This is a genomic window from Curtobacterium sp. MMLR14_002 (genome assembly GCF_001864975.1).
Classification (GTDB): domain Bacteria; phylum Actinomycetota; class Actinomycetes; order Actinomycetales; family Microbacteriaceae; genus Curtobacterium; species Curtobacterium flaccumfaciens.
The window spans coordinates 44,678-133,648 of sequence record NZ_MJGT01000116.1 but is presented as its reverse complement, the minus strand read 5'-3'; the positions used below and the strand labels follow the sequence as shown (position 1 = coordinate 133,648).

The following is an 88,971-nucleotide window of genomic DNA, read 5'->3' as shown; positions in this document are numbered from 1 at the left end:
GACAGGAGGCCCGTGGCGGTGTCGCCACGGGCCTCCTGTCCGTCACGGGCGCGGGTTCGCACCCGCCGTGTCAGCACACAGTGTCAGCGGACGTCGCGCGTCGCCTCGGCGAAGTCGGCGTCGAGGGCGGTCGCCATGCGGGCGACGCCCTGCGCGAGCTGCTCGCGGACCGCGTCGCGGTCCGCGTCGAGCGCCTCGAGCTGCGCCGTGACGTCGTCGACGAACGTGGGCTCGAGTGCCGCCTCGATCGGCTTCGAGTAGGCCTGCTGGCCCATCTGCTCGAAGAACAGCCGGCCCTTGTCGACGTAGTAGAGCACCGCGGCGGGGACCCCGGCGATGGTCGCGACGATCGCCGAGTGCAGACGGCTCGCCAGGAACAGGCGGCTGCGCGACATCAGCCCGGCGTACTCGGACGGCGAGAACTCGTCGGCCTCGACCACGTGGGTGCGGTCGGCGTGCCGCATCAGCGCGATGACCTCGCGGGCGAAGGCGGCGTCACCCTCGGACGCCTCCATGTGCATCGGGTAGAACACCACGTCGGCGTCCCAGCGGTCGATCACACGGTCGGCGAGGTCCGCGACGGCCTGCCGGTAGGTCACGAGCTTGTCGCTGTCGACACCGGTCTGGCGGAAGCGCTTCGGCAGGAACCGGAACGGGATCCAGCCGCTGCGCTTGTAGTGGAACCAGCGACGGACGCCGAAGCCGATCGAGCCCTCGAGCTGTTCGGCGGTCAGGCCGGTGGTGCGCTCGAGCCGCTCGAGCACCTCGGCGTCGGGCGGGGTGACCGTCCCGACGACCGCGGGGTCGAACGACGACACGATCGGCGTCTTCACGCCCCAGGACAGGAGCTTCTCGCGGGACTCGTCGTCGCGGACGGCGAACGCGCTGCAGAGGTCGACGGTGGCGCGGATCAGGCGCTTGCTGACCCCGGCGGTGGTCGGGCCGATGCCCTGGAACGCCCCGACGAGGTTCTTGTTGACCGCACGGACGAGCAGCATCTTGCCGAACCAGTACACGAGGCCGAGCTTGTTCGTGTAGTCCTTCAGGATCTCGCCGCCACCCCAGAGCACCACGTCGGCGCCGCGAGCGGCACGGAGCAGCGCGAACAGGTCGCCGATGCCGGTGCTGTACGGGGAGACCGGCAGGAACCGGATCCCGAACCACGCGGCGTCCCGCTCGGGGTACTGGGACAGGGACACGATCTCGGCGTCCGGCCACCGGCGACGGACGAGCTCGACGTTGCCGGCGAGGATCGCCCGGTCCCCGCGGTTGTGGGGCGAATCGCTATTGTGGATCAGTACGCGCACGGGGTGAGAGCCTACCGGACCGTCCCCGCCAGCCCCGGAAAGGCACGATGTCCCGCACCACTCGATCCGCCCGCTCCCGCCAGGACCGCCCCCGCCTGCTCGTCCTGGGCTCGACGTTCCCGGCCCGTCCGGACGACGGCGTGCCGGCGTTCGTGCTCGACCTCGCCCACCAGGAGGCCACCGAGTTCGACACCCTCGTGCTCACCCCCCGCGTGCCGGGCGGTGCCGCGAAGGAGCGCATCGGCGAGGTCGCGGTGCGCCGCTACCCGTACTTCCCGCGTCGCTTCGAGGACCTGGCCGACGGCGCGATCCTCGACAACCTCAAGGAGCGGCGCTCCCGCATCGTGCAGGTGCCCGCGCTGGTGCTCGCGCAGTACCTGGCCGTGCGGCGCGTGGTGCGCTCCGCGAGGCCCGACGTCATCCACGCGCACTGGGCCATCCCGCAGGCCCTCGTCGCGACCCTGGCCGCCCCGGGTGTGCCCGTCGTCGTCACGACCCACGGCGGGGACATCTACGCGCTCCGTGCGGCTCCCCTGGTCCGGCTCAAGCGCTGGATCTTCGGACGGTCGGCGCACGTCACCACCGTGAACTCCGAGATGCGCGAGCGCCTGACCGAGTGGGGCGTCCCCGAGTCGCGCTCGACCGTGATCCCGATGGGTGTCGACCTCGGTCCGGCCCGCGACACCCGTGCCCGCGTCGCGCCGCAGGAGCACCACGTGGTCGCCGTCGGTCGTCTGGTCGAGAAGAAGGGCTTCGGCAACCTGATCGAGGCGCTCCGCGGCCTGGCCGACGACGTGCCGTGGCGGCTCACCGTGGTCGGCGACGGCCCGTACCGCGCCCAGCTCGAGCACCAGGCGGCGGGGCTGCCGGTGACGTTCCTGGGCCAGCGGGGCCGCACCGAGGTGCTCGAGACCCTCGCGTCGGCCACCGTCGTCGCGGTGCCGTCGATCCCCGCGGCGAACGGCGACCAGGAAGGCCTGCCGGTCACCCTGCTCGAGGCCGCGGCGGTCGGGGCCGCGATCGTGGCGAGCGACCTGCCGGGCATCCGAGACGTCGTGCAGGACGACGTCTCCGGCGTGCTCGTGCCCCCGGGCGACGTCCCGGCGCTCCGCGCAGCACTGCAGCGCGTGCTCACCGACGATGCAGCACGCTCGCGCTACCAGGAGCAGGCCGTCGTCTCGGCGGCGGAGTTCTCCACCGAACGGATCGGCGAGCGCTACCGGGCGGTGCTGCGCGCAGCCATCGCGTAGAGCACCACGACGGCCGCGGCGCACACCGCCGCGGCCGAGGACGCCAGTACGACGACGGTACCGGAATGGCCGACGAGCTCGGACCCCGCGGTGTCGACGAGCGACCAGGCCGGCACGACGGCCGCCACGGCCCAGGCCAGCGCGGTCCACGTGCCGACCCGGCCCCAGGCGAGGAACCCCGCCGACATCGCCAGCGCGATCGGCACCAGGACGGTGAGCGTGTAGCGGTTCAGCGGCGCCCCACCGCCGGCGGCGTAGCGGATCTCGACGACGACGAACAGCACGGTGACGACCACGAGCATCGCGACGACGAGCCGGCGCGACCACCGGTCGTCATCGGCCGGGGCCCAGGGCCGCAGGCGACGCGCCACCAGGGCGGCGACGAACAGCAGGACGGGCAGGAGCAGGAGCACCCACGGCAGCGGTGACGCGATGGGCAGTGCGCCGCGGAAGAGCGCGAAGAGCTGACGCCAGAACCCCAGCATCGAGACGACCTCGACCTCGGAGTAGTGCGGCCGGGGCGTGTACCCGGGCCATGCGGTCGGCCGGCCGCTGAACGAGCCGGTCAGTGCCTGGTTACGCAGCCAGAACCACCCGGACGCGGCGGCCGCGGCGGCGAGGGGCACCGCGGCGACCAGGACTCGGGCACCGAGCCCCCGCAGGCGACCGAGCCGCACCGTCCGGGACAGCGCGAACGCGACGACCATCGCCACGAGCCAGAGCGCGAACGTCAGCCGCGCCGTCATCCCGGCGGCGGCGACGAGCGCTCCCCCGACCACGAGCCCCGGGCCGACGCCGGAGCGGAGCGCCGCACCGGCCACCCCGCACGCGAGGGCGCAGGTCAACGCCGCCAGCGAGTCGTTGTAGACGACGCCGCCCTGCACCACCAGGACACTGGTCGACGCGGTGACGACGGCGACGGTCGCGGGCAGCCGCACGACGCCCGGGAAGCAGCGCGACGCCGCCCACGCCGCACTCGGCACGACCGCTGCAGCGAACACGGCGTTGCAGAGCCGACCGAACACGACCGCTTGCACCGGGTGTCCGGCGTCCACCAGCGGTCCGATCACGGGGGCGAGCAGGGCGTAGTACAGCGGCGGGTGCTGGGCGACCCACTGCACGGGCGGCGTCCCGCCGAAGCCCGGCCGGAAGCGGATGCCGTCGAGCAGCACGGGCAGCTGCCCGTGCCACACCCGCAGCACGTAGTCCACGTGCGCGGACTCGTCGACGCTCGCGAGCGGCATCGACGAGAACGTCCGTGCCACCGAGGCGGTCAGGACCAGCAGCGTGGCGGCGAGGACGATCGGTGTCGCCCAGTCCCGGCCGCGGAACCCCGCGGTGAGCAGGGCGCGGATGCGGTCGGAGCGCCGGGTGTACTGCTGCACGTCAGGCGACGTCAGCGTCCCATGCCGCGGTACGTGAAGCCGGCGGCGGTCCACGCGTCACGATCGAGGCAGTTGCGGCCGTCGATGACGACCGGCGACGCCACGAGTGCGGCAGCGGCGGTCGCGTCGAGCTCGCGGAACTCGGTCCACTCGGTGAGCACGAGCACGAGCTCCGCCCCGCCCAGCGCCTCGGCCGCGCTCTCGACGTAGTCGAGCTCGGGGTGGACGCGGCGCGCGGTGACGACGGCCTCGGGGTCGTACGCCGAGACCACGGCGCCGAGTTCCTGCAGGCGGGCTGCGATGTCGAGGGCCGGCGAGTCGCGCACGTCGTCGGAGTTCGGCTTGAAGGCCAGGCCGAGCACCGCGACGCGCTTGCCGCTGACGACCCCGCCGAGCAGCTCCTGCGCCAGCTCGACGACGTGCGCGCGACGGCGCAGGTTCGTGGCGTCGACGTCGGCCAGGAACGCCAGGGACTCCCCGACGCCCAGCTCGTTCGCCCGCGCCTGGAACGCACGGATGTCCTTCGGCAGGCAGCCGCCACCGAAGCCGAGGCCGGCGTTCAGGAACTTCCGGCCGATGCGGGCGTCGTGGCCGATCGCGTCGGCGAGCGCCGTGACGTCGGCACCGGCGACCTCGGCGATCTCGGCCATCGAGTTGATGAACGAGATCTTGGTGGCGAGGAACGCGTTGGCGCTGATCTTCACGAGCTCGGCGGTGGGCAGGTTGACGACGAGTCGGGGCGTGCCGGTGGACAGCGCCTCGGCGTAGACCTCGTCGAGGGCGGCGACGGCCTGCTCGCCGGCCTCGCCGTCGGGCACGCCGTAGACGAAGCGGTCCGGCGCGATGGTGTCCTGCACGGCGAAGCCCTCACGCAGGAACTCGGGGTTCCAGACGAGCGTGGCACCGGGGACGGCCTCGCTGACCTCGGCGGCCAGGCGTGCGGCGGTGCCGACGGGAACGGTCGACTTGCCGACGACGAACTCGCCGGCGGACAGGTGCGGGGTGAGCGCGGCGACGGCGGCGTTGACGTAGGTCAGGTCCGCGGCACCGGTGGGGCCCTGCGGGGTGCCGACGGCGAGGAAGTGCACGCGGGCACCGGCGACCTCGGCCATGTCGGTGGTGAAGCGGATCCGACCGGACTCGAGGGCCTCGGTCAGGATCTCGGGCAGGCCGGGCTCGAAGAAGGGGGCCTCGCCCGCGGCGAGCCGCTCGATCTTGGTGGGGTCGACGTCCACGGCGACGACCTCGTGTCCGAGTTTGGCCATGGAGGCGGCGTGCACGGCACCGAGGTAGCCGCAGCCGATCACAGAGATACGCACGTCGAAGAAGGTACCGGTTTCTCGCCGAACTCTCATCACGGCACCCGCAGCGGCGCCCGCGGCGACGGTCACAGCGGCCGGTTCAGGCCCGCACGTCGCCCCACGGCGGACGGTCCGGACCGCCGACGATCTCGTCCCAGTCCGGCTCACGGTGGCGACGCCTGGCCTCGTACGCCTCCACCAGGTCGTGCAGGACGGCGACGACGAGGTCGGCGTGCGGCACGTCGGCGAGGACCACGGCGGGGTCGTCCCCGGGGAACACGAGCACGTCGCCGGAGCGGAACAGCCCCTGCAGCCCGCGGCGCCGCACCGTGACGTCGTAGCCGCGGGAGTGCAGGAGTTCCCGTCGGGTCCGCGTCCCGAGTCCGTTGACCACGACCAGGCGACGCGTGGTGACGACGTAGCGCTCCGACATCCAGCGGAACAGCGGGACGGCACCGCCGAACACGACGAGCACCACGACGACGAGCGCGACGACGGCGTTCAACCACGCCAGCTGCGCCTGGAACACGCCGAAGCCGAACCCGCCGGCCGCGGTGACGAGCACGACGAACACCGCCGGGCGCACCAGCCGACGGGCGTGTGGTCGCAGGCGTGCGACGACACGTTCGGGCGGGGGCTCGGCGGTCATGCCGTCATGCATACCGCAGGTGGGTGACGTCCCCCACCCCGACGCCCCTGGTGCCGCCCGCCTGGTCCCGGATCGTGATGCGACCGGCGTCGTCGATGCCGATCGCGTCGGCCTCCTCGACGGTGCCGTCCGGCAGATCGAGGCGGATGCGGCGACCGATGGTGCCGCATGCGGCGCGGACGTGGGACCGGACCGTCTCGGCGGCGGGACCCCCGGTGACCAGGCCGGCCACCGCCTCCAGGACGGACCGCAGGAAGGCGGACAGGACCGCGTCGGCCAAGGCGGGTGCGTCGTCGACCGCGCCGGCGAGCAGGAGCGAGGTGGACGTCGGGGTGGGCAGCCGGGCCGCCGGGATCGTCAGGTTCACGCCGGCCCCGACCACGACGCTGCCGTCGGCGGCGACCTGGCAGAGGATCCCGCACACCTTGTCCCCGGCGACCTGCACGTCGTTCGGCCACTTCACGACGACGTCCGCGCCGGCCGGGAGCACCGATGCGATCGCGTCGCGCATCGCCGCCCCGGCGACCAGCGGCAACCAGCCGCGGTCGTGGTCGTCCAGGTCCGCACGGACGAGCACGCTGGCGGCGAGCGTCTCACCGGCCGGAGCGGTCCAGGTGCGGTCGAGCCGGCCCCGACCCGCGGTCTGGTGCAGGGTCGCGAGGACGCTGCCGTGCTGCTGCTCGGGGGCGGCGGCGAGCAGGTCCGCGTTGGTGGACCCGGTCACGGCGGGGACGGTGATCGTCGCGCCCGCCGACCGGACAGCCTCGCTGGTGGCGGGGAACGACGGCGACGGGGATGTGGACATGCACGCAAATGTACGGGCAGGAACCGTGGGGGTCCTCCAACCGGCAGCGTGGCACCCGCCGGTAGGGTGAGCGGGTGACTTCAGGAGACACCCCCGATCTGTCGACGACGGCCGGCCGACTGGCCGACCTCCGCGACCGGTACCACGAGGCCGTGACCGCCGCGGGCGAATCCGCCATCGCCAAGCAGCACGCGAAGGGCAAGGGCACCGCGCGCGAACGCATCGAGCAGCTGCTCGACGAGAACTCCTTCGTGGAGTTCGACGAGTTCGTGCGGCACCGCACCACGTCGTTCGGCATGGACGCCAAGCGCCCCTACGGTGACGCGGTCGTCACCGGCGTCGGCACGATCCACGGCCGCAACGTCGCCGTCTACGCGCAGGACTTCACGGTCTTCGGCGGGTCGCTCGGCGAGGTCGCCGGCGAGAAGATCATCAAGGTCATGCAGCACGCGCTCAAGACGGGCGTGCCGATCATCGGCATCCTCGACTCCGGCGGCGCCCGCATCCAGGAAGGCGTCGTCGCGCTCGGCAAGTACGGCGAGATCTTCCGCCTGAACACCCAGGCCTCCGGCGTCATCCCGCAGCTGTCGATCGTGATGGGTCCGGCGGCCGGCGGTGCGGTGTACTCCCCCGCCCTGACCGACTTCGTCATCATGGTCGACAAGACCAGCCACATGTTCGTCACCGGCCCCGACGTCATCAAGACCGTCACGGGCGAGGACGTCGGCTTCGAGGAGCTCGGCGGCGCCCAGACGCACAACGCGGTCTCCGGCGTGGCCCACTACCTGGCCGAGGACGAGACCGACGCGCTCGACTACGCGCGCTCGCTCATCGGGTTCCTGCCGGACAACAACCTGTCCGACCCGCCGGCCTACGACGTCGCCCCGGAGCTCGAGACCACCGACGCCGACCACGAGCTCGACCTCGTGATCCCGGACTCGACGAACCAGCCGTACGACGTCACCACGATCATCGAGCACATCGTCGACGACGGTGAGTTCCTCGAGGTCCAGCCGCTCTTCGCGCCGAACATCCTGATCGGCTTCGGCCGGGTCGAGGGCCGCACGGTCGGCATCATCGCGAACCAGCCGCAGGCGATGGCCGGCACGCTGAACATCGACGCCGGCGAGAAGGCCGCCCGCTTCGTGCGGTTCTGCGACGCGTTCGGCATCCCGATCCTGACCCTGGTGGACGTGCCCGGCTACCTGCCCGGCACCGACCAGGAGTGGACCGGCGTCATCCGCCGCGGCGCGAAGCTGCTGTACGCCTACGCCGAGGCCACCGTCCCGCTCGTCACCGTCATCACGCGCAAGGCCTACGGCGGCGCGTACATCGTGATGGGCTCGAAGCAGCTCGGCGCCGACATCAACCTGGCGTGGCCGACCGCCGAGATCGCCGTCATGGGCGGTCAGGGTGCCGTCAACATCCTGTACCGCGCCGAGATCAAGCGCGCCGAGGAGTCCGGCGAGGACGTCGCCGCAGTCCGCACGAAGCTCGCGAACGAGTACACGTACAACGTCGCGTCGCCGTACCTGGCGGCCGAGCGCGGTGAGCTCGACGGCATCATCCAGCCGCACGCCACCCGGGTGTCGGTCATCAAGGCCCTCCGGTCGCTGCGGGGCAAGCGCGCCACGCTGCCCCCGAAGAAGCACGGGAACATTCCCCTCTGATGGGTCGCCACGCAGCAGCCGTGCCCTCGGACGAGCCCGCCTCGGTGGCGGACGTCCGGGTGGTCTCGGGCGACCCCACCCCCGAGGAACTCGCCGCCGTCGTGGCCGTCCTGCAGCGCCAGGCCGACGAGGCCGCTGCCGCCGGACGAGCCGCCGTGGTCGTCGAGCCCCGCACCGGGTGGGACGCCGCGGCCCGCGGACTCCGCCGCCCGCTCGACCACGGACCGGGCGCCTGGGGCCGATCGCTCCGCTGATGTACCCCTGGTGCGCTGGCGACCGGAACGGTTGCAGGGCGCACTTCCCGGTCGGTATCCCCTCACTCGGGGGACACGTTCAGCGGATACGGACCGGAAATGCCGGAATTGTCCCCCATAATGACGACTGACATGCGGCTCGTGCGTCGGCATAGTAGTTGGTGTTCGGTGTCCTTCAATGAAAGACATCGCAGGACGGTGGCCGACTAGGGTACGAAGCCACCGCCCGCTGCGAGGCAGGGCGACATTCGGGTTGTCGCTCAGCCTCGGGTCGTGAACGGGCCGGTCGGTATCCGACCGGCCCGTTCCCCGTTTCCGGGGAGTGTGGCGGCCGCGGGCCGGCGTCGGTGCGGCTGGCGAGGCGGCTGGCGAGGCCGATGCGGAACGACACCGTCGACGTCGTACGACAACGACATGGTCGCTTCCGTGTGTGCGCCCGTCCGGCGCACGCATGTGACGGCCTGGAGGCCCGTGGCGGCGCCGCCACGGGCCTCCAGGGTGTCCCCCATCGCGTCCACCGCCGCCCGCACGCCCGGCGCACCACGCGCGTCCGCAGCGCTGTCCGCACCACGTTCGCGACGATCCACGCGTCGATCACGTGGTGCATCGTCGCAACACGCGCGCACGCGCTGCCGCGCGCTGTACCGGGCGTGCCGCGCGCTATGCCGGCTCGTGCCGCGGGATCTCCAGCCAGAGCGCGACGGAGTCGTCCTCGTCCCCGTCGTCGTCGTCCATCCCCGCGCCGAGCGCCGCGGACTCGCTGGCAGCGCCGTCGAGGCGGAGTCCGACGACGGTCACCGCGGAGTCGGAGCCCTCGCCGACGGTCCGGACGATGACGTTGTCGGCGTCGCGGGCCTGCCGGAGCGCCTCGGCGACACGGGCGTGGATGCGGCGGATGTCCGGGGCGTCCAGGTCGTCGAGCCCGCCGTCGTCGTGCAGTTGGACGGTCGCTCCGCGGCGACGCAGGCGCATCACCTCGTCGCGGACGTCGTCGGACAACAGGGACCGGCCCCGGATCTCGTCGCGGATGGCCTGCTCGAGGTGCAGGCACTCGGCGCGGTCGGCGTCGTCGAGGTCGCCGCAGGAGTCGATGATGCGCTGCAGCATCGGCAGGGCCATCCGGGTGGTCTGGCTCAGCCGGAACTGCCGCTCGAACACGTGGGCGTCCTGCGCGGCCTGCCAGTCGGCGGTCTCCTGCTCGGCGAGGACGAGCTCCCGGGTGTTCCGGATGGCGCGGCTCATCGCGGCGGCGAAGACGGTGGCGATCGCGACCCAGGCGACGCTGCCGACCACGCCGAGCCCGCCGAGCGAGCCGAGGCCGGCCCAGGCGACGGTGTACACGGTCAGGAACAGGACGCCGGCCCACGCGAAGGGGCCCCGACCGCGCACGACGAGCACCACCATGAGCGTGCCGATGGCCGCGATCCACCAGGTGGCGGAGCCCGGACCACGACCATCGACGAGGACGGGGGCGGCGATCACCGGCATCACGATCGCGGTGGCGAGGGAGAAGCAGGCCGTCCAGACCGGCAGGACCCTGCCGGGGACGAACAGTGCGAGGCCGGTGGCCGCGGCGTACAGGACCATGCAGGCGATGATCGGGGCGACCTGGTCGACGCGCGGCAGCGTGGCCGCGGCGAGGACCAGGTGGTAAAGGGAGAACAGCGACGCCAGGCCGAGGGCGATGCTCGCCGGCAGGGAGACCTTCATGCGGTCGTCCTCGCGGCCGGCGACCACGTCAGCACGATGCGGGTGCCCTCGCCCGGGGCGGTGTGCACCTCGGCGCGACCGTCGACGGTCGCGACCCGCTCCACGATGGAGCGGCGGACACCGAGCCGTTCGGCGGGGATGGCCGCGACGTCGAACCCGCGGCCCTCGTCACCGACCTCGACGAGCACCCCCTGCCCCTGCTGCTCGACGCGGACCCAGCGGGAGACGTCAGCGTCGCCGGCGTGCTGCACGCTGTTCACAGCGGCCTGCAGCGCCGCCGAGGCCAGCGCGTCGGCGACCGACGCGGGCAGACGGACCGACCCGGTCGGCGTCGGGACGAGGCGGACCGGAGCGGGCAACGCACCGACCCCCTCGCGGATGCGCGCCCGGAGTTCCCCGAGGGCGACCGGCGCGACGTCACCGGGACCGTCGGTGGCGGCGGCCTCGAGGTGGTCGATCGCGTTCCGGGCCATCCGCGCGGCGAGGGTCTTGGCCTCGAGCGTGTCGGCACGTGCGGCGGAGAGCAGCGTCGTGAGCACGCTGTCGTGCACGATGGCGTCCACCTGCACCCGTTCGACCTCGGTCGCGTGTTCCCGGATGGCGAGCGAGTACCGCCGCACGGCCGTGGACTGCGCCGTGTCGACCGACGTGGCAGCACGCCGCAGCACCACGGCGATGACGAGCACCGCACCGCTGAGCAGCGCCGTGTACACGCCGTCGAGCAGGACGGCGAGGACTCCGACGTCGCCGCCGAGCGGGCTGAGCCGGATGACGACGTACACCGCCGGCACGAGCGCCGTGTAGACCGTCGCACGCCACGTGGCGAAGCCCATCGCCGCCGCCGTGCAGCCGACCGTGCAGAACCACCACGGCCACGGCTGCTGCGCCGACGGGATGGGCTCCTGCACGGTGGCCGTCCACGTCACGAGCACGACGAGGAACAGCAGCGCGCAGACGATCTGCGCCAGCTGCGCGACCCGCTGTACGAAGGCCGAGACCCCGATGAACACGAACGACGCCGCGAGGGCGAGCATCAGCGTCGGACCCCAGAACGGGTCGAGGTACGGCAGCTGCTGCAGGACCGCGGGCGCGTCGACGATGCCGAGGCCGATCGCCGCCATCGCGAGGAGGATCGCGAACGCGCGCTCCACCGACGCCTGCGTGATCGAGGCACGGACGCTGCGCGCCGGATCGGCGCCGAAGGGCGCCGGTTCGACGACCGTCCGCGCCGACTCAGCCGCGGTCGCCATCCGTGTCAGCGACCGTCGCCGTCGGGGTCGATGCCCGAGTCGAGCCCGGGGAGGATCCCGTCCTCGACGGCTCGACGCAGCAGGTCGACCTTCGTCGGGGCCGGGCGACCGACCTCGACGTACTTCACGCGGATCCGGTCGAGGTACTCACGGGCCGTCGAGTAGCCGATGCCGAGCTGCTGGGCGGCGAGCTTGAGCGGGAGACCCGAGGCGTAGAGGTGCAGGATCTCGCGCTCGCGGCGGCCGAGCTGCGCCTTCGCGAAGTCGCGGTCGGCGTCGATGGCGCTCGCCCACTCGAGGTTGTTGAGCACGTCACCGCGTGCGACGGTGGCGACCGCCGCCATCACGGTCTTGGTGGCCGAGGACTTCGGGATGACGCCGGCAGCCCCTGCTGCGAGCGCCTCACGCACGTTGGCGACACGGTCCGCGATGGAGTGCACGAGCACCGCCGATCCCGTCCCCTGCACGCCCTTGACGTTCTCGGTCACGGTCGAACCGTCACCGAGGGACAGGTCGAGGACGACGACGTCGACCTCTCGCCCGTCGAGGTTCTGGACGTACTCGGGGACGCTGGCGGCGGTGAGCACCACCTCGAACCCCTCGTTCTGGCACGCCGCCTGGATCCCGAGTCGGACGGACTCGTGGTCGTCGACGATCGCGACCCGGACCGGCCTGGTGGCCGCCCCTGACGTCTCGGTGCTGGTGGTTGTCGTTCCTGCTGCCACAGTGGCCTCTCGTTCCGATGCGCGACGCCGGCCCCTGAAACCGGAGTGCCATCAACGACCCAGGATACCCAGCCCGGACTCAGGTGCGGGGCTTCTCCGCTGCGCCACGCTGGCCGGTCCACCGATTGGTGGACACCCCGACACGCAAGGACCCGCGGTCGAGCGACCCCCGGACCTCAGCGCGCGGGGACCAGGCGTGCGACGGCTTCCAGGTGATGGGTGTGCGGGAACAGGTCGAAGGCCCGCAGTGCTTCGAGCCGGTAGCCGAGGTCGGCGAACGTCGCGACGTCGCGGGCCAGCGCCACCGGGTCGCACGCCACGTAGACGACCTGCTCCGGCTGGAGCGCGGCGATCTGCACGACCACGTCACGACCGGCACCGGCGCGGGGCGGGTCGAGCACGATCGTGCCGGCGCGGAAGCGGTCCTTCTCGGCACGCGAGGCGTTCGCCACCGTGTTCGTCAGCCAGCGGTCGACACGGCCGGTCTCGGCGCGGGCGCCGAGCCACTCGGACAGGTTCTCCTGCGCGTGCTCGGTGGCACGGGCGGCGCTCTCGACGCTCGTGATGCGCGCCTTCGGGCCGACCAGGTCGCCGAGGGCGGCGGCGAGCAGGCCGACACCGCCGTACAGGTCCAGGTGGGTGCCTTCGGGGTCGAGGCGATCGCGGTCGACCAGGTCCTGCACGGCCTCGGTGAGCACGGTCGCCGCGGCCCGGTGCACCTGCCAGAACCCGTTGTCGTCGACCTGGAACGTGCGCTCCCCCACGACCTCGGTCACCACGGTGGGCTTCTGGTCGTCGATGACGAGCCGCGCGCCCTCGGAGCCGCTCGGTGCGAGGACGTCGATGACCGAGGACCCCGGCAGCGCACCGCGGCCGAGCGGGGCGCTCTGCTGCACGACGGCGGTCGCGAGCGGCAGGCCGGTCACCGGGATGACGGAGTGAGAGCGGGCCGCGAACGGGCCGGCGGTGCCCTGCTCGTCGACGTGCAGCCGGACGCGCGTGCGCCAGCCGAGGCCGTTCGCCGCGTCGTCGCCGGGCGCGGCCTCGACGACGACGTCGTGGCCGAGCACCTCGGCGAGGTCCATCCGCGCGAACCGCGCGAACGAGTCGACGAGGACGTCGTGCTTGAGCGTGCGCTGGTGCGCGAGGGCGATGTGCCCGAACTCGGCACCACCCGGGCGCGTCTCGGGGTCACGCTCGAGCGCGGCCTCGGGCCAGACGTGGTCGACGCGGTGCTCGCTCGGCGTGATGACGCTGACCGTGTCGGCGCGCCAGAACGACTTCTTGCGGTCCTCGGTCACCCGGGCGACGACGCGCTCCCCGGGGATCGCGTCCGAGACGAAGACCACCCGTCCTTCGTGCCGTGCCACCGAGATGCCGCCGTGGGCGATCCCGGTGACGTCGAGTTCGAGCAGCGTGCCGACGGATTCACCCATGGTGAGATGGTCCCATGCGTCTGTACCTCGCGAGTACATCCCCCGCCCGCCGAGCACTCCTCGCCCAGTCCGGGGTCGAACCCGTGCTCGTGTCCCCCGGGGTCGACGAGGACGCCGTCGGCGCCGCCGCCGCGGCATCCCTCGGCCGCGACCTGACCGGTCCGGAGCTCGTCTCGCTCCTCGCCGTCGCCAAGGCGTCCGCGGTCGCCGACTCCGCGGTCGCCGGGTCACCGGTCGACGGAGTGGTGTTCGGCGGGGACTCCGCGTTCGAGGTCGACGGACAGCTGTACGGCAAGCCGCACGACCCCGCGGTCGCCCGGGAGCGCTGGCGACAGATGCTCGCCGCCGGCGGCGGGACGCTGTGGAGCGGACACTGCGTGATCGATCGACGACGCGACGACCGGCACCGGGACCCGGAACCGGCCACGGGACGGCCTGGAGGCGCGGCACCGGCCCGCACCGTGCCTCCCGTCCGGTCCCTGGTCACGTCCACCGCCGGCGTCCCGCAGCTGGGTGACGTCGCGCCCGGCGGGTCGGCGCTGGCCGCCGCCGGCGACCGCGTGGTCGCGGTCGACAGCGCGGTGCTGACCTTCGCCGACGACGTGTCCGTCGACGAGATCGACGCGTACGTCGCGACGGGCGAGCCGCTCGAGGTGGCCGGCGCGTTCACCATCGACGGTCGGGCCGCGGCGTACATCACGCGGATCGACGGGGCACCGTCCGCCGTGATCGGGATGTCGCTGCCGGTGCTGCGGTCGATGCTCCTCCGGGGCTTCGGCATCGCCTGGCACGATCTCTGGGCGCATTAGACGCGGCGCACTGTAGACATCCACACCTGTTCCGGGTGGTTCTTTGTGGGTGCCAGTCAAAACGCACTCCCGCCGCACGAATACGCTGCTGTGTCATGCCCCGTATCAGCAAGGTCCTCATCGCGAACCGCGGCGAGATCGCCGTCCGCATCATCCGCGCGGCCCGCGACGCGGGCAAGGCATCGGTCGCGGTGTACGCCGACCAGGACCGCGATGCCCTGCACGCCCGCCTCGCCGACGAGGCCTACGCGCTGAACGGCACCACGAGCGCCGACACGTACCTCGTCATCGACAAGATCATCTCGGTCGCCCGCCGCTCCGGTGCGGACGCCGTGCACCCGGGCTACGGGTTCCTCGCCGAGAACGCCGACTTCGCTCGCGCCGTCATCGACGCCGGGCTCGTCTGGATCGGCCCGTCGCCGGAGTCGATCGAGCGCCTCGGCGACAAGGTCTCCGCGCGCCACGTCGCCGAGAAGGTCGGCGCACCGCTCGCCCCCGGCACCATCGAGCCCGTGCAGGACGTCTCCGAGGTCTTCGACTTCGTCGACCAGGTCGGTCTGCCCGTCGCGATCAAGGCGGCGTTCGGCGGTGGCGGTCGTGGTCTGAAGGTCGTCCGCGACCGCGCCTCGGTCGAGGAGCTCTTCGAGTCCGCCACGCGTGAGGCGATCGCCGCGTTCGGTCGGGGCGAGTGCTTCGTCGAGAAGTACCTGGACAAGCCGCGCCACGTCGAGACCCAGTGCCTGGCGGACGAGCACGGCAACGTCGTCGTGGTCTCCACCCGCGACTGCTCGCTGCAGCGACGCCACCAGAAGCTCGTCGAGGAAGCCCCGGCGCCCTACCTGACGCCCGAGCAGCAGACCGCACTGTACGAGTCGTCCAAGGCGATCCTGCGCGAGGTCGGCTACGTCGGCGCCGGCACCTGCGAGTTCCTCATCGGTGCCGACGGCACCGTGTCGTTCCTCGAGGTCAACACCCGCCTGCAGGTCGAGCACTGCGTGTCCGAAGAGGTCACCGGCATCGACCTGGTGCGCGAGCAGTTCCGCATCGCCGAGGGTGGTGTGCTCGACTACTCGGACCCCACGCCGCGGGGACACTCGTTCGAGTTCCGCATCAACGGCGAGGACCCGGGTCGCAACTTCTTCCCCGCGCCCGGCCCGGTGCACGCCTTCAACGCACCGTCCGGCCCCGGCGTCCGTGTCGACTCGGGTGTCGTCTCCGGTGACGTCGTGTCCGGCTCGTTCGACTCGATGCTCGCGAAGCTGATCGTCACCGGCGCCACCCGTGCCGAGGCGCTGGAGCGTTCGCGTCGTGCACTCGCCGAGTTCGAGGTCACCGGCCTGCCGACCGTGCTCCCCTTCCACCGTGCCGTGGTGTCCGACCCGGCGTTCGCGACGGCCGACGACGAGCCGTTCAGCATCTACACGCAGTGGATCGAGACCGACTTCGTGAACGACATCCCGGCGTGGAGCGGCTCCCCCGAGGAACTGCCGGCGCCGGCTGCGCGCGACAGCGTCGTGGTCGAGGTGCAGGGCAAGCGCATCGAGGTCACCATGCCGTCGATCGTCGGTGGCGGTGCTGCCGGCGGTGTCGCCGGCCGTCGTCCGGCCGGCCCCACCGCTCCCCCGAAGCGCCGCTCGTCGGCCGTCCGCGGGGGCCTGGCGAAGTCCGGGTCGTCCGTCGCGTCGCCGATGCAGGCCACCGTGGTGAAGCTCGCGGTCGCCGAGGGTGACACCGTGGTGAAGGGCGACCTGCTCGTCGTGCTCGAGGCCATGAAGATGGAGCAGCCCGTGCAGGCCCACAAGGACGGCGTCGTCACCGGGCTGAACGCCCCGGTCGGCCAGACGGTCTCGTCCGGTCACGTGCTGCTCGAGCTCGCGTAGCGCGGGGTTCGCGGCGCGCCGCGCCGTCGCACAACCAAAGTCATCTCGAACCCGATCATTGCGCGGTTCGGGGTGACTTTGGTTGTGCCGCGGGATTCCAGGGGCACGGTCACCGGAGATGGTGGAAGGCGCGGATGCTCGTCGGCAGCCCGACGGCGTGGAGGACGGCTCGCAACGCCTCGGCGTCGTTCGCCTCGGCCCAGCCGAACCGCCCGACGCCACGGACCTCGGGATGACGCCGGAGTCGGTCTTCCCGCCGCTTCTCGTCCACTACGACGTCGGCCGCTGAGCGGCCCGCTGCCCGGAGCACCGGATCGACGTACTTCGACCGCCCGTCGAACTCGAGGACCACGCCATGCTCGGGAAACCAGAAGTCGACCCGACCGATGAACCCCGCAGCGTCGCGGAAGACCTGCTGGAGGACTGGTCGAGGAGCTCCGACTTCGTCGAGCGCGACACGGGCGACGGATTCGCCCGGTGACTCGCTGGCGGCGTCCGCGAGGTCGAGCGCTACCTGTGCCCGGTGCCTTCCGTGCACCGCGCCGCGACGCTCGAGTTCGTCGCGGATCTCCTGTTCAGTGACACCGCACTGCAGGGCGACGTCGACGGCCGGTACGGCGAGCCGGAGCTCGTAGGAGATCGACAGGTCAGCGACCGTGCTCACCATGTCCGTCAATCGCCGCCCGTTTGTCACCATCGTCCGGGTCCGCAGCTCACGTCCCTTTCCCGGGCGTTTGCGTACGTGGGTGAGGGACTGAGACGTCGTTCGCTGCGGATCGATCACCTCGACCACCTCGGGGAACTCACCGCGCCAGGGCAGACCGTGCAGCGCTGCCGCCGAGGCGTGCGAGACCACGAGCCGATCAGCGATCCGGTCGTGCACCGCCTTGATCCGGGCGATGTGCCGTTCGCCGGGCGTCGCGCGGCGCCAGTCGTCGGCGTCGACGAAGCGACCCGGGGTCAGTCGGACGAGGCGGCCTGTGTCGGATTCCTGTCGGTGGACCCGCCCAGTCCGACCGCTGGTGTCCGCCGATCCTCCGCGGATGATCTTGAGTCGTGTCATGCGGGCATCGTCACGCAGGCGTGCTGCCCTCCGAGGGCTCCTCGACGAACATGTGTACGGAGCACGCGTCGAGAGCGGCTGGGGAGAACTCGGCATCGCAGCATCCCGCACAACCAAAGTGACCCCGAACCGCGCGCGGGAGTGGTTCGAGGTCACTTTGGTTGTGCGACGGGCCGGAGCCGCGGTGTTTTGCGGACCGCGCCCTACGACACCAAGGGGCGCACCGCGTCGGCGAGGGCGTCGACCAGGCGCTGGGCCTCAGCGGGGGTGTCCGCGACGGTGTCGATGTAGACCTTCACCTTGGGCTCGGTGCCGCTCGGGCGGACGATCACCCGGGCGTCGCCGGACAGGTCGTAACGCAGGATGTCCGAGGGCGGGAAGCCCGCCACCCCGTCGGCGTAGTCCGTCACCGTGTGCACGTCCAGCCCGCCGAGCGTCGACGGTGGCGTGGACCGGAGCGACGCCATGATCTCGCCGATGCGCGACAGGTCGTCGACGCGGGTCGCGACCTGCCCCGAGGCGAACGCGCCGAACTCGGCGGCGAAGGCCTCGAGGTGGTCGGCGATGGTCGAGCCCGATGCGGCGAGCTCGTCGGCGAGGGACAGCAGTTCGAGCGCAGCCGAGATGCCGTCCTTGTCGCGCACGACCGACGGGTCGACCAGGTAACCCAGGGCCTCTTCGTAGCCGAACAGCAGCTCGGGCACCCGCGAGACCCACTTGAAGCCGGTCAGGGTGTCGCGGTACTCCAGCCCGTGGCGCGCAGCCACCCGGGCCAACGCCGGCGACGAGACGATCGACGCGGCGAGCGTGCCGGTCGCGCCGGACGCGGACGCCCGTGCAGCGGCCCGCCACCCGAGCAGCCAGCCGACCTCGTTGCCCGACAGCCGACGGTACGACGGCGCACCGGCGTCCGTGGCCGTCGGGATCGCGAGCGCGAGCCGGTCGGCGTCGGGGTCGTTCGCGATCACCAGGTCGGCGCCGACGGCGAGACCACGGGCGATCGCCAGGTCCATCGCGCCCGGCTCCTCGGGGTTCGGGAACGACACCGTCGGGAACGCACCGTCCGGCTCGATCTGCTCCGGCACGACCGCCGGCTCGGCGAACCCGGCCGCGGCGAACACCGCGCGAGCGGTCTCCCACCCGACGCCGTGCATGGCCGTGTAGACGACCTTCGGCTGCTCCTCGACCCCGAGTGCCGGAGCGGGCACGATCGCGGCCGTGGCGGCCACGTAGGCGTCGACCAGGGCCGACGTCGCGACGGTGTAGTCCGTGCCACGCGGCAGGTCGATGACGGACCCTGTGGCGACGGCGTCGATGGCGGCCGCGATCTCACCGTCGACGGGCGGCACGATCTGCGAGCCGTCGTCGTCCTGACCGAGGTAGACCTTGTACCCGTTGTCCCGCGGCGGGTTGTGGCTCGCGGTAACCATGACGCCGGCACCGACGTCCAGGTGCCGGACGGCGAACGCGAGCACCGGCGTCGGCAGGGCCGAGGGCAGCAGGGTGACCTCGAGCCCGAGGCCGCGCATGACCTCGGCCGAGTCACGTGCGAAGACGTCCGAGTTCACCCGGCCGTCGTACCCGATCACGACGCTGCGCGAGCGCCCGGTGTCGATGAGGAACCGTGCGAGCCCCGCAGCGGCCTGGGTCACGACGACCCGGTTCATCCGCAGTGGGCCCCAGCCGAGCTCGGCACGGAGGCCGGCGGTGCCGAACTGCAGCCGGCCGTCGAACCGCTCGGCGAGCGCCCGGACAGCGGGACCGTCACCGTCGGCCGCCGCGTCGATCGCCGCGGCCAGCTCGTCGCGGGTCTCGGGGTCCGGGTCCTGCGCCAGCCACGCCCGCGCAGTGCCGAGCACCTGGTCGAGGTCGAGCTTCACGATGCCGGCTGCCCGAGTGCGGCGACCACGCGTGCGAGCAGGTCGGCGATCACCGGCTCGGCCTGCTTGCCGGCCTCGAGCACCTCGGTGTGCGACAGCGGGGTCTTCTGGATGCCCGCGGCGAGGTTCGTGATGAGCGAGAACCCGAGGACCTCCATGCCGGCCTGACGGGCGGCGATCGCCTCGAGCGCCGTGGACATGCCCACGATGTGTCCGCCGATGGTCTTCGCCATCTGGACCTCGGCCGGGGTCTCGTAGTGCGGGCCGCGGAACTGCGTGTACACACCCTCGTCGAGCGACGGGTCGACCGTCCGGGCCAGCTCACGCAGCCGCGCCGAGTACAGGTCGGTGAGGTCGATGAACGTCGCGCCCTCGAGCGGGCTGTCCGCGGTCAGGTTGATGTGGTCGCTGATGAGCACCGGGGTGCCCGGGGTCCAGTGCTCCTTGATGCCACCGGCGCCGTTGGTCAGCACCATGATCGAGGCACCGGTCGCAGCGGCCGTGCGGACGCTGTGCACGACCCGACGGACTCCGTGGCCCTCGTAGTAGTGGGTGCGGGCACCGATGACGAGCGCGTGGCGGCCGTCGGCGAGGCGGATCGACCGGATGGTGCCGGAGTGTCCGGGGACGGCCGAGGCGCTGAACCCGGGGACCTGCTCGGCCGGGATCTCGGAAACGGTCTCACCGATGATGTCGGCGGCCTTGCCCCAGCCCGACCCGAGGGTCAGGGCGATGTCGTGCCGCTCGATGCCGGACTGTTCGGCGATGGCGGCGGCGGCGGCCCGCGCGACCTCGAACGGGTCGGCAGCGGGGTCGTTCAGCGGGTTCTCGGTGCTCATGCCCCAACTCTAAAGGGCGGACTACGCGCTCAGTGCTCGCCGAGAGCCCGGTCCACCGCCGCCGTGATCTCGCCCTGGTCGAAGTGGTTCGCGATGACGATGACCTCGGCGTAGGTGTCGCCGATCGCCTCGACGAACTCCTGACTCGTCAGGATCACGTTGGCGTCGTCGGAGACGTCGCGCACCGAGGCGACGTCCGCCGCGACGACCGACGCCGACAGCCCGAGGGCGTCGAGCGCCTTCTCGGCGTTCACCTTGAGGATGCCGCTCGAGCCGATGCCGGCGCCGCAGATGGTCACGATCTTCACGCGGAGACCCCCATGATCGTGCGGACCTCGTCCGCCGTGGTCGCCGCCGCGATCCGTCCGGTCACGGTGGCGTCGTTGAACAGGTTCGCGATCTCGCCGATCGACTCCAGGTGGGTGCCGACCTCGGCCACCGCGAGCCCGAGCACCACACGGACGGGGTCGTTGTGCGGGTGACCGAACGCCACCGGGGTCGCGAGCGTCACGATCGCGAGTCCGTCCCGCACGACGGCACCACCCGGCCGGGCGTGCGCGAACGCGAGCCCCGGCGAGATGACGATGTACGGCCCGTGCTCCTCGACCATGCCGATCATGGCGTCGGTGTACTCGTCGGTGGTGGCGCCCGAAGCGACGAGCGCACCGCCGACCAGGCGCATCGCGTCACGCCACGCGGGCGCGTCCGCACCGAGGAGGACGGCGGTGTCCGGCAGCGGTGGCAGTCCCATGCGTCAGGCCTCCTGGTACCCGGCCGTGATGGTGGCGATGATCTCCTCGCGGTCCTCGAGCGGCAGGAACGACCCGAGCGCGGCGTTGATCTGGAACGCCGCCAGGTCGTCGAGGTCGTACCCGAACGTGCCGGCGAGCAGTGCGAGCTCCTTCGACAGCGAGGTCCCGCTCATCAGGCGGTTGTCGGTGTTCACCGTGACCCGGAAGCCGAGCTGGTAGAGCACGTCGAACGGGTGGTCGGCGAGGTCGTCGCCCCACGCGGCGATCGCCCCGGTCTGCAGGTTGGACGACGGCGAGACCTCGAGCGGGATCTCGCGGTCACGGACCCACGAGGCGACCTCGCCCAGGGAGGCCAGCGTCGAGCCGTCCCCGGCGTCGGACAGGGCGACGTCCTCGAAGATGCGGACGCCGTGCCCGAGGCGGAGCGCCCGGCCGTCGACGAGCGCGGAGCGGATGGACGCGAGCCCGTCGGCCTCGCCCGCGTGCACGGTGACGGGGAACAGTTCGGATGCCAGGTAGTCGAAGGCGGCGCGGTGGTTCGAGGCGGGGAACCCGGCTTCGGCACCGGCGATGTCGAAGCCGACGACCCCGGCGTCACGGTGCCGGACGGCGAGCTCGGCGATCTCGAGCGACCGGTCGGCGTGCCGCATCGCGGTGACGAGCTGGCCGACGCGGATGCGTCCACCGGCGGCGTCGACGGCTGCCTCGATGCCGGCCTGCACGGCCTCCACCGTCTGGTCGAGGGTCAGTCCGCCCTGCAGGTGCTGCTCCGGCGCCCAGCGGACCTCGCCGTAGACGACGCCGTCGGCGACCAGGTCCTCGACGAACTCGCGGGCGATCCGGGTGAGCTGCGGCGCGGTCTGCATCACCGACGTGGTGACGTCGAACGTCTTCAGGTACTCGACCAGGGAGCCGGAGTTCGACTGGTTGGCGAACCACTGCCCGAGCTCGGCCGGGTCGGTGGTGGGGAGCGACACACCCGCCGAGGCCGCGAGCTCGACGATGGTCGCGGGACGCAGGCCGCCGTCGAGGTGGTCGTGCAGCGAGACCTTCGGCAGGTCGTTGATGACCGCCCCGGCGTCGGGCAGGCGGTAGGTCGGGGCGTCGGCGCTCATGCCCCCAGGCTATCGGTGGTCACCGCCGCCGCGCAGGCACCTGTGCACAACCCACGACGGAAGACACTGGAGGCTCCCCACAGGTGTGCAGGGAGCCTCCGGTTCGTCGGGTGGCCGGGTTCAGGACCCGATGCGCTCGCGCACGATCTGCCCGCGTGCCGCGGCAGCGGAGCCCTCCGGGCCGATGGTCCACGCGCCCTCGAGCGACTCCAGCGCACGCGGGATCCGCGACGCGTCGTCGGAGTGCAGCGTCCAGAGCGGCTGGCCCTCGGTCACGGTGTCCCCCGGCTTGGCGTGGAGCTCGATGCCCGCACCGGCCTGCACCGGGTCCTGCGCGCGGGCACGACCGGCCCCGAGCCGCCAGGCCGAGACGCCGAACGGCAGCGCGTCCTGCTGCGTGAGGACCCCCGACGTCGGAGCGGTGACGACGTGCTGTTCCCGGGCGACGGGCAGCGCCGCGGACGGGTCCCCGCCCTGCGCCTCGATCATCCGACGCCAGGTGTCCATGGCGCGGCCGTCCGCGAGCGCCGCGGCCGGGTCGGCGTCGGGCAGTCCGGCCAGCGTGAGCATCTCGGTCGCGAGCGCAACCGTCAACTCGACGACGTCGGCGGGGCCGCCGCCGGCGAGCACCTCGACCGACTCCCGCACCTCGAGCGCGTTGCCGATCGTCAGCCCGAGCGGGACCTCCATGTCGGTCAGCAGCGCCGAGGTCGCGACCCCGGCGTCGTTGCCGAGGTCGACCATGGTCTGCGCGAGCTCCCGGGACGCCTCGTACGTCGGCATGAACGCGCCGGACCCGAACTTGACGTCGAGCACGAGCGCCCCGGTGCCCTCGGCGATCTTCTTCGACATGATGCTCGACGCGATGAGCGGGATGCACTCGACCGTGCCGGTGATGTCGCGGAGCGCGTAGAGCTTCTTGTCCGCGGGTGCCAGGCCTGACCCGGCGGCGCAGATGACCGCGCCGACGTCCTGCAGCACCTGCATCATGCGGTCGTTCGAGATGGACGCCTGCCACCCGGGAATCGACTCGAGCTTGTCGAGCGTGCCGCCGGTGTGCCCGAGTCCGCGACCGGACAGCTGCGGCACAGCGACGCCGAACGACGCCACCAGGGGTGCGAGCGGCAGGGTGATCTTGTCGCCGACCCCGCCCGTGGAGTGCTTGTCGACCGTCGTCTTGCCGAGCGACGAGAACGACATCCGCTCCCCCGACGCGATCATCGCGAGCGTGAGGTCCTTGATCTCACGCCGCTCCATCCCGTTCAGGAAGATCGCCATCGCCATCGCGGCCATCTGCGGGTCCTCGACGTAGCCGCGGGTGTACGCGTCGACGAGCCAGTCCACCTCGGCGGTGCTCAGGGCCCCGCCGGAGCGCTTCGTACGGATGAGGTCGACGGTGTCGAACGGCTCGACGGCCATGTGGATCAGTGCTCCTGCTGGTAGGTGGCGAGGGTCCGCGGCCCGAAGGCGTCCGGCAGGACCTCGTCGATGGTGCGGATGCCGGAGAGCGTCTCGAGGAGCATGCCCTCGGTCGAGTGCTCGAACAGCAGCTGGCGGCAGCGGCCGCACGGCATCAGGGTCGCGCCGTCGCCGTCGACGCACGTGAACGCGACGAGCTTGCCGCCGCCGGTCATGTGCAGCTGCGACACGAGGGAGCACTCCGCGCAGAGCGTCACCCCGTAGCTCGCGTTCTCGATGTTGCAGCCGGAGACGATCCGGCCGTCGTCGGTGAGCGCCGCGGCGCCCACCGGGAACGACGAGTACGGCGCGTAGGCGCGCCGCATCGCGGCCGTGGCGGCGTCCCGCAGGACGCCCCAGTCCACGTCGTCGACCGGGAGGCCCGTGGCGGCGTCCGTCGGGTCGGTGGCGGTGACCGCCTGGTCACCTGCAGCGTGTGCGTCGGTCATGTGTCGTGCCTCCAGGCCGTCAGCTCTTGATGTAGGGCTTGCCGGACGCGGCGGGGCCGCGCGACTGCCCGACCAGGCCGGCCACGGCGAAGATCGTGACCACGTACGGCAGCATCAGCAGGAACTCGCTCGGTACGGGCGAGCCGACCGCGCTGAGCGTGTTCTGCAGGTTCGACGCGAAGCCGAACAGCAGGGCGGCGAGCGTGGCCTTGATCGGGTCCCAGCGGCCGAAGATCACGGCGGCCAGGGCGATGTAGCCCGCGCCCGCGGTCATGTCCTTCGTGAACCCGCCGGTGGCGTCGAGCGTGAAGTACGCACCGCCGAGGCCCGCGATCGCACCGGCGAGGGAGACGTTCCAGAACCGGGTGCTCGTGACGTTGATGCCCACCGTGTCGGCGGCCTGCGGGTGCTCGCCGACGGCGCGGAGTCGCAGACCCCAACGGGTCTTGAACAGGCCGAAGGTGACGACCGCCACGGCGACGTAGGCCAGGTAGACGACGACCGACTGCTCGAAGAAGATCGGTCCGATGATCGGGATCTGGTGGAGCACCGGGACCTCGAACTTCGGGAACCGGATGCCGATGTTGAGCGTCTGCTGGTTCGGGGACAGCACCTGCGAGTACAGGAAGCCGGTCAGGCCCGAGATGAAGGCGTTGATGACGACACCGACGATGACCTGGTCGACCAGGTACTTGATGCTGAACGCCGCGAGGACGAACGACACGAGCACACCCGCGACGAGGGCACCGACGAGACCGACCCAGGGCGACCCGGTGAGCGAGGCGATGAGCGCCGAGGTGAACGCACCGGCGAGGAACTGGCCCTCGATCGCGATGTTCACCACACCGACCCGCTCCGAGATGACGCCGCCGAGGGCACCGAACACGAGCGGGACCGCGAGGCCGAGCGCACCGAAGAGCATGCCGGGGATGGTGATCGAGTCGCCGGCGACCGCCCATGCGAGGAAACCGACCACGAAGACGATCGCGAACACCGAGGTCACCCAGAGCGGCACACGTCGCGAGGCACGGGTCTCGACGATCGCGTACACCGTGGCGAGCGCGAGCAGCACGGTGACGACGATCCCGGTGGCCGTCGCCGGCAGCGGGAGGTTCGGCAGCGCGAAGAAGTCGCCCTTCGACGCCAGGCGGAGCGTCGCCGTTCCGGGGCGGTGTCCGAAGCCGAACAGCACGAGCGCGAGCAGCGTGAACACGCCGTACCCGATCGGGAGCTTCCAGCTGCGGGTCGTCTCGACCGGACGGTCGTCCAGGGGCATGCGCGGCGCGGCCGCGGTGGGGCTGAGGGTGCTCATGCGGCGACTGCCTTCTTGCTGTTCTTGCTCGTCTTCGTGCGCTTGCGTGCACCCGGCTGCGGGATCCGGAAGATCGCGCGGACGAGCGGCGGCGCCGCGATGAAGAGGACGATGAGGGCCTGGATGACGCCGACGATGTCGATCGGGATGCCGTTGGCGGCCTGCATGGCGTAGCCACCGTTCTTCAGCACGCCGAACAGGATCGCCGCCCAGAAGACACCCCACGGCTTGGAGCGGCCGAGCAGGGCCACGGTGATGGCGTCGAAGCCGATGCCGGCGTCGATGCCCGAGGTGAAGCCCGTGGTCACGGCACCCTGCACCTGGTAGGCGCCGGCGATGCCGACCAGGGCACCGGAGATGACCATGACCCAGATGGTCAGCGACGGGACGCTCATGCCGGCCACGCGGGCGGCACGGGGGTTCTCACCGATGGTGCGGAACCGGAAGCCGAGCGAGGACTTGTTGACGAGCCACCAGACGACGACGACCGCGATGATCGCGACGATGAACCCGAGGTCCACGCCGTACCGCACACCGAAGAGCTGCGGCAGGAGCGCGCTGTCCTTCGTGGCGGGCGAGATCGGGTTGCTGCTGCCCGGGGCCTGGAGCAGGCCCGGGGTGCGGAGCAGGTAGCTGACCAGGTAGAGCGCGACGTAGTTGAGCATGATCGTGACGACCACCTCGTTCGCACCCGTCCGGGCCTTGAGCACACCGACGATGCCGCCCCAGACCGCGCCGCCGACGATGCCGGCGATGATCGTGAGCGGGATGTGGATCGCGGCGGGGCCGTCGAACGAGAACCCGACCCAGCCTGCGGCAGCGGCGCCCATCAGGATCTGGCCCTGGCCGCCGATGTTGAACAGCCCGGCGCGGAACGACAGCGCGATCCCGAGTCCGGCGGCGATGAGCGGCACCGAGTAGTCGACGGAGCGCGTGAGCGGCCCGATCGCCTGCTGGAAGGAGTCCGCACCGAAGTTGAACACCGACCCTTGGAACAGCGAGGCGTAGGCGCCGCCGACCGCGGTGCCGATCGCCTGGAGCATGTCGGTGGGGCGAGCGAAGAAGTAGCCGGCGGTCGCACGGACGTTCTCGTCCGTCACCGCGATGAGGATGCCGCACGCGACCAGCGCGAGGACGACGGCGAGCACCGTGACGAGCACGGAGCCGTTCAGGATCCCCTGCAGGGCGGCCTGCCAGCGGTCACCACCGGCGCCGTTGCGGCGCTCGGTGTCCTCCGCCGAGTCCGTCATGAGGTGCGGGGTCGACTCGACCTCCTGCAGACGGTCGTCGGTGAGCGGGGCATCCGCGGTGCCGTGCGCAGCCGGGGTCGGCTGCTGCGTGTTGTCTGGTTCCTGCGCGGTCACGCGGCCAGCTCCGTTCCGGTCGTGGGTGTGGCGTGGATCTCGCCGGCCGAACCGGTCATGCGGCCAGCTCCGTTCCTTCAGGGATCTCCCCGGCCATCATGAGGCCGAGGACGTCACGGGGGGTGGTCGCGGGGACGATGCCGACGATGCCGCCGCGGTACATCACGGCGATCCGGTCGGCCAGGGCCACGACCTCGTCGAGCTCGGTGGAGACGACGATGACCGGCACACCGGTGTCGCGGGTGGCGACGATGCGCTTGTGGACGAACTCGATCGAGCCGACGTCGATGCCGCGGGTGGGCTGCGCGGCGACGAACAGCCGCAGCTCGCGGCTCAGTTCGCGCGCCAGGACGATCTTCTGCTGGTTGCCACCGGACAGCCGACCGGCCGCGGTGGTGCGACCCGGCGTCCGGATGTCGAACTCGGCGATCTTCTCGTCGGCGAAGGCGTCGCGCTCGGCCGAGCGGATCGTGCCGGCGCGGACGAACTCGGCGTGGTCGGCCCGGTCGAGCATCAGGTTCTCGGCGATCGTGAACTCGCCGACCAGGCCGTCCTCCTTGCGGTCCTCGGGGACGAAGCCGACGCCCGCGTCGAGCACCTGCTTGACGCTCCGGCCGGTGAGTTCCTTGCCGTCGAGGGTGATGCGGCCGGCGTGGGCGGGCTCGAGGCCGATGATCGCCTCGGTGAGCTCGGTCTGCCCGTTGCCCTGCACCCCGGCGATCGCCAGGACCTCGCCGCGGCGCACCGTGAAGGAGACGTCGTCGACGAGCACGATGCCGGACGGGTCGGTCACGGTCAGGTTCTCGACGACCAGGGCGTCGGCGCCACCGGTCGCAGGAGCCTTGTCGACCACGAGCGAGACGGCACGGCCGACCATCAGCGCGGCCAGCTCGTTGTTCGTGGCGGTCGGCGATGCCTCGCCGACGACCTTGCCGAGGCGGATGACCGTGATGCGGTCGGCGACCTCGCGCACCTCGCGGAGCTTGTGGGTGATGAACACGATCGCGGTGCCGGCTTCGCGGAGCTGGCGCATGATGCCCATCAGCTCGTCGGTCTCCTGCGGGGTGAGGACGGCCGTCGGCTCGTCGAACACCAGCACGGAGGCGTCGCGGGACAGCGCCTTGATGATCTCGACGCGCTGCTGCACGCCGACGGGCAGGTCCTCGACCTTGGCGTCGGGGTCGACGTCGAACCCGAAGCGATCGGAGATCTCCTGCACGCGCTTGCGGGCACCGGCCAGGTCGAGCCGCCCGCCGAAGGTGGTCTGCTCCTGCCCCAGCATGACGTTCTCGGCGACGGTGAACACGGGCACGAGCATGAAGTGCTGGTGCACCATGCCGATGCCGGCGCGCATGGCGTCACCGGGGCCGTCGAAGTCCTGCACCACGTCGTCGAGCAGGATCTCGCCCTCGTCGGCGTCGTACAGGCCGTACAGGACGTTCATCAGGGTGGACTTGCCGGCGCCGTTCTCACCCAGGAGGCAGTGGACCTCACCCGGCTCGACGGTGAGCGAGATGTGGTCGTTGGCGACCAGGGCGCCGAACCGCTTGGTGATGCCGCGGAGTTCGAGCTTCATGTTCGGGAGTCTATTTCTGTCTCGCGCGCGCCACGCGGGCGCACGGTGTCGCGTGCACCCCGCGGATGCACGATGTGGTGTGCGCCACCCGGGCGCACGAGAACGCGGGCGAGGGATGCTCCCCCGCCCGCGTTCATCGGGTCAGGACTGGGTCTTGACCTTGATCGAGCCGTCAATGATGCCGGCCTTCACGTCGTCGAGCTCGCCCTGCAGGCCCTTGTCGACCTTGGACTCGAAGTCGTGGAACGGCGCGATGCCGACGCCGTCGTTCTCGAGGGTGCCCACGTACGGGTCCTTCGAGAACTTGTCGTCAGCCGCCTGCTCGACGACGTCCTTCACGGCCGGGCGCATGCCCTTCTCGACCGAGGTGAAGGCGATGTCCTTGTAGCGGGGGTCGGCCTCGTAGAGGTCGCTGTCCGCACCGATCAGGACGGAGCCGTTGTCGGCGTCCTTGATGGCCTCGGCAGCGGACTGGTAGATCGGGCCACCGACGGGGAGGATCACGTCGGCGTCCTGGTCGAGGAGCGTCTGCGCGACCGACTTGGCCTGCGTGCCGGCCTCGAAGCCACCGGTGAAGGAGCCCTTGCCGGTGTCGACGTTCCAGCCGACGACCTTGACGTCCTTGTCCTTCTGCTCGTTGTAGTACTTCACGCCGTCCGCGAAGCCGTCCATGAAGATGGTGACGGTCGGGATCTGCATGCCGCCGAAGGTGCCGACGACGCCGGTCTTCGAGTAGGACGCCGCCGCGTAGCCGGCGAGGAACGCCGCCTGCGAGGTGTCGAACGTGATCGGCTTGACGTTCTTCGCGTCGATCGAGTTGTCGTCGATGATCGCGAAGTCGGTGTCGGGGTTCGCAGCGGCCTGCTTCTTCGTGGCGTCGGCCAGGTTGAAGCCGACGGTCACGACGAGGTTGCAGTTCTGGCCGATGAGCTGCTCGATGTTCGAGTCGTAGACGGTGGCGTCCTTCGACTCGGCCTCCTTGTAGGTGGCACCGAGGTCCTTGGCGGCGTCCTTCATGCCCTCGTAGCCGAGCTGGTTGAACGACTTGTCGTCGAACCCACCGGCGTCGGAGACCATGCAGGGGCGGAAGTCGGTCTTCTTCGCCGAGTCGGTGGTGGACGGCGCCGAGGCGCAGCCGGCCAGGACGGCGACGGTGCCGGCGAGCGCGAGGCCGCTGAGGACGACCTGTCGGGTACGAGATGTCACGGGTTGGTTCCTCCGGGGAGCGTGCCCGGACCACGTGCGTTCCGGGCGATCGTGGCGACAGTACACGACCGTCGGGCCGGTACAGGACCCGTTGCGGGGGTCCTGCGGATCGGTTACGGGATCGCGACCCCGCCGAAACGCGCCCGTAACGCGGGGCCACTCACTCACCCCCAGTTCGAGGGGTTTGTCGATGGAGCGCTACAGGACGTCGCCGCGGCCGCTGATCTTCAGGGCATCCACGACGCCCTTCACCCGCTGTGCGTTCGCGCTCGTGGTGACGAGCAGCGCGTCCGGGGTGTCCACGACGACGATGTCCTCGACGCCGATGAGCGAGATGAGCCGCTGGCTGTGCGAGATCACGATGCCGCTCGACGAGTCCGCCAGGATGCGGGCACCGTCCCCGAGCACCGCGAGGTTGTTCGGCCGGCCGCCGGACTGCAGCTTGGCGAGCGAGGCGAAGTCGCCCACGTCGTCCCAGTCGAAGTCACCGGGGACGACCGCCATGCGTCCGGCAGCGGCGGCGGGCTCGGCGACCGTGTAGTCGATCGCGATCTTCTCGAGCATCGGCCAGACGGCATCGACGACGGCGCCGCGCGCCGAGGTGTCCCAGGCGTCGGCGAGTTCGTTGATGCCCGCGAGCAGTTCGGGCTTCGTCCGGCCGATCTCGGCGAGCAGCACGTCGGCGCGGGCGATGAACATGCCGGCGTTCCAGAGGTAGTTGCCCTGCTCGACGTACGAGCGGGCGGTGTCGAGGTCCGGCTTCTCGACGAATGACTTCACCGCGTGTGCGGTCGGAGCACCCTCGATGTCGAGCCCGGCGGTGTCGGCGTTGATGTAGCCGAAGCCGATCGCGGGTTCCGTCGGGGTGATGCCGATGGTGGTGACGTAGCCGGCACGGGCGACGGCGACGGCCTCGCGCACCGAACGGCGGAAACCGCGGGCGTCACCGATGACGTGGTCGGCGGCGAACGAGCCGATGACGACGTCGGGCTCGCGGCGCACCAGGATCGCCGCGGCCAGGCCGATGGCCGCCGTGGAGTCCTTCGGTTCGCTCTCGAGCACCACGTTGTGGTCCTCGACGCCGGGCAGCTGCGACTCCACCGCGACCCGGTGCGCACGGCCGGTGACGACCATGATCCGCTGGTCGCCGGCGAGCGGCGCCAGGCGGTCCCACGTCTGCCGCAGCAGCGAGGTGCCGGAACCCGTCAGGTCGTGCAGGAACTTGGGTGCGTCCGCGCGCGACAACGGCCACAGGCGCGATCCGATGCCCCCTGCGGGGATGATCGCGTAGAAGTCTTCGAGAGCGTCAGCCACGCGCTCACCGTACCGGTCCCACCGGGCGGATCCTGGGTGGTCTCCGCACGATTCCCGCATGCGGGCTCCCGCAGCGTCGGCCGTCGCGTTGTTCACCCGGCGCGCGCGTCCCGTTCACGTCGTCGGCCCCGCCGGGTCACGTCACGCCCGGAGCATGGGCAGCACCATGAGCGCACGCAGCGTGGAGCGCGGCACGTCCCCCCGGACCGTCGCCGTCGTGACCGAGAGCTTCCTGCCCACCCTCAACGGCGTGACCACCAGTGTCCTGGCGGTCCTCGACCACCTGGAACGACGGGGTCACCGCGCGGTCGTGATCGCCCCGGACACCCCCGGCCTGGCGCAGTTCCGGTCGCGCAGCGCCGTCGAGCGCTACCGCTCCTTCGACGTCCACCGCATCCCCGCCGTCGCCTACCGCCAGTTCCCGGTGGCACTCCCCCACCCGGTGCTCGACACGATCCTCGCCGCCTCCGGCGCCGACGTGCTCCACGCCGCCAGTCCGTTCCTGCTGGGTGGGCGCGCGATCACGGCAGCCGGGAGGCTCGGCATCCCCTCCGTCGCCGTCTTCCAGACCGACGTGGCCGGGTTCGCCCGCCGCAACGGCCTGACCGCGACCGTCCCGTTGGTCCGGAAGATCCTCGGACGCATCCACGCCGGCGCCTCGCTGACGCTCGCCCCGTCGAGCGCGACGGCCGCGATGCTCGCCGAAGAGGGCGTGCCCCGCGTCGCCCGCTGGGGTCGCGGCGTCGACACCGAGCTGTTCCACCCCGCACGCCGGTCGACCGGGCACGTGCGGGCACTCCGACGCCGCCTGGCCCCGAACGGCGAGACCATCGTCGGGTACGTCGGACGCCTGGCCCCGGAGAAGGAGGTCGAGCGGCTCGCCGAACTCGGCGGCGTCCCCGGCATCCGGGTCGTCGTGGCCGGAGGGGGTCCGTCGCGGGCGATGCTCGAACGGCGGCTCCGGCACCTCGACGTCACCTTCACCGGCCCCCTGCGCGGCGACGCACTCGCCGACGCGTACGCGTCGCTCGACCTGTTCGTGCACACCGGTCCGGCCGAGACCTTCGGGCAGACCCTGCAGGAGGCCCACGCTTCCGGCCTGCCCGTGATCGCGCCGGCGTCCGGCGGCCCGCTCGACCTGGTCGCCCCGGGGCTCGACGGCGAGCTCTACGACGCCGGTGCCCCGCAGGCCCTGCGGCACGCGGTCCTGCGACTGCACCACGACCGTGCGCTCGCGGAGCGGATGGGTTCCGCCGGTCGGCTCCGGGTCGAGGGGACCACCTGGGAGGCCGTCGGCGACCAGCTCCTCGACCACCACGACACGGCCCGCACCATCGGCGCGCCGCCCGTCGGACGGGGCCTCCGGGCAGGTCGGGACGAGAAGGTCAGCGCCCGCGCATAGGATGGGTCGTGTTCCACACGAACACGAACGGCAAGGGCTCGCCGATCGGGCGAGCCCGTCCTATGGAAGGACGAGCTCATGGCTGAGCACACCAGCGGGGGTACGGCGACCGCGGTGCCCGACGTCTCGATCGAAGCCCCACGGGCTTCTCGGACGCCACAGGGCACGCTCTACCGCGGTTCGATCGGGATGTGGTCGTGGGTCCTCCACCGCATCACCGGTGTCGCGATCTACTTCTTCCTGCTCGTGCACATCCTCGACACGGCGCTCGTGCGGCTCTCCCCAGAGGCGTACAACGCGGTCATCGGCACGTACAAGACCCCGATCATGAACCTCGGCGAGATCGCGCTCGTCATGGCCATCGTGTTCCACGCCTTCAACGGCCTGCGGATCATCCTGATCGACTTCTGGTCGAAGGGCCCGAAGTACCAGCGGGCCATGTTCTGGATCGTCATGGTCCTGTGGGCGGTGGCGATCGCGGGCTTCCTGCCCCGCCAGCTCATGAACCTCGTCGCGGACTTCAACTGAGGGGCACGAACATGACCACGCAGATCGTCGAACCTCCCCGCTCGGCCGCGGCCGCCCGCAGCACCACCAACTGGGAGAAGTGGGGCTGGATCTACATGCGCGCCTCGGGCGTGCTGCTCGTCGTGCTGATCTTCGGCCACCTCTTCGTCAACATGGTGGCCGGCGAGGGCGTCAAGCAGATCGACTTCGCCTTCGTCGCCGGCAAGTGGGCCAACCCCTTCTGGAAGGTCTGGGACTCGCTCATGCTGGTCCTCGCGCTCATCCACGGCTCGAACGGCATGCGCACGATCGTCAACGACTACGTGTCGAAGCCGGGCATCCGCAAGACGCTCCTCGTCGCGATCCTGGCCGCCTGCGTCGTGCTGATCGTCCTCGGGCTCCTCGTCTGCTGGACCTTCGACCCGTGCCCCGCCGGCGCCGCTGCCGCCGACCTGCCGTCCTTCTGCCCGGCGCAGTAGCACCACCACCGTTGCTGCCCGCGTTCCCACCGTCTACGGAAAGACCCCTGTGACCGAGACCACCGTCCACCACCACCAGTTCGACATCGTCATCATCGGTGCCGGAGGCGCGGGCATGCGAGCCGCGATCGAAGCCGGCCCGAAGGCGAAGACGGCCGTCATCTCGAAGCTCTACCCCACCCGGTCGCACACCGGTGCGGCGCAGGGCGGGATGGCCGCGGCCCTCGCGAACGTCGAAGAGGACTCGTGGGAGTGGCACACCTTCGACACGATCAAGGGCGGCGACTACCTGGTCGACCAGGACGCCGCCGAGATCCTGGCGAAAGAGGCGATCGACGCCGTCATCGACCTCGAGAACATGGGCCTGCCGTTCAACCGCACGCCCGAGGGCAAGATCGACCAGCGTCGTTTCGGTGGGCACACCCGCGACCACGGCAAGTCCCCGGTCCGCCGGGCCTGCTACGCAGCAGACCGCACCGGGCACATGATCCTGCAGACGCTGTTCCAGAACTGCGTGAAGCTCGGCGTCGAGTTCTACAACGAGTTCTACGCGCTCGACCTCATCATGGTCGACGTCGTCGGTGACGATGGTGTCACCCGCCAGCAGCCGGCCGGCGTCGTCGCGTTCGAGCTCGCGACCGGTGAGCTGCACGTCTTCCACGCCAAGGCGATGATCTTCGCGACCGGCGGCTTCGGCAAGATGTACAAAACCACCTCGAACGCGCACACCCTGACCGGCGACGGCGTCGGCATCGTCTGGCGCAAGGGCCTGCCGCTCGAGGACATGGAGTTCTTCCAGTTCCACCCGACCGGGCTCGCCGGGCTCGGCATCCTGCTGACCGAGGGTGCCCGCGGCGAGGGCGCGATCCTCCGGAACGCCTCGGGTGAGCGCTTCATGGAGCGGTACGCCCCCACCATCAAGGACCTCGCACCGCGTGACATCGTCGCGCGATGCATGGTGCAGGAAGTGGCCGAGGGCCGGGGTGCCGGACCGAACAAGGACTACGTGCTGCTCGACTGCACGCACCTGGGCGCCGAGGTCCTCGAGACGAAGCTGCCGGACATCACCGAGTTCGCCCGCACGTACCTCGGCGTCGACCCCGTCGTCGAGCCGGTGCCCGTCATGCCGACCGCGCACTACGCGATGGGCGGGATCCCGACGAACGTCAAGGCCGAGGTCCTGTACGACAACACCACCGTCGTCCCCGGCCTGTACGCCGCCGGCGAGTGCGCCTGCGTCTCCGTGCACGGCTCCAACCGACTCGGCACCAACTCGCTGCTCGACATCAACGTCTTCGGCAAGCGCTCGGGCAACAACGCCGCCGAGTGGGTCCAGACCGCCGAGTTCCTCCCCCTGCCGGAAGACCCGGCGGCCGGCGTCCGCGGCATGCTCGACCAGCTCCGTGCCTCGACCGGCACCGAGCGCGTCTCCGCCCTCCGCAAGGAACTACAGGAGGAGATGGACAAGAACGCCCAGGTGTTCCGCACGGACGAGTCGCTCGCCCGCGTCACCGAGACGCTGCACACGCTCCGCAACCGCTTCATGCAGGTCTCCGTGCAGGACAAGGGCAAGCGGTTCAACACCGACCTGCTCGAGGCCGTCGAGCTCGGGTTCCTGCTCGACCTGGCCGAGGTCGTCGTCTACTCCGCGCGCAACCGCAAGGAGAGCCGCGGCGGCCACATGCGCGACGACTACCCGAAGCGCGATGACGAGAACTACATGCAGCACACCATGGCGTACCTGACGGGCGACCCGCACTCGTCACTCGCCGACGACCACATCACGCTCGACTGGAAGCCCGTCGTCATCACGCGGTACCAGCCGATGGAGAGGAAGTACTGAGATGACCGACACCCTGGTCTCCGAGGCACCCCGCACCGACACCGTGCAGGACGCCCCTCCCGGATCCTTCTCCGTCACGGTCATCGTCCGTCGCTTCGACCCCGACGTCGACGACGAGCCGCGCTGGCAGGACTTCGACGTCATGATGCTGCCGACCGACCGCATCCTCGACGCCCTGCACAAGATCAAGTGGGAGCAGGACGGGTCCCTGACCTTCCGCCGCTCGTGCGCACACGGCGTCTGCGGGTCCGACGCCATGCGCATCAACGGTCGCAACCGCCTGGCGTGCAAGACCCTGATCAAGGACCTCGACGTCTCGAAGCCGATCTACGTCGAGGCGATCAAGGGTCTGCCGCTCGAGAAGGACCTCGTCGTCGACATGGAGCCCTTCTTCCAGAGCTACCGCGAGGTGCAGCCGTTCCTGCAGTCCTCGTCAGCCCCGACGCCCGGCAAGGAGCGTGTGCAGTCCGTCGCCGACCGCGCCCGCTTCGACGACACCACGAAGTGCATCCTCTGCGCCGCGTGCACGTCGTCCTGCCCGGTGTTCTGGACCGACGGGCAGTACTTCGGCCCCGCGGCGATCGTGAACGCACACCGGTTCATCTTCGACTCCCGCGACGACGCCGCGAACGTCCGTCTCGACATCCTCAACGACAAGGAAGGCGTCTGGCGCTGCCGCACGACCTTCAACTGCACCGACGCGTGCCCCCGCGGCATCCAGGTGACGAAGGCGATCTCCGAGGTCAAGCAGGCGATCATGCGCGGCCGGGCGTAGTCCCGGCTCCGTCCAAGGCCCAGCACCACGTCGACCGATAGGCTCCCGACCATGACGTTCGCGGACACCCGCCCCATCCTCGACCAGCTCGGCTACACGACCCGGTACGTGCAGCTCCCCGGCGAGACCCTGCACGAACCGCCGGTCGAGGGGGCGCTCCGCATCGTCCAGACCGACGCCTCCGGCTACGCGCTCGAGGTCGTCGACTACGGAACGGCTCGTCGTCTCGCGCAGGCCACGGGTGAGGACGACGCGGTCGAGATGCTGCGCCGCTTCCTGAACCGTCCGTTCCCGGAACCGCGTGACATCCCCCGCCACGAGCTCGAGGGGCTCCGCGACCGTGCGGCGTCGACCTACCCGCAGCTCGCGCAGCAGGTCGCGCAGGCCGGCGAGCAGGGGCTGACCATCCAGATCCCGGCCGGTGTCCCCGTCGACCGCATCGGTGGCCCGGACGGCTACCTGCTGCACCCGCTCGACACCCCGCTGCCCAGCCGGTCGCTGCCCCCGCACGTGACCTCGTCGCCGGAGACCCACCGGTACGTCGTCGATCGGCCGTTCCTGGTGAACGTCCGCTTCGTCCAGCCCTGGTTCGAGCAGCCGGGCGGCGCCCTGCGCTTCCAGATCGCCGACCCGTCGGCCACCGTCCGTGACCTGGTGGTCGACGGCGCGCTCGTCCGCCTCCGGGTCGTCTGAACCCACCGACACACGAACAGCCCGCCCCGCGCTCGATGCGTGGGGCGGGCTGTTCTCGTTCGTGGAGCTACCGGAGGTCGGGGCGGTCGTACCGCGCACCGGCCGGGTTCGACGGCAGGCAGCCGAACACGATGGCTGCGGGGCTCGCGATGAGCGACACGAGCCAGAGCGGGCCCGGCAGGTTCGCGTCGTGAAGCCGGCGCCACGCGAGTGCCAGATTCGGCACGAGGGTGGCGAGCCACCACAGTCCGAAGAGCCCGAGCAGCACGAAGGCGAACGGCGAAGGCGCCCCCGACACGTCGCGCGAGTACCCGTAGTCGTCCACGACGGTGGTGGTCGGGCTGGTGGCGATCAGCAGGGCGATGAAGCCCCCGTAGAGCACGATCGTGACGATGGCGTTGGCCAGGAACCAGTACCAGTACTCACTGCGACCGGCACGGCCGTCGAAGCGGGCGTACTTCCTGAAGAACCGGAGGAACGCGTCGAGGAACCCGATGCCGTACCAGGGGGCCCACAGCGGTGGGACGCCGTCCGGGCCGACCGGTATCGGCTCCGCCAGCTGCGGGTACCCACCGACGTACGGCTGGGCGTACTGCTGGTAGGGCTGCTGCCCGTAGCCGGGCTGCTGCCCGTACCCCGGCTGCTGCCCGTACCCGGGTTGCTGTCCGTACCCGGGCTGCTGTCCGTACCCAGGCTGCTGCCCGTAGCCGGGCTGTTGTCCGTAGCCAGGCTGCTGCCCGTGCCCGGGCTGCGCGCCGGCCCCCGGCTGTCCCTGCTGCTGATCGCCGCCGGGCTGGCCCCACTGGGGCGTCCCGTCGTTGCTCATCGGCTCGAGACGGGGCGGTCGTACCGCGCGCCCTGCGGGTTCGAGGGCAGCAGGCCGAAGACGATGCCGACGATGCCGACGAAGAGCGCGATGATCCACAGCGCACCGGGGAGGTTCGCGTCGTGCAGTCGGCGCCAGCCGAGGGCGAGCGTCGGGATGATGATCGCGAGTCCCCAGAGCAGGAACAGGATGCCCGAGATGACGAAGAGCGCGGACGGCTCGGTGACGGTGGACTGGACGCTGGTCGACGTCGAGGACGACATCGACACGGTCGAGCGCTCGGAGGTCGCGAAACCGATGGCGTACAGGATGCCGAGGACGATGCCGACGATCGCGTTGGCGAGGTACCACCACCAGAACTCGCTCCGGCTGGCACGACCGCTGAACGTGGCGTACTTCTTGAAGAAGCGGCCGACGGCCTTGCCGAACGAGATCCCGTACCACGGCGCCCAGAGCGGCGGTTCACCGTTCGGTCCGGTCGGCGGCTGCTGGCCGTACTGCGGTGCGCCGCCGTACTGCGGTGCGCCACCGAACTGAGCGTTCGGCTGGTTGTTCGGATCCTGCGGGTACTGGTCGCTCACGTGGTCCCCCTCGAGTGTTGGCTGATGGTCGCGTCTGAGTCAACCAGAACTCCTGAGCGGCGGTCAGGACCGGTACCGCGCGTCACCCCTGCAGCGGACGGTCGTACTGCTGCCCCTGCGGGTTCGACGACATCAGGCCGATGATCAACGAGAACAGGATGCCGATCGGCGGGATGATGAACAACAGGGCGAGCAAGCCACTGAGGTTGACGTCGTGCAGCCGGCGCACGGTCAACGCGATGAAGCCGAGCGCGCAGGCCAGGCTCCAGAGACTGCCGAGGCCGTCCGAGCCGTCGTCGACGAACGGCAGCACGTCGAATCCGCTCCCGATGATGCCGGCGGCAGCCGAACCGATCAGGTACCAGAGCGCCCAGAACCAGTACTCCGACTGACTGGCCCGACCGTCGAAACGCACGTACTTCTTCCAGAAGCGCAAGAACGCCTGGGGGAAGGGGATGCCGTACCAGGGTGCCCAGAGCGGCGGCTCGGACCTCCCACCACTCGGCCGACCCGGACCGGGCTGCCCGTACTGCCCCGGAGACTGCTGCCCCCACGGCTGCTGGCCGTACGGGCCCTGCTGCTGGCCGTACGGGTCACGGGGCGGGTACTGGTCGCTCATCGTTCGGTTCCTTCCGGCGCGGCTGTCGGTCCACACAGAGTGTGGCACTCCCCCGAGCCGGCGAGCGTCATCCGCACGGACGACACCTGACCCGACCGAGGACCTGCCCCGACGATGCTGTCAGGGCAGGAGCGCGAGCTTGCCCCCGGGGTGCCCGGACTCCAGCAGCTCCGCCGCCGTCTTCGCCTCCGCCAGCGGGAAGGTCCGCGCCACCGGGACCTCGAGCTGTCCGGCACCGGCGAGGTCGATGAGCCGCTGCCGCACCGAGTCCCGGAACGCCTTGCTGGCCGGCTGCGCGCCCCCCACCGCGGCGATGCCGTCCGACGCGGCCCGCGCCTGCGCGGCGATCGTCACGATCCGTGACCGGTCCGCGACCAACGCGAGCGAGACGTCGACGGCCTCGTCGGTTCCGACGCAGTCCAGTGCCACGTCGATGCCGGAGGGTGCGAGATCACGGACACCCGCCTCCAGGCCGTCGCCGTACGCGACCCACTCGCCACCGAAGCGTCGCACGACGTCCGCACCACGCTCCGACGCGGTGCCGATGACGCGGGTGCCGAGCAGCCGCAGCTGCTGGAGCAGGCTGACGCCGACCGCGCCCGAGGCGCCGTGCACCAGGACGGTGTCGCGCCCCTCGGCGCGGGTGACGCGGAGCATGTCGGCGGCGGTCGAGCCGGCGAGGAGCAGGTTGGCGGCCTCCGGGAAGCCGAGCGAAGCGGGCTTCGCGAAGACGTCGGCCGCAGGCACCGTGACCGACTCGGCCCAGCCGCCGCTCACGCGGAAGGCGAGGACCTCGTCGCCGACCGCTCCCCCGCCGGACGCGATCTCGGTGTCGGGGCCGACGGCGGACAGGACGCCGGCGACCTCGTAGCCGACGGCGATGGGCAGGTCCGCGGGGTCGCCCTGGCGGGTGTGCTTGGTGTCTGCGGGGTTCATGCCGGCGGCGCGGACGGTGATGGTGACCTCGCCGGGGCCGGGGACCGGCACCTCCGCCTCGACGTACTCCAGGACTTCGCTGCCGCCGAACCATGGAGCTACCCAGTGCTTCGTCATGCGGGCGACGGTACGCGTCGCGACCCCGGAACGGACGGGAGGCCCGTCACCAGCTGGTGACGGGCCTCCCGTCCGTCCGTGCGGACGTCGTCAAGCCGCCCTTGCGGACGTCATCAGGCGCGCGCGGACCGGATCCGCTCGGTGAACGCGGCGTGCAGCGGGTGCTCCGCGGTGAGACCGGTGATCTGCGTGGCCACGTCCGCGTCGGACACGTCCGATGCCAACAGCGCCTGCAGCTCGACGCTCTGCTCGTCGTCCGTGACGTCGAAGCGGAGCGCCGCGGCCATCGCGTCGAGGAGCGCGGTGGGCTCGGTACCGTCCTCGGCCAGCGCGGCGGCGGGCGAGACGAACCGCTCGTCGCGCGACAGCTTGCGGAGCGGCTGGCGGCCGACGCGGGTCACCGTGTCGGGCAGGTGCGGGTTCTCGAACCGGCCGATGATCGCCTGCACGTACGCGCGGTGCACCTCGGGGTCGAGCTCGTGCCGGCGGATGAGCAGGTCGCTCGTCTCGGCGAGCACGGACTCGAGCTCGGAGCGCACGGCGGGGATCGCGATGGCGTCGGAGATCTTGTCGGCCCCCGCGACGAAGCCGTGGTACGCGACGGTGGCGTGCCCGGTGTTCACCGTGAAGAGCTTGCGCTCGATCGACGCGGCGAGGCCGCCCACGTAGTGCGCGCCGGGGATCTCCGGCTCGTTCCCGCCGAACGGCGTGCGGTCGATGGCCCACTCGAAGTAGGTCTCTACGGTCACGTCGAGTCCGCCGCCCTCGGGCTGCGCGGGCACGATGCGGTCGACGGCGGTGTTCGCGAAGACGGCCTTGGCCAGGGCGGCGTCGCGGCCGTCCTCGGGCAGGGCGGCGACGATGAACTCGCGCAGGCGGTCCGTGGCGTTGAGGGCGTTCTCGCACGCCATGACGGCGATCGGTGCGGCGTCCGCGTCGCGGGCGACGAGCGCGCGGGCGATGACCGGGGCGATGAACTTCAGGACGTTCGGGCCGACGGCGCACGTGACGATCGCGGCCTTCGCGATCTCGGCGACCACGCCGTCCTCGTCCTGTGCGCTGTTCAGCGCGCGGAAGTTCGTGACCTCGTGGTCCTGGGCGCCTGCCCCGACCTCGTGCACGGTGTACGAGTCGGCTGCGGCCAGGGCGTCGATGAGCGGTGCGGCGACGTCGGCGAAGACGACCTCGTACCCGGCCTCGTGGAGCAGGAGCCCGACGAACCCACGGCCGATGTTGCCGGCGCCGAAGTGGACGGCGGTGCTGGTGCTCACTCGTTGACCTCGCCGAGGATCGACAGGATCGCGGCGGTGTCGGCGGCCTCGGTGAGCTTCTGGACCTCGTCCTCGTCGGAGAACACGATCGCGATCTTCGACAGGATGTCGAGGTGCTCGTTGTTCACGCCGGCGATGCCGACGACGAAGCGCACGGGGTTGCCGTCCCAGTCGATCGGGCTGGCGTAGCGGATGAACGACAGGGCGGACGACTTGATGGCGTCCTTCGCGTCGTTGGTGCCGTGCGGGATGGCGAGGAAGTTGCCCATGTAGGTGGACACGCTCTTCTCACGCTCGAGCATGGCCGGGTAGTAGTCGGCCGTGACCGCGCCCGCAGCCTCGAGGATCTCGGCCGCCTCCTTCATCGCTTCCGACTTGGTCGGCGCGGTGTCCTCGGTGTGGATGCGGATCTGGCTCTCCTGCAGGACGGGCATCGGGGGTTCTCCTTGTGTTGAGGACGAGATGGAGGGGACGGGTCAGCCCCGTCCCCTCCGATACTGCACTTCGTTACTGGTTGTGGCGTTACTGGTTCTTCAGCTGCTCGACGACCTGGTCGTACTGCGGAGCGTTCATGAAGTTGCCGACCGACACGTGCTGCGCGTTCGGGTTCTTCTGCTTCGCGCGGTCCGTCAGTTCTTCCTGCGTGATGATCAGGTCCTCGTCACCGGACAGGTTCGCGATCGCCTTGTTGGAGACCGTGACCCCTTCGATGCCCGCCTTCTTGATCTTGTTGCGCAGGACGCTGGCACCCATCGCACTCGAGCCCATGCCGGCGTCGCAGGCGAAGACCAGGTTCTGGACCTTCGTCGCCGTCGCCGTGCTCGCCGAGCCGACGCCGCCGAGGGAGGCCTCGGCCTCTTCCTCGTTGGCCGGGGAGTTGTTGCCGAGCAGGCCGGCGGTCGCCGAGTTGACGTCGCGGCCCTTGTTCGCCTGGAGCTTCGCCATGGCGGCGCTCATGTCACCGCCACCGTTCGCCAGGTCGCGCTTGCGGCTGGCGAGGAGGAAGAAGGACGAGACCGCGAACGACACCGCGGCGGACAGGATGACCGACAGGATCACGCCGAGGAAGCTGTTGCGCTCCGTGGCACCGAGCACCGCGAAGATCGAGCCGGGCGACGCCGGGGCGACGAGGCCGGACTGGAACGCGACGTTCGTGGCGACACCCGTGGCACCACCGAGGATGACGGCGATGAACAGGATCGGCTTCTGCAGCACGTACGGGAAGTAGATCTCGTGGATGCCACCGAAGAACTGGATGATGATCGCGCCGGGAGCGGTCGAGCGGGCGATGCCGACACCGAAGAAGGTGAAGGCGAGCAGCAGACCGAGGCCGGGGCCGGGGTTCGCCTCGAGCAGGAACAGGATCGACTTGCCCGACTCGGCGACCTGCGCCGCACCGAGCTGGTCGAGCACACCGTGGTTGATGGCGTTGTTCAGGAAGAAGACCTTCGCCGGCTCGATGATGACGCTGGCGAGCGGCAGGAGCGAGTGCTGCACGAGGAAGTCCACCGCGGAGCCGAGGCCCTCGGCGATGAGCTTGAACAGCGGCGCGAGCCAGAAGAACCCGATCATCGCGAGGACGAAGCCCAGGATCCCGGCTGCGTAGTTGTTGACGAGCATCTCGAAGCCGGGCTTGATCTTGCCGTCCCAGATCCGGTCGATCTGCTTGATCAGGTAGGCACCGAGCGGGCCACAGATCATCGCGCCGAGGATCATCGTGGTGCCGGAGGCACCGATGATCACACCCATGGTCATGATCGACCCGACGACGGCACCGCGGGTGTCGTAGATCATCCGGCCGCCCTGGATGGCGATCGCGAGCGGGATCAGGTAGGTCAGGATCGGACCGACGAGGCCGGGGTTGGCGACGCCGGCCGTCTCACCGAACCCACCGAGCACGCCGACGGGCGTCCACCCGGTCTCGATGAAGAAGGCCGTGATGATGCCCCACGCGATGAAGATCGCGATGTTGGGCATGACCATGCCGGAGAGGAACGTGCCGAACTTCTGAACGGCGACGCGTGCGCCGCCCCGCGACTTCGCGGGTGCGTCGGGCGCTGCAACGGACGACGTTGTCATGTGCGGTGACTTTCTGTGTGGTGGAGCTGCTGCGTGGTGCTGGGAGGGGTGGTGCTGGGGGTGGTGGGTCAGGCGGCGTGCACCGCGGACGCGGCAGCGGACTTCGCGGCCGCCGCCGTGCTCGCGGCGAGTGCCGCCGTCGCCATCTCGCGGGCCTGTTCGAGCGTGTAGCGACCGAGTTCGGCGCGCACGTCGGCCAGGGCCGCGGGGGTCATGGAGAGGGTCGTGGCGCCGAGACCGACCAGGACGACGGCGAGCAGCGGGTCGGCTGCTGCCTCACCGCAGATCCCGACGGCCTTGCCGGCGGTGGCGCCCGCGGAGCCGAGCTGCGCGACGAGGCGCAGGACGGCGGGGTGCCACGGGTCCTGGTACGACGCGACGGTGCCGAGCATGCGGTCGGCGGCCATCGTGTACTGGGTCAGGTCGTTCGTGCCGATCGACACGAAGTCGGCGTTCTGGAACACCTGCTCGGCCATCAGCGCGAGCGACGGCACCTCGGCCATGACACCCGCGGTGCGGATGCCGAGTTCACGGGCCAGGGTGACGAAGTACTCGGTCTCCTCGGCGTCGGCGACCATCGGGGCCATGACCCACAGGTCGGCCTCGGTCGCGGCGTCGGCCTGGGCGAGCGCGGTGAGCTGGTCGCGCAGGACCTCGGGGTGGTTCCGCAGGGCACGCAGGCCGCGGCGCCCGAGGGCCGGGTTCTCCTCGTCCTTGTCGGTGAGGAACGGCAGGGGCTTGTCGGCGCCGGCGTCGAGCGCGCGCACGACGACCTTCTTGCCGGGGAACGCCGCGAGCAGCTGACGGTACGACTCGGTCTGCTCGTCGACCGTGGGGGCCTTCGGCGAGTCGAGGAAGAGGAACTCGGTGCGGAAGAGCCCCACGCCCTCCGCACCGAGAGCAACGGCGCCGGCGGCGTCGGCGGGGCTGCCGAGGTTCGCGAGCAGGGGCACGACGTGGCCGTCGGCGAGGGCACCGGCGGTGAGCGGTGCCGCTGCGGCGGCGAGACGGTCGGCGATGCGACGCTCGACGTCCGCGACGAGTGCGGCGTCGGGGTCGGTGACGACCGTGCCGGCGATGGCGTCCACGACGACGGACTGGCCGTCGGCCAGGTCGTCGGCACCGGTCACGCCGACGATGGCGGTGATGCCCTTGGCACGGGCGAGGATCGCGGTGTGCGAGGTCGGGCCACCGTCACGGGTGACGAGCGCCAGGACCTTCTCGAGGTCGAGCAGCGCGGTGTCCGCCGGGGCGAGGTCGCGGGCGACGAGGACGAAGGGGGTGTCCGACTCGGGGACGCCGGGGGCGTGCACGCCGCGGAGCTTGGCGATGATGCGCTGGGCGACGTCGTCGAGGTCGGCCGCGCGCTCCCCCATGTAGCCGCCCATGCCGACGAGCAGGTCGCGGAACTGGGCGAACGCCTCGTACACGGCACGCTCGGCGTTGGTGCCACCGTCGATGCGGGTGTGCACGTCGTCGAGGAGCGTCGGGTCCTGCGCCATGAGCGCCTGGGCCTCGAGCACGGCCTGGGCGTCGCCACCGGCGAGCTGTCCGCGCTTGTTGAGGTCGTCCGCCACGGCGGCCAGTGCGTCGTGCACGGCCTGCTTCGCGTCGTCCGCCGAGCCCACCAGGGCGTCCTTCGACGGTTCGCCGAGCGGGTCAGCCATCCGGAGCACGGGGCCGTGGGCAACGCCACGGCCGACGCCGGTGCCGAGCAGTTCGGACATTCGAGACTCCTTCATCTCACACGCGCTTGCGGTGGGGTGGATCGTTCGGTGCACACGACACGGGAACAGACCACGCCCGTGCGGCTGATCAGCACACTACCCCGCTTCGCGTTGACAAACAAACACATCCGGGGATAAAAATACAGAAACAGATGCCCGTTTGCGTCTGGCGGATCGAACGCAGGGGACGACATCCCGGATGTCGTGCCCGAGCATGTCCGTTCCGTTCCGACCCGAGACGACGAGGTCCGATGTACGCACCAGAACGCCACCAGCGCATCGTCGAGCAGGCGCGCGCGCAGGGCCGGGTGGACGTCAAGGACCTGGCCGAGTCGCTCGCCGTCACGCCCGAGACCATCCGCCGCGACCTGACGAGCCTGGAACGCCGCGGCCTCGTCCGTCGTGCGCACGGCGGTGCGATCCCCGTCGAGCGGATCACCCTGCACCCCGGCGTCGGCGACCGTGGCGGCATCAACCAGACCGAGAAGATGGTCATCGCCGAGGCCGCCCTGGCGGAACTGCCGGAGAACGGCTCGATCATGATCGACGCCGGCACCTCGACCATCTGCCTGGCCGAGCTGCTGCCGACCGACCGCGGGCTGACCGTCGTCACGCACTCGCTCCCCGTCGCCACCGCCGTCGCGAACCGCCCGGGCATCGACCTGCACCTGCTCGGCGGCAACATCCGCAGCGACTCCCTGGCCGGCGTCGGCACCTGGACGCACCAGCTCATCGGCATGGTCAGCGTCGACGTCGCCTTCATCAGCATCAACGGCATCACGCCGGAGCGCGGCCTGACGACCCACAACATGGCCGAGGCCGCCGTGAAGAGCGCGATGATCAAGTCCGCACGACGGAGCATCCTGCTCGCCGACCACACCAAGTTCGGCCGCGAGGAGTTCGGTCGCGTCGCCCCGCTCGCCGCGATCGACACGATCATCACCGACCCCGCCGTCAACCTCGACCTGGTCCGCGAGGTCGAGGCCGCCGGCACCGAGGTCTTCTGGCCCGGCCGACCCTGACCGTGCCCCGTTCCCGCCCACCCAGTGCTCGCTAGCATGAGCCAACCACCCATCGACAGGAGTACATCGATGTCCGAAGCCACCCGCACCGTGACCGTCGCCAGCGCATCCGGCCTGCACGCTCGCCCCGCATCCCTCTTCGTCCAGACCGTGACGGCGTCGGGGCACCAGGTCACGATCGCCAAGGGCGACAAGTCCGGGAACGCCGGCAGCATCCTCGCCCTGCTCGGGCTCGGCATCGAGAACGGCGACGAGGTCACCCTCACCGTCTCGGGCGACGACGCCGAGACCACCGCCGACAGCCTGGTCGAGTTCCTCAAGACGGACCACGACGCGGCCTGATCGCGCAGGTCGCGTCCTGCACGCGACCACCAGACGGACGGGAGGCATGGTGCCAGCTGGCACCGTGCCTCCCGTCCGTCGTCCGGTCGCCGCTACGGCGCGATGGGCGGGATCGCGCGCAGCTCGCCCCAGGCGAAGGAGCTCTCGGCGATGAAGTCCTGCAGGTCGTCGGCGAGGTCCTGGAGGAGTCCGGGCAGGTCGTCGACGTCCTCGACGAGGCTCCTCGTCCCCTGGGTCTCGCCCCCGATCTCCCAGACGACGCTCATCGAGCCGTCGATGACTTCGTCCTCCTCGTGGTCGAGTTCCCAGTCCCCGTGCGGGCTCACCCAGAAGCGGGCGGAGCGGAACTCGTCCGGACGGAGCATCTGCGCTGCCACGGGTCGGAACGCAGCGAGCAGCTCGCCGACGGTCATCACGACGGTCATGGGCAGATCGTACGACCGAGGGCTGTCGGCACCCGCCGATAAGGTGTTCTGCATGACACGCCTGCGCCTCGCATCCGTCAACGTGAACGGCGTCCGCGCCGCCTTCCGCAAGGGCATGGGCGACTGGCTCGCCACCCGCGACGTCGACGTGCTGGCCCTGCAGGAGGTGCGCGCGTCGAGCGACGACCTGGCGGCGCTGCTCGGCGACGAGTGGGACATCGTGCACGACCCGGCGACCGCGAAGGGCCGGGCCGGCGTCGCGATCGCATCCCGACACTCCGCCCAGATCCACCGCGTCGCGCTCGGCCCGGACGACTTCGACTCGGCCGGCCGCTGGCTCGAGGCCGACTACGAGATCGGCGGGACGACCGTCACCGTCGTCTCCACCTACGTGCACTCGGGCGAGGTCGACACCCCGAAGCAGGACGAGAAGTGGAAGTTCCTCGACGCCATGACCGAGCGGCTGCCGGCACTCCGGGCGCACAACCCGCTCGCCGTCGTCGTCGGTGACCTGAACGTCGGGCACGACGAGCGCGACATCAAGAACTGGAAGGGCAACGTCAAGCGAGCCGGCTTCCTGCCGCGCGAGCGCGCCTACTTCTCGCGGTTCTTCGGCGCCGACGGCGAACCGGTCGAGGGCGCCGACGGCTCCACGGGCCCCGGCCTCGGATGGGTCGACGTGGGTCGTGCCCAGGCCGGCGACGTCGACGGCCCGTACACGTGGTGGTCGTGGCGCGGCCAGGCCTTCGACAACGACACCGGCTGGCGCATCGACTACCAGATGGCGACGCCCGACCTGGCCGCCAAGGTCACGGAGTACACGGTCGACCGCGCCGCGGCGTACGACCAGCGATGGTCCGACCACGCCCCCGTGGTCGTCGACTACGAACTCTGACCCCTCTTCTCTCGCTTCACCTGACGCACCGGAGCACCACCATGACCAAGACCCGCATCTTCTCGGGCATCCAGCCGTCCGCCGGATCGCTGCACCTCGGCAACTACGTCGGGGCGCTCATGCAGTGGAGGACCCTGCTCGACGACTACGACGCCATCTACTGCGTTGTCGACATGCACGCCATCACCTCGCCGCAGGACCCGGCCGAGCTCCGCGCGAACACCCGGGCCACCGCTGCGCAGTACATCGCGTCGGGCATCGACCCGTCCAAGGCGACGCTGTTCGTGCAGTCGCACGTGCCCGCCCACGCCGAGCTCGCCTGGGTGCTGAACACCCTGACCGGCTTCGGCGAGGCGAGCCGGATGACCCAGTTCAAGGACAAGTCGGCACGCCAGGGCGCCGAGGCTGCGTCGGTCGGGCTCTTCACCTACCCGATCCTGATGGCCGCGGACATCCTGCTCTACGACACCAAGGTCGTGCCGGTCGGGGACGACCAGCGACAGCACGTGGAACTCACGCGCGACCTGGCCGGACGCTTCAACTCGCGGTTCGGCGACACCTTCGTCACCCCCGAGGCACGGATCCTGACCGAGACCGCGCGCATCTACGACCTGCAGGACCCGACCAGCAAGATGAGCAAGTCCGCAGCGTCGGACAACGGCCTCATCCGCCTGCTCGACGACCCGAAGCGCACCGCGAAGAAGATCAAGTCGGCCGTCACCGACGCCGAGCGGGAGATCCGGGCCGACCGCCAGGCCAAGCCCGGTGTGACGAACCTGCTGTCGATCCTGTCGGCGTTCACCGGCACCTCGATCGCCGCGCTCGAGGAGTCGTTCGCCGGCAAGGGCTACGGCGACCTGAAGGGCGAGGTCGCCGACGCCGTCGTGGCCGAGCTCGAACCGGTCCGCGCCCGCACGCTCGAACTGCTCGACGACCCGGCGGAGCTCGACCGGCTGCTCGCCGTCGGCGCCGACCGCGCCGAGTCGATCGCGCAGGAGACCCTGGCCCGCGTCTACGACCGCATCGGGTTCGTCCCGCGGTCGCGCGGCTGACCGTGCAGCCCGTCACGCTCGAGTCGGCGCGGGTCCGGCTCGACCTGCCCACCCGCGCCGACACCGCGGCGATCACCGAGGCCTGCCAGGACCCGGAGATCGTCCGGTGGACGACGGTGCCGACGCCGTACCGCGAGCAGGACGCCCGGACCTTCGTCGACGCCCTGGTCGGACCGGGATGGGCCTCGGACCGCGAGTACACGTGGGCGATCCGACCGGCCGGTTCGACGTGGCTGGCGGGCATCATCAGCTACCGCACCGCCGGCCGTGACCTCGGGTTCTGGCTCGCGCCGTCCGCGCGCGGTGCCGGACTCATGCACGACGCCGTCCGGCTCGTCGTCGACTGGGCGTTCGAGCAGGGTGCGCCGGACGTCTACTGGGAGTGCTACGAGGGCAACGCAGCGTCGGCAGCGGTCGCCCGTGCGGCCGGGTTCTCGTTCACGGGCCTCGGCGCAGCACGGGTGCCGGACCGGGACGGCGGCCCGACCGCGGCGTGGACCGCACTGCGACGCGCCGATGGCACTCCCGCCTCCGAACTCCCCTGGCCCGTCGCCTGAACGCGCTCACATCCGTGGTGACGTGTCACCCAACCGCCGCCGGTAGGCTCGGCCCGTGAGCGACACGGCACGACCCACCGAGGTCCGGGCGATGCGCCGCGGGCTCGAACTCGCGGCCCTCGGGCCCGTCGTCGGCGACCACGCCCGCGTCGGCGCCGTGATCCTCTCCCCCACCGGCGAGGTCCTCGCCGAGGGGTGGCACAAGGGCGCCGGCACCCCGCACGCCGAGGTCGACGCGATGGCCAAGGTCGACCCGGCACTGCTGCGCGGCGCGACGGCGGTCGTCACCCTCGAACCCTGCAACCACGTCGGCCGCACCGGGCCGTGCGCCGTGGCCCTGCTCGACGCCGGGATCGCCCGGGTCGTGTACGCGATCGACGACCCCGGAGCCGACGTGCACGGCGGCGCCGACCGTCTCCGTGCCGCCGGGGTCCAGGTCGTCTCCGGCGTCCTGGCCGACCAGGCCGAGGCGTTCCTCGAACGCTGGCTGCTCTCGGTCCGGCTCGGCCGACCGTGGGTCACCGTCAAGTGGGCGTCCAGCCTGGACGGGCGCGCCGCCGCTGCCGACGGCACGAGCAAGTGGATCACCGGCGCCGCCGCACGGCAGCACGTGCACGAACAGCGCGCCGCCCACGACGCGATCCTCGTCGGCACCGGCACCGTCCTGGCCGACGACCCGAGCCTGACCGCACGCGGGGACGCCGGCGAACTGCTCGCCGACCAGCCGCTCGCCGTGGTGCTCGGCGACCGCCCGGTGCCTGCCGACGCCGCCGTCCGTCGGCACCCGCGCGGGTTCGTCACCCTGCCCGGACACGACTTGGCCACCTCGCTCGGTGCACTGCGCGGGCACGGGGTGCACTCGGTGTTCGTCGAGGGTGGCCCCACGGTCGCCTCGGCGCTCATCGCCGCCGGACTCGTCGACGAGTACCTGGTGTACATCGCCCCGGTGCTGCTCGGCGGCCCCCGGGTCGCCCTCGACGACCTGGGGGTGGGAAGCATCTCCGACCGTCGGCGGTTGGACGTACTATCGACCACCAGCCTCGGCCCCGACCTGCTGGTCCGAGCCCGACCGCAGCATCCGCAGCACCAGAACCAGCACCAGCACGACCGCCAGCAGCAGCACGACGCGACACCCGGGCTCGGGAACGACGGGCCCACGAACGACCGGAGCACCCCATGACCGATGCGCTGACCTCCCCCACGCCGGGGAGCCCGGTCAAGTTCGAGGTGTCGACGAACGTGCCGACCACCCACGGCACCTTCCAGATGCGCGCCTACCGCGACCTCGTGACGAGCGCGGAGCACGTCGCGATCATCGGCACCCTGCCGGACGGCTCGATGCCCACCGACGGCGCACTCGTCCGGGTGCACTCCGAGTGCCTGACCGGTGAGGCCTTCGGCTCGCTCAAGTGCGAGTGCGGCCCCCAGCTCGACGCCGCGCTCGACACGATCGCGGCCGAGGGCGGCGTGGTCATCTACCTGCGCGGGCAGGAGGGCCGCGGCATCGGCCTCATCAACAAGCTCAAGGCCTACCGCCTGCAGGAGGACGGTCTCGACACCCTCGACGCCAACCTCGCGCTCGGCCTGCCCGCCGACTCCCGTGCCTACGGCGGCGCCGCGGGCATCCTCGCCGACCTCGGCATCACCCGGGTCCGGCTACTGTCGAACAACCCGGAGAAGCGCCGCCAGCTCGAGGAGCACGGCATCACCGTCGACTCCCTCGTGCCGCTCGTCGTCGGCATCTCGGCGCAGAACGCCGGGTACCTCGACACGAAGCGCGACCGGATGGGCCACCAGCTGCCCGAGCACCTCGAAGCGGGGGCCGGCGCGGGCGCCTGAGCGCGCAGGCGGCCGACGCTTCCGCCAGCTGACTCTGGGCTGATTCGCAGGCAGACGACATCTGTCGTATGATCGGGCTTCCGTCACAAGCGGTCCCCCTTCAGCCGAACGCACCCGATCGGTGCCCGCGCCACCCCGCGCGAACCGATCGGTGTCCGCCGTTTCGGATCCTCGTGCTCCCCGTCGGGAGCACGCAGCACGGAAGACCCCGCACTGTCATGACCGCCGCCCCGGCACCCGCAACGCCCACCTCCGCTCCGGCACCCGCCGGCAACCCGCGCTCCCGCGTCGTCATCGCGAGCCTCGTCGGCACGTCGATCGAGTTCTACGACTTCTACGTCTACGCGACCGCCGCGGTGCTCGTCTTCCCGACGCTGTTCTTCCCGAACGAGGACCCGACGGCCTCGCAGTTGTCGTCCTTCGTCACCTTCGCCCTGGCGTTCTTCGCCCGGCCGGTCGGGTCGATCATCTTCGGGCACTTCGGTGACCGGATCGGCCGCAAGACCACCCTCGTCGCGTCGCTGCTCGTGATGGGCACCGCCACGTTCCTGATCGGCTGCCTGCCGACGTTCGACACCATCGGCGTCTGGGCCCCGGTCCTGCTCGCCGTGATGCGCTTCGCCCAGGGCGTCGGGCTCGGCGGCGAGTGGTCCGGCGCGGCCCTGCTCGCGACCGAGAACGCGCCGAAGGGCAAGCGCGGCGTGTTCGGCTCGATGCCGCAGCTCGGTGCCCCGATCGGCTTCCTGCTCGCGAACGGCCTGTTCATCGCGATCAACGCAGCGATGCCCGCCGGTGCCGACGGCACCCCGAACGCCGACTTCCAGGCGTGGGGCTGGCGCATCCCGTTCCTGCTCTCCGCCGTGCTCGTCATCATCGGTCTCTACGTGCGCTTCAAGCTCGTCGAGTCGCCGGTGTTCCGCGGTGTGCAGGAGTCCGGCACGGTGGCGAAGGTCCCGCTCGGCCGGGTGTTCCGCACCTCGTGGCGGGCCGTCATCGTCGGCACGTTCGGCATGGTCGCCACGTACGTGCTCTTCTACTTCATGACGACGTTCACCCTGTCGTACGGCACGACCGGCTCCGAGGCCAGCGCACTCGTCCCGAAGGTCGGCCTCGGGTACACCCGTGGCGAGTTCCTGACCCTGCTCATGATCGGTGTCGTGTTCTTCGGCATCTTCACCCCGATCGCGGGGCTGCTCGCCGACAAGTTCGGCCGCCGCAAGACCCTCATCCCGACCACGATCGGCATCGCGCTGTTCGGCCTGACGTTCCAGTTCTGGTTCGCGGCGTCGAGCGGCCCGATCACGGTGGTGACGTTCCTCATCGTCGGGCTCTCGCTGATGGGGCTGACCTTCGGTCCGATGGGTGCGCTGCTGCCCGAGCTGTTCCCGACGAACGTCCGGTACACCGGCTCGGCCATCGCGTACAACGTCGCGTCGATCCTCGGTGCGTCACTCGCCCCGACCATCGCGCTGGCGCTCTGGAAGCCGGACGGCGACATCTTCCTGGTCGGCCTGTACCTGACGATCGCGGCGTTCGTGACGCTGGTCGCGCTGCTCTTCGTGCGCGAGACGAAGTCGAAGGACATCGCCGACGCCTGATCGGCGACCACCTGACGAACGGGCGCACCCCGCTCAGCAGCGACGCGAAGCGTTGCGCGGGGTGCGCCGACCGAGCCTGCGAGGGAGGGGTGCCAGCTGGCACCGGGCCTCCTGTCCGTCACTCAGCGCTTGGACTTCTTGAGGTACGCCCGCAGGTCGGCGTACGTCCCGTCGTCCTCGCCGAACAGGACGACGCTCCGCGCCGTCTCGAGCCAGGCGCTCGTGGAGGGCCGGACCTCACTCAGGGCGGCGAGCAGATCCGGCATCCCGATGAGCCGGGCAGTGCCCGTCGTGATGCTGTCCATGAGCGCGTGCTCGGCGGCGACCTCGCACACGTAGGCGATGTCCGCACCGGAGAAGCCCTCGGTCCGCTTGGCGAGCGCTGCGGCGTCGATGCCCTCGACCGGTCGGTCGCGGAGGTGCCCGCGGAAGATCGCGTCGCGTGCCGGGGCGTCCGGCGGCAGGACGAGCACCGTCCGGTCCAGCCGACCCGGACGACGGAGCGCGGGGTCGACGTCCCACGGCTGGTTCGTCGCAGCCAGCACGAACACGCCCTCGTTCCCGCCGTCGACGCCGTCGAGTTCGGTGAGCAGCTGGTTCACCATCCCGCGCACGTGCGAGCTGCGGGTCTGGCTCCGTCGCTGGCCGAGCGCGTCGACCTCGTCGAAGAACACCACGCACGGAGCCGCGGCGCGTGCGGCCTCGAAGACCGCCCTGATGTTCTGCTCGCTCGCGCCGAGGTAGGGGTCGAGGACGTCGGTGATGGAGACGCTCATGAAGCGTGCGCCGAGCTCGCCGGCGACAGCCCGGGCGATGAACGTCTTCCCGCACCCCGGAGGGCCGTACAGCAGCAGACCGCCGCGGAGGCTCTTGCCGTACAACGCCCGGAGCTCGGGGTTCGCGAGCGGGGCGAGGAACGCGACGGTGAGCCGCTGCTTGACGGCCTCCATCCCGCCCACGTCCCCGAACCGGACCTCCGACGGCTCGACCGAGAACGCCGACGGCAGGTCCGGGTCGGGAGCCGAGTCCTCGACGAAGGACGGTTCGACGATGTGCTCGACCTGCTGTTCCGCGGCGTGCCAGTCGAAGTCGGACGGCGCACCAGCGGCGGGAGCGTCGGTCGGCGCGTCCGCGGGGAGTGCCGTGGCGGCACCCGGGCGCAGCACCGCCAGCATGAGCGCGCCCGCCGCGGCGTCGGTCGGCGCGATGGCGAGTGCGGCTGCCGCTTCGGCGGTCGCCTCAGCCGGACGTCCGGCTTCGAGGAGCAGACGACCGAGGTGGACACGCAGTGCGACGTCGTGGGGTGCGCTGTCGACCGCGCGTCGGAGCGCGCCGATCACCGGGTCGTCGTGGACCGGGTCGTCGTTCATCGGGAGTCCTCTCGGAGCGGTCGGTTCGGTGGTGTCGCGCGACGCGGCGTCAGGCCAGGCGCAGTTCGGTCGCGAGGGCGAGCTCGTCACCCGTCGTCATCGTCGTCCTCGTGCACCGCTGGGCGGGTCCTCGGGAAGGCGCGCAGGATGCGCTTCATCAGGACGGACGCGATGACGACCCCGACGAACACGAGACCCTGCGCGACGAGCGCGGCGACCGGTGGGAGGAACAGCCCGGTCGCCGAGATCGCGGTTGCTCCACCGAGGACCAGCGTCACGAGTCCCCAACCCGGTACCGCTCGTCGAGCGACCGAGACGAGGAAGGCGAGGCGAGGCCGTGCCTCGGAGGTGAACCGGAGGGCGATGAAGGCGATCACGGCGAGGGCGGTCACCGGCGGGAAGGTGGTCGCCCAGCGCTCCATCCCCGGATCCCCGCTGTCGATCGTCGCCAGGAAGCCGAGGGCGGTGATCACCGCCGCGCCGCCGAGGGCCACCCTGATGCGGGCGAGTGGGTTGACGACGCCGATCATGAGGTTCCGCAGTGCTGTGGCGTCCGTCGGGTTCGTCGACAGGATGCCCGCGAATGCCAGCGCGGACTCGCTCTCGTGGCCGTGCCGCAGCCGTGCCACCGCCAGGTTGTGCCGTGCCCCTCGGTCCTCCGGAGCGAGCGCGAGCCCCCGGCGGTACGCGTCCTGCGCTTCCCGTTGCCGTCCGACGGCGAGCAGGAGGTCGCCGTGCTGGCGGTGCACGAACGGTTCGGTGGGAGCCAGGCGCACGGCTTCGAAGCTCGCCCGCATCGCCTCCAAGCGGTTCTGCTCGCCGAGCCAGAGGGCATCGACTCGCGCAGCGTGCGCCTGCCACGATCCCGGGTCCGCGGCGACCGAACGACGGGCGGCCTCGACGGCTCCGATCTGGTCGCCAGAGCGGAGCAGGGCGGTCGACAGCACGCGGAGGGAGGTGCTGTCACCCGGCGCGAGAGCGACCGCTCGTCGAGCAGCTTCGCACGCCGCGTCCGGCTGGTCGAGCGCGAGCAGCGCCAGGGCGCGTACGCGCTGTCCGGCGATCGATTCGCCTTCGTCGTGTTCGGCTGCCCTGACCTCGGCGAGTGCCTGTTCCGGTCGACCGGCGTCGACGAGCGCGCCGGCACGGATCACCGTCGCCGGTCCGCGCTGTGCTGCCTCCCCCGCCACAGGGGAACTGTAGCGTTCGCCGTGGACTGCCGATGCCCCCAGGACGGGAGGCCCGGTGCCAGCTGGCACCGGGCCTCCCGTCAGTTCGTGGTCGCGCCGCGACGTTCCTTCCCATCGCACGCGCGATGGAAAGTGGAATCGGGCGTCCCTGGTCGGGAGGAACGACCAGGTACGCCCGATTCGACCAGGTACGCCCGATTCGGGCCGGTCGCGGCTAGAGCGCTTCGCGGAACTCCGTCACCAGGTGGCGGACGACCTCGCGCAGGTCGCCGCCGTTCTCCTGCGCGACCTGCAGCTGCCGCTGGTACGAGGCGCCGCGCTCGATCATCGTGTCGAGGTGGTGCAGCTCGTCGAGGCAGCCGAGCCGTTCGGCGATCGGGTCGAGCCGCTGCACCAGGTCGTGCACCTCGTCGGTCACGAGCCGCTCGTCGCCGGCGACGTTCGTGATGATCTCGGCCTCCATGCCGTAGCGGGCCGCGCGCCACTTGTTCTCGCGGATGAACCACGGCTGCATGGTGGGCAGGGTCTCACCGGCGTCGAGCCGGTCCGAGCAGGCGGTGACCAGGCACTGCACGAGTGCGGTGACGGCGCCGACCTCGTGCAGGGTCGAGATGCCGTCGGAGACCCGGTTCTCCAGGGTGCCCCAACCCGGCGACGGGCGGATGTCCCAGCGCAGGTCCTTCACGCCGTCGATGACGCCGGTGTGCGTGAGGTCGCCGACGACCTCTTCGAAGTTCGCCCAGGCGCCGAGCTGCGGCGGGAGCCCGCCGGTCGGGAGCTGCTGGAACATGAGGGCGCGGTTCGAGGCGTACCCGGTGTCGGTGCCGCCCCAGAACGGGCTCGAGGCGGTGAACGCCTGCAGGTGCGGGACGTAGGCGAGCATCGCGTTCATGATCGGGACCGCCTTGTCGCGGTCGTCGATGCCGACGTGCACGTGCACGCCCCAGATGAGCATCTGGCGTCCCCACCAGCGGGTGCGGTCGATCAGGGTCGTGTAGTGCTCGCTGTCCGGGGTGATCTCCTGCTGGTCCCACACCGCGAACGGGTGCGTGCCCGAGCACATCACCTGGGCGTCGAGCGGTTCGGCGGCGTCGATGACCTCGCCGATGATGCCGGACAGCTCGCTCGTCGCAGCCCCCACGCGGTCGTGGACGCTCGAGACGACCTCGACCGTGTTGGTCAGCAGCTCCTCGGTGACGCGGTCGTGGTCGCCGAGCCGCTCGTGCACGGCGGCGATGACGGCGGGGGCGCGGGGAGCGAGGTCGCCGGTCGACCGGTCGACCAGGGGGAGTTCCCACTCGACGCCGATGGTCGACGGGCGGGACTCGGTGAAGCGGATGTCCATGCCGTCCATCCTGCCCGGGTCCTTGTCGGACACGCACAACGAAGCGTTGTCCCGATCGTGCGGATCGTCCTGCAACTAGTTCCACTGTGGGCGTACCGTTGAAATGTTCCTACAGGGAAGAGGTACGCATGCAGTTGGTGGTGCGCGGGACGAACGCCCCGCTCGTCGGAGAACTCGACATCCCGGTCTCGAAGTACCACGCGCACCGCGCGCTGGTGCTCGCGTCGCTCGCGAAGGGGACGAGTGTCGTCTCCGGGGTGAGCGCGACGCGACAGGTGGAGTGGACCGTGGGCACGCTCCGCGCCCTCGGCGTCGACGTCAAGCGTCGCGGGAACGCGTACCACGTGACCGGGCTGGGCGGCCGGTACCAGGCGACCGACGTCGTGGACCACGGTTCGCGCGGTGCCGACGGACTGCTCAACATGGGGTCCTCGGGCACCACGCTCTACTTCATGACCGGGCTCGCCTCGCTGGCCGACCGCCCGATGACCCTGTCGGGCATGAAGTACTTCCAGCGCCGGCCGATCAAGGCGCTGCTCACCTCGCTGATGCAGATGGGGGTGGAGCTCGAGGCGACGAACGACTGCCCGCCCGTCACCGTGCAGCCGAAGCGTCCGCGCGGCGGTGACGTGACGATCGCCGGCACCCTGTCGCAGTGGGTGTCCGGGCTGCTGCTCGTGGCGCCGTTCGCCGAGCACGAGACCCGGATCCACATCACCGGCGGGCGGCTCAACGAGCAGCCCTACGTCGAGCTCACCGTGCGGATGATGCGGCAGTTCGGCCTGACGGTGGAGGTCTCCGACGACTGGCTCGAGTACCGGATCCCGGCGGGCCAGCAGGCCACCCCGCACGACTACGTCATCCCGCCCGACATCGGCTCCGCAGCGTTCGGCATCGCGGCGGCCGGCACCCGCGAGTCGAACGTGCTGCTGCGGGGCATGACGGCCACGACGACGGCCGAGACCGACCACCCGGAGAGCGAGTTCCTGGACCTCGCGACCGCGATGGGCGTCCCGATGCGGATCGACGAGGAGACCGGCTTCGTCCGGATCGAGCACGACGGGTCCCCGCTCCGGCCGCTCGACGTCGACTGCCGTCCGATCCCGGACCTGCTGCCCGTGCTGTCCACGATGGCGACCTTCGCCGAGGGCACGAGCCGACTGTGGAACGTGGCGCACATCCGGCTGAAGGAGTCCGACCGCGTGGCGGCGATGCTCCAGCTCAACCGGATGGGCGGCCGTGCCGAGCAGGGTGCGGACGAGCTGCGCGTCACCGGTGTCGGTGCGGCCGGGCTGCACGGAGCGCCGATGTCCTCGTTCAACGACCACCGCGTGCTGATGTCGCTCGCGGTCGCGGCCTCGGGTGCCGACGGGGTGTCCGGCCTGACCTACCCCCGTGCCTACCGGATCTCCTACCCGACGTTCCTCGAGGCGATGAACTCCGTCGGGCTCGACATGTCCGTCGGTGACCGGCTCGCGGCCCAGGTGGCGCGGGACGACCGGATCGACGCCGCCGAGGCCGACGGGGTCCGCACGCACCTGGGCACGCCTCTCGAGACGTCTGCGGCGCCCGAACCAACCGACCAGCCGGTCGCGCAGCCCGCCGGCCCGCAGCCCGTCACCGCACAGCCCGCCGCCCCGCAGCCCGCCGCCCCGCAGCCCGCCGCCCCGCAGCCCGCCGTCGCCGTGCCCGAGCTCGCCGGCGTCGACGCCGATCCGCTCGTCCTGAGCGAGCGGGTCCGCGCCCTGTCGCAGACCGACCCCGACGGCCTCGCAGTGATCGAGGTCGGCGGTGCGACCCCCGCGAACACCACGTGGAAGGAGCTGCAGGACGAGGCCGACCGGGTCTCCGCCCTGCTGCTCGAACTCGGCGTGCGCACGGGCGAATCCGTCGCGATGCAGCTGCCGAACTGGCGCGAGTTCGTGTCGATCACCCTCGGTGCGATCCAGATCGGCGCCGTCGCGACCCCGATCATGCCGGTGTTCGGTCCCCGCGAGACCACGATGACGCTGGCGCGTTCGAAGGCCCGTGTGGTCTTCCTGCCGAACGTGTTCCGGAAGCGCCGTCCAGCGCTCGAACTCCTCGACGTCATCGACGAGGCCGCCGCGCAGGACCGTCGCCTGTCGCTCGAGCACGTCATCGTGCTCCGCGCCGAGGCCCGCGGGCAGGGGGACACCCCGACGAACCAGCCGCCGCTGCCCGCCGACGCCCTGGAACGGGTCGTGGCGAGCGACTGGCACTGGCGCTACTTCGAGAACGCCCTCGCCGCCGTGCACGTCGACGTCGACGAGATCGCGTCGCACGCTCCCGGCCCGGATGACGTGTGCCAGCTGCTCTTCACCTCCGGCACCACGGGGGAGCCGAAGGGCGTGCAGCACCCGCACCGCACGCTCGGGCTCGCGACCGCCATGCACGTGGCGCAGTCCGGGCTGACCAGCGCCGACCGCATCTACATCCCGTCGCCGCTCGCCCACCAGACCGGGTTCCTGTACGGCATGCTGCTGGCGTTCCGGCTCGGTGCCCCGCAGGTCATCCAGCCGGTGTGGGACGGCCGCGTCGCACTCGAGCAGGCGTTCGGCGTCGCCCGGGCGTCCTTCGTGCAGTGCGCGACACCGTTCCTGACCGACCTCGTCGACCTGGTCGAGGCCGGTGCTCCACAGCCCGAGTCGCTCCGGATCTTCGTGCCGACGGGCGCCGCGGTACCCCGTGCACTGGCTCAGCGGGCGAGCACGGTGCTCGGCAGCGCCATCCTCGGCGCCTTCGGGACGAGCGAGACGTGTCTCGGGGCCCTGTCCAGCCCGAGCGACGACCCCGCCGACGCCTACGGGCACGACGGCCGGGCGCTGCCGGGCATCGCGATCCGCATCGTCGACGACGCGGGGATCGAGCTGCCCGCCGGGACCGAGGGCAACTTCGAGCTGCACTCGCCGACGATGTTCGCGGGCTACCTCGACCGCCCGGACCTGACCGACGACGTGTTCACCGCGGACGGCTGGTACCGGACCGGCGACCTGGCGAAGGTCGACGAGAAGGGCTTCCTGTCGATCACCGGGCGGGTGAAGGACGTCATCAACCGCGGCGGCGAGAAGATCCCCGTCGTCGAGATCGAGAACCTGCTGTACCAGCACCCGCTGGTCACGGACGTCGCGATCGTCGCGATGCCGGACGAGCGGCTCGGTGAGCGTGCCTGCGCCTGGGTCGTGAACGCCCGCGCGGAGGAGCCGCTCGACTTCGCCGGGATGCAGCAGTACCTCGACACGGCCGGCGTGAGCAAGTACTACTGGCCGGAACGACTCGAGTACACCACCGAGCTGCCGCGCAACGCGGTCGGCAAGGTCCAGAAGAACATCCTGCGCGAGCAGGCGGCCGCGCTCGTCGCGACGAAGGAGAACGAGACACGATGACGATCGTCGAGCAGACGAGCACGGGCTTCGACGAAGCCGCCTTCCAGCAGCTCAAGGCCGAGGTCACCGAGTGGGTCCGCGGCCGCGGCGAGGCGTGGGCGGACGAGATCGAGCGCACCGGCCGGGTCGCCCCCGAGCTGTTCCAGGAGCTGAAGGAGAACGGGTGGCTCAGCCTCGCCGCCCCGACGGAGCTCGGCGGACGGGCGATCCCGTTCTCGCGCTACCTCGAGATCATGGAGGTCGTCTCCCGCTCGCACGCCTCCATCCGCATGCTCGTGCACGTCATCAACGGCACCTGGCGCGCGATGGCCCCCTACGCGACGCCGGAGCAGATCGAGCGGGTCGTCAAGCCGTCCGTCGCCGGTGACACGCTCGTCGCGTTCACCCTGACCGAGGCCACCGCGGGCACCGGAGCGGACATCCGCACGACCGTCCGGCGCGAGGGCGACACCTACGTGATGAACGGCGAGAAGCACCTCATCACCTTCGGCGTCAAGGCCGACTACTGGCTCATCGCCGCCCGCCTCGAGGGGACGAGCGGCCAGGACGGCACGGTCGCGTTCCTCATGCCGAACAACGGGCTGCCGGGTGCCGAGGTGATCGACGACTCCGACACCATGGGCATCCGCGGCACCGACCACGCGATCCTGCGCTTCACCGACGTGCCCGTGCCGGCGAGTGCACTGCTCGGCGCCGAGGGCCAGGGTCTCGAGGTCGCGCTCGGCGGCTTCCTGCTGCCGAGCCGGGTGTCCGTCGCGATGAGCGCCGTCGGGCTCGCGGAGCGGGCGAACGAGCTCGCCGTCGAGTACGCGAACAAGCGTGAGACGTTCGGCAAGCAGCTCTCCAGCCGCCAGGCGATCCAGTTCTACCTGGCCGAGAACTACGCCGACATCGCCGCAGCACGCGCCCTGGTGCTCGAGGCCGCTCGCGCCTACGAGGAAGACCGTCCCGACGCCGGCACCCTGTCCAGTGCCTCGAAGATGGTCGCCGTCGACATGCTCGCGCGCGTCACCGACAAGGCCCTGCAGGTGCACGGCGGGCAGGGCTACTGGAAGCGCAACGCCATCGAGCGCGTCTACCGCGACGCACGCGCGCAGCGCTTCGAAGAGGGCACCAACGAGATCCAGAAGCTGGTCGTCGGCCGCGCCGTCGTGACCGGCAAGGCCGGGTTCTAGACCGCAACCAACCACCGGACTGGAGGCCCGTGGCGGGCCCGCCCCGCGCCTCCCGTCCGTCCCCACGCACGCAAAGGACCGCAGTGACCGACAGCACCAACGCACCCATCGCGCTCAGCTCGCCCATCGCACTGATCACCGGCGCTTCGCGCGGCATCGGCCGCCTGCTCGCGCAGAAGCTCGGCCAGCGCGGCGTCACCGTCGTGGTGACGTACAAGGGCAACGCCGACCTGGCCGAGGAGTCCCTGGCCGACGTCAGGGCGGCCGGCGGCGACGGCATCACGGCGCAGGTCGACATCGAGCAGCCGGAGTCGATCGACGCCCTGTTCGACCTGGTGCGCGACACCTACGGACGCCTCGACATGTTCGTCGCGAACGCCGCCGCCAGCGCGTTCAAGCCCGTCGCCGACCTCAAGCTGCACCACCTCGACCGCAGCTACGCCACGAACGCCCGCTCGTTCGTGCTCGGCGCCCAGCGCGCCGCGGAACTCATGGACCGGGGTGGCCGCATCGTCGTCGTGACCTCGTACGGATCACTCCGGGCATTCCCGACCTACGCCGCACTCGGTGCCGCCAAGGCCATGAGCGAGGCGTACATGAAGTACATGGCGGTGGAGTTCGGTCCGCGTCAGATCACGGTCAACGCGGTGAACGGCGGCCTCATCGACACCGACTCGCTCGAGTACTTCTACACGAAGGTCCCCGGGCAGGCGCCGATGGACACCGTCCTCGAGAAGCTCCCGCTGCAGCGCCCCGGGACGGCCGACGACATGGCCGACGCCGTCGACTTCCTGCTGTCGGACAAGGCCGGGTACATCACCGGGCAGGTGCTCTCGGTCGACGGCGGGCTGACGGTCATCGCCCCGCCGTACTGGTCGGACACGACGTCGCCCCTCCGCGACGCGGTGCTGCCGGCCGACGCTCCGGGCGCGGACACCGCAGAATAGGCGCATGAGCAGCGTCGCTTCCGCCCCCGTCGTGCCGGAGTCCCTCCGGACCGTCGCGTCACCCTGGACCCTCGGCCCCCTGCACCTGGCGAACCGGGTGGTGATGGGGTCGATGCACACCGGGCTCGAGGTACACGACGACGGTGGAGCCGGCATGGCCGCCTTCTACCGCGAACGGGCGGCCGGCGGAGCGGCGTGCATCATCACCGGCGGCATCGCGGTGAACGACGAGGCCCGCGGAGGTCCGGACTTCGCGGTGTTCGGCGTCGGGGGAGCCGACGAGCGGTTCCGGGTGGCGGTCGACGCCGTGCACGACGAGGGCGGGACCATCCTGGCGCAGCTGTTCCACGCCGGGCGGTACGCGCTCGCGTCGGGCATGGTCGACCGGCACGGCGACCCGCAGCGCGTGGTGGCGCCCTCGGCCCTGCCGTGGGCGGCCGCCCGCGGTGTGGTGCCGACCGCGCTGACGTCGGCCGAGGTCGAGCGGACCATCGAGGACTTCGCCGCCGCGGCCCGCACCGCCCGCACGATCGGGTTCGACGGCGTCGAGATCATGGCGTCCGAGGGGTACCTGATCAACCAGTTCCAGTCGCCGCTGACGAACCTGCGCGACGACGAGTGGGGCGGTGACGCGGAACGGCGTCGGCGCTTCGCGATCGAGGTCGTCCGGGCCGTGCGCGCCGCGGTGCCCGAGCTCGCCGTGACGATCCGGCTGTCCGGCGCCGACCTGATGCCCGGCTCGTCGACCGAGGACGAGGTCGACGCGCTCGTGCACGATCTGCTGCCGCTCGGACTCGACGGCATCTCGGTGGGCATCGGCTGGCACGAGTCCCGCACCCCGACCGTGCAGGCCTCGGTGCCGCACGGGGCCTGGCTGGCGTACGCGACACGGATCGCCGCGGTGGTGCGCGCGTCCCCGTACCCGGACGTCCGCGTGATCGCCTCGAACCGGATGACGGACCTGCGCGACGGCGAGGCCGTCCTCGCCGACGGGACCATCGACGCCGTCGCCCTCGCCCGGCCGTTCCTCGCCGACCCCGCCATCGTGTCGCGCTCGCTCGCGGGCGGGTTCGCCCTGGTGAACACCTGCATCGGCTGCAACCAGGCGTGCCTCGACCGTTCGATCATCGGCGCACCGGTGTCCTGCCTCGTGAACCCCCGTGCCGCCCGCGAGGTCGCGTTCCCCGCTCGCCCGACCACCGACCCGAAGCGCGTCGACGTCGTCGGTGGCGGACCGGCCGGGCTCGCCGCCGCGGTGGACGCCGCACGTCGGGGCCACGACGTCACCGTCTGGGAGGCCTCCGACCGCCTCGGCGGCCAGTTCGGCCTCGCCGCACTCGTCCCGGGGAAGGAGGACTACGCCGCCACGGTGCGGTCCGCCCGCGCCGAGCTCGCGGAGCGGGGCGCCACGATCCACCTCGGACGCCCGGCGACGGCTCGGGACCTCGTCGACAGCGACGCCGTCGTGCTCGCGGCCGGGGTCGTCCCGCGGAGCATCGACGTCCCCGGCAGCGACCTGCCGCACGTGCTGTCCTACGAGCAGGCCCTGCGGAACGGCGTACCCGAGGGCACCGTCGCGATCATCGGCGGCGGCGGCATCGGCGTGGACACCGCGGCGTTCCTGACCGAGTCGCCCGACGAGGTCGTCCGGGCCGCCGAGTTCGCGGCCCGGTGGGACCTCGACGTGTCCGAGGAGCTCGTCGGCGACGTGCCGCAGCGCCTCCCCGCGGCACGGCGCACCACCCGACCGGGGTCGCAGGTGACGGTGCTCCGGCGTTCGGGCAAGTTCGGCCAGGGGATCGGCATCACCTCGCGCTGGGTCGCGATCGGCCGGCTGCGGGATGCCGGGGTGCGGATGGTCGGCGGCGTGCAGGAGTACCTGCGCATCGAACCCGGGGTGCTCTGGATCCGCGACGAGTACGGGGACGAGGTCGGCGTCCCGGCGGACACCGTCGTGGTCTGCGCCGGGCAGGAGCGCGCGACCGACGCCGAGGGCGACGCGCCTGACGGACTCGTGACGGGCCTCCAGGCCGCCGGCGTGCCGTACGCCGTCGTCGGCGGCGCGCGTGACGCGCGGAGCGTGGACGCGGTCCGGGCGACGTCCGAGGCCCTCGAAGCGGTGCGGCGGCTCGCGCCGTAGCGAGTCGGCTCGCATCACGGCCGGGAATCTGCAAGAATGAACGGTCGAATCGCCGCAGCTCGACCCTCTATCCAGCTGTGAGCGATCTCTCTCGAGCTTTCGCCGTGTGTGCCCCCACGCCCGCGGTTCCAGTTCAACCACAACGAAAGCAAACAGGAGCAATTGTGGCTGTCAAGATCCGTCTGAAGCGTCTCGGTAAGATCCGTGCGCCCTACTACCGCATCGTCGTCGCCGACTCGCGCACCAAGCGCGATGGTCGTGTCCTCGAGGAGATCGGTCAGTACCACCCGACCGAGGAGCCCTCGGTCATCAAGATCGAGTCCGAGCGTGCGCTCTACTGGCTCGGCGTCGGCGCGCAGCCGACCGAGCAGGTCGCGGCCCTCCTCAAGCTGACCGGTGACTGGGCCAAGTTCAAGGGCGAGAAGGACACCGAGTCCAAGGTCAAGGTCGCCGAGCCGAAGCTGGCCTTCCAGGTCGACTCCTCGAAGAAGGCCGTGCTCAAGCCGAAGTCGGAGAAGACGGCTCCCGCCGCCAAGGCCGACGACGCCGAGACCGCCGACGAGACGACCGAGGCGTAGTCCTTGCTCGAATCCGCGCTGACGCACCTCGTCAAGGGGATCGTCGATCACCCTGACGACGTGCGCGTCGCCAGCTCCACCTCCCCACGCGGCGAGGTCCTCGAGGTGCGCGTGCACCCCGAGGACCTCGGCCGCGTGATCGGTCGCGCCGGGCGCACCGCCAAGGCGCTCCGCACGCTCGTCACGGCCCTGGCCGACGGCAAGCGCGTGCGGGTCGACGTGGTGGACACCGATTCCTAGGGAGACGACCCAGCTCCGGGTGGGTCGAATCACGAAGGCGCACGGGCTCAAGGGCGGCATCAAGCTCGAGCTCTACACCGACGACCCGGATCGTCGGTTCACCCCGGGCGCCACCTTCACGCTCCAGGTCCCCGACGACTCACCGTGGTCGGGCAAGACCCTCGAGCTGGACGAACTCCGCTGGTACAACGGTCACCCCGTCGCGTTCTTCGCCGGGATCGACGACCGCACCGCGGCCGAGTCCCTGGCTCGCATCATCCTCTGGGTCGAGCAGGACGCCGACGCCGAGACCGGTGAGGACGACGCCTGGTACGACCACCAGCTCGTCGGGCTCAAGGTCCTGCGTGACGGCGTCGAGGTCGGCACGGTCGCCCGCGTGGACCACATGCCCGCACAGGACCTGCTCGCGATCGACACGCCGTCCCGCGGCGAGGTCCTCGTGCCGTTCGTCTCGGCCATCGTGCCGGCGGTCGACATCGCGGCCGGCACCGTCACGGTCACGCCCCCGCAGGGCCTGTTCGAAGACCCCGAGGACACCTCGCGCCCCGAGACGGTCACGGACTAGTCCCCGTGCGGATCGACATCGTCACGATCTTCCCGGAGTTCTTCTCCGTGCTCGATGTGTCCCTGCTCGGCAAGGCCCGCTCCGGCGGTCTCCTCGACCTGCACGTGCACGACCTGCGGTCGTGGACCACCGACCGGCACCGCACCGTCGACGACACCCCGTACGGCGGTGGCGCCGGCATGGTGATGAAGCCGGAGCCGTGGGCGCAGGCGCTCGAGGCGCTCTTCCGCCCCGACGGCTCGTCGACCCTGGTGGTCCCGACGCCGGCCGGCACGCCCTTCACGCAGTCGATCGCTCGGTCGCTCGCGTCGACGTCGGAGCACCTCGTGTTCGCCTGCGGGCGGTACGAGGGCATCGACGCCCGCGTCTTCGAGTGGGCGTCGTCGCGCGCCACCGTCGTCGAGCTCTCGCTCGGCGACTACGTGCTGAACGGCGGCGAGGTCGCGGCGATGGCCATGATCGAGGCCGTCGGACGACTCGTCCCCGGCGTCGTCGGCAACCCCGAGTCGCTGGTCGAGGAGTCCCACGAGGACGGTCTGCTCGAGTACCCCTCGTACACCAAGCCCGCGTCGTGGCGCGGCCTCGACGTCCCCGACGTCCTGCTCAGCGGGCACCACGCCCGCGTCGGTGCCTGGCGGCACGAGCAGCAGCTGGAGCGGACGCGGCGCGTCCGTCCGGACCTGCTGCCGCCTGCCTGACCTGCTGGCGCGTCTGCCGGCTGGACGAGTTTCGGGCTGAGCGACACTCCTCGCGGTTCGTTCCGCGTGAACTGTCGCTGAGCACGAAACCCGGCCCCGCCGGGTCTGCCTGGAGGCACGGGGCGGGCCCGCACCGCGCCTCCAGTCCGTCAGACGGTCGGGTCGGCGCGCTGGGCGCGACGCAGGGTCAGGACCTCGGGGCCGGCCTCGGTGACCGCCACCGTGTGCTCGACGTGCGCGGCACGCGAGCCGTCGACGCTGCGCAGCGTCCAGCCGTCGTCGTCCTGGTAGAGCTCGTCGGTCGTCTGCATGAGCCACGGCTCGATCGCGACGACCAGACCCGGTCGGAGCTTCAGGCCGCGACCCGGACGGCCGTCGTTCGGCACGTGCGGGTCCCCGTGCATGGTGCGACCGACGCCGTGCCCGCCGAACTGCAGGTTCACGTCATGGCCGGCCTGGTGCGCCACGTGACCGATGGCGTGCGAGACGTCGCCGAGCTTGTTGCCGGGAGCCGCCTGGGCGATGCCGGCGGCCAGTGCCCGTTCGACCGTGGCGATCAGTGCCTGGTCCTCGTCGCGCGGCGTGCCGACCTGGACGCTGACGGCGGAGTCCGCGACCCAGCCGTCCACGCTCGCGGCGAAGTCCAGGCTCACCAGGTCGCCGTCCTGCAGGGTGCGGTCGTGCGGCAGGCCGTGCAGGGCGGCGTCGTTGACCGAGGTGCAGAGGTTCTTGCCGAACGGCGACATGCCGAACGACGGGTGGTAGTCGACGTAGCAGCTCTCCGCCCCGCGTTCTGCGATCATCCGGGCCGCGACACGGTCGAGGTCGAGCAGGTTGACGCCGACGTCGACGGTCTCGAGCAGTTCGTCGAGGACGTCGGCCACGAACCGGCCGGCGACGCGGAGTCCGTCCAGCTCGGCGGGGGTGCGGAGTTCGATCATGGGTCCATCCTCGTCGTTTTGTCTCCCGCGCTCTCTGTGGCAGTATTGAACGCTGTGCCCTGGCTGGACTCTGCCACGGGGGAGTCGCCGACACCGGGCACGCACCACCACTTTCCGAACCTTCGATCCGCGGCGACCCGTGCGCGTCCGCAGAGAGTGAAACCCACCATGAGCCAGCTCCTCGACAACGTCGACGCAGCATCGCTGCGTACCGACGTCCCGGACTTCCGTCCCGGCGACACCATCAAGGTGCACGTCAACATCATCGAAGGCACGCGCTCGCGTATCCAGGTCTTCCAGGGAGTCGTCATCGGCCGTCAGGGCCACGGCATCGGCGAGACCTTCAAGGTCCGCAAGGTGAGCTTCCAGGTCGGCGTCGAGCGCTGGTTCCCGGTGCACTCGCCGATCATCGACCACATCGAGATCGTCACCAAGGGTGACGTCCGTCGTGCGAAGCTCTACTACCTGCGCGAGCTCCGCGGCAAGGCGGCCCGCCGCAAGATCAAGGAGAAGCGCGACGCCTGATCGCCTTCACAGTGAACGTCCGCGAGCCGGACGCCGCTGCGAGCCCCTCGTCCATGTACGGTTGTGCATCGACGGGGGGCTCTTCCCATCTGCGGGGAGTCAGTGGTTCGAACGAGAGCGAAAATGACGGACACGACAGAGGATTCCGGGCGCAGGCCACGTGCCGAGAAGCAACGGAACGGTGTCCTCACATTCCTCCGCGACCTCGTCATCATCTTCATCGCGGCACTGCTCGTGTCGTTCCTGGTGAAGACGTTCCTGATCCGGTCGTTCTACATCCCGTCGGCGTCGATGGAGAACACGCTCCAAATCAACGACCGCGTCATCGTGAACGAGCTCGTCCCCGGCGCCGTGGCACTGAAGCGGGGAGACGTCGTCGTCTTCAAGGACCCGGGCGGTTGGCTCACCGGGTCCGAGGTGCCGAGCGTCACGCCGGACACCCAGCCCGCGAAGGCCATCGACTGGGCACTGACCCAGGTCGGTCTCGGCACCGGTGACAGCGACGACCACCTGATCAAGCGCGTCATCGGTCTGCCCGGTGACAAGGTGTCCTGCTGCAACGACCTCGGGCAGATGTCGGTGAACGGTGTGCCGATCAAGGAGCCGTACCTGAAGCTCCCCGCCGGCGCCCCGGCCTCGGCGACCGACTTCTCGGTCACCGTGCCGAAGGGCACCATCTGGGTGATGGGCGACAACCGGAACGACTCGAAGGACTCCCGGTACAACGGCGACACCCCGTCGAAGGGCTTCGTCCCGATGTCCGACGTCACGGGTCGCGCGTTCGTCATCTCGTGGCCGGCGAGCCGCTGGACGTGGCTCGACGACCACCCCGAGGTGTTCGCCGGCGTGGAGGAGCGCGACGAGTGACCGCCGTCCGTCCGTCGCTCCGGGTCGAGAAACGTCTGCTCGCCGAGGGCCGCGTGACGGTCATCGGCATGGACGAGGTCGGCCGTGGAGCCATCGCCGGTCCGGTCGGCGTCGGTGTGGCCGCGGTGACGCTCGACATCGGTCGTGTGCCCCAGGGGCTCGCGGACTCGAAGCTGTTGTCCGAAGCGCGCCGCACCGACCTCGTGCCCGTCGTGCAGCGCTGGGCGCGCACGGCGGTCGGCATGGCCTCGGCGGACTTCGTCGACCAGCAGGGCATCGTGCCCGCTCTCGGTGCAGCCGGTGCGCAGGCGCTCGGCTCCCTGGTCGCCGACGGGGTGTCCCTCGACGGCGCGGTGGTGGTGCTCGACGGCTCGTTCGACTGGTTGAGCCGTGCGCTGCCCGCGTCGCTCCGTCCGGCCGCCGACCCGCTCGAGGTCGTCGTCCGGGTCAAGGCCGACCGCGACTGCGCCTCGGTGGCCGCGGCGTCCGTGGTGGCCAAGGTCGCTCGTGACGCGCTCATGATCTCCGCGCACGACGAGGCTCCGCACTACGGGTGGTTGTCGAACAAGGGCTACGGGTCGACGGCGCACTACGACGCGATCCGGGCGATCGGGGCGCACGCGCTGCACCGGAAGTCCTGGTTGCACCAGGCCTCGAGGGTCGCACTGGACGGCTTCGACGAACTCGACGCCCTCGCCGGTTGAGCCCGTCGTCCGCACGGGCCTCCGTCGCCGTAGACTGTGGGCGCAATGGATGAGGACGAATTCGACGACTACGACCGCGAGGTCGAGCTGGCCCTGTACCGCGAGTACCGCGACGTGGTGTCGCAGTTCCGTTACGTGGTCGAGACGGAGCGCCGTTTCTACCTGGCGAACGAGGTCGAACTCGTGCGCCGTGACACGGAGCACGACTTCTACTTCGAACTGACGATGAACGACGTCTGGGTCTGGGACGTCTACCGTTCCGACCGGTTCGTGAAGGGTGTCCGGGTACTCACGTTCAAGGACGTGAATGTCGAGGAACTCACGACGCGCGAACTCGAACTGCCGAAGGAACTCGCACTCGACGAGTGATCGTCAATTTCCTTTCTCCTGCTTCTTTCTCGATGAATCGCCGCTGATCCGGACCGCCGGGGAATTGTGCGCGCTATTCTGATGGGGAAATAACCGCCCCACGAACAGGAGCACCCCATGGCACAGAAGGTCACCGTCCAGCTCGTCGACGACCTCGACGATTCCCCCATCACCACCGGTGAAGGCCGGACGGTCGAATTCGCGTTCGACGGCTCGTCGTACGAGATCGACCTGTCGAACGACAACGTCGACAAGTTCCGCGAGGCGATCTCCGACTACATCGCCGCAGCGCGCAAGGTCTCCGGTCGTCGCACCGGCGGCGGTTCCGCGCCGAAGTCCGCCCCGAAGCGCGGCAACTCCGAAGAACTCGGCAAGATCCGCGAGTGGGCCAAGGAGAACGGGTACGAGGTCTCCTCCCGCGGGCGCATCTCGACGCAGGTGCAGGAAGCCTACGCAGCAGCGCACTGACGCTCGTCGCAGCAGGACCCGGGTGATCTCGATCGCCCGGGTCCTTCTTCTTTCCTCCACAGGGGCAATTCGCCCGCACTGATTCCACAGACTCTCCGGCTCCGCCGATCGGTGTGTGCGTTCCGGAGATCGTTGTCGTGGAGGCAACGACATGGAACAAGACGTGCAACGAGCACCGGGGCGGTCGCTCCGGAACGGCCGACTCGGACGATTCGGTGAAGAACGAGCGGTGGCCTGGCTCGAAGCCCGGGGATTCCGCGTGCTCGAGCGGAACTGGCGATGTGCCCGCGTTGAGATCGACATCGTCGCGTGGGATTCCTGCACGCTCGCCTTCATCGAGGTGAAGACCCGTTCCGGAGCCGCCACCGGTCACCCGTTCGAGGCGATCACGGCGGCGAAGCTCACCCGGATGCGGCGACTTGTGCCCGAGTGGTTCGACGCGCATCCCGAGGTCTCGGCGCGCGCGGTCCGGGTGGACGTCGTCGCGGTCCACGTCGACGGTCCCCGCACCGTCGTCGAGCACCTGGCGGGTGTGCTGTGACGGGCATCGGTCGCGCTGCCGCGGTCGCGCTGCTCGGGGTCACCGGTCGCCGGATCGAGGTCGAAGCGCACCTGACCAGTCAGCTCCCGGCGTTCAGCATCATCGGTCTGCCCGACACCTCGTTGGGTGAGGCACGGGAACGTGTGCGATCCGCGGCGGCGAACGCGGGGTGTCCGCTGCCCGCCCGCCGGATCACCGTGAACCTGACCCCTGCGGCGATCCCGAAACGCGGTTCGGGGTTCGACCTCGCCATCGCGATGGCCGTGCTCGCCGGTGCCGGTCTCGCGCCGGATGTCTCGGAGCGCATCGTCTACATCGGCGAACTCGGCCTCGACGGGCGGGTGCGTCCGGTCCCCGGCGTGATCCCGATGCTGATCGCCGCGCGCGACGCCGGTGTGGACCGCGTCGTGCTGCCCGTCGGCAACCTGACCGAGGCCCGCGTGGTCGGCGGGGTCCGGATCCGGGGCGTGGATTCGTTGCGGGCGGCGGCGATCGACGCCGGGGCACTCCTGCCGACGGTCGAGGTCGACCCGGTGCTGCCGGTCCCGGTCACGGCTGTGCCGCGTCCCGTGGCCGAGCTGTCGGACGTCGTGGGGAACCCGGTCGGCGTCCGAGCACTCATCGCCGCGGCCGCCGGTGGACACCACGCACTCCTGCTCGGTCCGCCGGGCGCGGGCAAGACCATGCTCGCCGAACGGCTGCCCGGGTTGCTGCCCGACCTCGACGACGAGACCGCGCTCGAGGTCGCCGCAGTCCGGTCCGTCGCCGGGCTGGGCCCCGCGTCGTGGAGCACGAAGCCACCGTGGGAAGCCCCGCACCACTCCGCGTCGGCGGTGTCGCTCATCGGCGGTGGGTCCGGGGTTCTGCGCCCCGGAGCGGTGTCGCGCGCCACCGGGGGCATCCTGTTCCTCGACGAGGCGCCGGAGTTCCCGCGGGCCGTGCTCGACGCGCTCCGGCAACCGCTCGAGTCCGGGCGGATCACGATCCACCGTGCGGCTGGGGCGGCCGAGTTCCCCGCACGCTGCCAGGTCGTCCTGGCGGCGAACCCCTGTCCGTGCGGCAACGCCGGTGGTGCGCACGGGCAGCCGTGCGAGTGCTCACCGAGCACCGTCCGCCGGTACCTCGGCCGCATGTCCGGGCCGCTGCTCGACCGGATGGACATCCGGGTGCTGGTGCCCCGGGTGACGACGGGTCGGATGCGGGACGCGGACGGCAGCACCCCGACGACGGCGGTCGCGCGTGTGGCGGTCGCGGCAGCACGAGCCCGCATGGCGGAGCGACTGCACGGCACAGGATGGACGCGGAATGCCGAGGTCACCGGGACGTGGCTCCGAGCCGAGGGACGCATCGAACCCGGGTCGACGGCGGACCTCGACCGCGCACTCGACCTCGGGACCCTGACGATGCGCGGGTGGGACCGTGTGATGCGACTGGCGTGGACGCTCGCCGACCTCGACGCGGTGGAGCGGCCCACGGGCGCGCACGTCCGCGGCGCCCTGGCCCTGCGGAGCGCGCTGTGATGCCGGCGGGCACGGAGCTCCTCGACACCGTGGCGCGCCTGCTCGGGCCCAGCGGTGTCGCGGTGGATCCGGTGCAGGCCGCGGCACGGGTCGCCTGGTCGGCCATCGTCGAACCGGGGGACTCCGTCGCCGGCGAGCTCCTCACCGGCCTCGGACCGGAGCGTGCGCTCGGTGCGGTGCTGCTCGCCGCGGACGGAGACTTCGATTCGCTGCTGGGATGCTGCGTCGACGCCGAGGTGCCGGGTGCGGAGGACCCAGCGGTGCTGCTCGGCGTGCTGCAGACCGCGGTGGAACGGTGGCGGCCCCGATTGGCCGCTGTCGAGGTGGGCGACGTGCTCGCGGCGGCCGGTGCGGTCGGAGCCGGACTGCTGGTCCCCGAGAGCGACGGGTGGCCGCCCGCGATGGATGACCTCGGGCCGCACGCCCCGGTGGTCCTCTGGACGCGCAGCACGGGTGCACGCCTCGGCGAGGGGATGCCGGCGTTGGGGGTCGTGGGGTCCCGGGCGAACACGGTGGCCGGTGCCGAGGCCGCGGCGGAGATCACCTCGACGGCGGCGGACGCGGGATTCCTCATCGTGAGCGGGGGCGCATACGGAATCGACGCGGTGGCGCACCGTGTCGCCGTCGCCGCCGGGACGCCCACGGTCGCCGTCCTGGCCGGTGGCATCGACCAGCTCTACCCGGTGGGCAATGCGCAGCTGCTCCACAACGTGGCGCGGCAGGGGGCGTTGCTCGCCGAGTCGGCACCGGGGACGCGACCGACGCGGTGGCGTTTCCTCGCGCGGAACCGGCTGATCGCCGCGCTGGCCGACGTCACGGTCGTGGTCGAGGCCGGCGCCCGGTCCGGGGCGCTCAACACCGCCCACCACGCAGCGCAGCTCGGCCGGCCGGTGTTCGCGGTCCCGGGAGCGTTCGCGTCCTCGGCATCGGTCGGGTGCCACCGGCTCATCGCACAGGGACGGGCGCAGATCGTCGTGCACCCCGGGGATCCGGTCGCGGCGGCGAGACCGGCGACCGGGACGAGCGGGGGAGCGGTGCCGGACGAACCGCTCCTGTCCGGTCGGCAGGACCCCGAGGTGCTCCGGGTGCTCGACGCGCTCGGCCGTCGCGCTCTGCCCGAGGCCGAGATCGCCCGTCGGGCAGGCATGTCGACGGCCGACGTCGCCGACGCGCTCGCCCTGGCGCAGCTGCAGGGACTCGTCGTCGCGAGCGGCGGCGGGTGGGGCCGGGCATGACGGTCGACAGCCGTACGCTGACGTCGTGGTTGCGCGGACGGACGGTCGACTGGTCGTGGCGGTGGACGCCTTCCTCGGGCACGCCCGGCACGCGAGGGGCCTCAGCGAGCAGACCCTGCGCGCGTACGCCAACGACCTCGAGCAGCTCGTGGCGTTCGCGGACACCCGAGGGGTCGACCGCGTCGCCGACGTCGAGCTCGAGCTCCTGCGTGACTGGCTGTGGGACGCCGACCACCGGGGGCTCGCCCGGTCGACGATCGCTCGGCGGTCTTCGTCCGTGCGGGCGTTCACGCGGTGGGCGAGCGAGACCGGGGTGACGACGACCGACGCGGGGGTCCGGCTCCGTGCACCGAAGGGCGGGGCGCACCTTCCCCGCGTCGTGTCGGCCGATCAGGTGCGCGTCCTGCTCGACGGGCTCGGTGCCCGGGCGGCGACGGACGACCCGACGGCGCTGCGGGACCTGGCCCTCGTCGAGCTCCTGTACGCGGCGGCGATCCGGGTCAGCGAACTCGTCGGGATCGACGTGACCGACGTCGATCGCGGACGCCTGACCGTGCGGGTCCTCGGCAAGGGCGGGAAGGAACGCGTGGTGCCGTTCGGGGTGCCGGCACGGGACGCACTCGAGGCGTGGCTCGAGCGCGGACGGCCCGCCCTCGTCGCACGGTCGGAGGGACCGGCAGGCACGGCGCTGTTCCTCGGCGACCGTGGCGCCCGACTCGGCGTCCGCAGTGCCTACCGCGTGGTGGCGCGGTTGCTCGGTGACCTGCCGGGCGAGGGCCCGAGCGGGCCGCACACCTTCCGGCACACCGCGGCGACGCACCTGCTCGACGGGGGAGCGGACCTGCGCGCGGTGCAGGAACTCCTCGGTCACGCCAGCCTCGGCACGACGCAGATCTACACGCACGTGTCGTCGGCGCGGCTGCGCGAGGTCTACCGGACAGCGCACCCGCGCGCCTGACGGCTGGCCGACGTGCGTCCCGGTCGGTGCCCGGTCAGTTTCCGGTCAGTTTCGGTCGGCCTCCGGGGGGCTTCGCTCATCCGGGCCAGGCCGACTCGGGCAGGAGGACCGGCCACTCGGCTGGTGGCAGGTACGCCATCGGGTCGACGTAGCGACCGTCGACGCGAGCACCGAGGTGCAGGCACGGCGCCGACGCCGGACAGTGCCCGACCGAGACGCGCCCGACCGCCGCGCCCTGCACGACCTCGTCGCCGGCGGCGACCAGGGGCGTCACCGAGTCGAGCGTGCTGACCAGTCCGTCGCCGTGGTCGATCGTCACGACGGTGCGGCCACCGACCGCGCCGGCGAACGCCACGGTGCCGTCGTCCACCGCCAAGGCGGTGCTGCCGAGGGCGGCCGGGACGTCGAGGCCCCGGTGGCCGGCGGCGTAGTCCGAGGACGGCGCTTCCCAGGCGCGCTCGACCACCCGCGATCCGGTGGGCCAGACCCAGCGAGCCTCGACCCGGCCCGAATCGGTGGCAGTGCCCACCGACGCCCCGGAGCCCACCGACACCCCGGAGCCCACCGACACCTCGGAGCCCACCGACGCCCCGGCTCCGAACACCGCCGTCCCGCCCAGCACCGTCCCGCTTAGCACGGTCCCGCTCAGCACCGCCGCGCACACCACGGACAGCAGGACGGGACGTGCGTTCGATCGCATGTCCCCAGCCTGGGCGGTGGAACCCGGCCCCGGGGCGGGCGTGGGCGATCCGTGGAGGGGGAGTCGCGCCTCCAGGCTTGGGGAGGAACGTGCCGAGGACGGAAACGACAGAACCGACGTCGTACGACGGCGACAGTGTCGTTCCGCGTCGGCGCGCAAGCCCCGCGCCGTCCCGATCATGCCCCGGTTATGACCAGATCCCGAGCGAGGAGTACAGTCGGGGCCGCTCCGGAACACGCAACGCCGCTCGGACGGCGAACCAGCCGACCGCCGGGGCACCGTGCTGCACAACTGCACGGCGGCAGAACCCAGGAGCATCGTGTCCACCACGACCACCGGGCACGGCGAAGACCGTGCGTTCAAGGGGAAGGTCACCCTGTTCGCCATCGCGGCGGCGGTCGGTGGCTTCCTGTTCGGCTTCGACTCGTCCGTCATCAACGGCGCCGTCGACGCGATCAAGGGCGAGTTCAACCTCTCCGACGCGGCCAGCGGCTTCGCGGTCGCATCGGCCCTGATCGGTTGCGCGTTCGGCGCCTACTTCGCCGGCCGCCTCGCCGACCGTTACGGCCGCACCCGGATCATGTTCTGGGCCGCCGTGCTGTTCTTCGTCTCGTCGATCGGTTCGGCGTTCGCGTTCGCGACGTGGGACCTCGTGATCTGGCGTCTCGTCGGCGGTCTCGGCATCGGTACCGCTTCGGTCATCGCGCCGGCGTACATCTCCGAGGTCTCCCCGAAGGCGATCCGCGGGCGGCTGGCCTCGTTCCAGCAGCTGGCGATCACGCTCGGTATCTTCGCCGCGCTCCTGTCCGACCAGCTGTTCGCCGTCACCGCGGGCAGCGCCTCGGCCGAGGTCTGGGGCCTGGCCGCCTGGCGCTGGATGTTCCTGGTCGGGGTGATCCCCTCGGTCGTCTACGGCGTCCTGGCGATCACGCTGCCGGAGTCCCCGCGCTACCTGCTCACCAAGGGCCGTGCTGACGATGCGCGCGTCGTGATGGGCAAGATCGTCCCGCGCGACACCGTGAACACGAGCCTGGAGGAGATCCAGGACGGCATCGAGAAGGAAGCCAACGAGAAGAAGGGGTCCATCCGGGGCAACCGCTTCGGGCTCCAGCCGATCGTCTGGGTGGGCATCATCCTGGCCGTGCTGCAGCAGTTCGTCGGCATCAACGTGATCTTCTACTACTCGACGACGCTCTGGCAGGCCGTCGGCTTCAAGGAGGAGGACTCGTTCCTCATCTCCACGATCACCTCGGTGGTCAACGTCGCCGTGACCTTCATCGCGATCTTCCTGGTCGACAAGGTCGGCCGCAAGCCGCTGCTCGTCGCCGGTTCGGCGGGCATGTTCGTCTCGCTCACCATGGTCGCCATCGCGTTCTCGCAGGCGACGATCGTCGACGGCAGCCCGAGCCTCCCCGGCTCGTGGGGCGTCATCGCGCTGATCTTCGCGAACCTCTTCGTGGTGTCCTTCGGCGCCACGTGGGGTCCGCTCATGTGGGTCCTGCTCGGCGAGATGTTCCCGAACCGCATCCGCGCCACGGCGCTCGGCATCGGCTCGGCCGCCAACTGGATCGCGAACTTCATCGTGACGATCTCGTTCCCGGTGCTGTCCGGCTTCAACCTGACGGTCACCTACGGCATCTACGCGCTGTTCGCGCTGCTGTCGCTGTTCTTCGTCATCGCCAAGATCCCGGAGACCAAGGGCCGCTCGCTCGAGGAGATGGGCATCTCCGCCGACGGCGACACGGTGGACGCCAAGGCCTGATCGGCCGGTCGCGTACCGCGTCCGTTCCGCACGGATCGCCGGACAGGAGGCCCGGATCACGTCAGCCGCGAGGCGCGCGTGATCCGGGCCTCCCTTCTGTTAGCATCTATCCAGCAGCGTGCTGATGCGCGCTGACTTCGCGTGTCCACCAAGCCCTCACGGGCTCGGTACCCGACCACCGGTCCCGCTCTCACGAGCGGGCGGTCGCGTGCCAGGACACCAGGGACCACGACCGACGGTCGTGATCGACACAACCGCAACAGGTCCGCAGCGACGTGCGAGAGCACGGCTGCGCGCCGAGAACACAGAAGGAGGACGGCACATGGCCGTCGTCACCATCCGCCAGCTGCTCGACAGCGGCGTCCACTTCGGACACCAGACCCGTCGGTGGAACCCGAAGGTGAAGCGCTTCATCCTCGCCGAGCGCTCGGGCATCCACATCATCGACCTGCAGCAGTCGCTGGCCTTCATCGACCGCGCGTACGACTTCGTCAAGGAGACGGTCGCGCACGGTGGCACGATCCTCTTCGTGGGCACCAAGAAGCAGGCCCAGGGCTCCATCGCCGAGCAGGCGACCCGCGTCGGCCAGCCGTACGTCAACCAGCGTTGGCTCGGCGGTCTGCTCACGAACTTCCAGACGGTCTCCAAGCGCCTCGCGCGCATGAAGGAGCTCGAGGAGATCGACTTCGACGACACGACGAAGGGCTTCACCAAGAAGGAGCTCCTCATCAAGAAGCGCGAGCTGGACAAGCTCCACAAGACCCTCGGTGGTATCCGCAACCTCACGCGGACCCCGAGCGCGCTCTGGATCGTCGACACCAAGAAGGAGCACCTCGCCGTCGACGAGGCGCAGAAGCTCGGTATCCCGATCATCGGCATCCTCGACACCAACTGCGACCCCGACGAGATCACGTACCCGATCCCGGGCAACGACGACGCGATCCGCTCCGTCGGCCTCCTGACCCGCATCGTCGCCGACGCCGCGGCCGAGGGCCTGAAGACCCGCCACAACGGTGGCGACGAGGACGAGGCCAGCGAGCCCCTCGCCGAGTGGGAGCAGGAGCTCCTCGGTGGCGAGACCGCCGCCACGACCGAGGCGCCCGCCGCCCCGGTCGAAGAGAACGACGCTGACGCGCAGGTCGCCGCGAAGGAGATCGGCGAGCCGATCGCCGACGAGGCGAAGAACGCGGAGCCGACGGCCGAGGCCGAGGCAGCCGCGGAGACCACCCCCGCCGAGTGAGTCGCCGGGGCGCCGGACCCCACCGGGTCCGGCGCCCCGACTGCACTCCACTCTCCACACACGTACAGTCCAGAAAGGACTCCAGTCAATGGCAAACTTCACCGCTGCTGACGTGAAGAAGCTCCGCGAGGACCTCGGCGCCGGCATGATGGACGCGAAGAACGCGCTCGTCGAGGCCGACGGCGACTACGACAAGGCCGTCGAGCTGCTCCGCATCAAGGGTGCCAAGGCCGTCGCCAAGCGCGACGACCGTGCCACCTCCGAGGGTGTCGTCGTCGCGACCTCCGAGAACGGCGCCGCCACGGTTGTCGAGCTCGCAAGCGAGACCGACTTCGTCGCGAAGAACGAGAAGTTCACGACCCTCGCCGACAAGGTGCTGGGCGCGGTCGCCGCTGCCGGTGCCGCCGACGTCGCTGCCGCCAACGCCGCACCGCTGGACGGCAAGACCGTCCTCGAGGTCGTCAACGAGTCGGCTGCCGCGCTGGGCGAGAAGCTCGAGGTCCGCACGGTCCGCCGTGTCGAGGGCTCGGCCTTCGAGATCTACCTGCACAAGACCAGCCAGGACCTGCCGCCGCAGATCGCCGTCGTCATCGCGTACGAGGGTGACAACGCCGCCGAGGCACGTTCGATCGCCCAGCACGTCGCGTTCGCGAACCCGACGTACCTGACCCGCGACGAGGTCCCGGCCGAGGCCATCGAGAAGGAGCGTGCGACCGTCGAGGCGATCACGCGCGAAGAGGGCAAGCCCGAGGCTGCGCTCCCGAAGATCGTCGAGGGCCGGGTGAACGCCTACATCAAGCAGGTGTCGCTCCTCGACCAGGACTACGCGAAGGACAACAAGATCTCCGTCGCGAAGGCCGCCGAGAACGCCGGCATCACGATCCAGGGCTTCGCCCGCGTCAAGGTCGGCGCGTAACGAACCCGTGACGGGGTCAGGAACCAACCAGGTTCCTGGCCCCGTTTTTCGCGCGCGCCGGCACGACACGCGCGCGACACATCCGCGAGTACATTTCCACGAGACCACGACGAAGGGTGCGGACCAGATGACCGACGAGAAGACCGGACGACGCCGCGTTCTGCTGAAGCTGTCGGGAGAGGCGTTCGGCGCCGGCTCCCTCGGGGTGAACCCCGACGTGATCGGCACCATCGCCAAGGAGATCGCCGTCGCCGCGCGCGAGGTCGAGATCGCGATCGTCGTCGGCGGGGGCAACTTCTTCCGCGGAGCCGAGCTCTCGCAGCGCGGCATGGACCGCGGGCGAGCCGACTACATGGGCATGCTCGGCACGGTGATGAACGCACTCGCGCTGCAGGACTTCCTCGAGCAGGCGGGCGCTGCGACCCGCGTGCAGTCCGCGATCGCGATGACCCAGGTCGCGGAGCCGTACATCCCGCGGCGCGCCGAGCGGCACCTCGAGAAGGGCCGGGTCGTCATCTTCGGCGCCGGTGCCGGACTGCCGTACTTCTCCACCGACACGGTGGCGGCGCAGCGTGCGCTCGAGATCAAGGCGGACGAGGTCCTCGTCGCCAAGAACGGCGTCGACGGCGTGTACACCGCCGACCCGAAGAAGGACGCCACCGCCGAGAAGCTGCACCACGTGACCTACCAGGACGCGCTGCTCAAGGGCCTCAAGGTCGTCGACGCCACCGCGTTCTCGCTCTGCATGGACAACGGCATGCCGATGCACGTCTTCGGCATGGAGGGCGACGGCAACGTCCAGGCCGCGATCCGTGGCGAGCGCATCGGCACCGTCGTCAGCAACTGACCCCCGGCGCTGACTAGACTCGACGCCAGTACCGAAGGAGTAACACCGTGATCAGTGATGTCCTGACCGAAGCCACCGAGAAGATGGCGAAGGCTGTCGAGGTCGCCAAGGACGACTTCTCGACCGTCCGCACCGGCCGCATCAACGCGGCGCTCTTCCAGAAGATCCCGGTCGAGTACTACGGCACGCCGACGCCGCTCGCGCAGCTCGCGTCGCTGCAGACGCCCGAGGCCCGCACGCTCATCGTGACGCCGTACGACAAGACGGCGCTCAAGGAGATCGAGCGCGCGATCGCGACCTTCCCGAACCTCGGTGCCAGCCCGACGAACGACGGCGACATCGTGCGCGTGACGATCCCGGAGCTCACAAAGGACCGCCGCAAGGAGTTCGTCAAGCTCGTGCGGACGAAGGGCGAAGACCACAAGGTCGTCGTCCGGAACATCCGCCGCAAGGCCAAGGACGACCTCGATGCACTCAAGGGTGAGATCTCCGACGACGAGATCTCGCGCGGCGACAAGGACCTCGAGGCCCTGACGAAGAAGCACGTCGACCAGATCGACGAGTCGCTGAAGAAGAAGGAAGCCGAACTCCTCGAGGTCTGATGCGTCGCTCCGACCAGGGCGATGACCGCCCCACAGCAGAGCACGGGCCCGCGTCGAGCGGGCCCGTGAAGAAGGGGCTCCGTCAGGACTTCGATGCGCGCGCACGAGCGGCGCGCACCGATTTCGAGGCGCAGCTCCGCCAGCGCAAGGCCGACTTCGGCGCGCGCAACGAAGCGCTGACCGCGCGGACCGGGCGCAACCTGCCGGCGGCGATCGGCATCGCGCTCGCGTTCGCGGTCGTGATGCTCGGCACGCTGCTCCTCTGGCCGCCGTCCTTCATGGTCGTCGCGGCGTTCCTGCTGGGCGTCGGCGTCTACGAACTCACGAGCGCGATGCGGTTCGCCGGCCGCGACGTCCCGCGGATCCCGAGCGTCGCCGTCGCGATCGCGATCGTGCCGGCGGCGTTCCTGCTCGGCCAGGTCGCGGCGCTGTTCACCCTGCTCGGCGGCATCGTCCTGATCAGTGTCTGGCGACTGCTCGAGGTCGCCGTCGCGCGGCAGAAGCCCCCGGCCGGCAACGTCGCCCGAGACCTCACGAACGGCTTGTTCGTGCAGGCCTACATCTCGTTGCTCGGCGCATGCGTGGTGCTGCTCTCCGCTCAGCCGGACGGCAACCTCTGGGTGATCGGGTTCATCCTCGTCGTCGTGGCGGTCGACACCGGCGCGTACGCCACCGGGCTGAACCTCGGCAAGCACCCGATGGCTCCCCGCATCAGCCCCAAGAAGACGTGGGAGGGCTTCGCCGGGTCCGTGGCGGCGAGCATCATCGTCGGCATCCTGGTGGCCGTGTTCATGCTCGGGCTGCCCTGGTGGACCGGTGTCCTGCTCGGTGTGCTCATCTCCGGTTCGGCCACGCTCGGCGACCTGACCGAGTCGATGATCAAGCGCGACCTCGGCATCAAGGACATCTCGTCGTTCCTGCCCGGACACGGCGGCCTGCTCGACCGCATCGACAGCATCCTGCCGTCCGCCGCCGTCGCCTACGTGCTGTACCTGATCGTCAACCACTGACCGCTGTCGGGCCGGGCTGAACGCCGCACTCAGCGCGTCCAGGTTGTGCCACGGTCGGGGACTGGCAGAATGACGCCGTGGCCACCACCTTCCCGACCGCAGCCCGTTCCGCCCTCGGTTACGACGTCGACGAAGTCGAGCGTTTCCTCGAGGACGCCCGGCGCGCGTACTCCGCCGACGACAGCGCCCCCGGCATCGAGGCCGCGAAGATCCGCGCCACGGCGTTCTCGATGCGCAAGGGCGGCTACTCCACGTCGCACGTCGACGCCGCACTCGAGCGACTCGAGGACGCCTTCGCGGCCCGCGAGCGTGAGCGGGAGATGAGCGAGGTCGGCAAGAAGGCCTGGTACGCCGAGGCGCGGACGAAGGCCTCCGACGTCGTGGCGCGGCTCGAGCGGCCCGACGGGCAGCGGTTCAGCCGGGTCAGCGTGCTCGGCACCGGCTACCACCCGAAGGACGTCGACGCGTTCGCCGCCCGACTCGCCGGGTACTTCCGCGAGGGCAAGCCGCTCAGCCTCACCGAGGTCCGCTCGATCGTCTTCCGCCCGAAGCACGGCGGGTACCGCGAGGCGCAGGTCGACGCCCTGCTCGACGCCGTCGTCGAAGTGATGCTCGCTGTCCGGTGACGACGCGCTGTCCCCAGGTGCTTCGCTTTCCGTGATCGTTCCGTTACCCTGGTCCTACTCATGGGCAGGCACACGGCAGACTCAAGCTCCGACCGCGATACCCGCGAGCACCTCAGCCTCCAGGCTTCCGGTGAGCGCCGCGCGGCAATGCAGCGAACCCGCACGACGGAGACGTCGGCGTTCGGGGTGACCCCTCAGGCGGCGCCCGCGACGACGGGTCCGGTCGCGACGCCGAAGTCGGTGGCGGCGAACCGCGTCTCCGACGAGCGTGTGGCGTCCTTCGCCCACGATGCTCTGGTCGACGCCGACCAGCGTCCCGCGAAGCAGCGCACCGCGACGGTGCAGCGCCGTGCGACGCCGAAGCTCGTCAAGCCCACCGCGTCCTCGGTGAACGCCGTCGCCCGCAAGCGCGCGATCGCCCCGATGATGTCCTTCGTCGGCGTGTTCCTGTTCGTCGGCGGCTCGCTGTTCAACCCGCTGCAGGCCGACGTGGCACAGGCCGCCGTCGACACCCCGGTGCTCGTGAAGACGCCGCCGGCGCCGCAGCAGTACACCGCGCACGGCACCTACGCCGTGGCCGCTGTCGACCGTGACGGCTACGACGTCACCGTCCCGGCCCCGAAGGTCGTCAAGCCCGTCGTCGAAGAGGACGAAGCCGACGCCGACGCCGAGACCACCGACGACAGCGCGGACGCCGCGGCCACCGAGAACCAGCCGGTCTCGGCCGCCAACACGCTCGCCGCGACCGCTGCGACGCCCGACCCGGGCAGCGCGCAGGCGATCGCCCTGCAGCAGGTCACGGCTCGTGGCTGGGGCACCGACCAGTACAACTGCCTGGTCTCGCTGTGGAACAAGGAGTCCGGCTGGCGGGTGAACGCCTACAACCCCAGCGGTGCGTACGGCATCCCGCAGGCCCTCCCCGGCAGCAAGATGGCCACGGCTGGCGCCGACTGGCAGACCAACCCGGCGACGCAGATCACCTGGGGTCTCAACTACATCGCCGGCGTCTACGGCACCCCCTGCGGTGCCTGGGGACACAGCCAGGCCAACAACTGGTACTGATCGGCTGCTCGGGTGCCGCGCAGCAACCGACCGCGGCGTCCCCGTGGTCGCGACGTCGAGCCTGACGAGGAGACCACCCTCGACCGGCTGATTAGCTCGTGGAAGCGCACCGAGGTCCGTCACGGTCGCGAGTACCAGGTGCAGCCGATCTCGGCCGCGTCGGCGCAGAAGGAGTACATCTGCCCGGGGTGCGGCGGAAGCGTCCTGCCCGGCACCGCCCACGTGGTGGTCTGGCGTGCGGACGGCGTGCTCGGCGATGCTGCCGACCTTGCGTCGCGCCGGCACTGGCACAACCACTGCTGGAGCATCGCATGACCGAGCACGACGTGCCGCACGACACCGAGATCCGGTCCGCCACCGTGCTGCCGGCCCGTCGCACCGATGTCGAGCTCGTCACGGACGACCACCTGACGCTCGTCGGTGAACTCGCCGAGCCGGCCGACACCCCGGCTCGCGGGACCATCGTCACGCTCCACCCCCTGCCGACCGCGCACGGGTTCATGGACTCGCACGTCCTCAAGAAGGCCGCGGCACGGTTGCCCGCCCTCGCCGACATCGCGGTGCTGCGGTTCAACTTCCGGTCCGTCACGTCCCCGCGCGGGACGTCCGAGGGCGTCTTCGGCGATGGTGTGTCCGAGGGCTTCGACCTGCGCGCCGCCGTCGCCGAGGTCGTCGACCGCGGCCTGCCGACCCCGTGGCTGGTGGGGTGGTCCTTCGGCACCGAGGTGATCCTCAAGCACGCGCTCGAACACGTCGAGGCTGGCACGGTCGCCGGTGTCGTCCTGCTGTCCCCACCGCTGCACCGCACCTCGGACGAGGAACTCGCCCGTTGGGCTGCCGTCGGGGTCCCGGTCGTGGCGCTCGTCCCCGAGCACGACGACTTCCTGCAGCCCGAGGCCGCGGCGGCACGGTTCGCGCTCGCCCCGAACGTCCGGGTCGTGCCCGTCGACGGTGCGAAGCACCTGTGGGTGGGGGAGCGGTACGTGCGGATCGTCCTCGACGCGATCGCCGACCTCGTCGTGCCGGGCAGCGCCCCGCTGCCGACCCACTGGCCCGTCTGAGCACGTCCGCACGACGCCCTGCGGCCCGCCACCTGCACCAGGTGGGACGGCCTGGAGGCGCGGGTCGCGCCTCCAGGCCGTGGACCGTCAGCGGTCGGTTGCGTCCACGTCGTCGGCAGCGTCCGCAGCGGACGCCGCGGCGGGTGCCGTGCCGAGCAGGCCCGTGGCGTTCGTGAGGACCCCGCGGAGGTTCTCCAGGTAGCCCGCGACGGCTTCGCGTTCGGTGCGGATCGCCGCCAGGCGGTCCTCGGCCTCGGCGATGACGCCGGCGGTGCGCTCCTCGGCGTCGGCGACCATCCGGTGCACCCGGTCCTGCGCGTCGGCGACGATGGTGCGGGCGTGCTCCTGGGCCTCGGCCGTGCTGGTGCGCTCGAGGTCGTCGGCCTCCTGCTGCAGGCGTTCGGCGCGTTCGCGGGCCTCGGTCGCGCGGCGCGTGGCCTCGGCGAGCTGCAGGTTGGCCTCGTCCAGGTACTTCTGCGTCTCGGTGACCGTCTCGTGGTGCTTCCGCAGGTAGTCCTGCTCGGCGTCGTCGCGGCGGGAGGCGAGTTCCGACTCGAGCGTCGTGCGGGCCTCGTCGCGCTCCCGGGCGATCTCGGCACGGACCTCGTCGCGCTCCTTGACCAGGGCGGCGCGCGCGGTGTCGATCTCCTGCCGCAGGGCGGTGCGCTCGGCCTCGAGCACCCCGAGCTCGGCGGTGCGGCGGTCGGCGATCTCGGTGTCGACCTCGGCGTGCTCGCGCTCGCGTCGAGCGGCGATGGCGTTCTCGTGCTCCCGGACGGCACGCTCGGCTGCCGCGTCGGCCTCGGCGCGCTCCTGCGCGATCCGGGCGTCGTGCTCCTCGAGCTCCCGGGCGATCCGGTCGGCGGTCTCCTGCACCAGGCGCGCGTTCTCGACGCGGGTCTGCTCCTCGTCGACGCGGAGCTGCGCCTGGGCCGCCTCGATCTCCTGTTCGAGTGCGGTGCGGGCTGCGGCGAGTTCACGGTCCCACTGGGCGCGGGCCGCGGCGAGTTCCTCGTCGAGCTCGCGGCGGCGGTCGGCGACCTCGGTGTCGAGCTCTGCGCGGCGGCGGGTGACCTCGGACTCGAGTTCGGCGCGACCGGTCTCGAGTGCCAGCGCGTGTGCCTGCTGCTCCTCGTCACGCTCACGGTGCCAGGCGGCACGGCCCTCGGTGACCTCGCGCTCCAGGGCCTCTCGCCGGGTCGTCTCCTCGCGGTCGAGGTCCTCGGTGCGGCGGGCGTGGTCGGCCTCGAAGACCGAGCGGCGGTGCTCGGTCTCGCGGTCGAGCTCGGCGGCAGCGGTGCGGGCGTCGGCGGACTCGCGCTGGGCGATCTCGCGCAGCTCGGCGACCTCGTGCTCGACCTGGGCGCGCAGTGCGTTCGTCTCGCGGATGGCGACGGAACGGACCTCGGCGGCCTCGGTCACGGCGGCTCCGCGGATCGCGGCGGCTTCGTTGCGGGCGTCCTGCGTGAGCAGACCGGCCTCGGCCCGGGCACGTTCGACGGTGTCGGCTGCCTCGGCGCGGGCGCGGGTCAGTTCGTTGGTGGCGCGGGTGCGGGCGTCCTCGAGGGTGTCGCGCGCTTCCTCCTGGGCCTCGCGGACGGTGCGCTCGGCTTCGGAACGGCTCGAGGCACGGAGGCGCTGGGCGTCGATGTCCGCCTGGCTGATGAGGCGGGTCGACTGCTCCTCGGCCACACGCAGGGTGGACTCGAGGCGGGTGCCCAGTCCGCTGTACGTGGGGGTGCCGGCTTCGTCGAGCTCGCCCTGCAGTTCGGAGACCCGGGCCTGCAGGAGACGGATCTCCTTCGCGGCGTCGGCGCGGTCGTTGTTCGACTTGATGAGCTCGCGGCGCAGGTCGTTCAGCGAACGCTCCACCTCGTCGCGGCGGTACCCCCGCAGCTCGGTCCCGAACTCGGCCTCGTCGTTCGCCACGTGTCGCTCCTGGGTGCTCGGCGGAGGGCCCGGATCGGCCCGCGGTCGATTGTAGTGGCGGCCGGAGCGGGTCGTCTGAGTCCGGCGACAGCGCGGATTGATGCGCTGTCCAGCGTTGCTCGCTATCCTGAGTCGCTGATTCGCGCGCCGACATCCCCACCCCGGCGCGGTAGGGAGAGAGTTCGTGCGATTCGTCCTGGCGATCGTCAGTTTCGTCATCGGTCTGCTGCTCGTGGCGCTGGCGGTGGGACAGCGGACCGTGTTCGCGCCGCCGTCCTCGCTCGTGGCCGAGAGCTCGACGACCAGTTCCGCCCCGGTGACCGTGATCCCGGGGACGACGCTCAACGCCAACCCCGGCTACCAGCGCATCAACGTGTCCGGCTCCGGCAAGGTCTTCGCGGCCTACGGCAAGACCGCCGACGTCGACGCCTGGATCGGTGACGCCGAGCACACCACGCTCCGTTTCGACGCCGAGAAGGGCTCGCTGGTCGGGTCGACCTCGGGCAGCGAGACCAGCGTCCCGTCGCCGAAGGGCAGCGACCTCTGGTACCAGGAGTACGACGGTGCCGGGCAGTTCACCGTCCGCCTGCCGCAGGACGTCTCGGTCCTCGTCGTGAGCGACGGCAAGGCCGCAGCACCGAGCGACGTGTCCGTCACCTGGCCGCAGGACACCGCGACGCCGGCGGTCGGTCCGCTGCTCGTGGCCGGCGGCGTGTTCGTCCTCGGAGGTCTCGTGTTGCTCGTCCTCGCCTTCCTGCACCAGCGCCGTGGCCGCGGTCCCCGCCGTCGCAGTGGTGGCAGCCGCCCGCCGCGGGTGCGTGCGTCCCGTCGAGCCGCCGCCGCCGGAGCGCAGGTGCCGCGCCGCGGTCGTCGCGGCACGCGCGCGCTCATCGGCGTCCCGGTGCTGCTCGTCGGCGCCCTGACCCTGGCCGGCTGTTCCTCGGACTACTGGCCGCAGGGCGGCGACCCCTCGCTCGCCACGCCGACCCCGACGGCCACCGCCACGGGGGCTGCGGAGACCACCGAGCCGACGGCTGCGACCAAGCAGCAGATCACCCGCATCGTGCAGCGCACCGCCGCCGTCGCCAAGCAGGCCGACGGGGCGCGCGACCGTGACCTGGTCCGGACCCGGTTCTCCGGAGCGGCGCTCGACCTCCGCCTGGCGAACTACTCGATCCGCGGCAAGGACTCGGACGTCAAGGCACCGCCGACGATCTCTGCCGCACAGGTGTGCGTCGCGCTGCCGCAGCAGACCGACACCTGGCCCCGAACGGTCTTCACGATCGTCGCCGAGGACTGTGACGCGAAGTCGGCACCGCAGGCCCTGACCCTGGTGCAGGACACCGCCCGCGATCCCTACAAGGTGGCGTACGACGTCTCGCTCGAAGCGGACGCGAAGATCCCGAGCCTCGCCCCGACCACGATCGGTGCCGCACTGCTCGCGCCGGAGTCGAAGCTCCTGACGATCCAGCCCGACCAGCTCGCGACCGCCTACGGCGACATCCTGTCGAAGGACACCGCCAGCGAGTACGCCGACCTGTTCGCGACCGAGGGCGATGCGCTCCGCACCACCATCGGCAAGGCGTACAAGGACAAGAAGGCCAAGGCCCTGCCGGACACGGCGAAGATCGAGTACTCGTCCGAGGTGCCCGCGGACTCCGCCGTCGCGATCGCGACCGACGACGCCGGCGCCCTGGTCTCCGCGGACCTGGACGAGATCGAGAAGGTGACCCCGACCGCGTCGGGCGCCGAGGTGAACACCGAGGGTGCCGTCAAGGCACTGTCCGGCGTGGACACGAGCAAGAAGGGCATCAGCGCGACCTACAGCGTCCAGCTGCTCTTCTACGTGCCGCCGGTCGCCTCGGATGGCAAAGTGGTCCTGCTCGGGTTCACACAGGGCCTGACCGCAGCGAGTGAGGTGCAATGAGCAACATCCCCCCGACCCCGTCCGGGCTCCGCGGAGCCGTGGACCTGTCGTCCCTCGTCGACCGCGCACAGCGGCCGCCCCAGCCGTCCGGTGCTCCGGCGCCGGCGGGTTCCGCCGGCGGAGCCGTTCCCGGCACCGAGGCTGGCGCCATGAACGGTGCCGACCTGACCGTCCCGTCGCTCGTGATCGACGTCACCGACGCGACCTTCCAGGACGTCCTGGAACTGTCGAACGTCGTCCCGGTCATCGTGGACATCTGGGCCGAGTGGTGCGGGCCGTGCAAGCAGCTCTCGCCGATCCTCGAGCAGCTCACCGCGGAGTACGACGGCCGCGTGGTGCTCGCCAAGGTGGACGCCGACACGAACCCCCAGCTCGTGCAGGCGTTCCAGGCGCAGTCGATCCCGACCGTCGCAGCCGTGATCGGCGGACGCCCGCTCGGGCTCTTCGTCGGGGCACTGCCCGAGGCGCAGGTCCGCGACGTCTACGAGCAGGTGCTCCAGGCCGCCGAGCAGAACGGCGTGGCCGGTCGCGTGACCGTCGACGGCGCTGCGACCGAGGTCGACGCTGAGCAGGGCGAGCCGGAGCCAGAGCCACTCCCGCCGCACCACCAGGCCGCGTACGACGCGATCGAGCAGGGCGACTACGCCACCGCGATCGAGGAGTACAAGACCGCGATCCTGCAGGACCCGCACGACCAGATGGCCGTGGCCGGGCTCGCACAGGTGTCGCTGCTCGACCGGCTGAACGGCCGGACGGCCGACGAGATCCGTGCGGCCGCTGCCGCCGGCCCGCAGGACGTCCAGGCTCAGCTCGCGGTCGCCGACCTCGACATCTCCGGCGGGCACGTCGACGACGCCTTCGGACGTCTCCTGGACCTGGTGCCGACGGTGTTCGGCGACGACCGTGAGGCCCTGCGCGTCCGGCTCGTCGAGTACTTCGAGCTCATCGGCAGCGAGGACCCGCGCGTCGTCGCAGCGCGTCGCCGCCTGGCGAACGCCCTGTACTAGACCCGCGGGGTCCGTACGGCGAAGAAGACGCCGTCGTCACACCGAGACGCCGCCGAATCCGGCGGCGTCTCGGCGTCTCGGGGGCGTCTCGAGGACACGACGGCGTCTCGAGCGCAACCGCCCGGCCCGCAACGAGACAGACGGGAGGCCCGGTGCCA

84 protein-coding genes and 1 pseudogene are annotated in these 88,971 nt (G+C 71.0%); 48 read left to right on the top strand and 37 right to left on the bottom strand.

Going from position 1 to position 88,971, the window contains the following annotated elements; genetic code table 11:
* Positions 1 to 83 precede the first annotated feature (83 nt).
* Positions 84 to 1,307: a polysaccharide pyruvyl transferase family protein gene (locus tag BIU91_RS17240; protein ID WP_071406417.1), complete on the bottom strand. Its 1,224-nt coding sequence runs from the start codon at positions 1,305 to 1,307 to the stop codon at positions 84 to 86.
* Positions 1,308 to 1,354: 47 nt separating this feature from the next.
* Between BIU91_RS17240 and BIU91_RS17235 the strand changes: the two genes are divergently transcribed.
* Positions 1,355 to 2,557, top strand: a complete 1,203-nt coding sequence (locus BIU91_RS17235; RefSeq protein ID WP_071406416.1) for a glycosyltransferase — start codon at positions 1,355 to 1,357, stop codon at positions 2,555 to 2,557.
* On the opposite strand, the gene BIU91_RS17230 is transcribed toward BIU91_RS17235, so the two are convergent.
* From BIU91_RS17230 to BIU91_RS17215, 4 genes are all read right to left on the bottom strand, one after another.
* Positions 2,524 to 3,942 carry a hypothetical protein gene (locus tag BIU91_RS17230; RefSeq protein ID WP_071406415.1) on the bottom strand — a complete coding sequence of 473 codons (1,419 nt, stop codon included), beginning with the start codon at positions 3,940 to 3,942 and terminating at the stop codon, positions 2,524 to 2,526. The two genes, BIU91_RS17235 and BIU91_RS17230, sit on opposite strands and share 34 nt — an antisense overlap.
* Before the next feature lie 11 nt (positions 3,943 to 3,953).
* On the bottom strand, positions 3,954 to 5,261 hold the full coding sequence (locus tag BIU91_RS17225; protein ID WP_071406414.1) for a UDP-glucose/GDP-mannose dehydrogenase family protein: 1,308 nt from the start codon (positions 5,259 to 5,261) through the stop codon (positions 3,954 to 3,956).
* Between the two features lie 82 nt (positions 5,262 to 5,343).
* Positions 5,344 to 5,892: a PH domain-containing protein gene (locus tag BIU91_RS17220; protein WP_071244247.1), complete on the bottom strand. Its 549-nt coding sequence runs from the start codon at positions 5,890 to 5,892 to the stop codon at positions 5,344 to 5,346.
* Between the two features lie 4 nt (positions 5,893 to 5,896).
* Positions 5,897 to 6,697 (bottom strand): biotin--[acetyl-CoA-carboxylase] ligase, encoded by an 801-nt coding sequence (locus tag BIU91_RS17215; protein WP_084741426.1) that lies wholly within the window; start codon positions 6,695 to 6,697, stop codon positions 5,897 to 5,899.
* 74 nt (positions 6,698 to 6,771) lie between these two features.
* On the opposite strand from BIU91_RS17215, the gene BIU91_RS17210 reads away from it, so the two are divergent.
* Both BIU91_RS17210 and BIU91_RS17205 read left to right on the top strand, forming a co-directional pair.
* A complete protein-coding gene (locus tag BIU91_RS17210) occupies positions 6,772 to 8,367 on the top strand; it encodes an acyl-CoA carboxylase subunit beta (RefSeq protein ID WP_071406413.1) in 1,596 nt (531 codons plus the stop codon).
* Positions 8,367 to 8,621: an acyl-CoA carboxylase subunit epsilon gene (locus tag BIU91_RS17205; RefSeq protein WP_051596908.1), complete on the top strand. Its 255-nt coding sequence runs from the start codon at positions 8,367 to 8,369 to the stop codon at positions 8,619 to 8,621. Before BIU91_RS17210 ends, BIU91_RS17205 begins: the two co-directional genes overlap by 1 nt.
* Positions 8,622 to 9,281: 660 nt before the next feature.
* Here BIU91_RS17205 and BIU91_RS17200 read toward each other — a convergent pair.
* The 4 genes from BIU91_RS17200 to BIU91_RS17185 form a co-directional block, all read right to left on the bottom strand.
* A complete protein-coding gene (locus BIU91_RS17200) occupies positions 9,282 to 10,331 on the bottom strand; it encodes a hypothetical protein (RefSeq protein WP_071406459.1) in 1,050 nt (349 codons plus the stop codon).
* Positions 10,328 to 11,581: an ATP-binding protein gene (locus BIU91_RS17195; protein WP_071406412.1), complete on the bottom strand. Its 1,254-nt coding sequence runs from the start codon at positions 11,579 to 11,581 to the stop codon at positions 10,328 to 10,330. Before BIU91_RS17195 ends, BIU91_RS17200 begins: the two co-directional genes overlap by 4 nt.
* Positions 11,582 to 11,586: 5 nt before the next feature.
* Positions 11,587 to 12,306 (bottom strand): response regulator transcription factor, encoded by a 720-nt coding sequence (locus BIU91_RS17190; RefSeq protein ID WP_017888757.1) that lies wholly within the window; start codon positions 12,304 to 12,306, stop codon positions 11,587 to 11,589.
* Between the two features lie 176 nt (positions 12,307 to 12,482).
* A complete protein-coding gene (locus BIU91_RS17185) occupies positions 12,483 to 13,742 on the bottom strand; it encodes a TRAM domain-containing protein (protein ID WP_027466465.1) in 1,260 nt (419 codons plus the stop codon).
* Positions 13,743 to 13,756: 14 nt separating this feature from the next.
* Here BIU91_RS17185 and BIU91_RS17180 point away from each other — a divergent pair, with 14 nt between their 5' ends.
* A complete protein-coding gene (locus tag BIU91_RS17180) occupies positions 13,757 to 14,551 on the top strand; it encodes a Maf family protein (RefSeq protein WP_071406411.1) in 795 nt (264 codons plus the stop codon).
* A 95-nt stretch (positions 14,552 to 14,646) separates the two neighbouring features.
* Positions 14,647 to 16,431, top strand: coding sequence for a biotin carboxylase N-terminal domain-containing protein (locus BIU91_RS17175; protein ID WP_071406410.1), 1,785 nt, complete (start codon positions 14,647 to 14,649; stop codon positions 16,429 to 16,431).
* Positions 16,432 to 16,540: 109 nt separating this feature from the next.
* On the opposite strand, the gene BIU91_RS17170 is transcribed toward BIU91_RS17175, so the two are convergent.
* From BIU91_RS17170 to BIU91_RS17110, 13 genes are all read right to left on the bottom strand, one after another.
* Positions 16,541 to 17,215, bottom strand: a complete 675-nt coding sequence (locus tag BIU91_RS17170; RefSeq protein ID WP_139196578.1) for a hypothetical protein — start codon at positions 17,213 to 17,215, stop codon at positions 16,541 to 16,543.
* Between the two features lie 482 nt (positions 17,216 to 17,697).
* Positions 17,698 to 19,374, bottom strand: coding sequence for a phospho-sugar mutase (locus BIU91_RS17165; protein ID WP_071406408.1), 1,677 nt, complete (start codon positions 19,372 to 19,374; stop codon positions 17,698 to 17,700).
* Entirely contained in the window at positions 19,371 to 20,213 is an 843-nt protein-coding gene (locus BIU91_RS17160; RefSeq protein WP_071244261.1) for a purine-nucleoside phosphorylase, read from the bottom strand. The genes BIU91_RS17165 and BIU91_RS17160 overlap by 4 nt, the downstream gene beginning before the upstream one ends.
* Positions 20,214 to 20,242: 29 nt before the next feature.
* Entirely contained in the window at positions 20,243 to 20,521 is a 279-nt protein-coding gene (locus BIU91_RS17155; RefSeq protein ID WP_027466460.1) for a PTS sugar transporter subunit IIB, read from the bottom strand.
* Complete coding sequence (locus BIU91_RS17150; RefSeq protein WP_071406407.1) at positions 20,518 to 20,964, bottom strand: PTS sugar transporter subunit IIA; 447 nt, start codon at positions 20,962 to 20,964, stop codon at positions 20,518 to 20,520. Before BIU91_RS17150 ends, BIU91_RS17155 begins: the two co-directional genes overlap by 4 nt.
* 3 nt (positions 20,965 to 20,967) lie before the next feature.
* A complete protein-coding gene (locus BIU91_RS17145; protein ID WP_071406406.1) occupies positions 20,968 to 22,080 on the bottom strand; it encodes an adenosine deaminase in 1,113 nt (370 codons plus the stop codon).
* Between the two features lie 120 nt (positions 22,081 to 22,200).
* Positions 22,201 to 23,499 (bottom strand): thymidine phosphorylase, encoded by a 1,299-nt coding sequence (locus tag BIU91_RS17140; protein WP_071406405.1) that lies wholly within the window; start codon positions 23,497 to 23,499, stop codon positions 22,201 to 22,203.
* 5 nt (positions 23,500 to 23,504) lie between these two features.
* Positions 23,505 to 23,987 (bottom strand): cytidine deaminase, encoded by a 483-nt coding sequence (locus BIU91_RS17135; RefSeq protein WP_071406404.1) that lies wholly within the window; start codon positions 23,985 to 23,987, stop codon positions 23,505 to 23,507.
* 19 nt (positions 23,988 to 24,006) lie between these two features.
* Complete coding sequence (locus BIU91_RS17130; protein ID WP_084741425.1) at positions 24,007 to 25,299, bottom strand: ABC transporter permease; 1,293 nt, start codon at positions 25,297 to 25,299, stop codon at positions 24,007 to 24,009.
* A complete protein-coding gene (locus tag BIU91_RS17125) occupies positions 25,296 to 26,663 on the bottom strand; it encodes an ABC transporter permease (RefSeq protein WP_171907872.1) in 1,368 nt (455 codons plus the stop codon). Before BIU91_RS17125 ends, BIU91_RS17130 begins: the two co-directional genes overlap by 4 nt.
* A gap of 55 nt (positions 26,664 to 26,718) precedes the next feature.
* Positions 26,719 to 28,239 (bottom strand): ABC transporter ATP-binding protein, encoded by a 1,521-nt coding sequence (locus BIU91_RS17120; RefSeq protein ID WP_071406403.1) that lies wholly within the window; start codon positions 28,237 to 28,239, stop codon positions 26,719 to 26,721.
* Between the two features lie 141 nt (positions 28,240 to 28,380).
* A complete protein-coding gene (locus BIU91_RS17115) occupies positions 28,381 to 29,445 on the bottom strand; it encodes a BMP family ABC transporter substrate-binding protein (protein ID WP_027466452.1) in 1,065 nt (354 codons plus the stop codon).
* Between the two features lie 198 nt (positions 29,446 to 29,643).
* Positions 29,644 to 30,759, bottom strand: coding sequence for a mannose-1-phosphate guanylyltransferase (locus BIU91_RS17110; protein ID WP_027466449.1), 1,116 nt, complete (start codon positions 30,757 to 30,759; stop codon positions 29,644 to 29,646).
* 166 nt (positions 30,760 to 30,925) lie between these two features.
* Between BIU91_RS17110 and BIU91_RS17105 the strand changes: the two genes are divergently transcribed.
* The 6 genes from BIU91_RS17105 to BIU91_RS17080 all read left to right on the top strand — a co-directional run bounded on the left by BIU91_RS17105 (position 30,926) and on the right by BIU91_RS17080 (position 36,458).
* A complete protein-coding gene (locus BIU91_RS17105) occupies positions 30,926 to 32,161 on the top strand; it encodes a glycosyltransferase family 1 protein (protein WP_253183795.1) in 1,236 nt (411 codons plus the stop codon).
* Between the two features lie 78 nt (positions 32,162 to 32,239).
* Positions 32,240 to 32,689, top strand: coding sequence for a succinate dehydrogenase, cytochrome b556 subunit (sdhC, locus tag BIU91_RS17100; protein ID WP_084741423.1), 450 nt, complete (start codon positions 32,240 to 32,242; stop codon positions 32,687 to 32,689).
* 11 nt (positions 32,690 to 32,700) lie between these two features.
* Positions 32,701 to 33,147, top strand: coding sequence for a succinate dehydrogenase, hydrophobic membrane anchor protein (gene sdhD, locus BIU91_RS17095; RefSeq protein ID WP_071406401.1), 447 nt, complete (start codon positions 32,701 to 32,703; stop codon positions 33,145 to 33,147).
* A 49-nt stretch (positions 33,148 to 33,196) separates the two neighbouring features.
* The gene (gene sdhA, locus BIU91_RS17090) at positions 33,197 to 34,990 is read left to right on the top strand and encodes a succinate dehydrogenase flavoprotein subunit (RefSeq protein WP_027466445.1); all 1,794 of its coding nucleotides are present in this window, start codon (positions 33,197 to 33,199) and stop codon (positions 34,988 to 34,990) included.
* 1 nt (position 34,991) lies between these two features.
* The gene (locus BIU91_RS17085) at positions 34,992 to 35,765 is read left to right on the top strand and encodes a succinate dehydrogenase iron-sulfur subunit (protein ID WP_017888736.1); all 774 of its coding nucleotides are present in this window, start codon (positions 34,992 to 34,994) and stop codon (positions 35,763 to 35,765) included.
* A gap of 51 nt (positions 35,766 to 35,816) precedes the next feature.
* On the top strand, positions 35,817 to 36,458 hold the full coding sequence (locus BIU91_RS17080) for a TNT domain-containing protein (RefSeq protein ID WP_071244287.1): 642 nt from the start codon (positions 35,817 to 35,819) through the stop codon (positions 36,456 to 36,458).
* Between the two features lie 67 nt (positions 36,459 to 36,525).
* Here the strand turns inward: BIU91_RS17080 and BIU91_RS19550 are convergent, their stop codons facing one another.
* The 8 genes from BIU91_RS19550 to ptsP form a co-directional block, all read right to left on the bottom strand.
* A complete protein-coding gene (locus BIU91_RS19550) occupies positions 36,526 to 37,284 on the bottom strand; it encodes a DUF805 domain-containing protein (RefSeq protein WP_084741421.1) in 759 nt (252 codons plus the stop codon).
* Positions 37,281 to 37,865 carry a DUF805 domain-containing protein gene (locus BIU91_RS17070; protein WP_084741420.1) on the bottom strand — a complete coding sequence of 195 codons (585 nt, stop codon included), beginning with the start codon at positions 37,863 to 37,865 and terminating at the stop codon, positions 37,281 to 37,283. Before BIU91_RS17070 ends, BIU91_RS19550 begins: the two co-directional genes overlap by 4 nt.
* 82 nt (positions 37,866 to 37,947) lie before the next feature.
* A complete protein-coding gene (locus BIU91_RS17065) occupies positions 37,948 to 38,484 on the bottom strand; it encodes a DUF805 domain-containing protein (RefSeq protein WP_071406400.1) in 537 nt (178 codons plus the stop codon).
* Positions 38,485 to 38,604: 120 nt separating this feature from the next.
* Positions 38,605 to 39,537, bottom strand: coding sequence for an NADP-dependent oxidoreductase (locus tag BIU91_RS17060; RefSeq protein WP_071406399.1), 933 nt, complete (start codon positions 39,535 to 39,537; stop codon positions 38,605 to 38,607).
* Between the two features lie 113 nt (positions 39,538 to 39,650).
* Complete coding sequence (locus tag BIU91_RS17055) at positions 39,651 to 40,808, bottom strand: mannitol-1-phosphate 5-dehydrogenase (RefSeq protein WP_071406398.1); 1,158 nt, start codon at positions 40,806 to 40,808, stop codon at positions 39,651 to 39,653.
* Positions 40,805 to 41,242 carry a PTS sugar transporter subunit IIA gene (locus BIU91_RS17050; RefSeq protein WP_071406397.1) on the bottom strand — a complete coding sequence of 146 codons (438 nt, stop codon included), beginning with the start codon at positions 41,240 to 41,242 and terminating at the stop codon, positions 40,805 to 40,807. The genes BIU91_RS17055 and BIU91_RS17050 overlap by 4 nt, the downstream gene beginning before the upstream one ends.
* A gap of 88 nt (positions 41,243 to 41,330) precedes the next feature.
* On the bottom strand, positions 41,331 to 42,887 hold the full coding sequence (locus BIU91_RS17045) for a PTS mannitol transporter subunit IICB (RefSeq protein WP_071406396.1): 1,557 nt from the start codon (positions 42,885 to 42,887) through the stop codon (positions 41,331 to 41,333).
* 68 nt (positions 42,888 to 42,955) lie between these two features.
* Positions 42,956 to 44,614 carry a phosphoenolpyruvate--protein phosphotransferase gene (gene ptsP, locus BIU91_RS17040; RefSeq protein ID WP_071406395.1) on the bottom strand — a complete coding sequence of 553 codons (1,659 nt, stop codon included), beginning with the start codon at positions 44,612 to 44,614 and terminating at the stop codon, positions 42,956 to 42,958.
* Positions 44,615 to 44,865: 251 nt separating this feature from the next.
* On the opposite strand from ptsP, the gene BIU91_RS17035 reads away from it, so the two are divergent.
* Together BIU91_RS17035 and BIU91_RS17030 are read left to right on the top strand one after the other, a co-directional pair.
* Positions 44,866 to 45,636 (top strand): DeoR/GlpR family DNA-binding transcription regulator, encoded by a 771-nt coding sequence (locus BIU91_RS17035; protein ID WP_071406394.1) that lies wholly within the window; start codon positions 44,866 to 44,868, stop codon positions 45,634 to 45,636.
* A gap of 69 nt (positions 45,637 to 45,705) precedes the next feature.
* Complete coding sequence (locus tag BIU91_RS17030; protein WP_022905912.1) at positions 45,706 to 45,978, top strand: HPr family phosphocarrier protein; 273 nt, start codon at positions 45,706 to 45,708, stop codon at positions 45,976 to 45,978.
* Between the two features lie 92 nt (positions 45,979 to 46,070).
* Here BIU91_RS17030 and BIU91_RS17025 read toward each other — a convergent pair whose 3' ends face one another.
* The gene (locus tag BIU91_RS17025; RefSeq protein WP_071406393.1) at positions 46,071 to 46,403 is read right to left on the bottom strand and encodes a hypothetical protein; all 333 of its coding nucleotides are present in this window, start codon (positions 46,401 to 46,403) and stop codon (positions 46,071 to 46,073) included.
* Positions 46,404 to 46,455: 52 nt separating this feature from the next.
* Here BIU91_RS17025 and BIU91_RS17020 point away from each other — a divergent pair, with 52 nt between their 5' ends.
* The 6 genes and pseudogenes from BIU91_RS17020 (at position 46,456) to BIU91_RS16995 (ending at position 52,344) form a co-directional block, all read left to right on the top strand.
* Positions 46,456 to 47,298 carry an exodeoxyribonuclease III gene (locus BIU91_RS17020; protein ID WP_071406392.1) on the top strand — a complete coding sequence of 281 codons (843 nt, stop codon included), beginning with the start codon at positions 46,456 to 46,458 and terminating at the stop codon, positions 47,296 to 47,298.
* Positions 47,299 to 47,339: 41 nt separating this feature from the next.
* Positions 47,340 to 48,350, top strand: a complete 1,011-nt coding sequence (trpS, locus tag BIU91_RS17015; RefSeq protein WP_071406391.1) for a tryptophan--tRNA ligase — start codon at positions 47,340 to 47,342, stop codon at positions 48,348 to 48,350.
* Positions 48,351 to 48,352: 2 nt separating this feature from the next.
* Positions 48,353 to 48,907: a GNAT family N-acetyltransferase gene (locus BIU91_RS17010; protein WP_071406390.1), complete on the top strand. Its 555-nt coding sequence runs from the start codon at positions 48,353 to 48,355 to the stop codon at positions 48,905 to 48,907.
* A 91-nt stretch (positions 48,908 to 48,998) separates the two neighbouring features.
* Complete coding sequence (gene ribD, locus BIU91_RS17005; RefSeq protein ID WP_246551973.1) at positions 48,999 to 50,087, top strand: bifunctional diaminohydroxyphosphoribosylaminopyrimidine deaminase/5-amino-6-(5-phosphoribosylamino)uracil reductase RibD; 1,089 nt, start codon at positions 48,999 to 49,001, stop codon at positions 50,085 to 50,087.
* A gap of 29 nt (positions 50,088 to 50,116) precedes the next feature.
* Positions 50,117 to 50,746 (top strand): annotated as a pseudogene (gene ribA, locus BIU91_RS17000) (GTP cyclohydrolase II); the annotation flags it as partial.
* A 218-nt stretch (positions 50,747 to 50,964) separates the two neighbouring features.
* On the top strand, positions 50,965 to 52,344 hold the full coding sequence (locus BIU91_RS16995; RefSeq protein ID WP_071406388.1) for an MFS transporter: 1,380 nt from the start codon (positions 50,965 to 50,967) through the stop codon (positions 52,342 to 52,344).
* Between the two features lie 122 nt (positions 52,345 to 52,466).
* Here BIU91_RS16995 and BIU91_RS16990 read toward each other — a convergent pair whose 3' ends face one another.
* The 3 genes from BIU91_RS16990 to BIU91_RS16980 all read right to left on the bottom strand — a co-directional run bounded on the left by BIU91_RS16990 (position 52,467) and on the right by BIU91_RS16980 (position 56,258).
* Positions 52,467 to 53,714 carry an ATP-binding protein gene (locus BIU91_RS16990; protein ID WP_071406387.1) on the bottom strand — a complete coding sequence of 416 codons (1,248 nt, stop codon included), beginning with the start codon at positions 53,712 to 53,714 and terminating at the stop codon, positions 52,467 to 52,469.
* Between the two features lie 86 nt (positions 53,715 to 53,800).
* Positions 53,801 to 54,904, bottom strand: coding sequence for a hypothetical protein (locus tag BIU91_RS16985; RefSeq protein ID WP_139196579.1), 1,104 nt, complete (start codon positions 54,902 to 54,904; stop codon positions 53,801 to 53,803).
* A gap of 214 nt (positions 54,905 to 55,118) precedes the next feature.
* On the bottom strand, positions 55,119 to 56,258 hold the full coding sequence (locus BIU91_RS16980; RefSeq protein ID WP_171907874.1) for a glutamate--cysteine ligase: 1,140 nt from the start codon (positions 56,256 to 56,258) through the stop codon (positions 55,119 to 55,121).
* Between the two features lie 119 nt (positions 56,259 to 56,377).
* Here BIU91_RS16980 and aroA point away from each other — a divergent pair, with 119 nt between their 5' ends.
* The 8 genes from aroA to trmD all read left to right on the top strand — a co-directional run bounded on the left by aroA (position 56,378) and on the right by trmD (position 65,996).
* A complete protein-coding gene (aroA, locus tag BIU91_RS16975; RefSeq protein WP_071406385.1) occupies positions 56,378 to 59,653 on the top strand; it encodes a 3-phosphoshikimate 1-carboxyvinyltransferase in 3,276 nt (1,091 codons plus the stop codon).
* On the top strand, positions 59,650 to 60,828 hold the full coding sequence (locus BIU91_RS16970) for an acyl-CoA dehydrogenase family protein (protein WP_071406384.1): 1,179 nt from the start codon (positions 59,650 to 59,652) through the stop codon (positions 60,826 to 60,828). The genes aroA and BIU91_RS16970 overlap by 4 nt, the downstream gene beginning before the upstream one ends.
* An 83-nt stretch (positions 60,829 to 60,911) precedes the next feature.
* Positions 60,912 to 61,775 (top strand): SDR family oxidoreductase, encoded by an 864-nt coding sequence (locus BIU91_RS16965; RefSeq protein WP_071406383.1) that lies wholly within the window; start codon positions 60,912 to 60,914, stop codon positions 61,773 to 61,775.
* Positions 61,776 to 61,779: 4 nt separating this feature from the next.
* On the top strand, positions 61,780 to 63,915 hold the full coding sequence (locus BIU91_RS16960; RefSeq protein ID WP_071406382.1) for an FAD-dependent oxidoreductase: 2,136 nt from the start codon (positions 61,780 to 61,782) through the stop codon (positions 63,913 to 63,915).
* 164 nt (positions 63,916 to 64,079) lie between these two features.
* Positions 64,080 to 64,493: a 30S ribosomal protein S16 gene (gene rpsP / locus BIU91_RS16955; RefSeq protein ID WP_071406381.1), complete on the top strand. Its 414-nt coding sequence runs from the start codon at positions 64,080 to 64,082 to the stop codon at positions 64,491 to 64,493.
* A gap of 3 nt (positions 64,494 to 64,496) precedes the next feature.
* Positions 64,497 to 64,733 (top strand): RNA-binding protein, encoded by a 237-nt coding sequence (locus BIU91_RS16950; RefSeq protein WP_017888258.1) that lies wholly within the window; start codon positions 64,497 to 64,499, stop codon positions 64,731 to 64,733.
* Between the two features lie 19 nt (positions 64,734 to 64,752).
* Positions 64,753 to 65,298: a ribosome maturation factor RimM gene (gene rimM / locus BIU91_RS16945; RefSeq protein ID WP_171907871.1), complete on the top strand. Its 546-nt coding sequence runs from the start codon at positions 64,753 to 64,755 to the stop codon at positions 65,296 to 65,298.
* A gap of 5 nt (positions 65,299 to 65,303) precedes the next feature.
* Positions 65,304 to 65,996, top strand: coding sequence for a tRNA (guanosine(37)-N1)-methyltransferase TrmD (gene trmD / locus BIU91_RS16940; RefSeq protein ID WP_027465882.1), 693 nt, complete (start codon positions 65,304 to 65,306; stop codon positions 65,994 to 65,996).
* 149 nt (positions 65,997 to 66,145) lie between these two features.
* Here trmD and map read toward each other — a convergent pair whose 3' ends face one another.
* Entirely contained in the window at positions 66,146 to 66,937 is a 792-nt protein-coding gene (gene map / locus BIU91_RS16935) for a type I methionyl aminopeptidase (protein ID WP_071406380.1), read from the bottom strand.
* A 168-nt stretch (positions 66,938 to 67,105) separates the two neighbouring features.
* Here map and rplS point away from each other — a divergent pair, with 168 nt between their 5' ends.
* The 9 genes from rplS to BIU91_RS16890 all read left to right on the top strand — a co-directional run bounded on the left by rplS (position 67,106) and on the right by BIU91_RS16890 (position 74,124).
* On the top strand, positions 67,106 to 67,462 hold the full coding sequence (gene rplS / locus BIU91_RS16930; RefSeq protein WP_017888254.1) for a 50S ribosomal protein L19: 357 nt from the start codon (positions 67,106 to 67,108) through the stop codon (positions 67,460 to 67,462).
* A gap of 123 nt (positions 67,463 to 67,585) precedes the next feature.
* Entirely contained in the window at positions 67,586 to 68,329 is a 744-nt protein-coding gene (lepB, locus tag BIU91_RS16925; RefSeq protein WP_027465880.1) for a signal peptidase I, read from the top strand.
* On the top strand, positions 68,326 to 69,033 hold the full coding sequence (locus BIU91_RS16920; protein WP_071406379.1) for a ribonuclease HII: 708 nt from the start codon (positions 68,326 to 68,328) through the stop codon (positions 69,031 to 69,033). Before lepB ends, BIU91_RS16920 begins: the two co-directional genes overlap by 4 nt.
* A 45-nt stretch (positions 69,034 to 69,078) precedes the next feature.
* Positions 69,079 to 69,402, top strand: a complete 324-nt coding sequence (locus BIU91_RS16915) for a DUF2469 family protein (RefSeq protein WP_017888251.1) — start codon at positions 69,079 to 69,081, stop codon at positions 69,400 to 69,402.
* Between the two features lie 117 nt (positions 69,403 to 69,519).
* On the top strand, positions 69,520 to 69,870 hold the full coding sequence (locus BIU91_RS16910; protein ID WP_017888250.1) for an Lsr2 family protein: 351 nt from the start codon (positions 69,520 to 69,522) through the stop codon (positions 69,868 to 69,870).
* 163 nt (positions 69,871 to 70,033) lie between these two features.
* A complete protein-coding gene (locus BIU91_RS16905) occupies positions 70,034 to 70,411 on the top strand; it encodes a YraN family protein (protein WP_253183794.1) in 378 nt (125 codons plus the stop codon).
* The gene (locus BIU91_RS16900) at positions 70,408 to 71,931 is read left to right on the top strand and encodes a YifB family Mg chelatase-like AAA ATPase (protein WP_084741418.1); all 1,524 of its coding nucleotides are present in this window, start codon (positions 70,408 to 70,410) and stop codon (positions 71,929 to 71,931) included. The genes BIU91_RS16905 and BIU91_RS16900 overlap by 4 nt, the downstream gene beginning before the upstream one ends.
* Complete coding sequence (gene dprA / locus BIU91_RS16895) at positions 71,931 to 73,166, top strand: DNA-processing protein DprA (RefSeq protein WP_071406377.1); 1,236 nt, start codon at positions 71,931 to 71,933, stop codon at positions 73,164 to 73,166. Before BIU91_RS16900 ends, dprA begins: the two co-directional genes overlap by 1 nt.
* A gap of 25 nt (positions 73,167 to 73,191) precedes the next feature.
* The gene (locus BIU91_RS16890; RefSeq protein ID WP_084741415.1) at positions 73,192 to 74,124 is read left to right on the top strand and encodes a tyrosine recombinase XerC; all 933 of its coding nucleotides are present in this window, start codon (positions 73,192 to 73,194) and stop codon (positions 74,122 to 74,124) included.
* Positions 74,125 to 74,200: 76 nt separating this feature from the next.
* On the opposite strand, the gene BIU91_RS19060 is transcribed toward BIU91_RS16890, so the two are convergent.
* The gene (locus BIU91_RS19060; RefSeq protein ID WP_084769868.1) at positions 74,201 to 74,824 is read right to left on the bottom strand and encodes a M23 family metallopeptidase; all 624 of its coding nucleotides are present in this window, start codon (positions 74,822 to 74,824) and stop codon (positions 74,201 to 74,203) included.
* 319 nt (positions 74,825 to 75,143) lie between these two features.
* Here BIU91_RS19060 and BIU91_RS16880 point away from each other — a divergent pair, with 319 nt between their 5' ends.
* The 10 genes from BIU91_RS16880 (at position 75,144) to BIU91_RS16835 (ending at position 83,950) form a co-directional block, all read left to right on the top strand.
* Positions 75,144 to 76,586, top strand: coding sequence for a sugar porter family MFS transporter (locus tag BIU91_RS16880; protein WP_051596806.1), 1,443 nt, complete (start codon positions 75,144 to 75,146; stop codon positions 76,584 to 76,586).
* A gap of 322 nt (positions 76,587 to 76,908) precedes the next feature.
* Positions 76,909 to 77,826 carry a 30S ribosomal protein S2 gene (gene rpsB / locus BIU91_RS16875; protein ID WP_027465874.1) on the top strand — a complete coding sequence of 306 codons (918 nt, stop codon included), beginning with the start codon at positions 76,909 to 76,911 and terminating at the stop codon, positions 77,824 to 77,826.
* Between the two features lie 88 nt (positions 77,827 to 77,914).
* Positions 77,915 to 78,742: a translation elongation factor Ts gene (tsf, locus tag BIU91_RS16870; protein ID WP_027465873.1), complete on the top strand. Its 828-nt coding sequence runs from the start codon at positions 77,915 to 77,917 to the stop codon at positions 78,740 to 78,742.
* Between the two features lie 127 nt (positions 78,743 to 78,869).
* Entirely contained in the window at positions 78,870 to 79,589 is a 720-nt protein-coding gene (pyrH, locus tag BIU91_RS16865) for a UMP kinase (RefSeq protein WP_071406376.1), read from the top strand.
* A 47-nt stretch (positions 79,590 to 79,636) separates the two neighbouring features.
* Entirely contained in the window at positions 79,637 to 80,191 is a 555-nt protein-coding gene (gene frr / locus BIU91_RS16860) for a ribosome recycling factor (RefSeq protein ID WP_027465871.1), read from the top strand.
* Between the two features lie 65 nt (positions 80,192 to 80,256).
* Positions 80,257 to 81,201 carry a phosphatidate cytidylyltransferase gene (locus BIU91_RS16855; RefSeq protein ID WP_071406451.1) on the top strand — a complete coding sequence of 315 codons (945 nt, stop codon included), beginning with the start codon at positions 80,257 to 80,259 and terminating at the stop codon, positions 81,199 to 81,201.
* A 77-nt stretch (positions 81,202 to 81,278) separates the two neighbouring features.
* Positions 81,279 to 81,827, top strand: a complete 549-nt coding sequence (locus tag BIU91_RS16850) for a DivIVA domain-containing protein (RefSeq protein WP_071406375.1) — start codon at positions 81,279 to 81,281, stop codon at positions 81,825 to 81,827.
* 186 nt (positions 81,828 to 82,013) lie between these two features.
* Positions 82,014 to 82,889, top strand: a complete 876-nt coding sequence (locus BIU91_RS19405) for a lytic transglycosylase domain-containing protein (protein ID WP_253183793.1) — start codon at positions 82,014 to 82,016, stop codon at positions 82,887 to 82,889.
* Positions 82,890 to 82,901: 12 nt separating this feature from the next.
* Positions 82,902 to 83,204, top strand: a complete 303-nt coding sequence (locus BIU91_RS16840; protein ID WP_071406374.1) for a hypothetical protein — start codon at positions 82,902 to 82,904, stop codon at positions 83,202 to 83,204.
* The gene (locus BIU91_RS16835) at positions 83,201 to 83,950 is read left to right on the top strand and encodes an alpha/beta family hydrolase (protein ID WP_071406373.1); all 750 of its coding nucleotides are present in this window, start codon (positions 83,201 to 83,203) and stop codon (positions 83,948 to 83,950) included. Before BIU91_RS16840 ends, BIU91_RS16835 begins: the two co-directional genes overlap by 4 nt.
* An 87-nt stretch (positions 83,951 to 84,037) precedes the next feature.
* On the opposite strand, the gene BIU91_RS16830 is transcribed toward BIU91_RS16835, so the two are convergent.
* Positions 84,038 to 85,879, bottom strand: coding sequence for a hypothetical protein (locus BIU91_RS16830; RefSeq protein ID WP_071406372.1), 1,842 nt, complete (start codon positions 85,877 to 85,879; stop codon positions 84,038 to 84,040).
* Positions 85,880 to 86,063: 184 nt separating this feature from the next.
* Here BIU91_RS16830 and BIU91_RS16825 point away from each other — a divergent pair, with 184 nt between their 5' ends.
* Positions 86,064 to 87,806 carry a hypothetical protein gene (locus tag BIU91_RS16825; protein WP_071406371.1) on the top strand — a complete coding sequence of 581 codons (1,743 nt, stop codon included), beginning with the start codon at positions 86,064 to 86,066 and terminating at the stop codon, positions 87,804 to 87,806.
* Positions 87,803 to 88,813, top strand: a complete 1,011-nt coding sequence (locus BIU91_RS16820; protein ID WP_071406370.1) for a tetratricopeptide repeat protein — start codon at positions 87,803 to 87,805, stop codon at positions 88,811 to 88,813. The genes BIU91_RS16825 and BIU91_RS16820 overlap by 4 nt, the downstream gene beginning before the upstream one ends.
* The last annotated feature ends 158 nt before the right edge of the window (positions 88,814 to 88,971 follow it).

Coding starts and splice junctions, on each gene's coding strand:
- tsf (WP_027465873.1), top strand. CDS start 77,915: ATGGCAAACTTCACCGCTGCTGACGTGAAGAAGCTCCGCGAGGACCTC.
- BIU91_RS17235 (WP_071406416.1), top strand. CDS start 1,355: ATGTCCCGCACCACTCGATCCGCCCGCTCCCGCCAGGACCGCCCCCGC.
- ptsP (WP_071406395.1), bottom strand. CDS start 44,614: ATGTCCGAACTGCTCGGCACCGGCGTCGGCCGTGGCGTTGCCCACGGC.
- BIU91_RS17080 (WP_071244287.1), top strand. CDS start 35,817: ATGACGTTCGCGGACACCCGCCCCATCCTCGACCAGCTCGGCTACACG.
- pyrH (WP_071406376.1), top strand. CDS start 78,870: ATGACCGACGAGAAGACCGGACGACGCCGCGTTCTGCTGAAGCTGTCG.
- map (WP_071406380.1), bottom strand. CDS start 66,937: ATGATCGAACTCCGCACCCCCGCCGAGCTGGACGGACTCCGCGTCGCC.
- BIU91_RS17045 (WP_071406396.1), bottom strand. CDS start 42,887: ATGACAACGTCGTCCGTTGCAGCGCCCGACGCACCCGCGAAGTCGCGG.
- BIU91_RS17185 (WP_027466465.1), bottom strand. CDS start 13,742: ATGGGTGAATCCGTCGGCACGCTGCTCGAACTCGACGTCACCGGGATC.
- BIU91_RS17150 (WP_071406407.1), bottom strand. CDS start 20,964: ATGGGACTGCCACCGCTGCCGGACACCGCCGTCCTCCTCGGTGCGGAC.
- BIU91_RS17175 (WP_071406410.1), top strand. CDS start 14,647: ATGCCCCGTATCAGCAAGGTCCTCATCGCGAACCGCGGCGAGATCGCC.
- trpS (WP_071406391.1), top strand. CDS start 47,340: ATGACCAAGACCCGCATCTTCTCGGGCATCCAGCCGTCCGCCGGATCG.
- rpsB (WP_027465874.1), top strand. CDS start 76,909: ATGGCCGTCGTCACCATCCGCCAGCTGCTCGACAGCGGCGTCCACTTC.
- BIU91_RS17205 (WP_051596908.1), top strand. CDS start 8,367: ATGGGTCGCCACGCAGCAGCCGTGCCCTCGGACGAGCCCGCCTCGGTG.
- BIU91_RS17140 (WP_071406405.1), bottom strand. CDS start 23,499: ATGGCCGTCGAGCCGTTCGACACCGTCGACCTCATCCGTACGAAGCGC.
- BIU91_RS16990 (WP_071406387.1), bottom strand. CDS start 53,714: ATGAACGACGACCCGGTCCACGACGACCCGGTGATCGGCGCGCTCCGA.
- BIU91_RS17120 (WP_071406403.1), bottom strand. CDS start 28,239: ATGAAGCTCGAACTCCGCGGCATCACCAAGCGGTTCGGCGCCCTGGTC.
- rplS (WP_017888254.1), top strand. CDS start 67,106: ATGAGCCAGCTCCTCGACAACGTCGACGCAGCATCGCTGCGTACCGAC.
- BIU91_RS17160 (WP_071244261.1), bottom strand. CDS start 20,213: ATGAGCACCGAGAACCCGCTGAACGACCCCGCTGCCGACCCGTTCGAG.
- ribD (WP_246551973.1), top strand. CDS start 48,999: ATGCGCCGCGGGCTCGAACTCGCGGCCCTCGGGCCCGTCGTCGGCGAC.
- BIU91_RS16915 (WP_017888251.1), top strand. CDS start 69,079: ATGGATGAGGACGAATTCGACGACTACGACCGCGAGGTCGAGCTGGCC.
- BIU91_RS17200 (WP_071406459.1), bottom strand. CDS start 10,331: ATGAAGGTCTCCCTGCCGGCGAGCATCGCCCTCGGCCTGGCGTCGCTG.
- BIU91_RS17135 (WP_071406404.1), bottom strand. CDS start 23,987: ATGACCGACGCACACGCTGCAGGTGACCAGGCGGTCACCGCCACCGAC.
- BIU91_RS16960 (WP_071406382.1), top strand. CDS start 61,780: ATGAGCAGCGTCGCTTCCGCCCCCGTCGTGCCGGAGTCCCTCCGGACC.
- BIU91_RS16980 (WP_171907874.1), bottom strand. CDS start 56,258: ATGGACGGCATGGACATCCGCTTCACCGAGTCCCGCCCGTCGACCATC.
- BIU91_RS16820 (WP_071406370.1), top strand. CDS start 87,803: ATGAGCAACATCCCCCCGACCCCGTCCGGGCTCCGCGGAGCCGTGGAC.
- BIU91_RS17025 (WP_071406393.1), bottom strand. CDS start 46,403: ATGACCGTCGTGATGACCGTCGGCGAGCTGCTCGCTGCGTTCCGACCC.
- BIU91_RS17180 (WP_071406411.1), top strand. CDS start 13,757: ATGCGTCTGTACCTCGCGAGTACATCCCCCGCCCGCCGAGCACTCCTC.
- BIU91_RS16835 (WP_071406373.1), top strand. CDS start 83,201: ATGACCGAGCACGACGTGCCGCACGACACCGAGATCCGGTCCGCCACC.
- sdhD (WP_071406401.1), top strand. CDS start 32,701: ATGACCACGCAGATCGTCGAACCTCCCCGCTCGGCCGCGGCCGCCCGC.
- lepB (WP_027465880.1), top strand. CDS start 67,586: ATGACGGACACGACAGAGGATTCCGGGCGCAGGCCACGTGCCGAGAAG.
- aroA (WP_071406385.1), top strand. CDS start 56,378: ATGCAGTTGGTGGTGCGCGGGACGAACGCCCCGCTCGTCGGAGAACTC.
- dprA (WP_071406377.1), top strand. CDS start 71,931: ATGCCGGCGGGCACGGAGCTCCTCGACACCGTGGCGCGCCTGCTCGGG.
- BIU91_RS17035 (WP_071406394.1), top strand. CDS start 44,866: ATGTACGCACCAGAACGCCACCAGCGCATCGTCGAGCAGGCGCGCGCG.
- BIU91_RS17030 (WP_022905912.1), top strand. CDS start 45,706: ATGTCCGAAGCCACCCGCACCGTGACCGTCGCCAGCGCATCCGGCCTG.
- BIU91_RS17195 (WP_071406412.1), bottom strand. CDS start 11,581: ATGGCGACCGCGGCTGAGTCGGCGCGGACGGTCGTCGAACCGGCGCCC.
- BIU91_RS17085 (WP_017888736.1), top strand. CDS start 34,992: ATGACCGACACCCTGGTCTCCGAGGCACCCCGCACCGACACCGTGCAG.
- BIU91_RS17145 (WP_071406406.1), bottom strand. CDS start 22,080: ATGAGCGCCGACGCCCCGACCTACCGCCTGCCCGACGCCGGGGCGGTC.
- BIU91_RS19550 (WP_084741421.1), bottom strand. CDS start 37,284: ATGAGCAACGACGGGACGCCCCAGTGGGGCCAGCCCGGCGGCGATCAG.
- BIU91_RS17130 (WP_084741425.1), bottom strand. CDS start 25,299: ATGAGCACCCTCAGCCCCACCGCGGCCGCGCCGCGCATGCCCCTGGAC.
- BIU91_RS17060 (WP_071406399.1), bottom strand. CDS start 39,537: ATGACGAAGCACTGGGTAGCTCCATGGTTCGGCGGCAGCGAAGTCCTG.
- BIU91_RS17220 (WP_071244247.1), bottom strand. CDS start 5,892: ATGACCGCCGAGCCCCCGCCCGAACGTGTCGTCGCACGCCTGCGACCA.
- BIU91_RS16970 (WP_071406384.1), top strand. CDS start 59,650: ATGACGATCGTCGAGCAGACGAGCACGGGCTTCGACGAAGCCGCCTTC.
- BIU91_RS17050 (WP_071406397.1), bottom strand. CDS start 41,242: ATGCCCGTCCTGCAGGAGAGCCAGATCCGCATCCACACCGAGGACACC.
- BIU91_RS19060 (WP_084769868.1), bottom strand. CDS start 74,824: ATGCGATCGAACGCACGTCCCGTCCTGCTGTCCGTGGTGTGCGCGGCG.
- BIU91_RS16995 (WP_071406388.1), top strand. CDS start 50,965: ATGACCGCCGCCCCGGCACCCGCAACGCCCACCTCCGCTCCGGCACCC.
- BIU91_RS16910 (WP_017888250.1), top strand. CDS start 69,520: ATGGCACAGAAGGTCACCGTCCAGCTCGTCGACGACCTCGACGATTCC.
- BIU91_RS17020 (WP_071406392.1), top strand. CDS start 46,456: ATGACACGCCTGCGCCTCGCATCCGTCAACGTGAACGGCGTCCGCGCC.
- BIU91_RS17065 (WP_071406400.1), bottom strand. CDS start 38,484: ATGAGCGACCAGTACCCGCCCCGTGACCCGTACGGCCAGCAGCAGGGC.
- BIU91_RS17215 (WP_084741426.1), bottom strand. CDS start 6,697: ATGTCCACATCCCCGTCGCCGTCGTTCCCCGCCACCAGCGAGGCTGTC.
- BIU91_RS17105 (WP_253183795.1), top strand. CDS start 30,926: ATGAGCGCACGCAGCGTGGAGCGCGGCACGTCCCCCCGGACCGTCGCC.
- sdhC (WP_084741423.1), top strand. CDS start 32,240: ATGGCTGAGCACACCAGCGGGGGTACGGCGACCGCGGTGCCCGACGTC.